This is a genomic window from Halomonas aestuarii (assembly GCF_001886615.1).
GTDB lineage: Bacteria > Pseudomonadota > Gammaproteobacteria > Pseudomonadales > Halomonadaceae > Halomonas > Halomonas aestuarii.
Window position 1 is genome coordinate 2,023,349 of record NZ_CP018139.1, and the last position, 111,469, is coordinate 2,134,817.

The window sequence follows — 111,469 nt, forward strand, 5'->3', positions numbered from 1 at the left end:
TCAAGGCGCCTCGGGAGCGGGCCACGGCCCGCCGTCGGCGACGGGTCGAGCGTCCGCGGGGGCGGGTTGTGCACGTTGTCGAGCGCGGTTATAATCCGCGACCCACTCATCACGCTCCCTGTCAGATGGCTGCCGGAAGGGGCGCCACTCGCAGCAGGTCGATGAAGAGCCAACACCCGATGAGTCCTGGAGAGAAAAGCATGTACGCAGTTATCAAGAGCGGTGGCAAGCAATACCGCGTTCAGGAAGGCCAGACTCTCAAGCTCGAGAAGCTGGAAGTGCCGACCGGCGACACCATCGAGTTCGACGAGGTCCTGCTGGTGGGCAACGACGAGGACGTCACGATCGGCGCTCCGCTGGTCGACGGTGCCAAGGTGGCGGCCGAGGTCGTCTCCCACGGCCGCGGCGACAAGGTGACCATCCTCAAGTTCCGTCGTCGCAAGCACAGCATGAAGCGTCAGGGCCACCGTCAGTGGTTCACTGAAGTCAAGATCACCGGGATCTCCGCGTAAGCGGCTGACCCCCTGAACGAGCGAGGTATTTGCAATGGCTCATAAGAAGGCAGCGGGCTCCACACGTAATGGTCGCGATTCCGAATCCAAACGCCTTGGCGTGAAGCTGTTCGGTGGCCAGGTCGTCAACCCGGGCAACATCATCGTGCGCCAGCGTGGCACCAAGTTCCACGCCGGCACCGGCGTCGGTATCGGCAAGGACCATACCCTGTTCGCCCTGGACGAAGGCGTGGTCAAGTTCGAGACCAAGGGCCCGAAGAACCGCAAGTTCGTCAGTGTCGTCTCCGCCTGAGACCACCGGCACTTGCAGCGAGAAGGCCCCGCCCAGGCGGGGCCTTCTTGTATCATGGCGGCACAGGCCGCCAGGAGAGTGACAGATGCAGTTCGTCGACGAAGCCTCGATCATCGTGGAAGCCGGCAAGGGCGGCAACGGCTGCCTGAGCTTCCGCCGCGAGAAGTACGTGCCCAAGGGTGGCCCCGACGGCGGTGATGGCGGTCACGGCGGCAGCGTCTACCTGATCGGTGACGATGCGCTCAACACCCTCATCGACTTCAAGTACCAGCGCTTCTACAAGGCGCAGAACGGTCAGCCCGGCCAGGGCCGGCAGATGAGCGGGCGCGCCGGCGAGGACCTGCACGTCAAGGTGCCGGTGGGCACCACGGTGATCGACGAGGACACCCTCGAGGTGATCGCCGACGTCACCGAGATCGGCCAGGTGGTGATGGTGGCCCAGGCCGGTCGCCGGGGGCTGGGCAACATCCACTTCAAGTCCTCCACCAACCGCGCGCCGCGGCGCACCACGCCGGGCACCGAGGGTGAGCGGCGCAACCTGCGCCTGGAGATGAAGGTGATGGCCGACGTGGGCCTGCTGGGACTGCCTAATGCCGGCAAGTCGACGCTGATTCGCGCCGTCTCCGCGGCCAAGCCCAAGGTCGCCAACTACCCCTTCACCACCCTGGTGCCGAACCTCGGCGTGGTGAAGCTCGGCCTGCACGAGCACTTCGTGATGGCCGACGTGCCCGGCCTGATCGAGGGCGCCTCCGACGGGGCCGGCCTGGGGCTGCGCTTCCTCAAGCACCTGACCCGTACCCGGCTGCTGTTCCACGTCGTGGACGTCGCCCCCTTCGACGAGTCCGACCCGGTCGAGGCCGCCGAGGCGATCATCCGCGAACTGGGCGAGTTCTCGCCGGCGCTGGCCGAGCTGCCGCGCTGGCTGGTGCTCAACAAGCTCGACCTGCTGCCGGCCGAGGAGCGCGAGGCCACGGCCGACGAGATCGTGCGCCGGCTCGGCTGGGAGGGGCCGGTGTTTCGCATCTCGGCGATTTCAAGCGACGGCACCGATGCCCTCGTCCAGGCCGCCTACCGCTGGCTCACCGAGCAGCGCCGGCTGGAGCACGAGGACGAGGAGGCCGCCGAGCGGGCGCGCGAGATGCGTTCCCGCATGGAGGACGAGGCGGTGGCCCGCACCGAGGCCCGCCTCGGTCGCAAGCGTCCCCGCGACCAGGAGGATGACGACGACTTCGATGACGACGACTATGACGTCGAGGTCGAATACGCGCCCTGAGGGCGGCGTGCAGGCCGCGCGGGGCCAGGGGCATGCCGGTCGACGGTGAGTCGAGGGAAGGATGGAACGCAACGAGCAAGTGGTCGGTCGCGAGGCGCTCAAGCGCGCCCGCCGGGTGGTGGTGAAGATCGGCAGTGCGCTGCTGACCAACGACGGTCGTGGTCTCGACGAGGCGGCCATCGGCGACTGGGTCGACCAGATCGCCGAACTGCACCGTCGTGGCATCGAGGTGGTGCTGGTCTCCTCCGGTGCCGTGGCGGCCGGGATGGTGCGCCTGGGCTGGCAGGTCCGGCCCTCCGCGGTCCATGAGCTGCAGGCCGCGGCCGCGGTGGGCCAGAACGGCCTCACCGAGTGCTATGAAGGCCACTTCGCTCGCCACGGCCTGCTGACCGCCCAGGTGCTGCTGACCCACGACGACCTCTCCAACCGCAAGCGCTACCTCAACGCTCGGTCGGCGCTGCGCACCCTGGTCGGCCTGCGGGTGGTGCCGGTGGTCAACGAGAACGACACCGTGGTCACCGATGAGATCCGCTTCGGCGACAACGACACCCTCGGGGCCCTGGTGGCCAACCTGCTCGAGGCCGATGCCCTGGTGATTCTCACCGATCAGGAGGGGCTCTTCGATGCCGACCCGCGCAGCAACCCCGAGGCAACGCTGATCGCCGAGGGACGGGCCGACGATCCGAGCCTGGCCGCGGTGGCCGGCGGTGGGAGCGCACTGGGTCGCGGCGGCATGGCCACCAAGGTCCGGGCCGCCCAGTTGGCGGCCCGCTCCGGTGCAGTCACGGTGATCGCCAGCGGACGCCAGCCGTCGGTGCTCGCCCGCCTGGCCGAGGGCGAGCGGCTGGGGACCCTGCTGCTGCCGGAGCAGGCGCCCATGGCGGCGCGCAAGCGCTGGCTGGCGGGCCAGCTGCAGGTCTGCGGCAGCCTGACCCTCGATGCCGGCGCGGTGAAGGTGCTCAAGGGCAGCGGCTCCAGCCTGCTGGCGGTCGGCGTGACGGGGGTCAGCGGCCAGTTCCGTCGCGGAGACATGGTGCTCTGCGTCGATGACCGCGGCCGCCACGTGGCCAAGGGGCTGGTCAACTACGGCGCCGACGAGGCGCGACTGCTGGCCGGCAAGCCGAGTCACCAGATCGAGGCCATCCTCGGCTACATGGAATCGCCGGAGCTGATCCACCGCGACAACCTGGTGGTGCTCTAGCCGCTCGCGCGGCACTCCTCTGGTGCGGCCCGGGCCACGGCTGGTGCGGGCTGCCGGCGATCGGGGGCTGGCAAGCCCCGGGGTCGCGTGATAGGATACGCCATCCTCTCAGACACGGCCCGTAGGCGATTGCGCTCAAGCGCGCAGTCGGAAAGATGGCCAGGCCGGCGGGGATTTTTTATTTCCCTGTTGGATCAAACAGTTATCAAATGCCACCCGCAGTCGGTGGCTACAACTTTCTCCAAGGAGACAGTCAGTGGCTAACAGCAAGCAAGCCCGCAAGCGTGCCCGTCAGGCAGAAGGTCGTCGTGTACTGAAGGCGAGCCAGCGCAGCATGGTCCGCACCTATATCAAGCGCGTCATCAAGGCCATCCACAGCGGTGACCACGCCCAGGCCATGGACGCCTTCAAGGCGGCGCAGCCGGTCCTCGACCGCATCGCCGACAAGGACGTGCTGTCCAAGAAGAAGGCCGCACGCATGAAGAGCCGCCTGAACAAGCGCATCAAGGCACTCGCGGCGTAAGCCGGTCGAGCGCCAGCAGAAAAACCGGCCGCGGCCGGTTTTTTTGTGTCCGCTAGTCCTGTTGGGTGCCTGACGAGGGCTCCCGTCGACAGCGCCGAACGAGGAAGGACCCGGTGATGGACCCCGAACAGCCCCCCGAGCCCCGGGACGAGAAGCGCAGGCCGGCCGATGCCACGCCGGCGGTCGCCGACGACGACCGCGCCGTGGCCCCCAAGGCGGGCGGCCTGATGCGCTCCGGCCTGGTGGTCAGCGTCATGACCATGCTCTCGCGGGTCATGGGGCTGTTGCGCGACGTGGTGATCGCGACCCTCTTCGGTGCTGGCGACGGGGCAGACGCCTTCTTCGTCGCCTTCAAGATCCCCAACTTCCTGCGCCGGCTGTTCGCCGAGGGCGCCTTCAACCAGGCCTTCGTGCCGGTGCTCTCGGAGTACGCCACCCGCGGCAGCCGGCGGGAGGTGAAGGAGCTGCTCGACGCGGTGGCCGGCAGCCTCACCGCGGTGCTGGCGCTCATCACGGCGCTGGCCATGCTGGCGGCCCCCTGGCTCGTCTGGGCCTTCGCGCCGGGCTTCGGCCGCGACCCGGAGAAGCTGGCGCTGACCGCCGACATGCTTCGGCTGACCTTTCCCTACCTGCTGCTGATCTCGCTGACGGCCTTCGCCGGCAGCACGCTCAATACCTGGAACCGCTTCGCCGTGCCGGCCTTCACCCCGGTGCTGCTCAACCTGTCGCTGATCGGGGCCGCGCTGCTGCTGACGCCGATGTTCGACGAGCCGGCCATGGCCCTGGCCTGGGGCGTGCTGATCGCCGGCGGCGCCCAGCTGGCCTTCCAGGTGCCCTTCCTGGCGCGACTGGGGCTGCTGCCGCGGCCCTGGCCCGACTTCGCCCACAGCGGGGTGCGGCGCATCCTGCGGCTGATGGCGCCGGCATTGTTCGGGGTCTCGGTGTCGCAGATCAACCTGCTGCTTGACACCGTGCTGGCCTCGCTGCTCGCGGCGGGCAGCGTCTCCTGGCTCTACTACTCGGATCGCCTCGTGGAGCTGCCGCTGGGGGTGTTCGGCATCGCCATCGGCACGGTGATCCTGCCGGCGCTCTCCAAGCGTCACGCCGAGCAGTCCGGCGAGCATTTCGCGGCCATGCTCGACTGGGCGATCCGCACCGTGCTGCTGCTCGGCCTGCCCGCCGCCCTGGCCCTGTCCGTGCTGGCCGAGCCGCTGCTGATCTCGCTGTTCCACTATGGCGCCATGACCGAGCGCGACATCGCCATGGCCGCCATGAGCCTGCGCGCCTACGCTGTCGGGCTGGTCGCCTTCATGCTGATCAAGGTGCTGGCGCCCGGCTTCTTCGCCCGCCAGGACACCGCCACGCCGGTGAAGGTCGGCATCGTCGCCATGGTCGCCAACATGGTCTTCAACCTGATCCTGATATGGCCCCTGGCCCACGCCGGCCTGGCGCTGGCCACCTCGCTCTCGGCCTTCCTCAACGCCGGGTTGCTGGGCTGGCTGCTCAGGAAGCAGGGCGTGCTGGTCTTCCAGCCGGGCTGGGGGCGCTACGGCGTGCAGCTCCTCGGCGGCTGCACCGTGATGGGGCTGGGGCTCGCCTGGCTCTCGCCCGACTGGCAGGCCTGGCTCGGCTGGAGCGTCTGGACACGCGCCGGCTGGATGGCGGCGCTGGTGTCGGCCGGCGCGGCGGTCTATTTCGCCTGGCTGGCCGCCTTCGGGATACGCCTTCGCCACTTCCGCATGAAGGGCTAGACGGCCTCGGGCCGCCGCAAGGGGGCGGGAGCGGACGACGCAACGCGTCGGCTCGCACCGCGAAAGAGCGTCTCCGGGGGAAAGACCAAGCCGCGCCGGCTGTCAAGGGGCCCCCGGTCCGTTATAATCGTGGACTTTATTTCCCAGCGTGATGACGCCCATGCGAGTGATTCGAGGACTGCACAACCTGCGCGACGAGGATCGCGGCTGCGTGGCCACCATCGGCAATTTCGATGGCGTGCACTGCGGGCACCGGGCGATCCTCGAGCAGTGCCGCGAGCAGGCCGCCAGACTCGACCTGCCGGTGACCGTGGTGGTCTTCGAGCCCCAGCCGCGGGAGTTCTTCGCCGGCGACCAGGCGCCGCCGCGGCTGACCCGGCTGCGCGACAAGGTGGCACTGCTCGGTGATTGCGGCGTCGACCGCATCCTCTGCCTGCCCTTCAACGACGCCCTGCGCAGCCTCACCGCCGGCGAGTTCATCGACCGCGTCCTGATCGAGGGGCTGGGCGTGCGCCACCTGGTGGTGGGCGACGATTTCCGCTTCGGCTGCGATCGTCGCGGCGACTTCCACCTGCTCACCGAGGTCGGGCTGTCCCGGGGCTTCGGTGTCGAGCACACCCGCACCTTCACCATCGACGACGAGCGCGTCTCCAGCACTCGGGTTCGCACCCTGTTGACCAGCGGAAACTTCGCCGCCGCGTCGCGCCTGCTGGGCCGTCCCTACCGTCTGGGGGGGCGGGTGGTGCCCGACCGGCAGCTCGGGCGCACCATCGGCGTACCCACCGCCAACCTGCCCCAGCCGATCCTCTCGCTGGCCCTGCAGGGCGTCTACGCGGTGGTGACCGACCTGCCCGACGGACGCCGGCTGACCGGCGTGGCCAACATCGGCTGGCGCCCCACGGTGGGCAGCGACCGGCCGGTCCTCGAGGTGCACCTGTTCGACTTCGATGGCGACCTCTACGGCGAACGCCTGACGGTGTTCCCCTGCGCCAAGCTGCGCGGCGAGGTGAAGTTCGCGCACTTCGACGCGCTGAAGGCGCAGATCCGTGCCGACCTGATGCGGGCCCGAGCCTACTTTCTACAGCACCCCGCTGCCGGTGCCGACTGTCTACAGCACCCCGCTGCCGGTGCCCAGTTGGCGGCCGACGCGGCCTCGGTCGGTCCGGCGGGCCACACGACTGAAGATTCTCTTCCTCTGGCATCGGCGCCGCTGGCGCGCGAGGCCGTGACTTCCGATTCCTCGGCGGGCGAGCCCGCCGACCACGACGACGGCTGACCCCCAGGATATGAGCGACTACAAGCACACTCTGAACCTGCCAGAAACCGACTTCCCCATGCGGGGCATGCTGCCCAAGCGCGAGCCCGCCCGGGTGGCGCAGTGGACGGAGATGGACCTCTACCATCGCCTGCGCGAGGAGCGCCGGGGCAGGGAGCTCTTCGTGCTGCACGATGGCCCTCCCTATGCCAACGGCAGCATCCACATAGGTCATGCCGTCAACAAGATCCTCAAGGACATCATCGTCAAGTCGAAGAACCTCGCCGGCTTCGACGCCCCTTACGTGCCCGGCTGGGACTGCCACGGCCTGCCTATCGAGCACAAGGTGGAGACCACCCACGGCAAGCACCTCGAGCCCGAGCGCGCCCGTGAGCTGTGCCGGGAGTATGCCGCCGAGCAGATCCAGGGCCAGCTCGCCGACTTCGTGCGACTGGGCGTGATCGGCGACTGGGACAACCCCTACCGCTCCATGGACTACGTCAACGAGGCCGGCGAGATCCGCGCCCTGGCCGACATGGTCGAGGCGGGCTACGTCTTCAAGGGCCTCAAGCCCGTCAACTGGTGCTTCGACTGCGGCTCGGCCCTGGCCGAGGCCGAGGTGGAGTACGCCGACAAGAAGTCCGACGCCATCGACGTGGCCTTCCCCGTGGAGGACGCCGACCGCCTGGCCGCCACCTTCGGCCTGGGCGAGTTGCCCAAGCCGGCCGCCATCGTGATCTGGACCACCACGCCCTGGACCATCCCCGCCAACCAGGCGCTGAACATGCACCCGGACTTCACCTACGCCCTGGTGGACACCGGCGATCGGCTGCTGGTGCTGGCCGAGGACCTGGTCGAGTCGTGCCTGTCGCGCTTCGGCCTCCAGGGCGAGGTGATCGCCACGGCCCAGGGCGAGGCCTTCGATGGCATCCGCTTCCGACATCCCTTCTACGATCGCCTGTCGCCGGTGTACCTGGCCGACTATGTGGAGTCCGAGGAGGGCAGCACCGGCATCGTCCACTCGGCTCCGGCCTACGGCGTCGACGACTTCGTCACCTGCCGCGCCCACGGCATGGCGTTCGAGGAGATCGAGAGCCCGGTGCAGGGCAACGGCGTCTATGTCGATGACCTGCCGTTCTTCGGCGGCCAGATGATCTGGAAGGCCAACCCGCAGATCGTCGCCAAGCTCGAGGAGGTGGGCGCACTGATGGCCCACACGCCCATCGTCCACAGCTACATGCACTGCTGGCGCCACAAGAGCCCGGTGATCTACCGCGCCACCGCCCAGTGGTTCGTGGGCATGGACATCCAGGGCAAGGACGGCCGGACCCTGCGCGAGCTGGCCCTCGACGGCATCGAGTCCACCACCTTCACCCCGGCCTGGGGCAAGGCGCGCCTGCACAGCATGATCGCCAACCGCCCGGACTGGTGCATCTCGCGCCAGCGCAACTGGGGTGTGCCGATTCCCTTCTTCCTTCACAAGGCCACCGGCGAGCTGCACCCGCGCACCGTCGAGTTGATGGAGGAGGCCGCCAAGCGCGTGGAACAGGAGGGCATCGATGCCTGGTTCCGCCTGGATCCGGCCGAGCTGCTGGGCGAGGAGGCCGCGCATTACGACAAGGTCACCGACACCCTGGACGTCTGGTTCGATTCCGGCACCACCCATCGCCACGTGCTGCGCGGCTCGCACCCTCACGGCCACGAGCAGGGGCCGATCGCCGATCTCTATCTGGAGGGTTCCGACCAGCACCGCGGCTGGTTCCACTCCTCGCTGCTCACCGGCTGCGCCATCGACGGCCATCCGCCCTACCGGGGCCTGCTGACCCACGGCTTCACCGTGGATGCCCAGGGCCGCAAGATGTCCAAGTCGGTGGGCAACGTGGTGGCCCCCCAGGAAGTCATGGACAAGCTGGGCGCCGACATCCTGCGCCTGTGGGTCGCCTCCACCGACTACGGCGGCGAGATGGCGGTCTCCGACGAGATCCTCAAGCGCACGGCGGACGTCTACCGGCGCATCCGCAACACCTCGCGCTTCCTGCTGGCCAACCTCAACGGCTTCGAGCCCGAGCGCGACGTCCTGCCGTTTGGCGAGATGCTGGCCCTGGACCAGTGGGTGGTGGATCGCGCCGCCCAGCTGCAGGCGCGCATCCAGGTCGCCTTCGAGGAGTACCGCTTCCTCGATGTCTACCAGCAGGTGCACGGCTTCTGCGCCCGGGAGCTCGGCGGCTTCTACCTGGACGTGATCAAGGATCGCCAGTACACCACCCAGGCCGACTCCGTGGCGCGCCGCAGCGCCCAGACCGCCCTCTACCACGTGGTCGAGGCGCTCTCGCGCTGGGTGGCGCCGATCCTCTCCTTCACCGCCGAGGAGATCTTCGAGCACATCCCCGGCAAGCGCGGCGAGAGCGTGCTCCTCGAGGAGTACTACCCGGGGCTCGAGACCCTGGCCGACGATGCCGCCATGGGCCGCGACTTCTGGGAGCGGGTGCTCACCGTCAAGCAGGCCGTGAACAAGTGCCTGGAGGATGCCCGCAACGCCAAGACGATCAAGGGCAGCCTGGCCGCCGAGGTCACCCTCTACGTGGACGACGGCCTGCACCGGACCCTGGCCCAGCTCGGCGACGAGCTGCGCTTCGTGATGCTGACCAGCGAGGTGCGCCTGGCGCCGCTCGCCCAGGCCCGGGGCGCCGAGGCCACCGAGCTCGAGGGGCTCAAGGTGGCCGTGGCCGAGAGCCCGAACAACAAGTGCGAGCGCTGCTGGCACCACCGCGAGGACGTGGGCACTCATCCCGAGCACCCGGACCTCTGCGGGCGCTGCATCAGCAACCTGCCGGACGGTGCCGGCGAGACGCGTCATTTTGCCTAAGGTCCGCGCAGGAGGAATCCGATGCCCCAGGAAGGCGAGGCGAGCAGCATGAGCGACAGGCAGGCCGGCCGCGGCGACGTGGCCCCCATGCACCACCCGCTGCGCTGGCTCTGGCTGGCCGCGGCGGTGATCGTGCTTGACCTTGCGACGAAGTATGCCGCCAGCGCGATGCTCGACTATGCCCGCCCGGTGGCGGTGCTGCCATTCTTCAACCTGACGCTGCTGCACAACACCGGCGCGGCCTTCAGCTTCCTCGCCGGGCACCCCGGCTGGCAGCGCTGGTTCTTCGCCGTCATCGCCGTGGGCGCGAGCATCGGCCTGACCCTCTGGGTGCGTCGCCTCAAGGCCGACGAGACCCTGCTGGGCGTGTCGCTGGCGCTGATCATCGGCGGGGCGCTGGGTAACCTCTACGACCGCCTGGTGCACGGCTACGTGGTGGACTTCCTCTCCTTTCACGTGGCCGGCTGGTACTACCCGGCCTTCAACGTGGCGGACATCGGCATCACCCTCGGCGCCATCGGCCTGATCTGGGAGTCGTTCTTCGCCGAGCGCCGCCGGGCCCGGCGCCGCGGTTGAGAATGCCGCCTTGTGCCCCGATATCTTCTGGACTGACTTCTTGCATCGCGCGACCCGACACGCACCTTCGCACGCCGTCATCGCACGCACTGATTGAGAGACACGCCATGAGCAACCAGCAACCCCAGGCCCTTCGCATCGACGAGGGCATGGAAGTGACCCTTCACTTCACCCTCAGCCTGGAAGACGGCACCGTGGTGGATTCCACCCGCGACAAGCAGCCCGCCACCTTCCAGGTGGGCGACGGCAACCTGCCGCCCGGCTTCGAGCACCCCCTCAAGGGGATGGCCATCGGCGAGAGCGGGTCCTTCGAGATCACCCCGGAGCACGCCTTCGGTCAGCACAACCCGCAGAACATCCAGCTGCTCAAGCGCGAGGACTTCGAGAGCGACGCGCCGGAGGTGGGCATGGTGATGTCCTTCGCCGATGCCGCCGGCGGCGAGCTGCCCGGGGTGATCAAGGGCATCGAGGGCGAGCAGGTGGAAGTGGACTTCAACCATCCGCTGGCCGGGCGTACCCTGACCTTCGAGGTGGAGGTCCTGGACGTGAAGCCCGCCACCACCCACTGAGGTGGCCACCGCCCACCCTATCCACAGGCAGATGCACGAGCATCAAGGCAAGGCCCCCATGCAAAGCAACTCCATGCACATCAAGCTGGCCAACCCCCGCGGCTTCTGCGCCGGGGTCGATCGTGCCATCGAGATCGTCAACGGCGCGCTGGACGTCTTCGGCCCGCCGATCTACGTGCGCCACGAGGTGGTCCACAACCGCTTCGTGGTGGACAGCCTGCGCGAGCGGGGGGCGGTGTTCGTCGAGGAGCTCCACGAGGTGCCCGACGACGTCATCGTGATCTTCTCCGCCCACGGGGTCTCCCGCGCCGTGCAGGAGGAAGCCGAGCGGCGCGGCCTCAAGGTGTTCGACGCCACCTGCCCGCTGGTCACCAAGGTGCACCTCGAGGTGCTGCGCTACGCGCGCCGTGGCCAGGAGTGCATCCTCATCGGCCACGAGGGGCATCCCGAGGTGGAAGGCACCATGGGCCGCTACGACACCGCCCACGGCGGGCAGATCTACCTGGTGGAGGACGAGGAGGATGTGGCGCGTCTCGAGGTCAAGGACCCGAGCAAGCTCGCCTTCGTGACCCAGACGACCCTCTCCATGGACGACACCGCCCGGGTCATCGATGCCCTGCGCGCCAAGTTCCCCGAGATCCAGGGGCCGCGCAAGGACGACATCTGCTACGCCACCCAGAACCGCCAGGACGCCGTGCGCGAGTTGGCCGCCGACGCTGACCTGGTGCTGGTGGTGGGCAGCCCCAACAGCTCCAACTCCAACCGCCTGCGCGAGCTCTCCGAGCGGGTGGGCACTCCGGCCTACCTGATCGACAGCGCCGACCAGGTCGACCCCGCCTGGCTCGAGGGGGTCGGCGCCATCGGCGTGACCGCCGGCGCCAGCGCCCCCGAGGTGCTGGTCAAGGGCGTGATCGAGCGGCTGCAGGAACTGGGTGCCGCCGCGCCGGAGGAGCTCGCCGGCCGGGAGGAGACCATCACCTTCTCCATGCCCCGTGAACTGCGCGAGCGGGTGATCGCCAGCGAGTAGCGAGTCCTTCGCCACGCCGAGACGAGAACGCCGCCGTCAGGGACCTGACGGCGGCGTTCTCGTTGGAGGGGCGGTGTCTTCTAGAACTGCCAGCCCAGGCTGACCGCCGCGCCCATCTGGCGCATGCTCAGCTCGATCTCCTGGCCCGGCCCCATGGGGTTCTCGCCGCGCACGGTCTCCTCCGGCGAATAGAAGGCCATGCCGGAGACGCTCAGGCCGCCGTCGAGCTCACGGGTGAAGCCGCCGGTGATGTGCCACTGCTGCACGCCGGGGGCGAGGATGTTGAACAGCACCTCGCTGTCCGGGATCGGCTGCTCGCCGTAGCTCAGGCCCGCGCGCCAGGTCTGGCGCTCGTCCTGCTGCCACTGCCAGCCTAGCTTGACCACCGTAATGTCGTCCCAGCCGAAGCCGGAGCCGTCGTCGTCACCCAGGCGCGAGGTGGGATCGAAGGGATTGCCCACGCTGTCGATCGCGCCGTAGCGGATGTGCTGCACGTCCAGCAGCAGCCAGTGGCGCTCGATGCCGGACCAGGCGAGGCCGGCGTGGAACATCTGCGGGATGTCGAAGTCTCCCTGCTCGGCGAAGAGGCCGCGATAGTCGTCGAACTCCTGCATCTCCAGCACCTTGCGCCAGCTCAGGCCGCCACGCAGGTTCTCGGTGAGCTGCCCCTGCCAGCCGATCTGGAAGCCGTAGCCCCAGGCATCGTCGGTGCCGTTGTCGGAGAGGGCCTCGGCATCCGAGGACATCGGGCCGAAGTTGCGCAGTCCCTCGGCAGAGAAGCGCTGGTAGGCGATCACCGGTGAGATGCCGATGGCCTGATCCTCGGCGAAGCGCCAGGTCCAGGTGGGGGCGATGAAGGCCTGTTCGAGGTTCACGCCGGCCTTGCCGCCTCCGAAGGTGCCGCCGTTGCTGCCGTCGTACTCGGTGTTCATGCCGCCGTTGGCGAACACCGAAACCCCCAGCGTCTGGGTCTCGGTGATCTGGCGGTTATAGCCGGCACTCGGGATCACAAAGGCCTCGTTCTCGCTCTCGCGGGTGCCTGGCATCAGGTAGAAGGTGCGCTGGCTCTGGGGGCCGCCGCCCTCGACACTGTACTCGCGGCTCGGCGAGAACAGCTCGGCCCCGATGTCCGCGCGGTTGCCGACGAAGGCCATGCCCGCCGGGTTGGTGGCTGCGGCGATGCTGTCCTGGGCCAGGGCGGTGCCGGCGCCGGCCATGCCCTGGTTGATGGTGCCGTAGCCGTGGGAGAAGTAGCCGTTGGTCGCCAGTGCCTGGGCCGGGGCGAGGGCCGCCAGCACCAGCAGGGAGTGCTTCAGTCGCATTGTGCTGCCTTTCAGGGGATAAGGGGGAGTGGGGCACGTTGTACAGCACGATGTTTATAATGCAAAAGAATCAGTCCTTATGCTGATATGCACCGATGGCCAAGCGGAAAGGAAAAAATCGTGACGACAGCCAAGAGACTCGCCCTGCCGGTCGTGGTGGCCCTGGGCGTGGTGCTGGGGGTTTCCGGATGCGCCTCCATGAGCGAAGCGGAATGCCGCACCGCCGACTGGCGCACCCTTGGCTTCGAGGACGGCGCGGCGGGGCAGCCCGTCGCCGCCTTCAGCGAGCGTCGCCAGGCCTGCGCCGACCACGGCGTGCAGCCGAACATCCTGGCCTACCGGGCGGGGCGCAATGAGGGGCTGGCGCTTTACTGCACCGAGGGGCGAGGCTTCCAGGTGGGACGGGCCGGCGGAAGCTACGCCGGCGTGTGCCCCGCCGGGCAGGAGGCCGAGTTCCGGGCCGGGTACGAGGCTGGCCGTGTGCTCTTTCGAGCCCGCCGCGCGGTCGACGAGGTGACGAATAAGTTGCAGCGTGCGAGCCGCGAGCGTGAGCGGATCGCGGATGATATCGCCCACAAGAACTCCCGCCTGGTCAGCGACGAGGCGACGCGTGACGAGCGCGTCGAGCTGCTGGCCGAGGTCTCCCGCCTGAGAGACCGCGACATCGATCTGGTTCGGGAGATCGAGGCGCTGGAAGACGAACAGATGCGCCGCGAAGCGATCTACCGGCGGGAAGTGCGGCGCACGTCCAACCGCTGACGGCAGCGCCTGCCCGGTGGTGACCACGGGGATGCTGGTCTGGATGCGACAACCCCCCCGCCGGCGCCATCAGGGAGTGCTGCAGTGGCATCATGCTGCCTGTGGAGCGGGGAAGGGCGGTTCCTCATACGGAATGAGCCGTATAATGAAAAGGACTCATTCCAAATGCTGATAGGCACGGCATCGCTCGACGGTCCCGCCTCGCCCCAGCACGCGCAGGGCAGCAGTGCTCAAGCTCCGACTGAAGCCGCGCGACCCTGGCGACCAACGGCCCCGCCGAGGCCAGAGCGTAAGCAGCCGCTCACCGGGTAGCATGGCATTTTTGAGCCGTCACCCTATCGCAACACCGCATCTTGATACATACTGAAACAAAAGCCTCGCCCCGCAGGGAGATGTACCGCGTGATCTTTGACACCCCCCGACCCAGGCCCCAGGGCCCCTCAGGCAGCATCCGGCCAAGCGCCGGCTTCACGCTGATCGAACTGCTGATTGCGGTCGCCGTGATCGGGGTCCTGGCGTCAATCGCCTACCCCAGTTACACGCGCTATGTGCAGGAGGCCAGAAGAACGGATGCCATATCGGCATTGAATAATGTAGCGGGGAGTCTTGAGCGTTGTTACACGGTCACAAACAGTTATGCATCGGCGGCGGATGGAAATGCATGTGTGAGCCTGCCCCGAACTTCTGAAGACGAATTCTATACAGTGTCAGCCGCTACGCTGACGGCATCGCAGTTCCTCTTGGAGGCATCTCCACAGGGCGTGCAAGAGGATGATCCTTGCGGAACGTTCACCCTGAACCAACAGGGGGGCAGGAAGAATGAAAATTCGGGAGGGACGGAAATTGATGCGTGTTGGTAAAGTCGGGGTGGTCAGGGGCTTTACACTGATTGAACTCTTGGTGACGATTGCTGTTCTTGTGATTGTGGCCACGATAGCTGTTCCAAATTTTCAGATGCTTCTCTCATCCAATAGGTTGACGGCAGCTCATAACGAGATCCTTTCTGGGCTAAATCTGGCACGAAGCGAAGCCGTAAAGAGAAGAGAAGTGGTCACGTTGGAACTGGATGCCATTGATGGCGGAGGCTGGGTCTTGCAGGTTAAACGTTTGGCCGCGTCCGGTGCAGCAAGCATAGACTGTGATGCTGCTTCAGAGACAAAGTGGTGTGTGAAGGTAGTAGACGAAAGCTCTTCCCCTGTCACTCTTGGTGCTGATGATACGTTTACCTATAATGCGCTGGGTAGGCCTTCAGCGGCAGTAGCGATTGAAGTTAGTTACGCGGGTAAAAGCAAGAAAGTCTGTGTAAATTTGGCAGGTGTAGCTGAGGGGGGTGAATGTGGTGCCTAAGAGACGGCGGTGCACGGGTATGCTTGCCTCGAGGGGCTTTACTCTGATTGAGGCCTTGGTGGCGCTTCTGGTATTAGTGTTTGGGCTTCTCGGTGTTGCCGCGATGCAGCTCAAGGCCCTGCAGAGTGCGCATGTCTCCTATCAACGTTCCATTGCTGCCGTCGCTGCCCAGGATGCTCAGGAGCGTCTGTGGGTGGAGCTGGGTGAGCACAGTAGGGTGTGTCCCTTCAAGGATCCTGATGCACTGGCGGGCGGCATTGGTCTGGATCACGTGAATGACTGGGGGGACGCATGGAGCCCCCATTTCAACCAGCTTGAAGTCCAGTCTTCTCTTGATGTCTCTTCCGACAGTGAGTGTGGCTTTCGTATCTTCATTGGATGGCAAGATGAGCGTTTCGTGGGGGAGGATGTTTCTAACCTCGAGTTCTTGGCCAAGCTGCCGGGCTTATGACGATGGAGCATCATACGGTGTCCAGATCTTTGTTTCCGTACGCTCGCCGATGCCAGGGGTTCTCACTTGTCGAGTTGATGGTCGCCTTGGTGATCGGACTCATCGTTGTCCTGGGTGCAGGGCAGCTCTTTATTGCCTCCAAGAGAACCTACGACCAGATGGAGCAGTTGGCGTCTCGCCAGCAAAGTCTCCGGGCACTCTATGATTTCATTTCACTGGATGTCAGGACGGCCACGTCGGCAAGCATCAACGCTGCCGGAAGCGAGCTCACCCTCTTCTATGAAGGCCGTCGTCAGGCCGATCCTGCCTGCAGCGGTGGCGGTAATCTGGTCAGTGTGAAGTACTCCTATGCATCACCCTCGGTGATGGTGGGAGTCCAGTGTGACAGCGCTTCAGGCTATACCACCAATGCCTTGGTGAATGGAGTGGAAGCGCTGTCGTTTTCGCCACTCCCTCCCGAAGAGTTGCCGTATGTAGAGGCCAATGTCACTTTCGAGGCAATGTCCGGGGAGCCTGCAGATAGCTCGATCTTCAGTTTTGTGGTGGCACTCCGCTGTGCGGTATTTGATGGCTGTGCGTCTTGATGATGGGGTACGTTATGAAAACTAAATCGGGCAAGGAAGGTGGCATGGCCTTGGTGGTCACCCTGGTCCTGCTGGTGGTCGCCCTGATCCTGGGTATTACCAGCTTTCAGAATGCGAGGCTGGAAGAGACCATGGCGGGCAATCAGCGCGCAGCCAGTCTTGCACTCATGGCCGCCGAGTTTGGTGCCTCGGAATTCTCGTATGCAGTTGGTCCGGCCCTGGTGGTTCCGGTCCGCGATCCGGCCGAGGATGAAAGCTATGAATCGTACATGGCTGCCATACTTTCGGCATTTCGAGATTGGGCCAGTTCAGATTCCACCCTTCTGAATGAATGTTCTTTAGTTTCCGTGAGCGTCGCCAGTGCAGCGGACTCTACCTTGCCGAACAGCTGTTATGCCATATCAGCGAGAGGAGGTGGAACGTCTGACCTCGTCGCTGTCGATGCGGATGGCCTGGTCTTTTCTGGAGGCAAAGGGGGTATTCTCTTCTCATCCGGTGCACTTTCCACATTGCCCGATAACTTGGTGGCAAGAAGAACGATTCGTCTTCTGGTCGGTGTCGTCCTCGGCGAATCCCTGTCTCCCCTGAATTTTGTGGGTGCGCTGACAGAATACGACGGTATTCGTTCCCAGGCCGTCCTCGAGGGTGAGGAAGATGTGGATGGCTATATCAATCCTGCCATTTCGGTTTCCAGCAGGGTGGAAGCCGAAAAGATTATCAGGGATGTGCTCAAGGCCGGTCCTGACGAAATCATCAGTGATCGTGTAACCTTTGTTCCAGAGGAGGGGTGCGATACTATAACCACTGGCCGGTGTGAGGCTGGCGTTTATCATGCCAATGATGTTGTGAATTCGGATGGTGTGTATGACGGAGATTATGAAGATTGCGATACTACCAATAATAATCTTTGCAACTATAAGGGAGGCATTGCCTCAGCGCTTGGCGCGCCAATATTGAGCAAGCCTGATGAGTTTGATGCTTTCGTGGACGCGGCAGTGACACCATCGACTACTGCTGAAGAGTGCGCGTCTGGTGACCCTTGCAAGTATATTAAGCCATTATGGATTTCCGAGGAAATTGCAACGGATACTAGTAGCGGCTCTTTTATTAATAATGTTGAAGGTGATCAGGTCTATTTTATTACCAGTCAATTTGAAGTTGATGGATATGCTCGTCCAGTCTGGGATGATTATGCTATTCGTGAATCGGATTCGGATTCGGACGCGCCAAGGCTGGAAAGGCCTTATATGAACCTGGGAGGGTTCAGTAAGTCAGGTGTATTGATTATTGACGGAGATGTGCAGTTCTCAGGCAACCCGGAGTTCGAGGGCCTTATCATCGTCTTGGGTGACTACAAGATCGACGGTGCTGGCAATGACCCAACTACTGGAGCCATCATCTCTGCTCCTTACAGTGTGAGATATCAAGATACCGATGCAGACGGGAATGTGACTGGTGAGCTTCAGCCATTTCGTGATTCATCCGGTAATCTACTGGATGTCGACGGCAACCCATTGACGGTGGACTCTATTCCGGTTGGCCCAGACGCCAAGGTTGTAGTAGGGAAAGAGCCGGTTGATCCATCTGCTGTTCCAGTTGAATATATGGATGTTAGTTATATCGTAGATGGTGCTGGCAATAGGCTGACCGGCCTTGACCCTGTTTATGCTCCACCAGGTTGCCATACCCCTGACACTGACACTTGCACCCCAGTTGCGCAAGCTAATATTGCGCCTGAAAACATTGTGCGGAAGTTTGATCCGATCGGTGTGGATGTCAACGGCGGTGGAAAGCAGCCGTATACATACGACTACCAGGTTCTTCAGAATGCGTTCAGTCTGCTGTCGAATGACGCGAGAGTAAAATTTGTGGTAGGTCAAAAAAGACTAAATGGTAGTTATGAATATGGTCTCAAAGGATGGGGGGAAGTGGTCGTGCCCCCCGATCTCTAGTAAAGGCATCGGGGCCCTGGTCCCGGCTACGAAACAGCGCCAAGGGCACAGCCCTTGGCGCTTTGTTTTTTTCGTCCTGCGGGGCAGGTTGACCATCGATGCTGGGCGAGGCTAGCCATTTCATGGAAGGGCATGGAAGGGCATGGAAGGGCATGGAAGGGGGCTCGCTTTCAGCAAGATGGTGCCTCATTTTCGCTTGCGACCCTGGCCCGGCCCAAGTTGTTGAGGATGACTGAAGCACCTCGCTCAGTTGCGCTACATATCTCGAAGGTTCCATTGTAGCCTTGTGACCATCCCAACGCCGAGAATCTCACAGGCCGGTCATCTCGGTTGAAGGTAAGCGTCGTGTTGTCAGGTCCGTCAAGTACCTTCAATAGAGTGTCGCCGGTCAGGGATCCCCCTGATACTTCTCCCTCCACGATCACCCAGGGGTGCGACCAGTCATCGAAGGTGCAGATGTCGTGATCGGGCCCAGGGCTCGAGCAGACGGAGATCGTCGTCCGTTTCATTACCGCAGTATTCCTCGCCAAGGCCAGCGCGGTCCTGATGCGCATCACCTCGGCGGCGATCTCGTTGCGTGCGGTGAAACGCTGGAAACTGGGCACGCCCATGGTGGCGATGATGGCGAGCACGGCGATGGCGACGAGCAGCTCGATCAGCGTCAGGCCGTGCTGGCGGGAAGAGAAAGAGCGACGAGGAGCAAAGCGGGCAGCAGGGCGCATGGTGCCCTCCCGGCGGTGGCCTGTTCGGTGGGTGCACCTTTCAGGCTAGCGGGGAGGGCCTGGCCCGCCGTAGGCGATCTCGTACAGGCGCTGTGCGCCAGGTGAGCGGTCAAGGCGAGGAGGTCGCCGCTCAGGACAGTCGTTGATGAGGGTGGTCGGAGTAGGGCACGGGGCGACCCTGTGCCGCTAGTCTTCCTTGTCCTGTTCCTTCTGCTCCTGCTTCTGTTCCGACAGGTACTTGTCCCGGTGCTCGCCGGAGCAGAACCACTCGCCGCGCTCGCGCAGGGCGTCGTCCTCGGGCAGGTGCACCTGGCACCACCGGCAGCGCACCATGCGGTTGCCCTGGGCGTCGCCTCCCTGGTCCGGGCCGTCGCGGTCCAGTTTCCACTCGCGGTACATGCGGTAGAGCTTGAGGCCGGCGACGAACAGCACGGCGAAGATGATCAGGCGAATCAGCAACAGGTTCATTCCTTGTGGGACTCCCTGGTGGGGGTGGCCGGCTTTGCCACTCGGCCGCCCTTGCGGGACAATGGCGGACATCCATCGATTCTCGAGAGATTTCCAAGCCCATGCAAGACCTGACCCTGGTGATGGCTCAGCTCGACCCGCTGGTCGGCGACATTCCCGGCAACGCCAACCTCGCCATCGAGACCGTGCGTGAGGCACGAATCGAGCATGGTGCCGACATCGTGGTCCTGCCCGAGCTCTTCCTGACCGGCTACCCGCCGGAGGACCTGCTGCTGCGCCCCTCCATGGAGACCCGCCTGCGTCACGCCCGCGCCCACATGGCCGAGAAGATGGCGCGGGACGTGATGGTCATCGTCGGCTACCCGGGCCGCCGTGAAGGGCAGAACTGGAACCTGGCGGGGGTGCTCTACAACGGCGAGTGGCTGGACGAGTACGCCAAGCAGGCGCTGCCCAACTACGAGGTGTTCGACGAGCAGCGCTACTTCTCCACCGGCACCGAGCCACTGGTGATCGAGCACAAGGGCGCGAAGCTCGGCATCCTCATCTGCGAGGACATCTGGAGCGACGCGCCTGTCCGTCAGGCCCGGGACGCCGGCGCCGAGATCCTCGTCACCCTGAACGCCTCGCCGTTCCACCAGGACAAGCCCGCGGAGCGGCTGGCCCTGCTCGAGGCACGTGCCCGGGAGGTGGCGCTGCCCATCGTCTACGTCAACCAGATCGGCGGGCAGGACGAGCTGGTCTTCGACGGCGGCTCGGCCTGCGTCAACGCCGCCGGCGAACTGGTGGTTCAGGCGCCCCACTGGGCGGTGGGCCTGATGCCGGTGCAGTTCGTGCGCGAGAACCATCGCTGGGTGCCCCAGCCGGGCGAGACCGAGCCCGATGTCGAGCCGGAGGAGAACCTCTACTGCGCACTGGTCACCGGCCTGCGCGACTACGTCAACAAGAGCGGCTTCCAGGGCGTGGTGCTGGGCCTCTCCGGCGGCATCGACTCGGCACTGTCGCTCGCCATCGCCGTGGATGCCCTGGGCCCGCAGCGGGTCCACGCGGTGATGATGCCCTACCACTACACCGCGGACATCTCGAAGCAGGACGCCGCCGAGCAGGCCGATCTGCTCGGGGTCGGCTACGAGGTGCTGCCCATCGAGTCGATGGTCGAGGCCTTCATGGAGACCCTCTCCGAGAGCTTCGCCGGCACCGAGCGGGACACCACCGAGGAGAACCTGCAGTCGCGTTGCCGCGGTGTGCTGCTGATGGCGCTCTCCAACAAGAAGGGCCTGATGGTGCTGACCACCGGCAACAAGAGCGAGATGGCGGTGGGCTACGCCACCCTCTACGGCGACATGGTCGGCGGCTACAACGCCATCAAGGACGTCTACAAGACCTGGGTCTACCGCCTGGCCCGCTGGCGCAACACCCAGTCCCCGGCGATCCCCTCGCGGGTCATCGAGCGGCCGCCCTCCGCCGAGCTCGCCCCCGACCAGCAGGACAGCGACAGCCTGCCGGACTACGACGTGCTCGACGCCATCCTGGTGCGCTACATCGAGGGCGACATGAGCGCCGAGGCGATCATCGCGGCGGGCTTCGACCGCGAGGACGTCTACAAGGTGGTCAAGCTGGTGGACCGCTGCGAGTACAAGCGCCGCCAGGCCCCGGTGGGGGTGCGCGTCACCCGTCGCGGCTTCGGCCGCGACCGCCGCTATCCCATCGTCAACGGCTGGCAGCCCGGCGACTGACCGCCGGGCCGTCTGGCATTCACTGGCCGTGCCCCTGAAACGACGCCGCCACCCGAGAGGGTGGCGGCGTCGTGGTCTTTGGCGTCGGGATCAGCCCGGGATCAGACCGAAAGCGCCTCGGCCTTGACGTGCTGCGGCCGGAAGGTGCGGCCGCGAAGCCGCTCGTGGTTCGGGGCGTTCTCGATCATCACCTGCAGGGTCTCGCGGGCCCGGTCGCGCATGTCGAGGCCCAGGTAGCCTTCGACCATCACCGCCAGGGCGTCGCGGGTTGCCTCCGACTGGGGATAGTTCTCCAGCACCCAGCGGCCGCGCTCCACGGCGGCAAGGTAGGCGCCCTTGCGCAGGTAGAAGTCGGCCACGTGCAGCTCGTGGCGGGCCAGCACGTTGCGCAGGTAGACGATGCGCTGCCGGGCGTCAGGAGCGTACTGGCTGCTGGGGTAGCGCTGGATCAGCTCGTTGAAGTCGGCGTAGGCGTCGCGGGTGGCGCCCAGGTCACGCTTGGAGATGTCGATCAGCCGCAGGCGTTCCAGGCTGAAACGGCCCGCCTGCCAGGCGGCCAGGCCGCGCATGTAGTAGGCGTAGTCGACCTGGGGATGGTCCGGGTGCAGACGGATGAAGCGGCTGGCGGCGGCCCGGGCGCCCTCCCAGTCGTCGGTCTGGTAGTAGGCGTAGATCAGCTCCAGCTGGGCCTGCTCGGCATGCTCGCCGAAGGGGAAACGGGTATCGATGGCCTCGAGCCGGTTGGTCGCCGTGGTGTAGCTGCCTTCCTCGAGGGCCTCGCGCCCCTCCTCGTAGAGCTGGCGTTCGGCGACGCCGTCGAGTTCCTCTTCCTCGGGGGTGCCGGCGCAGCCGGCCAGCAGGGCGCCGGCCAGCAGCAGGACAGCCAGGCGTGCGGGGGAGGTGATAACGCGCATCGTGATCCTCGTGTCTAACAACCCGGATGGCCGTGATAGAATCGGCCTCAATCCGCCCACTATAAAGCACCTTGCGGCGAAACGCAGTCATCGCACCCGGTGCTCAACGAGCCCTGTCCCGACCCATGTCCCAGACCCACGAAGCCCAGCATCGCGTTCCCGAACGCATGGCGGGCATGCGCCTCGACCAGGCCGCCGCCGAGCTCTTCGCCGACTTTTCCCGGGAGCGACTCAAGTCCTGGATCAAGAGCGGCGCCCTGACCCTCGATGGCCAGCCGGCCAAGCCCAAGGACAAGGTCTACGGCGGCGAGGCCCTGGCACTTGCCGCCGAGATCGAGGACGACACCCGCTTCGAGCCCGAGGACATCCCCCTGACAGTGGTCTACGAGGACGAGGCGGTGCTGGTGATCGACAAGCCGCCTGGCCTGGTGGTCCACCCCGCCGCCGGCAACCCCGACGGGACCCTGCTCAATGCCCTGCTGCACCACGACCCCCAGTTGGCGAGCATCCCCCGGGCGGGCATCGTGCATCGCCTGGACAAGGACACCAGCGGCCTGATGGTGGTGGCCAGGACCCTGGCGGCCCAGACGGCCCTGGTCGAGCAGCTGCAGGCACGCAGCGTGTCCCGGGAATACGATGCCGTGGTGGTCGGCGTGATGACTGCCGGCGGCACCGTGGATGCGCCCATCGGCCGCCACCCGCGGGACCGCAAGCGGCAGGCGGTGAACGACTCGGGCAAGCCGGCGGTGACCCACTACCGCGTGGTGGAGCGCTTCCGCGCCCATACCCACGTGCGCTGCAAACTCGAGACCGGACGCACCCACCAGATTCGGGTGCACATGGCCCATGCGCGCTATCCGCTGATCGGCGACCCGGTCTACGGCGGACGCCTCAAGCTCCCGGCAGGCGCGGGCGAGGCGCTCAAGGAGATCCTGCGCGACTTCCCGCGCCAGGCGCTGCATGCCCGCAAGCTGGCCTTCGTGCACCCCGTCAGCGGCGAGCGGATGGCCTTCCGCGCGCCGCTGCCGGATGACCTGTTGATGCTGCTCGACTACCTGCGCGACGACGGCGAGACCATGCGCTAAGGAACCCGTGATGAGCGATACCTTCGACCTTCGCCCGACCCCGATCCTGCCCGACTGGCCGGCTCCGGAGAACGTCGGGGCCTTCGTCACCACCCGCGAGACGGGGCCGAGCCAGGGGGTCTACGCCGCCTTCAACGCGGCCGAGCACGTGGGCGACAACCCGAACCATGTGGCGCTGTGCCGTCGGCAGCTGGAGAAGGAAGTCGGCGACGGCCGTCCGCTGCTGTGGCTCGACCAGGTGCATGGCGCGCGGGTGCAGCAGGCCTTCGCCAAGGACAGGCCCGAGGCGGACGCCGCCGTGGCCACGAGCCGGGAGTACGCCTGCGTGGTGCTCACCGCGGACTGCCTGCCGGTGTTCCTCTGCGACCGTCGTGGTACTCGTGTGGCGGCGGTCCACGCGGGCTGGCGCGGACTCGCCGGCGGCGTGATCGAGGCGACCGTGGGCGCGATGGGCCTCCCCCCGGAGGAGCTGATGGCCTGGCTGGGCCCGGCCATCTCCAACGCCCAGTTCGAGGTCGGGCCCGAGGTCCAGCAGGCCTTCGTCGGCGTGCACCCCGAAGCCGAGGCGGCCTTCGACCCCAGCCCCTATCGGCTGGGTCACTTCATGGCCGACCTCTACAAGCTGGCGCGCCTGCGCCTGGAGCGGCTCGGCGTCTCCCACGTCAGCGGCGGCCACTTCTGCACCGCCTGCGAACCGCGCTTCTATTCCTGCCGTCGCGACGACGGCGTCACCGGCCGCATGGCCAGCGTGATCTGGCTGCGCTAGCCGCCGCGGTCCCGTTGGCCCCTCCACACCGCCCCCCGCCAAGGTGGCGGGCTTGATCTGCATCAACCTCCTCCTCGCTTGCGCTGGCCGGTGACTTGAAAGCTGGCCACGCTGACTCCATTGAAGCTCCCAAGACACAGTGACAGGGCCAACGCGGCGCGTCCGAACGCGCCGTCACCCCGATGGAGGAACCCCATGCGATTCGACAAGTTCACCGCCAAGCTGCAGAACGCCGTGGCCGATGCCCAGTCCCTGGCCGTGGGCCGCGGGCACAACCAGCTGGAACCCGGCCACCTGCTGCTGGCGCTGCTGGACGCCACCGACACCGGCGTCAAGGCGCTGGTGCAGAAGGCCGGCGGTGATGCCGCCCGGCTGCGTGACGGCCTGGCCGGCCACCTCGACGACCTGCCCAAGGTCGCCAACTTCGACGGCGAGGTGCAGCCCTCCCGCGACCTGATCAAGCTGTTCAACCTCACCGACCGCGAGGCCCAGAAGCGCGGTGACCAGTACATCGCCAGCGAGCTGGTGCTGCTGGCCGCGCTGGAGATGGGCGGCGCGGTGACCAAGCTGCTGACCCAGGCCGGCATCACCCGCAAGGCGCTGGAGACCGCCGTCGACAGCGTGCGGGGCGGCGAGCGGGTCGACGACCCCAACGCCGAGGATCAGCGCGAGGCGCTGGAGAAGTACACCCTGGACCTCAACGAGCGGGCCGCCAGTGGCAAGATCGACCCGGTGATCGGGCGCGACGACGAGATCCGTCGCACCATCCAGGTGCTGCAGCGGCGTACCAAGAACAACCCGGTGCTGATCGGCGAGCCCGGCGTGGGCAAGACCGCCATCGTCGAGGGCCTGGCCCAGCGCATCGTCGACGGCGAGGTGCCGGAGGGGCTCAAGGACAAGCGGGTGCTCTCCCTGGACATGGGCGCGCTGCTCGCCGGGGCGAAGTTCCGCGGCGAGTTCGAGGAGCGTCTGAAGTCGGTGCTCAAGGAGCTCTCCCAGGAGGAGGGCCGGGTGATCCTGTTCATCGACGAGCTGCACACCATGGTCGGCGCCGGCAAGGCCGAGGGCTCCATGGATGCCGGCAACATGCTCAAGCCGGCCCTGGCCCGCGGTGAGCTGCACTGTGTGGGCGCCACGACCCTGGACGAGTACCGCAAGTACATCGAGAAGGACGCGGCCCTCGAGCGCCGCTTCCAGAAGGTGCTGGTGGACGAGCCCTCCGAGGAGGACACCGTGGCGATCCTGCGCGGCCTCAAGGAGCGCTACGAGGTGCACCACGGGGTCGACATCACCGACGGGGCGATCATCGCCGCGGCGAAGCTCTCGACCCGCTACATCACCGACCGCCAGCTGCCCGACAAGGCCATCGACCTGATCGACGAGGCCTCCTCGCGCATCCGCATGGAGCTCGACTCCAAGCCCGAGGAGATGGACCGCCTCGATCGCCGGCTGATCCAGCTGAAGATGGAGCGCGAGCACCTCAAGAAGGAGACCGACGAGGCCTCGCGGAAGCGCCTCGAGGGGCTGGAGGAGCAGATCGGCGAGCTAGAGCGCGAGTACGCCGACCTCGACGAGATCTGGAAGGCCGAGAAGGCCAGCATCCAGGGCGCGGCGCAGTTCAAGGACGAGCTCGATCGCGCCCGCATCGACCTGGAGCAGGCCCGCCGCCAGGGCGACCTGGCGCGCATGTCCGAGATCCAGTATGGGGTGATTCCCGACCTGGAGAAGAAGATCGCCGAGAGCGCGGAGGCCGAGGCCGATACCTCCAAGCACCAGCTGCTGCGCTCCAACGTCACCGAGGAGGAGATCGCCGAGGTGGTCTCCCGCTGGACCGGCATCCCGGTGGCCAAGATGCTCGAGGGCGAGCGCGACAAGCTGCTGCGCATGGAGGAGGCGCTGCACGAGCGGGTGATCGGCCAGGACGAGGCGGTCACCGCCGTGGCCAACGCGGTGCGTCGCTCCCGGGCCGGGCTCGCCGACCCCAATCGTCCCAACGGCTCCTTCCTGTTCCTCGGCCCGACCGGGGTGGGCAAGACGGAGCTGTGCAAGTCGCTGGCGAACTTCCTCTTCGACACCGAGGACGCGATGGTGCGCATCGACATGTCCGAGTTCATGGAGAAGCACTCCGTGGCCCGGCTGATCGGTGCCCCTCCCGGCTATGTCGGCTACGAGGAAGGCGGCTACCTGACCGAGGCGGTGCGCCGCAAGCCGTACTCGGTGCTGCTGCTCGACGAAGTGGAGAAGGCCCATGCCGACGTCTTCAACATCCTGCTGCAGGTGCTGGAGGACGGCCGCCTGACCGACGGCCAGGGCCGCACCGTGGACTTCCGCAACACCGTGATCGTGATGACCTCCAACATGGGCTCGGACATCATCCAGCGCATGGGCGGCGAGGACAGTGGCGATGCGGAGCGCGACTACGCCCAGATGAAGGAGATGGTGATGGCGGTGGTGGGCGACCACTTCCGTCCCGAGCTGATCAACCGCATCGACGAGGTGGTGGTGTTCCACGCCCTCGGCCAGGAGCAGATCCAGGCCATCGCCGCCATCCAGCTCGATCGCCTGCGCGCGCGGCTCGCCGAGCATGACCTCTCGCTCGAGGTCAGCGACGCGGCCCTGGCCCAGCTGGCCGTGGTCGGCTTCGACCCGGTGTTCGGCGCCCGACCGCTCAAGCGGGCCATCCAGAGCCGCATCGAGAACCCGCTGGCCCAGGACCTGCTGGCCGGCAAGTTCTCGCCCGGCGACGTCATCCACGTGGAGGCGGAAGGCAACCAGCTGGTGTTCCAGAGCTGAGGCCGGCGCGGTGTTCCGGCGCGTACGCCGACGTCACATAGCGCCACAAAGCGTTACCGTCGCCGCCCGGCCGTCCGGGCGGCGACGCGCTAGACTGAAATTCAGGTTGCGTCCTGTAACCCCCTTGCCCGTCGCTCCCCGCGAGTAGACGGGCTCTTTTGTGGGCGATCGGACGACATCCTCCCTTGCCGGATCGCCCGCCATGGGCTACCCGGGCGGTTTCCGCGGTTGACACGTCTACAAGGCTAATGGAATCTTGAGCGTTCCTGATAACGGGCGCGGATTTCAGCGGGCCACCCCCCATCCCCGCGCGAAGGGTAGGCCGAGTGCCTCTACCCGCCGAAGGACTTCCGGGTCCGGGCCAACCGCCCGACCTGGCCAACGCCCCGACGCGGCAATCCGCCGTGATGAGAGTGCAGGCCCCAACAGGGCCCTTACTGCCAGGGTTTGGCATCAGGTGCCGGCACGGCCGGCAGCGGCATACCGTCGCACTCGACTTCGTGTCCCGACGGTGGACACGGATCGCACTCGAGACCTCCAGGGGAGATACATCTGTGGAACTGCTTTCCGGCGCAGACATGATTGCCCGCTTCCTCCAGGACGAGGGAGTCGAATACATCTATGGGTATCCCGGCGGGGCGGCGCTGCACATCTACGACGCGCTGTTTCGTCAGGACAAGGTCAAGCACATCCTGGTGCGCCACGAACAGGCCGCCACCCACGCCGCCGACGGCTATGCCCGGGCCTCCGGCAAGCCCGGCACGGTGCTGGTGACCTCCGGCCCCGGGGCGACCAACGCCGTCACCGGTATCGCCACCGCCTACATGGACTCGATTCCCATGGTGGTGCTGTGCGGCCAGGTGATGAGCCACCTGATCGGTGACGACGCCTTCCAGGAGACCGACATCGTCGGCGTGACCCGGCCGATCGTGAAGCACAGCTTCTCGATCAAGCACCCGACCGAGATTCCCGAAGTCCTCAAGAAGGCCTACTACCTGGCCGCGACCGGGCGTCCAGGACCGGTGGTGGTGGACATTCCCAAGGACATGACCGCCCCCACCGAACGCTACGAGTACGTCTACCCGAAGAAGGTCAAGATGCGCTCGTACAACCCGGTCACCCGCGGCCATACCGGCCAGATCAAGAAGGCCGTGGAACTGATGCTCAAGGCCCGGCGCCCGGTGTTCTATACCGGCGGCGGCGTGGTCACCGGCAACGCCAGCGAGGGGCTGACCGACCTGGTCCAGCGGCTGGGCTATCCGATCACCACCACCCTGATGGGCATCGGCTCCTATCCGCAGAGCGACCGGCAGTGCCTGGGCTGGCTGGGCATGCACGGCTCCTACGAGTCGAACATGGCCATGCACCATGCCGACCTGATCATCGCCATCGGCGCGCGCTTCGACGATCGTGTCACCAACAACACCTCGAAGTTCTGCCCCACCGCCAAGATCGTCCACGTGGACATCGACCCGAGTTCCATCTCCAAGACGGTGCGGGCCGACGTGCCCATCGTCGGGCCGGCGGGCAGCGTGATCAACGAGATGATCAGCATGGTGCAGGGCCAGGAGATCGCCCATCCCGAGGCCCTGGCCGACTGGTGGAAGCAGATCGACGGCTGGCGCGAGGAGCGACAGGGTAGGCTCTACGAGCCGTCCCGGCCCGGCGAGGCGATCAAGCCCCAGGAGGTCATCGAGGCACTGTGCCGGGCAACCCGCGGCGAGGCCTACGTGACCACCGACGTGGGCCAGCACCAGATGTTTGCGGCCCAGTTCTACAAGTTCGACAAGCCCAACCGCTTCATCACCTCGGGCGGGCTCGGCACCATGGGCTTCGGCTTCCCGGCGGCCATGGGCATCAAGCACCACTTCCCCGAAGAGCAGGTGATCTGTGTCACCGGGGAGGGCAGCTTCCAGATGATGATGCAGGAGCTGTCGACCTGTAAGCAGTTCGGGGGAGGCGTGAAGATCGTCAACCTCAACAACGCCTCGCTGGGCATGGTGCGCCAGTGGCAGGACCTCAACTACAAGTCCCGCCATGCGCACTCCTACATGGAATCACTCCCCGATTTCCAGCAGTTGATCGGGTCATATGGCTTCACCGCGCTGCGGGTGGAGACACTGGCGGATCTCGAGCCGGCACTGGAGAGGGCCTTTGCCGACACGCACGAGCTGGTGTTCCTCGACGTCATCGTCGACCCGCACGAGCACGTCTATCCGATGCAGGTGCCCCTGGGCTCCATGCGTGACATGCTGCTTTCCAAGACGGAGCGGACCTGATGCGCCATATCATCTCGATTCTGATGGAAAACGAACCGGGCGCCCTGTCACGCGTGGTGGGGCTGTTCTCACAGCGCAACTTCAACATCGAAACGCTGAACGTGGCACCCACCGAGGACCCGAGCCTGTCGCGGCTGACCGTGACCACCGTCGGGGACGACCGGGTGATAGAGCAGATCACCAAGCACCTCAACAAGCTGATCGACGTGGTCAAGCTGGTGGACCTGACCGAGGGCAACCACATCGAGCGCGAGTTGATGCTGGTCAAGGTCAAGGCCCTGGGCTCGGCCCGCGACGAGGTGAAGCGGACCGTGGACATCTTCCGCGCCCAGATCGTCGACGTGACGCCGAGCCTCTACACGGTGCAGATCACCGGCGATGCCGGGAAGCTGGACGCCTTCCTGCAGGCCATGGCCCCGGTGGGCATCCTCGAGGTGGCGCGCACCGGCGTGTCGGGGATCGCCCGCGGCGACAAGGTGCTCACCCTCTAGCGCGATGCCTGACGTCACCTGGCCCGACGCCATCGGCGCCGCCCTCCGGGGCGGCGCTTTTTCGTGCGTGGGAGCAGGGACGGTGTCCGGGGGTCAGAACCGCTCCTCGACCTCGTCCCAGAGCGCGGCGATCAGCGGGCTCCTCAATCGGCGCTCGAGCACGCAGAGGCCGACATCGTAGTGGGGCAGCTCCGGCTTGACCGGCAGGATCCGCACCCGCTCCGCCAGGGGGCTGGTATCGAGCACGATCCGCGGCACCACGCCGACGCCGAAGCCCAGCCCGACCATGCTGACGATGGCCTCGTGGCCCGCCACCTGGGCGTAGATCTGCGGCGCCACGCCCAGCGCCCGGAACCAGGTGTCGCTGTACTGACGCGACAGGCCGGCCTCGGAGAGGATCATCGGGACCTCACGCCACTGCTCTGCGGAGGGCGAGTCGGGCATGGTCGGGATCCAGTCGTGGGCCTCATGAGGGGCGATGAACACCAGTGGCGAGCGGGTCAGCGACTTGAAGCTCAGGGCGTCGGGGGCCTGGCGCGGTCGCGGGGTGATCGCCATGTCCTCGTTGCCGGCCAGTACCCGCTGGATGGACTGGGCCGGGTCGCCGGTATGCAGCTTGAGCTCGATGCCCGGGTGGCGGGTCCGGAACTCGCTCAGCAGCTCATAAAGGAAGCTGTAGCTCGCGGTCACCGAGCAGTAGATGCTGATCTCGCCGGTCAGGGTGCGCGCCTCGCTCATCAGCGCCTGGCGCAGCCGCTCCCACTCCTCCAGGGTGTCCCGGGCATAGGCCTGGAAGGTACGGCCCTGGCGCGTCAGCACCACGTGGCGGTTGTCGCGCTCGAAGAGGCGCACGCCCAGGCTCTCCTCGAGCTGGCGGATGGTGCGGGAGAGGGTCGAGGGGCTGACGTGGCAGGCCTCGCTGGCGCGGCCGAAGTGCAGGGTGTCGGCCAGGGCGAGGAAGTGCCTGAGGGGTCGCATGTCCATGCCGGGCATTATTGCATGAATCGGGATATGACATTGCAAATATCGCGTTTTACGCAACGCGGTGCCTGGCGTAAGGTGAGCTCCATCGGCTGCAACGACTCCCAGTGCCGCGACAGACGGCACGGGTGGCCATCAACGCTGACCATCATCTCGACACCACTTTCGCTTCAGGAGCACGACATGCGCGTCTACTACGACAAGGATTGCGACCTCTCCCTCATCCAGGGCAAGAAGGTCGCCATCGTGGGCTACGGTTCCCAGGGCCATGCCCACGCCAACAACCTCAAGGAGTCCGGCGTCGACGTCACCGTCGCCCTGCGCGCCGGTTCCTCCTCCGCCGCCAAGGCCGAGGCCGCCGGCCTCAAGGTCGCCTCCGTCGAGGAAGCCAGCAAGAACGCCGACGTGGTGATGATCCTGGCCCCGGATGAGAACCAGAAGGTGATCTACGAGACCCAGGTCGAGCCGAACCTGGCGCAGGGTGCCACCCTGGCCTTCGCCCACGGCTTCAACATCCACTACAACCAGATCGAGCCCCGCAAGGACCTGGACGTGGTGATGATCGCGCCCAAGGCCCCGGGTCACACCGTGCGTTCCGAGTTCGTGCGCGGCGGCGGCATCCCGGACCTGATCGCCATCCACCAGGACGCCTCCGGCAACGCCAAGGAGCTCTCGCTCTCCTACGCGGCGGCCATCGGCGGCGGCCGCAGCGGCATCATCGAGACCACCTTCAAGGACGAGACCGAGACCGACCTCTTCGGCGAGCAGGCCGTGCTGTGTGGCGGCGCCGTGGAGCTGGTCAAGGCCGGCTTCGAGACCCTGACCGAGGCGGGCTACGAGCCGGAGATGGCCTACTTCGAGTGCCTCCACGAGCTCAAGCTGATCGTCGACCTGATGTACGAGGGCGGCATCGCCAACATGAACTACTCCATCTCCAACAACGCGGAGTATGGCGAGTACGTGACCGGCACCGAGGTGATCAACGAGCAGTCCCGCGCCGCCATGCGCAATGCACTCAAGCGCATCCAGACCGGCGAGTACGCCAAGATGTTCATCAACGAGGGCAACAGCAACTATCCCTCGATGACTGCGCGTCGCCGCCTGAATGCCGAGCACCCGATCGAGCAGGTCGGCGAGAAGCTGCGCGGCATGATGCCGTGGATTGCGGCCAACCAGCTGGTCGACAAGTCGAAGAACTGATCCCGGCGATCCGTTCCGGCTGACACGAGGGCGCGGGCTTCCGCGCCCTCGTTGCGTCTGGGGATGGAGGTGGGAGAGAGGGGCGTCCGTGAGTCTTTGGTCGCGGTATGTGTAGAATGGGGTGACATACAAGACGATGGAAGAGACAGATGAGCCGGGATCCGAACCACAGCGACCATGACCCAGTCCAGCCGGGCGACGAGGACCTGGCGAGCGCCTTCATGCGGGAATCGGAGGTCATCGAGGAGGCCGAGGAGGGCGGCAAGAAGATCCGCCGCAAGGGCGTCTACCTGCTGCCCAACCTGTTCACCACCTCGGCGCTGTTCTCCGGCTTCTTCGCCATGGTGGCCGCCATCGACGGTGACTTCACCACGGCGTCCATCGCCATCTTCATCGCCATGGTGCTGGATGGCCTGGACGGCCGGGTGGCCCGGCTGACCAACACCCAGAGCGATTTCGGCGCCGAGTACGACAGCCTCTCCGACATGCTCTCTTTCGGGGTGGCGCCGGGCCTGGTTGCCTTCATCTGGATTCTGCAGGACATCGGCAAGACCGGCTGGGTGGTGGCCTTCCTCTACGTGGCCTGTGCCGCCCTGCGGCTGGCGCGCTTCAACGTGCAGATCGGTAGCGTCGACAAGAAGTGGTTCATCGGCCTGCCGAGTCCCTCGGCGGCGGCCCTGGTGGCCGCCAGCGTCTGGACCTTCCACAGCTTCGATGCCGATGCCTTCGGCTTCAAGCTGCTGATGCTCTTCGTGGTCGGGGCCGCCGGGGTGCTGATGGTCAGCAACATCCGCTACTACAGCTTCAAGGACGTGGACCTCAAGGGCCCGGTGCCCTTCGTCTTCCTGCTGGCCATCGTGCTGGGCTTCGTGGTGATCTCCATCGAGCCCTCGGTGATGCTGCTGCTGCTCTTCGGCACCTACGTGGCCTCCGGGCCGGTGATGGCCGTGATGCGCAAGCTCAAGCGCACGCCCGCCGCCGGCTGAGCCGGGCCCTGAATCGCCCGCCCACGAACGCCCGCCCCGCGCGGGCGTTCGTGTCTCCGGGGGCGTCGATCTATCCACAAGAGGTGAGAGAAATCCGGCTGTGGATAGCCTGATCTCAAGCGCCGTGATCATCGCCCTGAGAGGGCGCTGACACGCCGCCGAGATTTTTCTCCCGACAGGCCTTGCACCACTCCGGGGAAATCCGTAAAGTACGCATCCGCTGCCGGCGACGGGCACACGTTGCAGGCGGTGGTAAGTGGGTGAAGTGCTTGTTTCCACTTGGGTTTTTCGAAGCGTTTTTGGAAATTCCCGCTTGACGAACAGGCCGCATTCGGTAGAATGCGCACCACGCTTTACGGAGACCCGCTGAGGGCTCCATCGGCACTCGAATCGCTTGAGCGAATCGAGGGTTCGGCCACCCGGATCGCTTCCTTCGGAACGCATCGCAGGGTTGACACGACACGCCGATCACGTAGAATACGCCTTCCTCGCAGGGCGCCGGCGAGACCGCCACTTCACGGAAGTGAGCCGGGCACGACGGCAACAGCGAGAGCTCTTTAACAATCGATCAGGTAATTCATGTGGGCGCTTGTCGGGATGTCGGTGACCAGTCACTGAAACATTCAAGGCAAGCGACTCGTCAAATGAGACGTTTGAACCTTGAGCCAGGTTTGGTTCCACCTTAGGAACTATCAGACTTTAAACTGAAGAGTTTGATCATGGCTCAGATTGAACGCTGGCGGCAGGCCTAACACATGCAAGTCGAGCGGAAACGATCCTAGCTTGCTAGGAGGCGTCGAGCGGCGGACGGGTGAGTAATGCATAGGAATCTGCCCGATAGTGGGGGATAACCTGGGGAAACTCAGGCTAATACCGCATACGTCCTACGGGAGAAAGCAGGGGATCTTCGGACCTTGCGCTATCGGATGAGCCTATGTCGGATTAGCTTGTTGGTGAGGTAATGGCTCACCAAGGCGACGATCCGTAGCTGGTCTGAGAGGATGATCAGCCACATCGGGACTGAGACACGGCCCGAACTCCTACGGGAGGCAGCAGTGGGGAATATTGGACAATGGGCGAAAGCCTGATCCAGCCATGCCGCGTGTGTGAAGAAGGCTTTCGGGTTGTAAAGCACTTTCAGTGAGGAAGAAAGCCTTGGGGCTAATACCCCCAAGGGACGACATCACTCACAGAAGAAGCACCGGCTAACTCCGTGCCAGCAGCCGCGGTAATACGGAGGGTGCGAGCGTTAATCGGAATTACTGGGCGTAAAGCGCGCGTAGGCGGCTTGATAAGCCGGTTGTGAAAGCCCCGGGCTCAACCTGGGAACGGCATCCGGAACTGTCAGGCTAGAGTGCAGGAGAGGAAGGTAGAATTCCCGGTGTAGCGGTGAAATGCGTAGAGATCGGGAGGAATACCAGTGGCGAAGGCGGCCTTCTGGACTGACACTGACGCTGAGGTGCGAAAGCGTGGGTAGCAAACAGGATTAGATACCCTGGTAGTCCACGCCGTAAACGATGTCGACTAGCCGTTGGGGTCCTAGAGACCTTTGTGGCGCAGTTAACGCGATAAGTCGACCGCCTGGGGAGTACGGCCGCAAGGTTAAAACTCAAATGAATTGACGGGGGCCCGCACAAGCGGTGGAGCATGTGGTTTAATTCGATGCAACGCGAAGAACCTTACCTACCCTTGACATCGTGCGAACTTTCCAGAGATGGATTGGTGCCTTCGGGAGCGCACAGACAGGTGCTGCATGGCTGTCGTCAGCTCGTGTTGTGAAATGTTGGGTTAAGTCCCGTAACGAGCGCAACCCTTGTCCCTATTTGCCAGCGATTCGGTCGGGAACTCTAGGGAGACTGCCGGTGACAAACCGGAGGAAGGTGGGGACGACGTCAAGTCATCATGGCCCTTACGGGTAGGGCTACACACGTGCTACAATGGCCGGTACAATGGGTTGCAAAGCCGCGAGGTGGAGCTAATCCCACAAAGCCGGTCTCAGTCCGGATCGGAGTCTGCAACTCGACTCCGTGAAGTCGGAATCGCTAGTAATCGTGAATCAGAATGTCACGGTGAATACGTTCCCGGGCCTTGTACACACCGCCCGTCACACCATGGGAGTGGACTGCACCAGAAGTGGTTAGCCTAACTTCGGAGGGCGATCACCACGGTGTGGTTCATGACTGGGGTGAAGTCGTAACAAGGTAGCCGTAGGGGAACCTGCGGCTGGATCACCTCCTTAAACGACGAATCATCGACACTCGGCAAGTGTCCACAATGAATTACCTGATCGACCAGAGCAAAGACTGTTTGGGTCGCGGACCCAGTGGTTTGTAGCCGGGTCTGTAGCTCAGTTGGTTAGAGCGCACCCCTGATAAGGGTGAGGTCGGCAGTTCAAGTCTGCCCAGACCCACCAAATTTGCGTAATACGTCGTTGCTTTCCACCTCGTGTAGCAGGCTACACGTCGGCGAAAAGCGCCTCGTCTTACCCAAATTCCATCAAGATGATGGTCATTAGGGGCCTTAGCTCAGCTGGGAGAGCGCCTGCCTTGCACGCAGGAGGTCAGCGGTTCGATCCCGCTAGGCTCCACCATCTTGCAGCAGGAGATCGCGCCGGGGTCGCGCACGACTTCGAGCGAATCGTCGCACCGCCCGCTAGGCTCCACCATCCTTCCCGACAGTCCAGAACAGAGACCAGCGGCAAGCCAGACGGCTTTCCACTGTTCTCTGAACAGTGCTCTTTAACAATGTGAATCATGCTGACAAACGTTGCCTTCCGAGAGGAAGGTGACACGAGATACGTCTCAAGCGTATCCGGCAATTGTCGATTGTCATCGCGGACCAGACCTCTTGGGGTTATATGGTCAAGCGATGAAGCGCACACGGTGGATGCCTAGGCAGCCAGAGGCGATGAAAGACGTGGAAGCCTGCGATAAGGCTCGGCGAGGTGGCAAACAACCTGTGACCCGGGCATTTCTGAATGGGGAAACCCACCCACGGTAACGTGGGTATCCTGCACTGAATACATAGGTGTCAGGAGGCGAACCGGGGGAACTGAAACATCTCATTACCCCGAGGAAAAGAAATCAACCGAGATTCCCCTAGTAGCGGCGAGCGAACGGGGACCAGCCCTTAAGCACCATGACTGATAGACGAAGTGGTTGGGAAACCACGCGATACAGGGTGATAGCCCCGTAGTCGAAATCTGATTGGTGTGAAATCGAGTAGGTCGGGGCACGAGAAACCTTGACTGAAGACGGGGGGACCATCCTCCAAGGCTAAATACTCCTGGCTGACCGATAGTGAACCAGTACCGTGAGGGAAAGGCGAAAAGAACCCCGGAGAGGGGAGTGAAATAGATCCTGAAACCGTGTGCGTACAAGCAGTGGGAGCAGACTTGTTCTGTGACCGCGTACCTTTTGTATAATGGGTCAGCGACTTATTTTCAGTGGCGAGCTTAACCGTATAGGGGAGGCGTAGGGAAACCGAGTCTTAACTGGGCGACCAGTCGCTGGGAATAGACCCGAAACCGGGCGATCTATCCATGAGCAGGTTGAAGGTTGAGTAACATCAACTGGAGGACCGAACCAGGATCTGTTGAAAAAGATTTGGATGACTTGTGGATCGGAGTGAAAGGCTAATCAAGCCCGGAGATAGCTGGTTCTCCTCGAAAGCTATTTAGGTAGCGCCTCACGTATCACCGCCGGGGGTAGAGCACTGTTTCGGCTAGGGGGTCATCCCGACTTACCAACCCGAGGCAAACTCCGAATACCGGTGAGTGCAAGCGTGGGAGACACACAGCGGGTGCTAACGTCCGTTGTGAAAAGGGAAACAACCCAGACCGTCAGCTAAGGTCCCGAAATCCTGGTTAAGTGGGAAACGATGTGGGAAGGCTCAGACAGCTAGGAGGTTGGCTTAGAAGCAGCCATCCTTTAAAGAAAGCGTAATAGCTCACTAGTCGAGTCGGCCTGCGCGGAAGATGTAACGGGGCTCAAACCAGGTACCGAAGCTACGGGTTCGTCGAATGACGAGCGGTAGAGGAGCGTCGTGTACGCCGATGAAGGTGGATTGAGAAGTCTGCTGGAGGTATCACGAGTGCGAATGCTGACATGAGTAACGACAAGGGGAGTGAAAAACTCCCCCGCCGGAAGACCAAGGGTTTCTGTTCGACGCTAATCGGAGCAGAGTGAGTCGGCCCCTAAGGCGAGGCCGAAAGGCGTAGTCGATGGGAAACGGGTCAATATTCCCGTACCTCACTGTATTGCGATGGGGGGACGAAGAAGGCTAGGTGAGCCAGGCGTTGGTTGTCCTGGTGAAAGTCAGTAGGCTGGGGAATCAGGCAAATCCGGTTCCCTGAGGCCGAGAGACGAGACGAACAGACTACGGTCTGGAAGTCATCGATGCCACGCTTCCAGGAAAAGCCTCTAAGCTTCAGATACAGTGGGACCGTACCCCAAACCGACACAGGTGGTCAGGTAGAGAATACCAAGGCGCTTGAGAGAACTCGGGTGAAGGAACTAGGCAAAATGGTGCCGTAACTTCGGGAGAAGGCACGCCGCGTTAGTGTGAAGGCCCTGCGGCCGGAGCACGAGGCGGTCGAAGATACCAGGTGGCTGCAACTGTTTATTAAAAACACAGCACTCTGCAAACGCGCAAGCGGACGTATAGGGTGTGACGCCTGCCCGGTGCCGGAAGGTTAAGTGATGGTGTTAGCTTCGGCGAAGCTCCTGATCGAAGCCCCGGTAAACGGCGGCCGTAACTATAACGGTCCTAAGGTAGCGAAATTCCTTGTCGGGTAAGTTCCGACCTGCACGAATGGCGTAATGATGGCCACGCTGTCTCCACCCGAGACTCAGTGAAATTGAAATCGCAGTGAAGATGCTGTGTACCCGCGGCTAGACGGAAAGACCCCGTGAACCTTTACTATAGCTTCACACTGGACGCTGATGTTGCTTGTGTAGGATAGCTGGGAGGCTTGGAAACTGTGGCGCCAGCCACGGTGGAGCCAACCTTGAAATACCAGCCTGGCATCATTGGCGTTCTAACTCAGGTCCATGATCTGGATCGAGGACCGTGTGTGGTGGGTAGTTTGACTGGGGCGGTCTCCTCCCAAAGCGTAACGGAGGAGCACGAAGGTACCCTCAGCACGGTTGGAAATCGTGCATTGAGTGCAAGAGCATAAGGGTGCTTAACTGCGAGACAGACACGTCGAGCAGGTACGAAAGTAGGTTCTAGTGATCCGGTGGTTCTGTATGGAAGGGCCATCGCTCAACGGATAAAAGGTACTCCGGGGATAACAGGCTGATACCGCCCAAGAGTTCACATCGACGGCGGTGTTTGGCACCTCGATGTCGGCTCATCACATCCTGGGGCTGAAGTCGGTCCCAAGGGTATGGCTGTTCGCCATTTAAAGTGGTACGCGAGCTGGGTTTAGAACGTCGTGAGACAGTTCGGTCCCTATCTGCCGTGGGCGTTGGATGTTTGAGAAGTGCTGCTCCTAGTACGAGAGGACCGGAGTGGACGCACCTCTGGTGTTCCGGTTGTCACGCCAGTGGCATTGCCGGGTAGCTATGTGCGGACGGGATAACCGCTGAAAGCATCTAAGCGGGAAGCCCCCTTCAAGATGAGACATCCCCGAGGCCTTGAGCCTCCTGAAGGGCCCAGCGAGACCAGCTGGTTGATAGGTCGGATGTGGAAGCGCTGCAAGGCGTTGAGCTAACCGATACTAATGGCCCGTGAGGCTTGACCATATAACACCCAAGCGGTCTGCCGATGGCGACCGACATGACGGATACGACGAGACGATCTCGTCAGCATGATTCACCGTTTTTCGCCTGACGACCATAGCGTGCGGGAACCACCTGATCCCTTGCCGAACTCAGCAGTGAAACCGCTCAGCGCCGATGGTAGTGTGGGGCCTCCCCATGCGAGAGTAGGTCATCGTCAGGCACCTATTCCGAGAAAACCCCGTGTTCATCAGAGCTCGGGGTTTTTTCATGTCTGAGGATCAGATCATGTCAGGGGGAAAGGTCAGGGCCCCCCCTGGAGCGTAGCGGCGCGCCGCCCCCGGAAGCTCGGCGCGATCCTCGTCAGGCACCTATCCCGAGAAAACCCCGAGCTCACACGAGTTCGGTTTTTTCATGTCCGGCCGTTGGACACAGGAGGCGGCGCCTGAGCGGCGGCGGTCTCCCCGGGGTAGTCAGGCCGCCCGTCGGCGACTAGGGTGATCCCTGTACGATCTCGATGGATGGATGTCTCAGGAGGAGAAGACCATGACGCGCGACATGCGGAAAACGCTGGGCCTGGCCCTGTTGATCGCCCTGCTGGGGGCCGGCCTGGCCGCCTGTGAGGAGCAGGGGCCGGCCGAGCAGGCGGGTGAGAACATCGACGAGTCCATGGAAGAGATGGGCGAAGGCATGGAGGAGATGGGCGAGGAGCTAAAGCAGGCCGCCGAGGACGCGCAGAACTGACCGCCACCCTTCAGGGCAGGGAGACAACAGAAAGGCCGGGCATTGCCCGGCCTTTCTGTGTCGGCCTGCCGCTCGGCGAGCCGTCAGCCGCGGTTCTGCTCGATCCCCTGGAGGTACCAGGGCGCGCCGTCGCGCACCTGGCGGGTCAGGTGCCAGGTCTCGTTGAACTCGTTCTCCTCGCCGTTCTCGGCGATCACGCCGTGGAAGATCACCGTGGCCTCGGCCTCGGAGCCGAATTCCCGGATGTCACCGAGCTCGGCAAACAGGCGCACGATCTCCGTGCGGTTGTTGGCCGGCTGGCGGTCGCGCTCCTCGCGCAGCAGGTTGTAGAGCTCCGGGGTCACGTACTCCTGGATACCGGCGAAGTCGTTGTTGTCCCAGGCGCGCTGCAGGGTCATGAAGTGTTCCTTGGCACCGCCCAGGAAGCGCTCGCGGTCGAACCACTCGGGCTCCGGGGCGAAGGCGCCGCCGCCCATCGGGGCACCCTCCGCCTGGAAGGCCTGGGGACGTGCGGTGGCATCCTGAGGGCGAGGCCCGCCGGCCACGGCGGTCCGGCGACTGGCGAACAGCCGGAAGAGCAGGAAGGCCACGCCGGCGACCAGCAGGATATCCATCAGGCGCAGCTCGTCGAAGGCGCCGCCGAAGAACAGCGCGGCGAGCAGGCCCCCGGCCAGCATCCCGCCGAGCATGCCGCCCATGCGGGACCCGGGGCGGGTCTGGGTGGTGCGGTTGCCGGCGGCGTCCCGGGTCGAGGTGGCGGCGGGCGCCTGCTGCACGCTGCGGGACTGGCTGCCGAAGCTCTTGCCGCCACCCAGGCGGCGGGCATCGGCATGATCCACGGCCAGGCCGAAGCCCAGCACGCCGACCACGAGCATGACGAGAAGGTGACGCATCGGGGGAATCTCCATCGGGGAAGGGGGGAAGACCGTAAAGAGTCGGAAGCGTCCATTCTAGCGGCTATGCTGGTCAGCCACGACAACTATAGAGAGGAGGGCCGCCGATGCGCCTGTCGCGAGAGAAGAGCCTGATGCTGGCCGTCGACCTGCAGGCCGGCCTGGTGCCGGTGATCGAGCACGGTGAGCAGGCGGTGGACGAGGCGGCCTGGCTGGGGGGCCTGGCCACCTCCCTGGAGGTGCCGGTCTGGGTGACCGAGCAGTATCCCCAGGGGCTGGGGCACAGCGAGCTCCGGCTGCTGGAGGCGCTGCCGGGACACCGGCTCTGGCAGAAGTGCCACTTCGGCGCCCATGACGAGCCGGCCTTCGCCGAGGCCCTGGCGGACAGCGGAAAGCGCCAGGTGGTGCTGTGCGGCACCGAGGCGCATATCTGCGTGATGCAGACGGGGCTTGGCCTGCTCGAGGCTGGCTATGAGGTCTACTGGCTGGTCGAGGCGACCGCCAGCCGGCGGGCGAGCGAGGCGCGCCTGGCCAGGGAGCGGATGACCCAGGCCGGTGCGGTGGCGGTGAGTGCCGACATGGTGGCCTACGAGTGGCTGCACCGCTGCGACGACGAGCGCTTCAAGCAGGCTCATCGCCGCTTCCTCAAGGGGCGTTCGTCCCGCCCCCTGGTATTCGATTGAGCGTTTCCACGATCGTGCTCAGGCGGCGCCCTCGGCGCGGGTGAACACCAGGGTGTCGCCCTCGGAGAGCGCGGCGTTGAAGGCGTAGCCGGCGACGTCGAACTCCTTCAGGCCCTCGGGGTCGTCCAGGCGCTGGCGGATCATCCAGGCCGCCATCAGGCCCCGCGCCTTCTTGGCATAGAAGCTGATGATCTTCAGCTTGCCGTTCTTCTCGTCCTTGAACACCGGGGTGATCACCCGTGACGAGAGCCGCTTCGTGTCGATCGCCTTGAAGTACTCGTTGGAGGCCAGGTTGACCAGCACCGGGCTACCGCTGGCGGCCACGGCGCGATCGAGCTCGGCGGTCAGCGTCGCCTTCCAGAAGGCATAGAGGTCCTTCCCCGCCGGGTTCTCTAGCCGGGTGCCCATCTCCAGCCGGTAGGGCTGGATCAGGTCCAGGGGGCGCAGCAGGCCATAGAGGCCGGAGAGGATGCGCAGGTGCTCCTGGGCGAAGGCGTTGTCGTCGTCGTCGAAGGTATCGGCCTCGAGCCCCACGTAGACGTCGCCCTGGAAGGCTTGGGCGGCGGGCTTGGCGTTCTCCGGAGTGAAGGGGGTGTGCCACTCGGCGAAGCGGGCGGCATTGAGCCCCGCGAGCTTGTCGCTGATCCCCATCAGCTCGCTGAGCCGCTGGGGCGAGTAGTCCCGGAGGATCTCGATCAGCTCCCGGCTGCGGTCGAGGTGATCCGGCTGCGTGTGCCGGCTCGTGGTGGCGGGGGTCTCGAAGTCCAGCGTCTTGGCGGGCGAGATCACGCTCAGCATGGGGCGCTCCTGTGCCTGTAGGGGTTGCCTGACGGTCGTGGCGGCCAGTATACCAAGCCGCCCGAGGGCCATGGACTATCGGGGAGATAGCCCATGGCCCGGGCCGCCTCAGGGCGCGGGGTTGGGAATGCGCTGGTGGACCGCCTCGATGGCCTCCATCACCTCCCGGTCGAGCTTCAGGGACTCGCTGGCCAGGTTGCTTTCCAGCTGCTCCATGGTGGTGGCGCCGATGATGTTGCTGGTCAGGAAGGGCCTCGAGTTGACGTAGGCCAGCGCCATCTGGGCAGGGTCCAGGCCATGGTCGCGGGCGATCCGGACATAGGCGGCGGTCGCCTCCTCGGCCAGCGGCGTGGTGTAGCGCTGGAAGCGCTCGAACAGCGTCAGGCGGGCACCGGCCGGCCGGGCGCCGTCGAGGTACTTGCCGGAGAGGGTGCCGAAGGCCAGCGGCGAGTAGGCCAGCAGGCCCACCCGCTCGCGATGGCTGATCTCGGCGAGGCCCACCTCGAAGGTGCGGTTGAGCAGGCTGTAGGGGTTCTGGATGCTCGCGACTCTCGGCAGGCCCAGGGTCTCGGCCAGGTGCAGGGCGCGCATCACCCCCCAGGGGGTGTCGTTTGACAGGCCGATGGCCCGCACCTTGCCGGCGTCCACCAGCTCCTTGAGGGCCGCGAGGGTCTCCTCCAGGGGGGTGGCGTCCTCCTCCTCGTCGTGCTCGTAGCCGAGCCGGCCGAAGTAGTTGGCCTTCCGGTCCGGCCAGTGCAGCTGGTAGAGGTCCACATGGTCGGTCTGCAGGCGCGCGAGGCTCGCGTCGATGGCCTGGTGAAGGTGGTCGCGGGTCAGGCGCGGGCCGCCCCGGATGTGGTCGAGCCCGGGCCCGGTGGCCTTGGTGGCGATGACCACGTCATCGCGGCTGCCGCGCCGCTTCAGCCAGCTGCCGATGCAGGCCTCGGTGCGCCCCTGGGTCTCGGCCTTCGGGGGCACCGGGTACATCTCGGCGGTGTCGATGAAGTTGATGCCGAAGGCCACGGCGCGGTCGAGCTGCGCGTGGGCCTCGGCCTCGCTGTTCTGCTCGCCGAAGGTCATGGTGCCGAGGCAGAGCCGGCTGACGTCGATGCCGGTCTCGCCGAGGGGTCGCGTCTGCATCCGTCGCTCCTTGGAGGGTGGCTGATGGGAGATGATCCGGCATGGTAGCGAGGCCCCGGCGGGGCGGCAAATCCCCGGGGTTGAGTCACCGGCGGGGCGCGCGTATGCTTGCCAACCCAAAGCCCCGGCGGAGTCCGCAGGGCCACCGTTTACCGCAGGGAGGGATGTCGGTCACAGGGCGTGACCGGCATCCCTTCCGCTCACTGGACGCAGGGTAGTTGCCATGCCAGAGGCATCCTCACTGTTCACCCGGCTCGAGTACCGGCTTGCGCAGCAGCTGTTCCACACTCGCTGGCTGCCCCGCTCGCCGCGTACCCAGCGCCTGACCATGCATCTCTTCCAGCGCTGTGCCGATGCCGGGCACCGGGCGGCGCTGTCGCAGTATGGTCACATGCTCTTCCACCGTGGCGTCAGTCCCCAGGACAAGGCCCGCGGGGCCCGCTATGTGCTCGAGGCCGCCCAGGCCGGGGATGCCAAGGCCCAGTACCAGGCCGGGCAGATCCATGAGCACGGCTGTGCCCAGTATCCTCGCCGGGACGACCACGCCGTGACCTGGTACGCGCGGGCCGGCGAGGCGGGCCATCCCCTGGCGGCCTCCCGCCTGGCCCGGGCCTATCGCCTCGGCGAGCTGAGCCTGCCGTTGGATGTCGAGAAGGCCGGTCACTGGCAGGCCCTTGCCGACCGCCTGGCCGGTTTCGCCGGGTCGCTGGATTCCGATGCGTCGGGCGCCGCTTCACTGGACAGGGCCGAAGGCGAGACGCGACACTAGGCCTTCGCCGCGACGGCATCGGCCACTTCGACCAAGGACTCTCCCGCCCGTGACGCTACCCACACTGCTGGATATCGAGGCGTCCGGCTTCGGGCGCGGCAGCTACCCCATCGAGGTGGGCCTCGCCCGCGCCGATGGCAGCACCTGCGCCTTCCTCATCCAGCCGCTGGACGAGTGGACCCACTGGGACCCCAAGGCCGAGCTGCTGCACGGCATCAGCCGCGGGCGTCTGCAGCGCGAGGGGTATCCGGTCCGCCAGGTGGCCCGCTGGCTCAACGACGAGCTGGGGGAGATCGGCATCGCCTACAGCGACAGCTGGGGCTACGACAACACCTGGCTGTCGCTGCTCTTCCATCATGCCGGCATGTTGCCGGCCTTCCGCCTGGAGGCCCTGCGCATCCTGCTGAGCGAGCAGCAGCAGGCGCTCTGGAGCCGCACCAAGGAAGCGATCATCGGCGAGCAGGGCATCCACCGCCATCGCGCCGGAGAGGATGCCCGCCTGCTGCAGCTCACTTACCAGCGCACCCTCGAGCTCACCGCCAACACCTGAGAGCCATCAGGCGCCTGCAGGGCGCGGATGGCTGCCGCTCAGTTCTCACCACTAGCCACTCGGCTCTCGCTTTTCGCCACTTGCCACTCACGTCTCGCCGCTGACCGAGAGCAGAACCTTGCCGATATTGGCGTCGTCCTGCACATGCGCCTGGGCGGCCTCGGCCTGGTCGACCGGCCAGCTGCGGTCCACCAGGGGGCGCAGCTGGCCGCTGGCCAGCCGGGGCCAGACATGCTCGCGCAGGGCCGCGAGGATGGCCCCCTTGGCCTCGGGCGGCCGGGCACGCAGGGTCGAGCCGATCAGCCGCTGACGCTTCATCAGCATCCGCCCCAGGTCGAGCTCCGCCTTGCGTCCTCCCATCAGCCCGATCAGCAGCAGGCGGCCGTCGGCATTGAGCACCCGCTGGTTGTCGGCCAGGTAGCTCGCGCCCACCGGATCGAGGATCACGTCGGCGCCTCCCCAGGTCTTCACCGCCTCCACGAAGCTGCCGTCATGGCGGTTCCAGCCGGCCTCGGCACCGAGCGAGCGGCAGGCCTCCAGCTTGGCCTGGCTGCCCGCGGTGACGAAGCAGGGGTGGCCGAAGGCGCGACACAGCTGGATGGCGGCGGTGCCCACCCCGCTGGCCCCGGCATGCAGCAGGACCCGCTCGCCGGCCGCCAGGCCCCCTTCCATGAAGAGGTTCAGCCAGGCAGTGGCGAACACCTCCGGCAGCGCCGCCGCCTCGCGCAGGCCGATGCCCTCGGGCAGGGGCAGCACCTGGCGCTCGTCCACGACCACCTCCTCGGCGTAGCCGCCGCCCTCGAGCAGCGCGCAGACGCGATCCCCGACGCCGAGCCCCTCGACGCCCGGTCCCGCCTCGGTGACGATGCCGCTGACCTCCAGGCCGAGGATCCCCGAGGCCCCGGGAGGCGGCGGATAGTGGCCGGCGCGCTGCATCAGGTCCGCCCGGTTCACGCCTGCCCAGGCCACGCGCAGGCGGACCTGCCGGTCGCCGGGGCCGTCGGGGGCGGCCTGGGTCGTCCAGCGCAGCCGTTCCCCGTCGTTCTCGATGGCTTGCATGGAAGACTCCTTGAAGGGGTGGAAGGGGGACCGGTCAGTCGCCGCTGGCCAGCCGGGCCTCCAGGGCGTCCAGCAGGTCGGCGGGTTCGGTGGCATCGATCAGCGCTGCCCGGGTGCGGCCATTGAGGAAGCCCTGTTCCACGGTGCTGTCGAGGAAAGTCAGCAGCGGGGCATAGAAGCCGGCGGTATCGAGCACGCCGATGGGCTTGTCGTGGAGGCCGAGGTACTGCCAGGTCCAGGTCTCGAAGAGCTCCTCCAGGGTGCCGATGCCGCCGGGCAGGGCGATGAACGCATCGGCATGGGCGGCCATGCTGGCCTTGCGCTCGTGCATGTTGCGCACCCGGACCAGCTCGGTCAGCCCATGGTGGGCCTGCTCGCGCTCGACCAGGTGGTCGGGCATCACGCCGATGGCCTCGCCACCGGCCGCCATCACGGCATCGGCCAGGCGACCCATCATCCCGACGCGGGCGCCGCCGTAGACCAGCCCATGGCCGCGCCGGGCCAGTTCGTCCCCGAGCCGTTGCGCGGCCTCGAGGAAGTGCGGGTCACGGCCCTCCCGGGACCCCAGGTAGACGCAGAATCTCGACATGCTTTCCTCCTTGGCCAGGCCCTCATCCTAGCGGCTCGGGCCACGGCGCCGGAAGTCCCGGCCCGAAAACGCGAAGGGCGCCCTGAGGGCGCCCTTCGAGGTCGTGATGGCCGGCTCAGCGCGCGTCTGCAGCGTCGCGCTTGATGGCCTGGCGCAGCAGCTTGACGCCCACGCCGCCGATGACGAGCATGCTGGCGATCAGCGCGAGACTGGCAATCACATGGGTATCCAGGTACATCCGGGGTTCTCCTTTTATCGTAGGTTTATCGTCAGGGTGGTGCCGTTGGGGGAAGTGCCGGGGTCACGACAGGCAGTCGGCGACCCCGTAGTGCTCGTCGAGCCACTGGCCGATGACGTTCTCGCCGCACAGGTGGTGGGCATACTGGGTATGCAGGCAGCGGACCTGGTCCCGGTTGGCGATGCCGCCGATGCCGCGCTCGGTGAGGACGCGATCATACCCGAGGCGGAAGACCTCCGCCCGCTGGGCCTCGCTCATGAAGTCCCAGCGGGCCGCCACATAGGCGTCATGGCTGCGGTGATAGGCGGCGAGGAAGTCGGGGTCCTCCTGCAGGCGGGTCTCCAGCTGCTTGATCACCCCGGCGGCCTCGATGTGCGAGATCTCGACCTTGAGGCGCTCCGAGCAGAGCCAGTAGAGCGTGGGGAAGGGCTTGCCGTCGACGATGGGGGCCATGCGCAGCACCAGCGGGGTGCCCTCGCCGTCGGTGGCGGCCAGGGCCTCGATGCCGCGGGGCGCACGGCCGAGCTGCTCGGCGATGATGGCCAGCTGGCGCTCGTCAGGGGCCTGATCGGTTCGGATCACCATCGTCGTCGTCCCGTACAAACTTGGTCGAGTGCCCCACGGCCAGGAAGAAGGCGCGATTGAGCTGCTCGGGGGTCGGCACGTAGCGCCATTCCCGCTCGCAGTACTCGCCGGCCCTTGCCATCAGCACGTCATAGAGGCGATTGAACGGCGCATCATAATCGTAAGGGTCGGCGCCGAACAAGCGGATGTGCGGATAGTCGGCGAAGCGCGCGAGGAAGTAGCGCTTCAGTTCGGCCTCGACGGCACGGTGCCGAGGGGTGTCGTCCGGGTCCAGCCAGAGGGTGTAGCGGATGGCCATGGGAGCTCCCGTCGGTTGATGGCTGCCTTGCTGTGACAGCGGGGGGGCCGGGTTTGTCCCGGGCTGGCTCAGCGCCTGGCCAGCGGGGCCTCGCGGGCGCCGGTCAGGCGGAGCAGGTCGCCGGGGGCGAGGCGGATCTCCAGCCCCCGCCGGCCGCCGCTGACGTGGATCGCCTCGAGGTTCGAGGCGCTGGCGTCGAGGAAGGCGGGCAGGCGCTTTCGCTGGCCCAGCGGGCTGATGCCGCCCACCACGTAGCCGGTGGTTCGCTCGGCCTCGGCGGGGTCGGCGAGACCGGCCTTGCGCCCCCCGGCGGCCCGGGCCAGGGCCTTGAGGTCGAGCTGGGCCGAGACCGGCACGATGGCCACCACCAGGCGGCCGTCGTCCAGGCGGGCGAGCAGGGTCTTGAATACCTCGTCGGGGGAGAGGCCCAGGGCCCGGGCGGCCTCCTCGCCGAAGGCGGGGGTGCGAGGGTCGTGCTCGTAGCTGTCCAGGTGGAAGGCCACGCCGGCCTTCTCCAGTACCTTCACTGCCGGGGTCATGCGTCTGCCGGCTCCTCCTGGCGGTGGGCCTCCAGGGCCTCGCGCAGTTCTCCCTCGATGGGAATGGCCTGCTTGGTGTCGTGGTCGAAATGCACCATCACGGTGTGGCCGAGGTTGGTCAGCTTCCCGTCCTGGCGGGCCTCCTGGCTGACCGTGAAGGAGCTGTTGCCGAGCCGCGAGACATAGGTGCGGATCTCGATCTCGCGGCCATACTGCAGCTCGGCCCGGTAGTCGACCTCCATGCGCGCCATGATCAGCCGCCACTTGCGCGGGTCCAGGTCCGGCGTGAAGAGGCGGAAGAGGTCGTTGCGGGCCAGCTCGAACCAGGCCGGCAGCCGGGTGTTGTTGACGTGGCCCAGGGCATCGGTGTCGTAGAAGGCGGGTTCGACGGTGCGTACGAACATCGGCGGGTTCCTTGTGATTGTCTCCGGAGGGACAGCTTTGCCCCGAGCAAGCGCTCGGTCAAGTGCCGGCGCCGCGGCGACTCGCCTGGCGCGCCCTCCACCATGCCTGCAGGCGGGTCCAGGCCAGCAGCCAGGCGGTGGCGGTGGCGAAGCCGGCCAGGGTGCCCATGACCAGCCCGAGGCGCTCGTAGGTGAGCGAGATGCTCAGGGCATAGCAGAGCAGCGCGCCGAGCCCAGCCGGGTAGTGCTTGATCACCGTGGCCACCGGCGCCGCGCCGTGGGTCAGGTGCAGGATCACCAGGAAGGGGTACATGGTCACGGGGAAGGCGGCCATGACCCCGGCCCAGGCGGACGGCACCACGTGGGCCAGGCCGGTGATCAGGAAGATGATGCCGGCGGCCAGGCCGGCTCGCAGGCCCAGCGCCGACCAACCGAAGCCGCCCCGAGGGGCGATGGCGGCATCCGGCACCCGCCGGTAGAGCCGCAGGAAGACGACGATGGCGACCAGGGTGGTGAGCGTGCCGGTCAGCCGCGTGAACTCCACCTGGGTCAGCACGAGGCTCGCCGCCAGCCAGGCGACCAGGCCTCCCGCGCTGCCGGCGAGCACGCCGGCCAGGCCGTCGCGGCGGGCGCACAGCAGGTAGCCGCCGCCCAGCGCCAGGGTGGCGCTGAAGCCCGCCAGGGTGTGCACGGCGCTCTCGGTGGCGAAGGCCGGCGAGATCTCCAGGCCGATGAAGAACAGCGCGATGGCGGTGCCCAGGGGATAGCCGGAGAGCAGGCCGGCAACGCGGGGGCTGACCCGCTCGGCGATCATCGACAGGCCGAGCACCACGCCGATGGAGACCAGCAGCTTGGCCAGCTGCCACGTCAGGGGAACGTCCATGGGATATTTCGAGTCCTTGTCATGTTGGAACGATGGGCATTTCGGGAGGCTCGCCATGGCCGGTCATGATCTCACGCCCCCGCCGCGACCCGAGGCCTGCGAGCTGTGCGGGCGAGCGGCACCGCTGACGAAGCACCACCTGATCCCCCGCGCCCTGCACGGCAAGCCGCGCTATCGGCGCCGCTTCGACCGGGCCGAGCGGCTCACCGCCATCCTCTGGCTCTGCCATGCCTGCCACAAGCACATCCATGCGGTGCTGGGCGAGCGGGAACTGGCCGACTACTATCGCAGCCGCGAGGCCCTGATGGCCCACCCGCAGATCCAGACCTTTGTGGCCTGGCTCTCCACCAAGCCGGACGGCTTCCGGCCCAAGAAGCGGGCGGCGCGGCGAGGCTAGCGGCGCTCAGACCAGCCGCAGCCCCTTGAGGTCGGTCCAGGCGGCCTTGAGCGCCACGGCCAGCGGCTCGCGCAGGTGGTCGGGCAGGGCTCGCTGGGCGGCCTCCACGGCCTCGAAGTCGCGGTTGCGCAGCCAGCAGTAGGCCCAGGCGCAGGCCTCGTCGTCGCCGGCCGGCAGGGGACGGGCGGGCATCTGCACCAGCAGGAAGGTCGCGGTGCGCGCCGCCCACAGCGGCGGTTCCTCGCCGTCGGCCTCGCTCCAGGCGACGAGGGTTTCGCCGTCCGGGGTCTCCTCCGGGAGGCCGATCCGTGTCACCCGGGCGGTCTCGGCGAGTAGCAGCGCCAGGCGGTCGGGATCGCCCTGGCCCAGGGTGAGCCACTGCCCAACCAGGGCGGGCAGGCCGCGGCGCACCTTGGCATAGAAGCCGTCATGGGGCATGGTTTCTGTCATCTTGCTGGCCTTCTGAGAGCGGGAACTGCACATGGAATTCGATTTTGCCACGCCCGTCGAGCGTCGCCACCCCTCGGGCGGCCCCTGGCCCTCGCAGAAGTGGCATCGCTACGGCGAGGAGGTGCTGCCGCTGTGGGTCGCCGACATGGACTTCGCCTCGCCGCCGGCGGTCATCGAGGCGCTGCAGGCGCGGGTAGCGCACGGCGTCTTCGGCTATGGCCTGGTGCCCGACTCGCTGCGCGAGAGCCTCTGCGCCTGGAGCGTCGAGCACTACGGCTGGACCATCGAGCCGGGCTGGCAGCTCTGGCTGGCGGGCGTGGTGCCGGCCCTTCACCTGGCGAGCCTGGCGCTCACCGAGCCGGGGGACGGGGTTCTGACCGTCACACCCATCTATCCGCCGTTCCTGCGCGTCGCCGAGCGCACCGGGCGCCTGCCCCAGCAGGCGGCCCTGCAGGCGCCGGGCGCCCCGGGGGGGCGCTGGTGGCTCGACCTCGAGGCCCTGGAGGCGGCGATCACCCCCGAGACCCGGCTGCTGCTGTGGTGCCAGCCCCACAACCCCACCGGGCGAGTCTGGACGCGCGAGGAGCTGGCGGGGCTGGCCGAGCTGGTGGAGCGCCACGACCTGCTGGTGGTCTCCGACGAGCTGCACTGCGACCTGCTGCTGGACGAGGGGGCCCGCCACACGCCGCTGGCCGCCGCCTTTCCCGAACTGGCCGCTCGCACCCTGACGCTATGGGCGCCCTCCAAGACCTTCAACCTGGCGGGGCTCACCACGGCCTGTGCGGTGATCCCCGACGCCGGGCTGCGTCGGCGCATGGCCGCGGCGGCCCGGGGGCTGCAGCCCGACGGCAACGTGCTCGGGCTGGTGGCCGCCGAGGCGGCCCATGCCCATGGCGACCCCTGGCGGCAGGCGCTGCTCGAGGTCCTGCGAGGCCATCGTCGGACCCTGGTGGACCGGGTGGCCGGCTGGCCGGGGGTGGCCATGAGCCCTCCCGAGTCCACCTACCTGGCCTGGCTGGACCTTCGCGAGGCACCTGCCTTGCAGGGGGGCGAGTCCTCTCCCCAGCGTCAGCTGCTGGAACGGGCGGGGGTCGCGCTCTCCGACGGCGCCGACTTCGGCTGGCCAGGGTTCGCCCGCCTCAACTTCGGCACCACGGCGACCCAGCTGGAGGCGGCCCTGGCCCGGCTGGATGGCGAGCTCAAGGGCTGACTCGCGGCAGGCCATCGCCGGGGCCCAGACGGCAATGGCCGCCCCGGGGGGGGGCGGCCATCATCGACGGGAACCGACGTTCCGGTCCGGGCTCAGTAGAGCAGGGCGAAGAGCTTGCGACGGTAGGCGACCGTCAGCGGATGATCCGCCCCCAGGGCGTCGAAGCCCTGCAGCAGGGTGCGGCGGGCGGCATCCTCGCCGTAGGCCCGGTCGCGCTTCATCAGGCCCAGCAGGGCCTCCAGTCCGGCCTCGTAGTGGCCATCGGCCAGCTGGCGCAGGGCGCGCTTGAACTGCGCCTCGCTGTCATCGCGGTCGCCCAGGGCGGCCAGTTCCTCGGCGGAGGGCGCCTGCTCGCCGAATTCGATGCTGGCGCGCACGCCGCGGGCCGGGGCGGCATCCCGCTCTTCCGGGGGCAGGTTGTCGAGCAGCGCGCGGGCCTGCTCGGCCTCGCCTTCGGCCACCAAGGCGCGGGCCAGCTCCACCTGATAGGGCGTGTGCTGGGGATACTGCTGCACCAGCTCCTGGTAGAGGGCGCGGGCGGTGGCGGCGTCACCGGTGGCCAGGGCCTCGGCGGCCTGGTCCTCGGGCGTCTGCGGGGCCTTCTCCGGAGCCGGGAAGTAGCGGCCCAGCCACTCGCGGATCTGCTTCTCCGGCAGGGCGCCCTGGAAGTGGTCGACCAGGCCGCCCTGGCTGACCAGCTTGACGTCCGGCACCGAGCGCACGCCGAGCTGGCCGGCGATCTCCCGGTTCTCGTCGACGTCGAGACGGCCCAGCAGGAAGGCCCCGTTGTATTCCCGTGCCAGCTTTTCCAGGACCTGGCTCAGCTGCCGGCTGGCCTCCTCGGCCGGGCTTCGGCAGTCTAGCAGGACCGGGACCTGCATCGAGGTCTCGAGCAGCTGCTGGATGTTGCCGGCATCGACATCGAGGATCATGTCGGCACTCTGGTCGCCGGAGGGCCCGGCCTGGGACTCGCCGGCGGAGAGGTCGTCGGTGAGCGGCTCACCGGTACGGGGGTCGACGATGGGCATGATCGCTAGCCTTGCGTGAGGATGAATTTGCTCTACAGATGCGGGTGATCGCCCGTGACTTCAAGGGGGTGGGCCTGTGGTGCGACGAATATGGCGCGTGATCTCCGGCATGGCGGTGGTGCTCGCCCTGCTGCTGGCCGGGCCGCTGTGGATGCTGGCCAGCGGCGAGGTGGACCGGGGCGGCCACTGGTCCTCGGCCAGCCGTGCCCCGGCCGGCCTGGCGCCGTCCCCTGCCGAGGCCTCCGAGGCGGTGGTACAGCTCTACGCGGCCAGGGCCTGGGGATGGCGCGGGGCCTTCGGGGTGCATACCTGGATCGCGACGCGGGACGCCGGGGCCGAGGCCTGGCGCATGCACCATGTGCTCAGCTGGCGCCGTCCGTCGCTGGTCTCCCGGTCGACCGCCACGCCCGACCGGGCCTGGTACGGCAGCGCGCCCACGCTGCACGCCGACTACCGTGGCGAGGCGGCGGCGGCGATGATCGGCCCGATAGAGGCCGCGGTGGCGGCCTATCCAGCGCCCTCGACCTATCGGGCCTGGCCAGGGCCCAACAGCAATACCTTCATCGCCTGGCTGATCCGGGAGGTGGACGGGCTCGAGGCCGCGCTGCCGGTGACGGCCGTGGGCAAGGACTACCTGCTGGAGGGGCCGCTGGCAGAGGCGCCGGGTGGCCTCGGCGTCACCGCCTCCCTGGTCGGCCTGCTGGGGGTGACCCTGGGGCGTGACGAGGGGCTCGAGCTCAACCTGCTGGGCCTCTCCCTGGGAATCGATCCGCGACGCCCGGCGCTCAAACTGCCGGGCATCGGCCGGCTGGGCATGGCCCCCGCCGTCAAGGGGCGGGGCGAGGGGTGAGGCTGGCAAGGAACACGAGCCGATGACCTTCCCGGAGCTGTCGAGAGCCGAGCCCGACGGGCTGCCGGAAGGTTCTGCCTCAGGCACGAAAAAGGCCAGCACCTTTCGGTCCTGGCCTCTCTCTTGAATTTGGCAGCGGGGACCGCTGAACCTGAAACGACAGGGAACCGATGACCTTCCCGGAGCTGTCGAGAACCGAGCCCGACGAGCTGCCGGGAGGTTCTGCCCCGGGTACGAAAAAGGCCAGCACCTTTCGGTCCTGGCCTCTCTCTCAAATTTGTCAGCGGGGACCGCTGAACCTGAAACGACAGGGAACCGATGACCTTCCCGGAGCTGTCGAGAACCGAGCCCGACGAGCTGCCGGGAGGTTCTGCCCCGGGCACGAAAAAGGCCAGCACCTTTCGGTCCTGGCCTCTCTCTCAAATTTGGTAGCGGGGACCGGATTTGAACCGATGACCTTCGGGTTATGAGCCCGACGAGCTACCAGACTGCTCCACCCCGCATCAACGTGAGGCGTATTCTACCGATCCTTCGCCTTTAGTCAAGGAGCGATTTGAAACGCTCGTCCCGAGACCGCTCCCTGGTCCATACTCATCTCGCGTCATCACTTTGACAGCCCAGCACCGCATTATGTTAAGGCTGGTGGTGGCCATCTGGTCGCGCCAGACATGATGTCATCCAAATAAGGGAGTAATAGCCTATGACAACTCAAGCACCCGTCGCCTGGGTCACCGGTGGTACCGGAGGCATCGGCAGCGCCATCTGCCGCGAGCTGGCCTCACAGGGCTACATGGTGGTTGCGGGTTACCACAACCCGGAGAAGGCCAAGACCTGGCTGGAGACCCAGAAGTCCGAGGGCCTCGACAACATCGACATCGCCGGGATCGACCTGGTCGACTACGATGCCTGCGTGAAAGGGGTCAAGGAGATCGAGGAGAAGCACGGTCCGGTTGCCGTGCTGGTCAACTGTGCCGGGATCACCCGGGACGGCACGCTGAAGAAGATGTCGCCGGAACAGTGGAGCGAGGTCATCGACACCAACCTCAACAGCGTCTTCAACACCTGCCGCAGCGTGATCGAGAGCATGCTCGACAAGGGCTACGGCCGGATCATCAACATCTCTTCCATCAACGGCCGCAAGGGCCAGTTCGGCCAGGTCAACTACGCGGCGGCCAAGGCGGGCATGCACGGCCTGACCATGTCGCTGGCCCAGGAGACCGCCACCAAGGGCATCACCGTGAACACGGTCTCGCCCGGCTACATCGCCACCGACATGATCATGAACATTCCGGAGAAAGTGCGCGAGGCCATCCGCGAGACCATCCCGGTCAAGCGCTACGGCACCCCCGAGGAGATCGGTCGCCTGGTCGCCTTCCTGGCCGACAAGGACCAGGGCTTCATCACCGGCGCCAACATCGACATCAACGGTGGCCAGTTCATGGGCTGATCGCCCGACCACCGCAGGATACGGGCCGCCGGTGACCCCGGTGGCAGACACGAAAACGCGAGGCCACGGCCTCGCGTTTTCGTGTCGGTAGGACCTCTGTTTGCTCAGGCCGGAGGCAGTTCGGCGAGGCTCTCGAGCATCCGGTCGAGTTCGCCGACCTCGCGCTCCCACAGTCCCTCGGGCATCGGGCCGTTGGCGAGCAGCTCGCCGAGGATCTGGTGGAGCTCCTCGGTGCGGGAGATCTCCTGGCCCATGTTCTCGTTGAGGCGCTCGACCTGGATCGCCAGGCGCAGTGGGTCGTCACGCTGATGGACGTGACCGCCGGCCAGCAGGGAGAGGTGGGCCCGCAGGCGGGAGAGCCGCTCCTCCGCCTCGTCGGTGGTGCCGGCCTGGCGGGCGGCATTACGGCGTTCATGGGCGCGTCGCAGCTCGGCCGGCAGGTCGAGGTCCTCGGGCAGGGGGACCTCCTCGATGGCGCCGCCGGCCAGCCGCCGGGCATCCGCCTGAAGGTGGGCATTGAGCAGAGGGCGAATGGCCTGCCAGCGGTGGGCTTCCTCGGCCAGGGCCAGGCGGTCCAGTCGCTCGCTGCGGGCCCGCACGATGCCGTTCCAGCGGCGACGCATGCCCTCGGTGCGCCGGCCGGACGGCAGGGGTTCCAGCGCCGAAGCCTCGCGGACGGCCTCGTCCAGCACGTCGGCCTCGCGGCTCCGGGAGGGATGCCAGGCGTCCAGGCGGTCGATCAGGGCCTGCATGGCCTCCAGTCGGGCACGGTTGCGCTGGGCCTGGTCGTCACGGGCGGCTTCACGGCTGGCGAAGATGTCGTCGCACAGCGCGCGGAATTCCCGCCACAGGGCCTGCTCCTCGCCCTTGGGCGCCCGTCCCAGCGCCCGCCAGCGACGCTGCAGCGCCTTGGCCTGGTCGGCCCGCTTGCCCGGTGGCAGGTCGCGCGCCAGCAGCTCGCGGGTCTGTTCGATCAGTTCGCGCTTGGCCTCGGCGATCTCCAGGGCCCGCCGGTCGATCAGGGCCTGAAGCTCATGGAGGATGCGGCCGAAGCGTCGGCCGATGGGCTCGGCCTGCTCGCGGGGCACAGGGGCGAAGCGTCGCCACTGCTCCCGCGAGCGGTCGCGGATCTCGCGCAGCGCATCGGGGTCGGCCTCGTGGGCAGGCTGCTGGAGCAGCGTCTCGAGCTGCTCGCACAGTGTCTCCCGGGCTTCCAGGTTGCGCTGCCGCTCGGCCTGCTGGCGCTCCCGCCAGGGGGCCAGGCGTTCCTTGATGCGGTCGGAGGCGGCACGGAAGCGGGCGGACTGCTCGCGGTTCGCGGCGGCGTCCCCCAGGCTCTTCCACTCCTTGACCAGCTGGCGGTGGCGGCGGTCGAGCTCGGCCTCGGTCAGCAGGCTGTTCTCGGCCAGCTCGTCGATGGCCTGGCACAGCTGGTCGCGCTTGGGGCCGGCGACGAAGCCGCGCCAGTCGCGGAGTTCGGCAAGCCGTGCCGCGAGGCGCTTGAGTCGCGCCTGGTCGGCATCCGGCAGGGGCAGCTGCTCGGCCTGCTGGCGCAGGCGCTGGTGGAGTCGGCTGGCGCCCTTGAAGGCGCCGCTCTCCAGCAGGCCCTCCAGTTGGTCCAGCTCCTCGACGAACCGCGCAAGCCTTGCGTCGAGGTCCCCGTCGTCCCGAGGCGTCTTCCTGGCCAGCCGTTCTCGGGCTCGTGCCAGCAGCGGCGCCGGTGTCAGGCCGTCCGGCCAGCCGCAGGCCTCGACCAGGGCCCTCAGGCGATCCACATCCCCCTCGGCCATGGCCGCCTCGATGTCGCTGGCGCGTTCATCCAGGCGCACCCTGGCCTGGACGATCCGCTCGTAGTCGGCCAGGGCCTGGTCGTAGCGGCCGCGAAGCGCCTCGTCGGCCAGGTGCTGCTCGGAGAGCGCCTGCCAGCGGCTGGCCAGCAGGCGCTTCTGGGCGCGCAGGCTGGCGATGTCCTGATCGGTCAGATGCTCGCCCTGATGCAAGCCGTCGAGGCTCTCCTCCAGGGCCTCGACCAGGGACTCCCGGGTCTGGTCGGCACTCTCCCGACGACGATCGTCGGCGTCCCGGGCATGTTCCTGGGCCTCATGGTCGCCGATGACCTTGCGACAGCGCTGGCAGGCATCCTGATAGCGCCGCTCCTGCCGGGCATCCGCCAGGTCGCGCATTCGCGACCACTCCCGCATCAGGTGGCGGAAGCGCCCGGCATAGAGCGGCTCCCAGGGGCCCTGGGAATGTTGCTCGAGCTTGTCCAGAAGGGCCTCGCGCTCCGTTCGGGCCGCCTCCAGGGAGGCGGCGTCGGCGCGCAGCCGGTTGAGGCGTTCCCGGGCCCCGCGGGCCACCTGGCGGTCACGGCGGGCCTCCTGGGCCAGTCGGGCGAGGCCGGCCTCGCTCTCGACCCGGGCGGCGGCGGCGTGGCGGACGGCGGCGATGCCGTTGTCACAGGCCTGGCGGATCAGGTCCTCCTCCGCCTCGAGGCGGGCCAGGGCGGCGAGGCGCAGCTGCTGGTTGTCGCCCTGCAGGGCCAGCTCGTTCAGCAGCGCCCGGTCCTCGAGTCGCTCCACCAGCGCGGTACGCGCCGGCAGGTCGTGGTGGCCGCGGCGGCCGGCGAGCAGGGCGATCAGGTGCGCTCGGAGCTCGGGGGAGGCGTCCCCGTCCCGGTACAGCGCCAGCAGGCGCTCGGGGTCCTCCATCGTCTCCAGCGCGGCCAGGCGGACGCCGGGGTCGGGGTCCCGGGCCAGCTGCTCAAGGGTGCGGCGCTGGTCCTCGCTGGAGGGGTCGAGACGTGACACGGCCTGGCGGCGGACCTCGGGATCCGGGTGTTTCCAGCGCGGGGCGAACAGGCGGCGGAGGAGTCCTGACATGGGGCATCCTGACGAGAGCGCTCCCGGGCGGAGCGCAAGATGATCATTGTTGTCGGTGGAGGCGGCGCGGAGCCTGGGTCTATAGTATCTAAGCACGTGACGCGCCAGCAGAAAAGTCTGTGCGGCGGCAGGGTGTGGCCGCCTGGAGACACTGACATCGCGCCTCGATGACCTTATGATCAGTTGCAGGGTGGCAGCCACTCGCTTAGCTTTGGTGCTGTACCCGACCATCACCCGACGTGGAGTTCGGCAATGAGTCTCAAAGTGGACAGGGACAGTATGGCCTTCACCTTCAAGGGAGGGATGCTGCCGATGACGGTCATGGAACTGACCAGTGCCGATCCCGAGCGCATCCGCGAGCAGCTGGCGGGCAAGCTCAGCCAGTCACCGGCCTTCTTCCAGCATACTCCGGTCGTGCTCAACGTGGAGAAGCTCGACGAACCCCATCTGGCCCTGGAGCGCATCTGTGCGGTGTGCCGGGCCCACAAGCTGTTGCCGGTGGCGGTCCGGGGTGGGCCGGATCCGGTCAAGCAGTCGGCCTGGGCCCTGGGCCTGGGCTGGTTCCCCCCCCAGGAGGCCTCGCGCCCCCGTCCCCTGGAGAGCGTGGCCGACGATGCCGAGTCCCCGGTCGAGGCCGAGGTGGACGAGCCCGTGGTGGTGGACGACGCGCCCGACACCGTGGCGGCCAGCACCGCGGGGGGGCGCATCTACCGCGGCACGGTACGCTCCGGCCAGCAGGTGACCGCCCCCGAGGGCGACCTGGTGGTGGTGGGCGCGGTCAATGCCGGGGCCGAGGTGCTGGCCGCCGGCAGCGTGCATGTCTACGGAGCCCTGCGCGGGCGGGCCCTGGCCGGTATCCATGGGGACGTCAAGGCCGGTATCTTCTGCCGTGAACTGCATGCCGAGCTGCTCTCGGTGGCCGGCAACTACAAGCGCCTCGAGGACATCGACCCGCGCCTGCTGGGCACCACCGTCCAGGTCCAGCTGTTCGACGGCCAACTGGGCATCAAGCCGCTGGGCTGATGCCGGCCAGCAGAGTGGCGGCAGCGTTCACGCCACCATTCCCTTTCATCACGACAAGACAGGATGTGACACTTGGCCAAGATCATCGTTGTGACCTCCGGCAAGGGTGGGGTCGGCAAGACAACCAGCGCAGCAGCCATCGCCACGGGGCTGGCGCTGCGCGGCAAGAAGACCGTGGTCATCGATTTCGACGTGGGGCTGCGTAACCTCGACCTGATCATGGGGTGCGAGCGCCGCGTGGTCTATGACCTGGTCAACGTGATCCAGGGCGAGGCGGGGCTGAACCAGGCCCTGATTCGCGACAAGCGGGTCGACAACCTGCATATCCTCCCGGCCTCCCAGACCCGCGACAAGGACGCCCTGACTCAGGAAGGCGTCGAGAAGGTGCTCGACACCCTGGGCAAGGATTTCGACTTCATCATCTGTGACTCCCCGGCGGGCATCGAGCGCGGCGCCCAGCTGGCCATGTACTTCGCCGACGCGGCGATCGTGGTCACCAACCCCGAGGTCTCCTCGGTGCGCGACTCCGACCGCATGCTCGGCCTGCTGGCGTCCAAGACCCGGCGTGCCGAGCGCGGCGAGGACCCGATCGAGGAGCATCTGCTGATCACCCGCTACAACCCGAGTCGCGTCGACCTGGGGGACATGCTGAACCTGGAGGACATCCGCGAGATCCTGGCCATCGACCTGCTCGGCCTGATCCCCGAGTCGGAGGCGGTGCTGCGGGCCTCCAACCAGGGGATCCCGGTCACCCACGATGACAACAGCGATGCCGGCCAGGCGTATGCCGATACGGTGGCCCGGCTGCTGGGCGAAGAGGTGCCGCTGCGCTTCCACGAGTACCAGAGGAAAGGCCTGTTGAGCCGCATGTTTGGAGGAGTCCGCCGGTGAAGTTGCTCGATTTCCTCAAGCGAGAGCGCAAGAAGTCCGCGTCGGTCGCCAAGGAGCGGCTGCAGATCATCGTGGCCCATCAGCGCACCCAGCGGGGACAGCCTGACTACATGCCGCTTCTGGAAAAGGAGCTGCTGGAGGTGATCCGCCGCTACGTGCAGATCGATGACGACGCGGTCAACATCACCCTCGACAGCGAAGACAACTGCTCGGTGCTGGAGCTCAACGTCACCCTGCCCAAGGCCTGAGCGAATCGCCCGGGCGTGCCCAGGGCGGAACCGCGCCGGGCGTGTCCCTGATGGCCGATGGGCCGCCCTGAGCGTTCTTGACGAAAAGCCCGGCGGCTGAGTCGCCCGAGGGGCTGTGGTAGGCTGGGCCCGTGAATCCACGCCCTTCGGAGAGCTCCCGCCCATGGCGCAGTCGCAAGCCGCCCCACAGACCTTCCTGTGGCACGACTACGAGACCTTCGGCGCCGACCCGCGTCGCGACCGTCCCTCCCAGTTCGCGGCCATCCGTACCGATGCCGAGTTCAACGAGATCGGCGAGCCGCTCGAGTTCTTCTGCAAGCCCGCCGATGACTTCCTGCCCCACCCCCAGGCCTGCCTGATCACCGGGATCACGCCGCAGCAGGCCCGCCGCCGCGGGCTGACGGAGGCCGACTTCGCCGGCCGCATCGAGGCGGCCATGAGCGAGCCGGGCACCTGCGCCCTGGGCTACAACAGCCTTCGCTTCGATGATGAGGTGAGCCGTCACCTCTTCTACCGCAACCTGCTCGATCCCTACGCCCGGGAGTGGCAGAACGGCAACTCGCGGTGGGACCTGATCGATGTCATTCGCGCCTTCCACGCCCTGCGCCCCGACGGGATCGAGTGGCCGACGCGCGACGACGGCGCCCCGAGCTTCAAGCTGGAGCACCTGACCGCCGCCAACGGCATCGCCCATGCAGGGGCCCACGATGCCCTGGCGGATGTCCGCGCCACCATCGCCCTGGCGAGGCTGCTGCGCGACTGCAACGCCCGGCTGTTCGACTACCTGCTCGGCCTGCGCGGCAAGCGTGCCGTCTCCCGGCAGCTGGACCTGCCCGGTCGCAAGCCGGTGCTGCACATCTCGCGGCGCTATCCGGCCAGCCGCGGCTGCAGCGCCCTGGTGATGCCGCTGGCCGAGCACCCCTCCAATCCCAACGGGGTGATCGTCTTCGACCTCTCGATGGACCCGGCGCCCCTGATGGAGCTGACCCCGGAACAGATCCGCGAGCGGGTCTTCGTCAGCAACGATGACCTGGCGGAGGGGACCGAGCGGATCCCCCTCAAGGTGATCCATATCAACAAGTGCCCGGTGCTCTTTCCGACCAGCGCGCTCAAGGATGTCTCGGGACCCCGTCAGGGCGACTACGGCGACATCGTCGAGCGCCTGGGGCTCGACCTGGCCGCGTGCCGTGAGCACTGGAAGCAGCTCGCCGCCCGTCCCGAGATCGCCTCCCGGGTCGCGGAGGTGTTCTCCGCGGCCCACCCCGAGCCGCCCCGGGACCCGGACCTGATGCTCTATTCCGGCGGCTTCTTCTCGCCGGCGGACCGTCAGCAGATGCAGCGGGTGCGCGAGACTGACCCCTGGGACCTGGTGGGGGCCCGCTTCGCCTTCCAGGACCCGCGGCTCGAGGAGATGCTGTTCCGCTTCCGGGCCCGCAGCTATCCGGAAACCCTGGAGAGCGAGGAGCTGGCGCGCTGGGAGGCCTTCCGCTGGGAGCGCATGAACGACCCGGCCGTCGCGAGCCTCACGCTGAAGGACTTCGCCCGCGAGATCGAGCGGCTCAATGCCGTCTCGCTGTCCGACCGGGACCGTCAGATCCTCGAGGAGCTGGTGATGCACGTCGAGGCGATGATGCCGCCCCAGGCCTTCGACTGACCAAGGGCCTCCTCTCTCTTCTGTAATTGCCCGCAGTGGTTGCCAACGAAAGCGCCCGGCCAAGATGGCCGGGCGCTTTCGTCTCGGGGTACCTGCCGCGGCTCAGTCGTCGTCCTCGGGAAGCGGTGCCAGGTGCCGGCTCAGGGCCAGCACGTCGCTGGCCTCGTCGCCCGAGTCGAAGCTGATCCGGGCGACGGCCGCCTCGCACAGCGTCGGCCAGGACTCGCGCAGCTCGTCGGCCGTCACCGACAGGACGCGTTCGGCGAGGCGGCGGTGGCGGTCGAAGCCGGTGTCGCCGTAGGCGAGGGCGCGCCACAGGCGATTGGTGCGCCCGGACAGGCTGGTGTCGCGCTGCATCAGGGCGTCATGCACGGCCTGCCGGTAGGGCGCCAGGTCATCGTCGCCGAGCGCCCCGAGGCGTTGGCCGAAGTCGTCCAGGAAGGCATCGATGCGGGCCTGGATCGCCTCGCTGTCGGTGTCGGGAGACTGTACCAGCAGGCTGATGCCGGGGGCGTCCAGCATGGGCGAGTAGCCGGCGTTGACCACGTAGCCCAGCTGCTCCTCGGTGCGCAGGCGCTGGTAGAAGGGGGTCTCCAGCAGCTGGCCCAGCACGGCCAGGAGCGCCTGGCTGTCCAGCGAGCGGTCCGGCCCCTGCAGGTAGCGCAGCACCAGCGAGTCCTCCCGGGTGGTGGTCGGGGTGAGCTCGGGCAGGTCCTCCGCCTGCAGGGGGACGAGGTCCGGGATAGCCTCGGTGGAGAGGGTCGGCGCGAGTGCCTCGGCCACCTGACGCGCCTCGCGCTCGGCGAGCTCGCGATCCAGGTTCCCCACCGCCATGGCTTCCAGATGCAGGTCGTCGAGTAAGCGCCGGCGGAAGTCGCGAAGGTCCTTGACCTCGAGGTCCTGGCTGGAGGCCAGCAGCGCCTCGGTGGGCCACTGCGGGCGGACCAGCGCCTCGGACAGGGTGCGGTGGGCCTGGCGATAGAGCGCATCCTGGGGCGCATTGCGCCATTCCCGCTGGAGGCGGTAGCGCACCCTGTCGAAGGTCGCCGCGTCGATCTCCCCTTCCCGCAGCTGCGTGACGACCCGTTCGATCAGGCGGTCCTGGCGGTCCCGCCAGCCGGAGAACGACAGGGTGATGCCGCGGGCATGGGCATAGGCCTCGAAGTGGTGGCCGGCCAGCCGCGCCGGATAGAGGGTCTCGTTGAGGCTGTCGACGAGCCAGCCGGCGAGCAGCCGGGAGAGCGCCGCCTCGCGGGCCTCCTGGCTGGCGGCGGGGTGCTGGAGGCTGAAGCGCCACTCCGCCTGGGGAGTGTCGAAGGTGGCGTCCGCCATGTGCCAGAAATCGAACCCCGTCTCGTCGATGCGCAGACCGGGCGCCTCGTCCTGCACGTCGAGCAGCTCGAGATTCTCGGCAATGTAGGGGTTGGGGGCGGGCAGGGCGATGCCGGGAAGCGGCTCGGCATCGCCTGCCACACTGACCTCGCGCCAGGGGGCGTCGAACCAGGGCGAGACCTCATCGCCCTCGACCTCGGGGCCGCTGTAGAGGCGCAGCAGCCGGTCGGGGCGCAGGCCATCGAGCCACTGCTCGATGAGCTCGCGGTCGAAGTCGCCCATGCGGTAGGGCGCGATGTTGACGTCCTCCAGGGGGTAGCGCGACAGGTTCATGGCCAGGCGGATGGCGTCGCTCTGCGGCGAGCCATGCTGCTGGAAGCGGAACTGCTGCTGGGCAAGGCGCGCCTCCTCCTCATGGCGCCATGACTCGAGGCCTGATTCGCGTATCCGGTCGATGGTGGCGAACAGGCTGGCCTGGATGCGTTCCAGCTGCCCGGCCCCCTCCGGGGTCAGGCTGATGTCCACGGTGAACAGCGCCTGGTGGCCGTCGCCACGGGACACGCCGGCGGAGAGGCCATCGGCCCACCCCGCCTCGCGCAGCGCCGCGAGCAGGCTGCCTTCGCCCTCGTGACCGAGCAGGTGCGCCAGGTAGTCGGCGGGCTTGTGGGGATAGGCGGTCTCGGGGTCCGGCACCGGGAACATGAAGCTGACCCGCTGGCTATCGCGGACCGACTGCATCCGTGCGCCACGGGGCAGGCGTTGCGCCTCGACCAGCGGTTCCTCGATGGTCGGCCGGGAGAGGCCGCGGTCGGGGACGGCGGTGAAGCGCTCGTTGACCAGCGCCTCCAGCTCATCGAGGGGCTGGGGCGCCACCACGGCCAGGTGCATGACGTTGGCATCGTAGTGCGACTCGTAGAAGTCGATCACGCGCTCGCGCAGGCTCGGTTCACCCTCCGGCCGGTCGGCGAGGGTCTCTCGGCTGCCCACGGAGAAGCCGGTGGCGGGATGGTCGGGATTGAGCAGCTGGTCGAGAACGTCCTGGGCTCGGCGGCCGTCGTCGCGCAGGCGCGCCTGGTACTCGGAGTGCACCACGTTGCGCTCGCTCTCCAGGCGGTCGGCATTGAACAGCGGGGCGACGAAGAAGCGGCTGAACCGATCCAGGGCGCCGGCCAGGGCGTCGGGCTCGATGTCGAAGAAGTAGTTGGTGTCCAGGGGCGCGGTGAAGGCGTTGTGGCTGCCCCCGTGTCGGCTCAGGTAGCCCTGGTAGGCATCGGACTCGGGGTAGGCGTCGGTGCCCAGGAACAGCATGTGCTCGAGGAAGTGGGCCAGGCCGGCGAGGTCCTCAGGGTCATGGGCGCTGCCCACGTCCACGTTCAACGAGGCGGCGGCCTTGTCGGCCTCCGGATCGCTGACCAGCAATACGCTCAGCCCGTTGTCGAGGGTCAGGGCGCGGTAGTCGCGGTCATCGTGGGGGCTGACCCGAGGAGAGACGGTCTCGTGCACGGCGTCGGCTCGGGCGGCCAGGCCCGTCAGCAGGGCAGTGGCCATGGCCAGCCAGACGAGCAGGCGGCCCGATTGGCGGCAAGGGGCGGGCAGGGCTTTGGTCATCATCGCTCCTGTTGAACGTGGTGGCGCAGCATGGGACCGGTGGGGTGGGCGCAGGTCGGATCCTGGTTGGCGGGATCATTGACCTTCCTTGATACCGTGAAGGCGCCCAGAAGTTCCCCGGGCGCGGGGCCGAGCAGGGCCTGGGCCTCGGCCGTCGGCGTCTGCGGATCGAGCCAGCGCAGGGCATCCCGCGGCTCGATCACCGCCGGCAGCCGGTCGGTAACGGGCGCCAGCAGCGCATTGGTGGGCACCGTGACCAGTGCCAGGGAGTCGTTGTACTGACTCAGGGTCGTGTGGAAACGGCACCAGATCCCCGCCAGCAGCAGCGGGCCGCGATCGACGCGGGTGATCAGGAAGGGCTGCTTGAAGCGCGGCTGAGGCTTCCATGCGTAGATGCCGGTGGCCGGCACCAGGCAGCGACGGGCGCCGAAGGCCTCGCGGAACATGGGGCGGCTCTGCAGTGCCTCGGCCCGGGCGCAGTGGGGAGCGTGATCGAGCACCTTCAGCCAGGGCGGCGTGAGCCCCCAGAAGGCCGACCCCAGCCGAGGCCTGCCGGCCTCCAGGCGGATGAGCGACAGGGGGCGACGTGGGGCCAGGTTGGCGCCGGTGATCAGCGAGGACTCGGCGACCAGGTCGGGCAGCAGGCGCTCGAGGTCGATGGGGGCGATGTGCAGTCGGCCGGCCATGGGGACTCCGGGTGGGTGGGGCGTCAGGGTAACCAAGTCGCCCGGGGGAGAAAAGTCGCGAACGCGTCGCGATCCTCCCGGCGACTTGCAACGTCATCGGTGTCGGATATCCTGTCGAAAACAGTGTTCGATGAGAGTATCCTTGTTGCCCGGACCGCGATGCCCGCCACCACCCTGTGAGGAACCCGATGGCTCGTCCCAGACAGCATGCCCCCGAGGCACTCCATGCCCATGTCATGGAGGCCTGTGATGCCTGGCTGCAGCAGCATCCGGCCCACACGCTGTCGCTGCGGGCCCTGGCGCGCGAGGTCGGCTGTGCCCCCAGCACCCTGCTCAAGCTCTACGGCAGCTTCAGCAACCTGCTGCAGCACGTCAACGTCGAGACCCTGGCCCGCCTGCGTGGCGTGATCGAGCCCCTGCTCGCCGACGAGGTCCCCGAGGCGCGCCTCAAGGCGCTGGCCCGGGCCTACTGGCAGTTCGCCCGCCAGGATGCCCATCGCTGGCAGCTGCTCTTCGATTATCCGCTGGCCCAGGAGGGCGAGCTGGACCAGCGCCAGAACGAGATGATCGAGGGCCTCTTCCTGCGCGTGCAGGCGACCCTCAAGGAGTACCAGCCGGCCCTGGACGATCTGGAGGCCTGGCGGCTGAGCCGCACGCTGTGGGGCAGTGTACATGGCCTGGTCCAGCTGGGCCTCAACGAACGCCTCGGCTACTGGCAGGGCGAACCGCTGGAGGTGGGCGACCTGCTCGACCAGCTGCTCTCCACCATCCTGGCCGGCCTCAGGCAGGCGCCGGACGCGCCGTGATGACCCCGCTGCTCTGGGGGGTCACGGGACTGGCGATGGCGGCGGGCAGCTGGCGGCTGGCCAGTGCCCCGCGGCCCCTCCTGCGGCGGCTGCTCGCCCTGCTGCTCCATCTCCTCTATCGCCTGCGCTTTCGCGGTCGCGGGCAGATCCCGCCGCATGGCCCCGCCATCGTCGTCTGCAACCATGTCAGCTTCATGGATGCGCTGGTGGTGGGCGTGGCCAGCCCCCGTCCGCTGCGCTTCCTGATGGACAAGCCGATCTACGACTCGCCCTGGCTCAACTGGCTGTTTCGCCGGGTGGGGGCCATCCCCGTGGATGCCGATCGGCGCGACCCGGGCAGCGTGCGCCAGGCGCTGGCCGAGGTCAGCCGGGCGCTGCGCCAGGGCGAGGTGGTGATGGTGTTTCCGGAGGGGCGGCTGACGCCGGACGGCGAGATACAGCCCTTTCGCCGCGGCCTGGAGCTGATCCTGGCCAGGGACGCCGTGCCGGTGATCCCGGCCGGGCTGGCCGGCCTCTGGGGGTCCTGGACCTCCCATGAGGGGGGCAAGGCGCTGACCCGGCCGCCCCGGCGCTTCCGGGCGCGGGTGGCGCTCTACTTCGGCGACGCGATACCGCCCGCCGAGGTGAGTCGCAGGATGGTGGCGGCCCGGGTGTGCGCGCTCAAGGCCGAGGCCGATCGCTGGGCCGTGCCCGCTCGTCGGGGGTAGCCTCGGCTCAGGCGCGTCGCGGGGCGCGCCTTACCTGCTGCCAGCAGCGTGCCGCCGTGATCAGGTTGTCGCGCACCTCGAGGATCTCCATGCGCACGCTGTCGATCTGCAGGCAGGCCGGGCCGTCGGGGAAGGACTCCAGGTGCTCGAGGATCACGCCGTTGAGGGTCTTGGGGCCATCCGTGGGCAGCTGCCAGCCCAGCGCCTTGTTGATGTCGCGGATGTTGGCGGTGCCGTCGATCACGTGGCTGCCGTCTTCCTGCGGGTGGATCTCCTGGTCGAGCCCCGCCACGTCGGTGGTGAACTCGCCGACGATCTCCTCGAGGATGTCCTCCAGGGTCACCAGCCCCTCCACGTCACCGTACTCGTCTACCACGATCCCGATGCGCCGCTTCTGTTTCTGGAAGTTGAGCAGCTGCGTATGCAGCGGGGTGGACTCGGGAATGAAGTAGGGCTCCCGGGCTTCCTGGACGATGGCCGCCTTGGTCACGTCGCCGCGGGACAGGAAGCGCGCGGCGTTGCGCAGGTGGAGCATGCCGATGATGTTGTTGATGTCGCCTTTGTAGACCGGCACCCGGGTGTGCTGGCTGGTGCGGATCTGGGCCAGGATCTCCTCCAGGTCATCGTCCAGGTCGAGGCCCATCACCTCGTGGCGCGGCACCATGATGTCGTTCACGGTGACGTTCTCCAGGTCGAGGATCGACAGCAGCATCGACTGGTGACGGCGGGGGATCAGGGTGCCGGCCTCGTGCACCACGGTGCGCAGCTCGTCGCGGGTCAGGTGGTCGGCGCCGCCGTCGATGCTCTTCACGCCCATCAGCCGCAGCAGGCCGTTGGAGATGGCGTTGACCAGCCACACCAGCGGGTAGAGCAGCTTGAGCAGCGGCTCCAGGGCCAGCGAGGCGGGGTAGGCGATGCGCTCGGGCTTGATCGCCGCATAGGTCTTGGGCGTGACCTCGGCGAAGATCAGGATGGTGATGGTCAGCAGCGCCGTGGCCACGGCCGGGCCCGTGACCTCGCCGAAGAAGTGGATGGCGATGATGGTGGCGATGGAGGCCGCCAGGTTGTTGACGAAGTTGTTGCCGATCAGGATCACGCCGATCAGCCGGTCCGGCCGCGACAGCAGGCGCATGACCCGCTCGGCGCGAGAGTCGCCGCTGCTCGCCTGGTGGCTCAGGCGGTAGCGGTTGATCGACATCATTCCGGTCTCGGAACTGGAGAAGAAGGCGGACAGGCAGACGAGCAGGAACAGCAGGCTGAACAGTAGTCCCAGCGGGAAGTCGTCACTCAAGGTCGAAGGATCCTCAAAGGCGTATCAGGCTCGAGTTGTAGGGGCTCGGTCATCCGGTGTCAAGGCGGGTGCCGGCCTCAGCTTCGGTGGAGCACGATCTCCAGCACGAACTTGCTGCCGAAGTAGGCCAGCAGCAGCACGAGGCAGCCGCCGAGGGTCCAGCGAACCGCCCGCATGCCCCGCCAGCCGAGACGATGGTGGCTGAACAGCAGGGTGGCGAAGATCACCCAGGCGGCCAGCGAGAGGATCGACTTGTGGGCCAGATGCTGGGCGAACATGTCGTCGACGAACAGGAAGCCGCTGGCGATCGACAGGGTCAGCAGGATCATGCCGGCCCAGATCAGTTCGAAGAGGATCCGCTCCATGGTGGTCAGCGGGGGCAGGGACTGGACCACGCCGCGGATGTGATGGTGGCGAAGGGCCTGGTTCTGGATGCCCAGCAGCACCGCCTGGATGGCGGCGATCGCCAGCAGGGCGAAGGCCAGCGCGCTGCTCAGGGCGTGCAGGGCGATGCCCGGCGTCATGCCGGTGCCGCGCTCCGGGCTCGGCAGGCCGGCAGCCAGCAGCAGGGTCAGGCCGGCCAGGGGCAGCAGGCCAGTGGCGATGTTGAGCACCGGCTTGAAGACGCTGACCACCAGCAGCAGCAGGACCGCCAGCGCGCTGACCAGCACCGCGCTGGTCGAGAGGCCGGGCAGCAGCGAGTCGCCGCGGGCCAGCAGCGTGGCCGCCAGGGGCAGGTGGCAGAACAGTCCGAACAGGCACAGAACGCGCACCAGCCGGTCGCGCGGCGGTACCCGTCGGGCCAGGGCCAGGCCCTGCCAGGAGGCGGCCCCCAGATAGAAGAGGAAGGCCATGACGGCAAGTGATAGCGGCTGCATCGATCGCTGTCCGTGCGCCTTCGCCAGCGCCTGAGCTTGAGGAGTGAGGTCGCCACTATACCGAATCCGTCCGGCGGCGCACAGCACAGCGGCGAGCCTGCCGGTGCAGCGAATGCCGGTCATGCATGGAGACTGTCGGCCAGGGCGCGTATAATTTTCGACCATTGCAGGGAGCCCCCGGCCGACGTCGGTTCGGTCTCCCCGGCCATCGTGATTGGAGAGGCCCCATGTTCCAGAACCTCAGCGAGCGTCTGTCCCAGACGCTCAAGTCCATCAAGGGTCAGGCGCGCCTGACCGAGGACAACGTCAAGGACACCCTGCGCGAGGTGCGTCGGGCACTGCTCGAGGCCGACGTCGCGCTGCCGGTGGTCAAGGACTTCATCGAACGCGTGCGCGAGCGGGCCGTGGGCCAGGAGGTCTCCCAGAGCCTTTCCCCGGGCCAGCAGTTCGTCAAGATCGTCCAGCAGGAGCTCGAGGCGACCATGGGCGAGGCCAACGAGGGACTGACCCTCAAGGGCTCGCCCGCGGTGGTGCTGATGGCGGGCCTGCAGGGCGCGGGCAAGACCACCTCCGTGGCCAAGCTGGCGCGCTACCTGCGCGAGCGCGAGAAGAAGAAGGTGCTCGTGGTCTCGGCCGACGTCTATCGTCCGGCGGCCATCGACCAGCTGGAGACCCTGGCCCGCGAGGTCGAGGTCGACTTCTTCCCGTCGCGCTCCGACCAGCAGCCGGTGGCCATCGCCGAGGCGGCCATCAAGCACGCGAAGATCCAGTTCCACGACGTGGTGCTGGTCGATACCGCCGGCCGCCTGGCCATCGACGAGGCGATGATGGCCGAGATCCAGGCGCTGCACCAGGCGGTCAAGCCGGACGAGACGCTGTTCGTCGTCGACGCCATGACCGGCCAGGATGCCGTCAACACCGCCAAGGCCTTCCACGAGGCGCTGCCGCTGACCGGGGTGATCCTCACCAAGGCCGACGGCGACGCCCGTGGCGGCGCGGCGCTGTCGGTGCGTCACGTCACCGGCAAGCCGATCAAGTTCATGGGCGTGGGCGAGAAGGTCGACGCCCTCGAGCCCTTCCACCCGGACCGGGTGGCCTCGCGCATCCTCGGTATGGGCGACGTGCTCTCGCTGATCGAGGATGCCGAGCGCACGGTCGACAAGAAGAAGGCCGAGCAGCTGGCCAAGAAGGTCAAGAAGGGCCAGGGGTTCGACCTGGAGGACTTCCGCGACCAGCTCCAGCAGCTCAAGAAGATGGGCGGCATGGGCGGTCTCATGGGCAAGCTGCCGGGCATGGGGCAGATGGCCGAGATGGCCCAGGGGCCCGGCCCCGAGAAGGAGATGGGCAAGCTCGAGGCGCTGATCAACTCCATGACGCCCCAGGAGCGCCGCAAGCCCGAGATCATCAACGGCTCGCGCAAGCGTCGCATCGCCGCCGGCGCCGGCCTCCAGGTGCCCGACCTCAATCGCCTGCTCAAGCAGCACAAGCAGATGCAGAAGATGATGAAGAAGGCGGGCAAGAAGGGCGGCATGCAGAAGATGATGCGCGGCATGTCCGGCATGATGGGCGGCGGCGGCCCAGGCGGGCCCGGTGGCATGGGCGGAATGGGCGGTCCCGGCGGGATGCCGTGGCGCTGAGTCCTCCCGTGGTACGGCGGCACCCGCAAAAAGGTTTCCAAGTCGGGCGCTTTTCCGTAGAATGTCGCGTCTTCACAGGCACGACCGCGATCGACGCGGTCATCGTCGTGACCGAATGACCCGAAGCCGGGCCGTCGGCCCGCTTCCCTGAGCAGATTGTCGAGGGCCAGCAGGGTATCGGCACCTCGGCCGAAACATCCGCAACTTCAACCGAAGGATAGTCAACGCATGGTTACCATTCGTCTGGCACGTGGTGGCGCCAAGAAGCGTCCCTTCTACCACCTCACCGTGACCGATTCCCGCAAGTCCCGTGATGGTCGCTTCATCGAGCGCCTGGGCTTCTTCAATCCCGTGGCCCGTGGCCAGGAAGAGCGCCTGCGCGTCGACCTGGAGCGCATCACCCACTGGCAGAGCCAGGGTGCCCAGCTCTCCGACCGCGTCGCCGAGCTGGTCAAGGAAGCCCGCAAGCAGGCCTGAGGGCTGACTTGCCGGCTGCAACGGTCCAGGGGTCGTCGATGAGCGAACACGCGCAAGCGACGCCAGCCGACGATCACGTGGTGCTGGGCAAGCTGACCAGCCCCTACGGCGTCAAGGGCTGGCTCAAGGTGTATTCGTACACCAGTCCCATGGACGGCATCCTCGACTATCCGGCGTGGGTGTTGCGTCAGGGGAGCCGGCTGACCCGCATCGGTCTTGTCCAGGGTCGACGCCAGGGCAAGGGCCTGGTGGCGAGGCTGGAAGGGGTCGACAGCCGCGAGGCGGCCGAGGCCCTGGCCGGTGCCGAGATCCTGCTGCCCAAGGCCGAGCTGCCCGAGCTCGACGGGGATGACTACTACTGGTATCAGCTCGAAGGGCTGAAGGTGGTGACCCGCGAGGGCGCCTCGCTCGGACGCGTCGACCACCTCTTCGAGACCGGCGCCAACGACGTCATGGTCGTCAAGGGCGAGGTCGACGAGGGCATCGAGGCCCGCGAGCGGCTGCTGCCCTTCCTGCCCGGCGAGGTGGTGCTGGACGTGGATCTCGAGGGCGGCGTGATGACCGTCGACTGGGATCCCGAGTTTTGAGTACAGACTCGTCCCCGGCGTCGCCGGCCATGTGGATCGGGGTGGTGTCGCTGTTTCCCGAGATGTTCGAGGCGATCACCCGCCACGGCGTCACGGGCAGGGCGGTGGAGAAGGGGCGCATCGCGCTCGAGTTCTGGAACCCCCGGGACTACGCCACCGACCGGCATCGCACCGTGGACGATCGCCCCTACGGTGGCGGCCCGGGCATGCTGATGAAGGTCGACACCCTGCGCGCGGCCATCCATGCCTCGCGCGAGCGTGCCGAACTCGCCACCGGCGAGCGGGCGAAGGTGATCTACCTGTCCCCCCAGGGACGTCGCCTGGATCAGCGGGGCGTGCAGGAACTGGCGTCGGGCCCGCCCCTGGTGGTGGTGGCCGGACGCTACGAAGGCATCGATGAACGGGTGGTGGAAACCGACATCGATGAGGAGTGGTCGATCGGCGACTATGTGCTCAGCGGCGGTGAGCTGCCGGCCATGGTGCTGATCGATGCCGCGGCAAGGCTGGTGCCCGGAGTGCTGGGCCATCAGGATTCCGCGGTCGAGGACTCCTTCAACGACGGGCTGCTGGACTGCCCGCACTATACCCGCCCCGAGGAGATCGACGGGCGGCGGGTGCCGGATGTCCTGCTCAGTGGCCACCATGGCGCCATCCGGCGCTGGCGGCTGAAGCAGTCCCTGGGGCGGACCTGGCTCAGGCGTCCCGACCTGCTGGAAGGCAGGACGTTGAGTGACGAGCAGCGGACGCTGCTCGAGGAGTTCATCGAGGACTACGCGCTGTCCACGAGGTAGGTCAGGGCGGAGGTGCAGGACGTCACGCGCCCCGAGCGGGCAGGACGGACCTGTGTCACCAACAGCATTCCCGCGCTCTCGAGCTCGACTCGGGCGCCGGGATCACGACACGCCGGCGACGAACCGCATCCGGCGCGTCACGAGACATTATCGAGGAGTTGTTGTCATGAGTAGCAAGAACAAGGTGATCCAGGCGCTCGAGACCGAGCAGATGAGCAAGGAAGTCCCGGCCTTCGCCCCCGGCGATACCGTGGTCGTCCAGGTCAAGGTCAAGGAAGGCAGCCGCGAGCGTCTCCAGGCTTTCGAAGGCGTCGTCATCGGCAAGCGCAACCGCGGCCTGAACTCCGCCTTCACCGTGCGCAAGATCTCCCACGGTGTCGGCGTCGAGCGTACCTTCCAGACCTACAGCCCGCTGGTCGACTCCATCCAGGTCAAGCGTCGCGGTGACGTGCGCCAGGCCAAGCTGTACTACCTCCGCGAGCGCAGCGGCAAGTCCGCCCGCATCAAGGAAAAGCTGGCCTGAGGCGACCGCCTCTGCCCGCGCGTGGTGTCGGGGCCCCAGGCCCCGCACCCGTTCCCGGAACCCCGTCACCGCTGCCGCGGGGCGGGGTTTCGTTCTGATGGGGCCTGTCCGGGAGTCGTATGGGAACTCACATGGAGGCCGGTGCGCTGGTCGATGCCTTCCTCGACGGCCTGTGGCTGGAGCAGGGGGCGAGCGACAACACCCTGGCCGCCTATCGCCATGACCTGACCCGCTGGCAGGCACGCCTGGAGAGCGTCGGCGAGGCGCTGCTCGCGCCGGCGAGCGGGACCCTGCCGGCCTGGCTCGACGAGCGTCGCGAGGCCGGCTATCGCCTGCGCAGCAACGCCAGGCTGCTCGCCAGCCTCAGGCGCTTCTATCGCTGGGCCCTGGGCGAGGGACTCGTCGACCACGACCCCCTGGTCGAGGTGCGCCTGCCGCGGGTGCGCCCCTCGCTGCCCGACACCCTGGAGGAGGACGAGGTGGAGCGCCTGCTCGCGGCGCCGGACCTCGCCACCGACCTGGGCGTGCGCGACCGGGCCATGCTGGAGGTGCTCTACGGGGCCGGGCTGCGGGTCAGCGAGCTGGTGGGACTGACCACCGATGCGGTCAACCTGCGCCAGGGCGTGGTCAGGGTGCGCGGCAAGGGCGACAAGGACCGCCTGGTGCCGCTGGGCGAGGAGGCCGTGGCCTGGCTCGAACGCTACCTGCGCAGCGCCCGTGGCGCCCTGATGGCCGACATCACCCGGCCGGCCCTGTTTCCCGGACGCGATGACCGCTGCCTGACGCGCCAGGCCTTCTGGTACCGGATCAAGGCCCATGCGCGGGTCGCCGGGATCGACCGGCCGCTGTCACCCCATACTCTGCGGCACGCCTTTGCCACCCATCTGTTGAATCATGGGGCCAATCTGCGTGTCGTACAGCTGCTGCTCGGTCACAGCGATCTCTCGACCACGCAGATCTATACCCATGTGGCGCAGGTGCGACTGGAAGACCTGCATGCCGACCATCACCCTCGAGGCTGAACCATGAGACTATCGACCCTTACCTTCGGCGGAGGCCTGCTCGCCGCCTCCCTGGCCCTGCTTCCTGTCGCCCAGGCCGATCCGGCCGAGCAGCTGGCCGAGACCCTCTCGGTCAACGGCCAGGCCATGCCGGTGGAGCGCGTCCGCGAGACCCCCCTGGAGGGCTTCTTTGAAGTGACGTTGGAGAGCGGCGAGACCTTCTACAGCAACGCCGAGGGAAGCCACTTCCTGGTCGGCGACCTCTACGAGAACGGCGAGAACGGCCTGGTCAACCTCACCGAGCAGCGGCGCAACGCCGAACGCAGTGCGCGCCTCGCCGTTGTGCCGGAGAGCGAGCAGGTGGTCTTCCGTGGCCCCGGCGAGAGTCGCGCCGAGCTCATGGTCTTCACCGACACCACCTGCCCCTACTGTCGCCAGCTCCACGAGGAGGTCCCGCGGCTCAACGAGATGGGCATCGAGGTCCACTACCTGGCCTTCCCGCGCAGCGGCCTGGGCTCGCCGGGCGGGCGACAGCTCCAGCAGGTGTGGTGCGCCGACAATCCGGCCGAGGCCCTGACGGCGGCCAAGCGCGACGAGACGCTGACGGGGTCCGCGGACTGCGACAATCCGGTCGAGGAACAGTATCATCTGGGCATGCAGCTCGGCGTGCAGGGCACGCCGGCGATCGTGCTGCCCGACGGCCGCCTGGTGCCCGGCTATGTGCCGGCGGAGCGTCTGGCCGCCATGCTCGGCCTGACCCAATGATGGCCGAGAGATGACCGACGTCGATGAACGTCGGCACCAGGGGCCCGGACGGGCCCCATAACACGCTGAGACACACGCCAGAACAAGGGGAAAGACATTGAAACCGGTGAGAGTGGGAATCTGTGGCCTGGGGACCGTCGGTGGCGGAACCTTCAACGTGCTGATCCGCAATGCCGACGACATCGCCCGCCGGGCGGGCCGTCCGATCGTCATCGAGCAGGTCGCCTTCCGCAGCCTCAACCCCGAGTGCGACACCACCGGCATCCGGACCACCTCGGACGTCTTTGAGGTGGCCACCAACCCCGACATCGACGTGCTGGTCGAGCTGATCGGCGGCTATGACGTGGCACGCGAACTGGTGCTGACCGCTATCGAGAACGGCAAGCACGTGGTCACCGCCAACAAGGCGCTGATCGCCGTGCACGGCAACGAGATCTTCAAGGCCGCCCACGAGAAGGGCGTGATCGTGGCCTTCGAGGCCGCGGTCGCCGGGGGCATCCCGGTGATCAAGTCGCTGCGCGAGGGGCTCGGCGCCAACCGCATCGAGTGGGTGGCCGGCATCATCAACGGCACCGGCAACTACATTCTCACCCACATGCGCGACGAGGGGCGGGCCTTCGAGGACGTGCTCGCCGAGGCGCAGGCGCTGGGCTATGCCGAGGCCGACCCGACCTTCGACGTCGAGGGTATCGACGCCGCCCACAAGCTGACCATCCTCGCCTCCATCGCCTATGGCGTGCCGCTGCAGTTCGACAAGGCCTTCACCGAGGGCATCTCGCGGATCACCGCCGAGGACGTGGAGCAGGCCGACAACCTGGGCTACGTGATCAAGCACCTGGGGATCTCCAAGCGCACCGAGGCGGGGCTCGAGCTGCGCGTGCACCCGACCCTGATCCCCAAGGAGCGGCTGCTGGCCAGCGTCCATGGCGTCAAGAATGCCATCGCCGTGATGGGCGACGCCGTGGGCCCGACCCTCTACTACGGCGCCGGCGCCGGCGCCGAGCCCACCGCCTCCGCGGTGGTCGCTGACCTGCTGGACGTCGCCCGCGACATCTCCACCGACCACCACTACCGCGTGCCCTACCTGGCCTTCAGCGGCATCGGCGACGACGTCACCCAGCTGCCGATCATGCCCATGGAGGACATCATCACCGCCTACTACCTGCGGCTGCTGGCGGTGGATCGTCCCGGCGTGCTGGCCCGGGTGGCGACCATCCTCTCCGAGCAGGGCATCTCCATCGAGGCGCTGATCCAGAAGGAGGCCACCGAGGGGGAACTTGTGCCGATCATCCTGCTGACCCACCGCACCCGCGAGAAGCAGATGAACGAGGCCATCCGCCTGATCGAGTCGCTGGCCGACATCGCCGGCCCGGTGACGCGGATCCGCGTCGAGTCATTGGACGAGCAGGAGTAAGCCATGCGCTACATCAGCACCCGTGGGCAGGCGCCTGCGCTGTCCTTCGAGGAGGTCGTGCTCACCGGCATGGCCAGCGACGGCGGGCTCTACGTCCCGGAGACGATCCCCGCCCTCGGCCATGACGACCTGGCCGCCATGGCCGGGCTCTCCTATGCGGAGATCGCCTTCCGGGTCATGAAGCCCTACGTGAACGGCGAGATCGACGACGCGACCTTCCGCGGCATCGTGGAGGAGGCCTATGCCACCTTCAGCCACGATGCCGTGGTGCCTCTCAACCAGCTCGACGCCAACCATTTCCTGCTCGAGCTCTTCCACGGCCCGACGCTGGCCTTCAAGGATGTGGCGCTGCAGCTGCTCGGCCGGATCCTCGACCACTTCCTGAAGAAGCGTGGCGAGCGGGCGGTGATCATGGGGGCGACCTCCGGGGACACCGGGTCGGCGGCCATCGAGGGCTGCCGGCACTGCGACAACCTCGACATCTTCATCCTCCATCCCCACCAGCGTGTCTCGGAGGTGCAACGCCGCCAGATGACCACGGTGCTCGCCGACAACGTCTTCAACGTGGCCATCGAGGGAAACTTCGACGACGCCCAGGCCATGGTCAAGGCGAGCTTCGCCGACCAGTCGTTTCTCGACGGCACCCGGCTGGTGGCGGTGAACTCCATCAACTGGGCGCGCATCATGGCCCAGGTCGTCTACTACGTGGCCTCCGCCGTGGCCCTCGGCGCCCCGCATCGGGCGGTGAGCTTCTGCGTGCCCTCGGCCAACTTCGGCAACGTCTTCGCCGGCTACATCGCCAAGCGCATGGGGCTGCCGGTGAAGCAGTTCATCATCGCCACCAATGCCAACGACATCCTGCATCGGACGCTTGCCGACAACGATTTTTCCAAGCAGGAGCTCAAGGCCACGCTGGCCCCGTCCATGGACATCGTGGTGTCGTCCAACTTCGAGCGCCTGCTGTTCGAGGCCTACGGTCGCGACGGGGCCGCGGTGGCGGCCCTGCTCGAGCGCTTCCAGGCCGAGCCCACGGCGCTGGCCGATGCGCCCCTGGCCCGGCTGCGCGAGAGCTTCGCCAGCCACAGCGTGGACGATGCCACCATCCTTGAAGTGATCCGCGAGGCGCACCATCGCACCCAGGAGATCCTCGATCCGCACACCGCCACCGGCTACCGGGCGGCGGAACGGGCGCGCGCCGATGCCGAGACCCCGGTGATCACCCTGGCCACGGCCCATCCGGCCAAGTTCGCCGAGGCGGTGGTCAAGGCCGGCTTCCCCGGCGTGCCGCTGCCGCCGCACATGGACGACCTGCTCGAACGCGAGGAGCGCTACACCGTGCTGCCCGCGGAGCTCTCGGCCGTGCAGCGGTTCGTTGTCGAGAACCGTCGGTAGCCTTCCCCCTTGGGGCTGACCCGGTGACAGGCCGGCGAGGAGGCGCTGTAAACCCATCCCTGGGCGCTACCGATGCCATCCCTGGCATCGGACCTCCTCTTCGGCCTGTCCCCGGCGCCCTGCCTGGGCATGGCGGTCATGCATCGCCGTGCCGGTGAGCGCGAATCACAGGAGTCTGGTTTGGATGCCGTTACCGATCCCATCGACCTGAATGAACGGCTGCGCCCGCGGATCGAGCCGCGCCCCCGCGACGAGGCGCTCTATGCCCGTGCCCTCGAGGAGGGGATGACCGAGCTCCAGGCCCGCGTGCTGGCCGGGCGGATCCAGGGCTACCAGGGCGAACTCGCGCCGCTGGTCTCGCCGAGCCTGCGCCACCTGGCCCACCCCGAGCGGCTCACGGATGCCCGCCGGGCCGCGGAGCGCATCGCCCAGGCGGTGGTGGACGGCGAGCACATCGGCATCCTCACCGACTACGACGTGGACGGCATCACCTCCCATGTGGTGATCCGGCGCACCCTGGTCGAACTGTTCGGGGTGCCCGAGGCACGGCTGCACAGCCTGATCGGCCACCGCATCCATGACGGCTACGGCATCAGCCTGCCACTCGTGGAGCGCACCCTCTCGCTCTCCCCGCGGCCGAGCCTGGTGATCACCGCCGACTGCGGCAGCTCTGATGAGCCACGCATCGCGCGACTCAAGGCCGCCGGCGTCGATGTGGTGGTCAGCGACCACCATGCCCTGCCGCTGGAGGGGCCGCCGGCCTCGGCCTACGCCACCGTGAACCCGACCCGCGAGGACTGCGACTACCCGGATCCGACCATCGCCGGCTGCATGGTGGCCTGGCTCGTGATGTCGCTGGCCCGGCAGGTGCTGGTCGAGTGGGGCGTGCTGGCGCCGGCCACCCCGAAGCTGTCGCCCTGGCTCTCCTACGTGGCACTGGGCACCGTGGCCGACTGCGTGTCGCTGGGCGACAGCGCGACCAATCGCGCCGTGGTCCACCATGGCCTCACCCTGATCAATCGCATGGAGGCGGCCTGCTGGCGCGCCATGGCGGCCCGGCTGGGGGCCGACAGCGTGCCCTTCGACGCCGAGACCCTGGGCTTCCAGATGGGGCCGCGCATCAATGCCCGTTCGCGGCTCGACGATCCCTATGCGGCCCTGCACTTCATGCTCGCCGCGGACGACACGGTGGCCCAGCGGCACCTCGAGACGCTGGACCAGGACAACCAGTCCCGCAAGGCGATCGAGGCCGAGATGGCCCAGGAGGCCAGGACCCTGGCCCTGCCGGCCCTGGCCGCCGACGCCCCGGCCATCGTGGTCTACCTGGAGGACGGCCACCCCGGGGTGCAGGGCATCGTGGCCTCCCGACTGGTCCAGGCCTTCGGGCGCCCGGCCCTGGTCCTGACGCCGGCGGCGGCCCCCGGCATGCTGACCGGCTCCGGGCGCTCCATCGAGGGCCTGCACCTGCGCGATGCCCTGCAGCGCACCTTCGAGCTGGCACCGGAGACGCTGCCGCGCTTCGGCGGCCACCGCGGCGCCGCCGGGGTGGGGGTGCCGGCCGAGCATCTGGAGGGGTTCCGTGCCGCCTTCCTGCAGGCCGTCGGCGAGCAGCTGGGCGATGCTGAGCTGCGTCCGCGGATCCTCACCGATGGCGAGCTCTCGCCCCACCAGCTCAGCCTCGCCACCCTGGACGAGCTCGAGCGGCTCGGGCCCTATGGCCGGGAGTTCGATGCCCCGCTCTTCGAGGGCGAGTTCCTGGTCGAGGCGCTGCGCCCGGTGGGTGCCGACGGCAGCCACCTGATGCTTGAGCTCTCGGCCGGGCCCGCGAGCCGGAAGGCGATCTGGTTCCGCGCCCTCACCCCCGGTGAGGTGCCGGCCTTCGGCGTCGGTGCCACGCTTCACTGCGCGTTCAAGCTCAACCGAAACCGCTGGCGAGGGCGCGAGTCCCTGCAGCTGATGCTCGAGCACGCCGAGCCTCGATAAGGAAGGAAAGATGGAGCCCCAGGACCTGCCCACCGACCCCCATCGTCTCCACGAGGACGTGATGGCCATGCTGGTCGGCACGCTCTTCGTCGCCCTCGGCGTGAGCTTCTACACTCAGGCCATGCTGCTCACCGGCAGTACCGCCGGTCTGGCCTTCCTGCTTCAGTACGCCACCGGCTGGCGCTTCGGGGTCGGGTTCTTCCTGATCAACCTGCCGTTCTACTGGCTGGCGATCCGGCGCATGGGCTGGAGTTTCACCCTGCGCACCTTCGTGGCCATCGCCCTGGTCTCGGTGTTCTCGGAGCTGACCGCCGGCTGGATCCGCATCGAGTGGATGCAGCCGCTCTACGCCTCGCTGATGGGCGGCAGCCTGATCGGCATCGGCATGCTGGTGCTCTTCCGCCACCGCACGAGCCTCGGGGGCATCAACATCCTCTCGCTCTTCCTGCAGGACCGCTACGGCTGGCGCGCAGGCTACGTGCAGCTGGGGATCGACGGGCTGATCATGCTGGTGGCCCTGTCGGTGCTGCCGCTGGAGCGGGTCGGCCTCTCGGTGCTGGGCGCCGTGGCGCTCAACCTGATCATCGCCCTGAACCACAAGCCGGGACGCTACATGGGGGTCAGCTGAGCCGACCCTCGACCCGACGCCGGGGGCGTCCCCCGGTGGCTGTGGCGTCGCCGTCATGGCAGGGCGCCGGCAGCCGGTGAAGGGGAGGGGGCGCCTCAGTACTCGCGGCCGCTCAGAAAGGCAGGCTCTCCCGCAAGTGCTTGCTCAGTAGGTCGGCCAGACGCCGGGGGTGGCAAGTTCCAGCAGGTGGCCGTCGGGGTCGCGGAAATAAAGGCTCTCCCCGCCCCGTGGCCAGTGGGTGCGTCCCTCGACCGGAATCCCGTGCTGCTCCAGTCGGGTTTCCCAGTCGGCCAGCTCCCCGGCGGCGATGGCGAAGGCCATGTGCACCCGGCCATCGCCATCGTGGGGCGGGATGGTGCCCATGCCCTTCGGCAGGACCACGGTCTCCCGGGTCTCGCCCTGCAGGAACAGCAGCAGCACGGTGCCGGCCCCGGCGTCATAGGCGGTGAAACGGTGGTCGGCGTTGAAGGGCGAGAGCCCCATCACCTCCTCGAAGAAGGCGCGCGCCCGGACCATGTCCGCCACGTAGAGCGCGGATTCCAGCACACCGTTGAGCTCGGGCATGAGCGCCTCCGCGGTGAGGGTCCTGACTGAAGCCTAGCAGCCCTCAGCGGTCGGCCACCCAGAACCACCAGACGATCAGGGCGATCAGGGCGAGCCCCGCCAGGTTCACGAGCCAGCTCATTGGTCGGCCTCCTTCGTGCCTGTAGTTCGCTTGGCAGCGGCGTGCTGCTCGCCGTCGTCGCGGGGCCTGAAGAGCCGCAGGCGGTTGGCGTTGCTCACCACGGTGATCGAGGAGAGCGACATGGCGGCGCCGGCGATCATCGGCGAGAGCAGGGTGCCGGTGACGGGGTAGAGCACTCCGGCGGCGATGGGGATGCCGAGCACGTTGTAGCCGAAGGCCCCTGCCAGGTTCTGCTTGATGTTGGTGAGGGTGGCCCGGCTGATCTCGATGGCCGAGGCCACGCCGTGCAGCGAGCCCCGCACCAGGGTGATGCCGGCGCTCTCGATGGCCACGTCGGTGCCCTGGCCGATGGCGAACCCCACGTCGGCACGGGCCAGGGCCGGTGCGTCGTTGATGCCGTCGCCCACCATGCCGACCACCTCGCCTTCGCCCTGCAGCCGCTCGATCTCGGCGAGCTTGTCCTCGGGCAGGAGCCCGGCGAGGAAGTCGTCGATGCCCACCTCCCGGGCGATGGCGGCGGCGGTGTGCTCGTTGTCACCGGTGAGCATCACCACCGTCAGGCCGTCGGCCTGCAGGCGCCTCACCGCCTCGCGGGCATCGTGGCGCAGCGGGTCGCTGATCCCGAACACGGCGACCAGCCTGGCGTCCACGGCGAGGTACACCACGGTGCGGGCCTTCTCCTCGAGCCCGGTGGCGATCTCGCGGCCGCCGGCCAGGTCGACGCCTGCCTCCTCCAGCAGGCGGGCATTGCCCAGCAGCAGCGCTCGGCCGTCGGCAGTCGTCGCCGTGACACCGCCGCCGGTGACGGTGTCGAAGTCGCGTATCTCCCCGGGCTCGGCGCCCTGCGCCTCGGCACGTGCTGTCAGGGCCTCGGCCAGGGGGTGCTCGGAGCCGCGCTCCAGGGCCGCGACCAGGCCCAGTACTTCCCGCTCGTCGCCGTCTAGCACCTCGGCCTCGGTGACCCGGGGCTTGCCCTCGGTGAGGGTGCCGGTCTTGTCCACCACCAGGGTGGAGAGCTTGCTGGCGGTCTGCAGGGCGTCGCCATTGCGGACCAGCACGCCATGCTCGGCGGCCTTGCCGACCCCGATCATGGTAGAGATTGGCGTGGCGAGGCCCAGGGCGCAGGGGCAGGCGATGATCAGCACCGTGGTGGCGGTGACCAGCATGTGGATCACCCGCGGCTCCGCGCCGACATTGAACCAGACGAGCGCGGTGATCACGGCGATGATCATCACCGAGGGCACGAAGATGCTCGATACCTTGTCGGCCAGGTCCCCGATGGGCGGACGGGAGGCCTGGGCGCTGGCCACCTGCTCGGTGATCTGGCCGAGGCGGGTGTTCGCCCCCACGCGGGTGGCGCGGTAGACGAGGCCGCCCTTGCCGTTGACGGTGCCGGCGCTCACCTCGTCGCCCTCGGCCTTGGCCACGGGAACGGGCTCGCCGGTCAGCATCGACTCGTCGATGTGGCTCTGCCCCTCGGTCACCTCGCCGTCCACCGGCAGGCGCTCGCCGGGGCGCACGCGGATGTGGTCGCCCTGGCGGACCTCGTCGATGTCGACCTCGTGCTCCTCGCCGTCGCGGATCACCCGGGCGGTGCGGCTCTGCAGGTCGAGCAGGCGCTTCAAGGCCTCGCTGGTGCGCCCCCGGGCGCGCAGCTCCAGGGCGTTGCCCAGCAGCACCAGGCCGATGACCATCGCCGAGGCCTCGAAGTAGATGCCCCTTGCCACCTCGGGCAGCCAGGGGGCGAAGCCCACCACCACCATGGAGTAGAGCCAGGCGGTGCCGGTGCCCATGGCGATGAGGGTGTCCATGTTGGCCTGGTGGTGGCGGAGGTTCTTCCAGGCGTTGGCGAAGAAGTGGCGACCCGGATAGGCCATCACCGCCAGCGTCAGCAGGCCGATCACCAGCCAGTAGAGGCGGCCTCCGCCCACCGGCTGGGGGTGGTAGACGAACATGCTGGCCATCAGCGGCACGGCCAGCGCAAGCGACAGCAGGCTGCCCCTGAGGCGTTCTCGATAGGTCTGCTCGTCCTTGCGCGCCCGGGTCTCCTCCGCCTCGCGCATGTCGACGATGGGCTCGGCGCCATAGCCCACGTCCTGCACGGCGCGCACCAGGGCGTCCGGGTCGGCGCTGCCGCGCACCTGGGCGGTGTGGGTGCCGAAGTTGACCTCCGCGCTGACCACCCCCGGCGTCCGCTCGAGGGCCTGCTGGACGCTCTTCACGCAGCTGGCGCAGGTCATGCCGCTGATCGAGAAGCGTCGCGTGGTCGGCCGCTGCTCTCCACCCGGCTCGTCGCTCGCGGCAGGAGGCTGGGGCGCCTCCGGCGCGACGTTGTCGGGCGTCTCGGCCTGGCGGGAGGCGTCCGCCTCGGCGTGAGTCTCGTCGTCACCGTCGCGCTCGCCGGGCGGGTAGCCGGCATCAATGAGCGCCTCGTCCAGCTCGGTCGCCGAGAGGAGGGTGGTGACCTCGAGTCGCTTCTCGGCCGGGGTGCCGACCACCTCGGCGTCGGGATCCCGTGCCTGGATGGCCTTGCGCATGCTGGCCACACAGCCTTGGCAGCTCATGCCGGGGATCTGGCGTCTCCGGGATGCCGGTGTCGGCGTGGCCTCGTCCTCCGCGGGCGGATAGCCCGCCTCGCGCAGCAGGGCGTCCAGGGTCTCACCGTCCAGCTCGGTGGCGACGTCCAGGCGTTTCTCGTCTGGGGTGCCCGTGACCTCGGCCCCCTCGTCCCGGACCTGGATGGCCCGGCGCATCGTGGCCACGCAGCCCTGGCAATTCATGCCGGGGACCTGGCGCTCGAAGGTGTGTCTGGCGGTCATTGGACCTCCTTGCCGGCGTCGACGTCGGCGTTGAGCGGTTCGGGAAAGCTCTCGATCAGGCGGCAGAGGCTGTGGCCGTCCGGCGTGCCGTCGGGCATCTTTTCCCAGGCCGCCAGGGCCTGCTCCATGCGGGAGGCCAGCGCCTCCAGCTCGGCGATCCGCTCCCGGATCTGAGGCAGTCGACCGGCCAGCAGGTCGCGCACCATCGGGCAGGGCGAATCGCCATGGTCGGCATGGTCGAGGATGTCGCGGATCTCGGCCACGCCGAACCCCAGGGTGCGGGCGCGCTGGATGAAGCGCAGCCGGTCCAGGTCGGCCTGCCCGAACAGCTGGTAGCCGTTCTCGGGGTGGCGCTCGGGATGCAGCAGCCCCTCGCGGGTGTAGTGGCGCACGGTCTCGGCGGTGACGCCGGCCAGGCGGGCGAGTTCGCTGACCTTCATCGACAGGTCTCCAGTGGATGTCATGCTGATAGTGTAAAACCCTTGGGTTACCCATAGGTCAAGGCAGGATGGTGGCCGGCCGGCTCCGGGGGTCGCATGTTGGCTAAGGTCATGAAAGATAAGAAATTAAAACGGCCGTGCGACCAAAGTATTAGCATTTTTTGCTTTCAAACGGTCGTTTGTACTTGATCCCGGGTGGGGGATTCGCAAACACTGGCCTGGACCTGACCGCCCTGCGGCAAGAACGACAACAATCCTTCACCAGGAATAGGGATGCCTCGCCATATGCCCACCACGTTCAACAAGCTGACCGTTGCCATCGCCCTCGCCTCCACCGCGCTGATCGCCAGCCAGGCCGCCGCCTCTGGCTTCCAGGTCCGTGAGCAGAGCGCCAAGACCCTGGCCAACGCCCTGTCCAACGCCGCCGCCGGCGCCGAGGACGCCAGCTTCATGGCCTACAACCCGGCCGCCATCGGCAACATCGACGGCAACCAGGTGGCCGGTGGGGTGGCCTATATCGAGGCCGACTTCGAACTGCAGGATGCCTCGGCCTCCAACGCCTTGACCTCTTATGGCGAGAACCAGTCCGGCCAGGGCGGCGAGACGGCCGTGGTGCCGAGCTTCGCCGCCAAGACCCAGCTCAACGACCGCTTCGACCTGGGGCTGGCCATCTATGCGCCCTATGGGCTCTCCACCAAGTACGACCAGGAGTGGATCGGCCGCTACCACGCCGTGGAGACCGAGCTGACCACCATCGACTTCCAGCCGACCCTGAACTACCGGGCCTCCGAGCGGTTGAACCTGGCCGTCGGCCTGCGGGCCCAGTATGCCGATGCGACGCTCTCCAACTCACTCGACCTAGCCTCAATAGGGGCATCACAGGCCTCTGGCGCTGAGGCTGCATTCCTGGCCACTCAGGCTGGGCAGGCCGATGGTTTTGCCGAGGTTACGGGCGATGATTGGGGGTATGGCTATACGCTGGGCGCGCTCTTCCAGGTCACCGACAGGACGCGGCTGGGTGCGAGCTACCGCTCCGAGATCGACCTGACATTGGAAGGTGATGCACGCTTTAGCTCAGACAATCCCGTTGGTCAGGACGTCCTTGCGGACACTCAGGACGCGGATACGTTTACAAACGGAGGGGGGGCGGCGGAGCTGACGACGCCGGCCAACCTGAACCTGGGGGTCTACCACCAGCTGACCGATCGGCTGGCGCTGATGGCCAACGCCGAGTGGACCGAGTGGAGCAGCTTCGACGAGCTGACCGTCGAGTTCGAGGACAGCACCCCCGACAGCACCACCACCGAGAACTGGGACGATACCTGGGCCTTCTCGGTGGGGGCCAACTACGCGCTGACCCCGCAGTGGCTGCTGCGCGCGGGCCTCGGCCTCGACGAGAGCCCGATCCCGAGTGCCGAGTACCGCACCCCGCGGGTGCCGGACAACGATCGTCGCTGGGCGACTCTGGGCGCCACCTGGATGCCCACGCCCGAGCTCGGCGTCACTGCCGGCTACATGCACGTCTTCGCCAACGATGCCGACATCGACCAGGACGGCAACAAGGAAGAGAACGCGACCAAGGGTAGCCTGAACGGCACCTACGAGATCGAGGCGGACGTCTTCGCCCTCTCGGTGGACTATCGCTTCTGACGCCGGCCCATCCGGCGGCACCTCGAGACCCGGCTTCGGCCGGGTCTCGTCGTGTGGGGCCGGGCGCTCAGGGTGGATGCGAGCTTGGGCCGGTTTCGCTACAATGGCCGACTTTCCGGGCCGCCGGGCCCCTGGCGTTGCGCCAGCGCCGCGGCGGCCGTCTTTCCACTGCAGATTCAGGCGAGCGAGCCCATGCTGGAAACCAACCCCATCCATAGCCTCATCAAGGACCTGTCCGAACGGACAGACGTCCTGAGGGGGTATCTTTGACTATGCCGAGAAGAAGGATCGGCTAGAGGAAGTCACCCGCGAGCTGGAGGACCCGGAGGTCTGGAACGACCCGGACTATGCCCAGAAGCTCGGCAAGGAGCGGGCGACGCTGGAGACCATCGTCGCCACCATTGACGAGCTCGACCAGGGCCTGGGCGACAGCCGTGACCTGCTGGAACTGGCCGAGATGGAGGAGGACGAGGGCACCGTCGCCGAGGTCCAGAAGGAACTCGACGGCATGCAGGCCAACCTCGAGAAGCTCGAGTTCCGGCGCATGTTCTCCGGTGAGATGGACGAGAACAACGCCTACCTCGACATCCAGGCCGGCTCCGGCGGCACCGAGGCCCAGGACTGGGCCAACATGCTGCTGCGCATGTACCTGCGCTGGGCCGAGCATCACGGCTTCAAGGCCGAGATCATCGAGGTCTCCGCCGGCGAGGTGGCGGGCATCAAGTCGGCCTCGGTGCACGTCCAGGGCGACTACGCCTTCGGCTGGCTGCGTACCGAGACCGGCGTGCACCGGCTGGTGCGCAAGAGCCCCTTCGACTCCGGCGGTCGCCGCCACACCTCGTTCGCCTCGGTGTTCCTGTCGCCGGAGGTGGATGACAGCTTCGAGGTCGAGATCAATCCCTCGGACCTGCGCGTCGACACCTACCGCTCCAGCGGGGCCGGCGGTCAGCACGTCAACACCACCGACTCCGCCGTGCGCATCACCCACGAGCCCACCGGGATCGTGGTGGCCTGCCAGAGCCAGCGCAGCCAGCACGCCAACCGCGACTTCGCCATGAAGCAGCTCAAGGCGAAGCTGTGGGAACACGAGATGCAGAAGCGCAACGCGGCCAAGCAGGAGGCCGAGGACTCCAAGGCCGATATCGGCTGGGGCAGCCAGATCCGTTCCTACGTGCTGGATGACCAGCGCATCAAGGACCTGCGCACCGGCGTGCAGTCGAGCAACTGCGACAAGGTGCTGGACGGCGACCTGGACCAGTTCATCGAAGCCAGCCTGAAACAGGGCCTTTGACCCCTTGCCTTGCCGTGCACCGGGCGCTCCGCGTCCGGTGCACGGCTCGACGCCCACTCTTTCACAGGTAGCGACATGGCCAACCCGGATTCACCGCAGAACGACGAGAACCGCCTGATCGCCGAGCGCCGTGCCAAGCTGGCCGCGCGCCGCGAGCGCGCCGCCGGCACCGGCGAGAGCGCCTTTCCCAACGATTTCCGCCGCGACAGCCTGGCGGCCGAACTGGTCGACGAGCTCGGCGACCGGGACAAGGCCGAGCTGGAGGCGCTGGGACGCCCGGCCGCCGTGTCCGGGCGGATCATGCGCAAGCGCGGGCCCTTCATCGTCATCCAGGATCCCTCCGGCACGATCCAGCTCTACGTCGACAAGAAGGGGCTGCCGGCCGAGGTGCTGGACGACGTCAAGGGCTGGGACATCGGCGACATCGTGGCCGGCCGCGGTCCGGTGCACAAGTCGGGCAAGGGCGATCTCTACGTGATGATGGAAGAGGCCAGGCTGCTCACCAAGAGCCTGCGTCCGCTGCCCGACAAGTTCCACGGCCTGACCGACATGGAGGCGCGCTACCGCCAGCGCTACGTCGACCTGATCATGAACCCGGACTCGCGTCGGGTCTTCGAGGCCCGGGCCGGGGTGATCAGCGCCATGCGCCGCTTCTTCGAGGATCGCGGCTTCATGGAGGTCGAGACGCCGATGCTCCAGCCGATTCCCGGCGGCGCCACGGCCCGGCCCTTCGTCACCCATCACAATGCGCTGGACATCGACATGTACCTGCGCATCGCGCCGGAGCTCTATCTCAAGCGCCTGGTGGTAGGCGGCTTCGAGCGGGTCTTCGAGATCAACCGCAACTTCCGCAACGAGGGGCTCTCCACCCGGCACAACCCCGAGTTCACCATGATCGAGTTCTATCAGGCCCATGCCAACCACCATGACCTGATGGACCTCACCGAGGAGATGCTGCGCAGCGTGGCCGAGAAGGTGCTGGGTACCACGACCGTGGTCAACACCGTGCGCAATGCCGAGGGCGAGGTGCTGGAGACCTTCGAGTACGACTTCGGCCAGCCGCTGCGCCGGATCACCGTCTTCGACGCCATCCTCGAGTTCAACCCCGACATCCACGCCGAGGCCCTGGCCGACGAGGCGGCCGCCCGCCAGATCGCCGAGCGCCTGGACATCGACGTTAAGGATGGCTGGGGACTGGGCAAGATCCAGATCGAGATCTTCGAGAAGACCGTCGAGCATCGCCTCCAGCAGCCGACCTTCATCACCGAGTACCCCACCGAGGTGAGTCCCCTGGCCCGGCGCAAGGACAGTGATCCCTTCGTCACCGAGCGCTTCGAGTTCTTCGTCGGCGGCCGCGAGATCGCCAACGGCTTCTCGGAGCTCAACGACGCCGAGGACCAGGCCGAGCGATTCCGGGCCCAGGCCGAGGAGAAGGAGGCCGGAGACCTCGAGGCGATGTACTACGACGCCGACTACGTTCGTGCCCTGGAGTTCGGGCTGCCGCCCACCGCCGGCGAGGGCATCGGCATCGACCGTCTGGTGATGCTGTTCACCGACAGCGCCTCGATCCGCGACGTCCTGCTGTTCCCCGCCATGCGCCCCGAGGCGGAGTGAGCGGGGCGGCCGGCCACGGCGAGGGCGGAAGTGTTGGTAAGGGGCGCCGCGAGCGCCCATAATGGTCACCGTTTCGATGTCGAGGAGACCGTGATGAAACTGCTCAACCGCTCCGCCCTGAGCGTCAGGCCGACCCGGCATTTCGTGGACTGGATCAATGCCCTGGAACCCACCATGGACGGGGACGACCTGACCCTGGCCGACGTCGAACGCGAAAGCACCGTCTACCTGATCCCGGAGATGGACACGCCGGAGGCCCTGGAGGGCTTCGTGCGCGAGCGCTTCCTCGAGATCCTCGAGACCGAGCTGCGCGCCTGGGAAGAGGACGAGCGCCAGTGGCCGGAGGCCCTGGACTGGACGCTCTTCCAGCGCTTCCTGCAGGTCGAGCACAGCTACCTGGCCATCGACCTGGACAACGAGGCCGCACTGGAGATCTCCGAGGTGGACGACGCCCTCCTCCTGGAGACCGACCAGGACTGACGCGCCTGTCGTGCTGCTGTCCCCGCGACGGCGACCTCGAGAAACCGGCTTCGGCCGGTTTCCGCTTTGACGGACCCTGATTGACGGAAACAGGATGAGTCGACTCTTCGCGACCCGTCCCGGCGACGACGGCCTGCCGGGACCGGAGCGGCGCCTGGCCGTGCTGGCGCTGATCCTCGGGACCCTGATGGCGGTGGTGGACACCACCATGGTCAACATCGCGCTGCCCACCATCGCCGCCGACCTCGAGGCCTCCCCCTCGCGGGTGGTCTGGGTCACCAACCTCTTCCAGGTCGTCTGTGCCGCCTTCCTGCTGATCTTCGCCGCCCTGAGCGAGCGGGTCGGCCGCTACCGCCTCTACACGGCCGGGGTGGGCCTGTTCACCCTGGCCGCCCTCGGCAGCGCCCTGTCGCCCGACCTGGAGACCCTGCTGCTGTTCCGCGCCCTGCAGGGGCTCGGGGCGGCGGCCACCCTGTCCATCGGGCCATCGCTCTATCGTTCGATCTTTCCCTCGCGGCTGCTCGGCAGCGCGCTGGGGCTCTCCGCCCTGGTGGTGGCCGGCGGCTATGCGGCGGGCCCGGCCATCGGTGGCCTGATGCTGTCTGTGGCCAGCTGGCCGTTGCTCTTTGCCCTGCATGTTCCCCTGGGGCTCTGTGCCGCCAGCCTGGCCTGGCGGGCGCTGCCCCGGGAGGCGGGGCGCCGTGAGGACTTCGACTGGCGCGGGGCGCTCTTCTCGGTGGCCATGATGGCCGGACTCTTCATCGGCCTCGATGGCGCCGGCCATGGCGTACCGGGCGGGGAGGTGCTCGCCTGGCTGGGGGTGAGTGTCGCGGCGGGCGTGCTCTTCCTGCGCCGCCAGCGGCGGGCACGCCACCCCCTGCTGCCACTCTCGCTGTTCACGGAGCGGCGCTTCTCGCTGGCGGTGTCCGCGTCGGGGCTCGCCTTCGTGGGCCAGGGGCTGGCCTTCGTGGCCCTCTCCTTCCTCTATCAGCAGGAGATGGGGTTCACGCCGCTCCAGACCGCCTGGATGTTCACCCCCTGGCCGCTGGCGATCATGGTGGTGGGGCCGCTGGCCGGCCGGCTGGCGGACCGGGTCAATCCCAGCCTGCTCTCCAGTGCCGGCCTGGTGCTGCTGCTGTTGGGCCTGGCCGCCCTGGCCGGGCTGGATGCCGAGGCCGAGGTGGCCGACAGCCTGTGGCGCACGGCGCTCTGCGGGCTGGGCTTCGGCCTCTTCCAGCCACCCAACAATCGCGAGATGATGGCCAGCGTTCCCCATGAGCGCAGTGCCCGGGCCTCCGGCGTGATGAGTACCACCCGCACGGTGGGGCAGTCCCTCGGGGTCGCCCTGGTCGGGGCCTTCCTGGCGGCCGGTGCCCCGGTGCAGGCGACGCTCTGGGCGGGGGCCGGGGCCTGCGTGCTGTCCCTCGCGGCGAGCCTTGCGCGGGTCGGCCTGGCCGGGCGGGCGCAGCGAGAGGCGCGTCGTGCCCGGACCTAGCGGACGTCGTCGGACCCGGGCGGAAGGCGTACAATGGCACCCTCACACACCCATCATCGAGACGTCGACATGAGCACCCAGGACACTATCGAAGACAAGCTCAAGGCCCTAGAGCCCGACTTCCTGGCGGTGGAGAACGAGAGCCACCGGCACAACGTGCCGCCGAACTCCGAGACCCACTTCAAGGTCACCCTGGTCGCTCGCCGCCTCGAGGGGCTGATGCCGGTCAAGCGTCACCAGCAGATCTATGCGCTGCTCGCCGATGAGCTGGCAGGCCCGGTCCATGCCCTGGCCCTGCACCTCTTCACGCCCGAGGAGTGGGAGGCCAGCGGCCGGTCGCGTCCCGATTCCCCCGACTGCCGGGGCGGCGGCGCGTCGTGACCCCCGAGCCCCAGCGCCTGCAGTACCTGGAGGCCATGGGCCTGACGGCCTGGGTCTCGCGCTACCGCCTGCCCAATGCCCTGCCCACGCAGGAAGCCGAGTGGGAGGAGCCCGCGTCCCGGGACGCGGCGCCCCGGGCGCCGGGCGAGCGCCTGCATGCGCTGGTCGACGAGGTCGCGGAGGCGCGGGCCACCGCGCCCCGCGAGGCCCCCGCCGACCCGGAGCCGCGCCATCGTCCGCCGGCCGGCCCCGGCAAGGCGCGCGCTCTGCTCGGTGACATGGCGCCCGCCGCCGAGGAGGCCGCCTCCGACCAGTCGGTCGCCACGCGCCCGACGACGGCCCCCGGGGAGGCGCTGCGCTTCACCCTGCAGGTGGCGTGTCTGGATGGCCGCTGGCTGATCCTGCTGCCCCGGGAGGCGTCCCCCGGTGCCTCGGAGGCGCGTCTGCTGCGCCACCTGCTGCAGGCCGCCGGCGTGGTGCCCGAGCAGATGCCGCCCTTCGAGGCCTTTCGCTGGCCCCAGGTGGAGGGGCTGCCGGTGGAGGCGCCCCTCGAGGAGGCCGGGGAGGGGCTCCAGGCCTTCCTGGCCGGCCGCCGGCGGCGGGGCTGGGTGCCGGAACGGCTGCTGGTGTTCGGCCATGACGCGGTGCTCGACGACCTGCTGGGCCTGGCTGAGGGCCACTGCCCGCTGCTGGCGCTGCCGGCCTGGCAGGGGCCCGACCTGGGCGAGCTGGAGGGCAGCGCCGAGGCCAAGCGGGCGCTCTGGCCGATGATGGCCGGCTGGCGCCAGGCATGGCAGGACGGCCTGCATGATGAGCATGACCCCGACTGAAGGGGTGCTGCGCCCGCTGCGGGGCGATGACCTGCCGGCGCTGGCGGCCCTGGAGCGGGACGGCCAGGGCGATCCCTGGGCACCGGGCCAGCTGGAGGCGGCGCTGGTCGACCCCGACACCCTGGTGCTCGGCATCGAGCGCGGGGCGCGGCTGGTGGGCCATGCGGTGGTGGCGAGGCTGCCCTTCGATGCGGAGCTTCAGGCCATCATGGTGGCCGGGGACTGTCGCCGCCAGGGGCTGGCGGGACGGCTGCTCGGGGCGGTGATCGAGACGGCAAGGTCGTGGCGGGTCGAGCGTCTGCTGCTCGAGGTCAGGGCGGGCAACGCCCCGGCCATTGCCCTCTATCGGGGGGCGGGGTTCGTCGACGACGGCCGGCGACGCGGCTACTATCCGCCGCTCGCCGGCCGGGGTCGGGAGGATGCGCTGCTGATGTCCCTCCCGCTGGCCTGAGGCCCACCTCAGCTGTTGGTGGTCTCGACTTCCTCGAACTTGCCCAGCAGGGCGGAGAGGCGACGTTCCCACTCCTGGCGCTCCTGCTTCAGGCGGGCGTTTTCCTCGCGCAGCTCCTCGGCTTCCATCCTCATCAACTCCAGGGCCTCGACGGCGCTGGAGACCTTCTGTTCGAGCTGGTTGAAGAGTTCGATGCTCATCCTGTTCTCCTGACAACATCCTGCTGGTCGGGCCGTGCCCGGTGGGGGTCCTTCAGTCGGGCAGCGTAACGCCGCGGCCGGGGCTCAGCAACCGTCTGTGTCGGGCGACCGGCCCTCGCCGTGCCGGCGATGGAAGAGCCGCCCGGTGCTGTCCCCGGCCCGTACCTCCCGCTGCAGCGTCCAGCCCGCCGGCACCTCCGGGTCGAGCGTCGACTCGGTCTCCAGGTAGACCATGGCGTCGTCGGCGAGCCAGCCCGCCTCCAGGGCGGCGCAGCAGGGCGCGGCGAGGCCCTGGTGGAACGGCGGGTCGAGGAAGACCAGCGAGAAGGGGGAGGGCGCGCCGGCCAGGAAGGCCTGGGCCTCCGCGGTCACCAGCTGGCTGCGGCCGGTGGCGCCCAGGGTCTCGAGGTTCTCGGCCAGCTGTCGTGCCACGCGCGGGTCGCGCTCGACGAACACCGCCTCCCGGGCGCCCCGCGACAGGGCCTCCAGGCCCAGCGCCCCGGTACCCGCGAAGAGATCCAGGACCCGGGCCCCGGGGGTGGCGGCGGCGAGCCAGTTGAACAGGGTCTCGCGCACCCGGTCGGGAGTGGGGCGCAGGCCGGGGTGGTCGGGGACGGGAAGCCGTCGGCGGCGGTATTCGCCACCGATCAGGCGCAGCCGTCCGGGGTTCCGGCGTCCCGGGCCCTTGGTCGGGGCGCCGGAGGCCGGGCGGCGGGGCTTGCGGGAGGGAGGATGGCGGCGTGTCATGGGGCGGATTGTAACCGTCGGCTTGTCCACAGTCATGGTGCGCGATGGTAGGATGTGGCGATTCGTTCATCCGTGAGGCGTGATCCCCCCATGTTCGGTTTTCTCAAGCGCAACAAGAAGCAGGAAGAGCAGCAGACGACGCCGGAACAGGAGGCCGAGCGCCGGTCGGACGAGGACGGGGTGGCCGAGGAGTCCGCCGTGGAGGACGACGCCCTCGCCGAGGCCGAGACGGCCCCGGGCGCGTCCGACGAGGCGTCGCCGTCCCCCGAGCCCGCGGCGGCCTCCGAGCCCGCCGAGCAAGCGGCGCAGGAGGGCGCGTCGACCGTCGAGCCGGAGGAGGTCGCGCCCGAGCCGGTCGCTGCCGAGCCTGAGCCGGCACCGGCGCCCGCCCGGGCCGCCCTGCAGGAGAAGCCGGCCAGCGAGAAGAAGGGCTGGTTCGCCCGCATCCGCGCGGGGCTTGGCAAGACCCGCGCCAACTTCACCGATGGCCTGGCCGACCTCTTCATGGGGCGCAAGCAGATCGATGACGACCTGATGGAGGAACTCGAGACCCAGCTGCTGATGGCGGACGTGGGCATCGAGGCCACCACCGACATCATCGACCGGCTCGCCGACCGGGTCTCGCGCAAGGAGCTCAAGGATCCCCAGGCGCTCTATCGTGCCCTGCAGGAGGAGCTGGCGGCGATGCTCGAGCCGGTCACCCGGCCCCTGGCCCTGCCGCCGAAGGGCGAGGGCCCCTTCGTGATCCTGGTGGTCGGCGTCAACGGGGTGGGCAAGACCACCACCATCGGCAAGCTGACCCAGCGCTTCCAGCGCGACGGCCGCAGCGTGATGCTGGCCGCCGGGGACACCTTCCGGGCGGCCGCCGTGGAGCAGCTCAAGGTCTGGGGCGAGCGCAATGACGTCCCGGTGATCGCCCAGCACACCGGTGCCGACAGCGCCTCGGTGATCTTCGACGCGCTCTCGGCGGCCAGGGCGCGCGGGGTGGACGTGCTGATCGCCGATACCGCCGGGCGCCTGCACAACAAGGCCCACCTGATGGAGGAGCTCAAGAAGGTCCACCGGGTGATGGGCAAGGTCGACGCCAGCGCCCCCCACGAGGTGATGCTGGTGCTCGATGCCGGGACCGGCCAGAACGCCCTCGCCCAGGCCTCGACCTTCAACGAGGCGGTCCCGGTCACGGGCGTGACCCTGACCAAGCTCGACGGCACGGCCAAGGGCGGCATCATCTTCGCCCTGGCGCGACAGCTCGGCACCCCGATCCGCTTCATTGGCGTCGGCGAGTCCCTGGATGACCTGCGCCCCTTCGTGGCGCAGGAGTTCGTCGATGCCCTGTTCGATCGTGAGCAGGACGCGTCCGGGTCATGATCGCCTTCGAGCACGTCGGCAAGCGCTACGGAGGGCGCTTCGAGGCGCTCGCCAACATCGACTTCCGCGTGCGCCGCGGCGAGATGGTCTTCCTGACCGGCCACTCCGGGGCCGGCAAGAGCTCGCTGCTGCGGCTGGTCATGCGCCTGGAGCGGCCCAGCCGCGGCCGCGTGCGGGTGGCCGGCCACGACATCGATCGCCTGCACCACAGCCAGGTTCCCTTCTATCGCCGCCAGATCGGCGTGGTCTTCCAGGACCACCAACTGCTCTTCGACCGCTCGATCTACCACAATGTGGCGCTGCCCCTGGAGATCCAGGGCGTGGAGCATCGCGAGGTCGCCCGCCGGGTGAGGGCCGCGCTGGACAAGGTGGGGCTGCTGCATCGCGAGGCTGCCCTGCCCATCGAGCTCTCCGGCGGCGAGCAGCAGCGGGTCGGCATCGCCCGGGCGGTGGTCAACAAGCCCGCGCTCCTGCTGGCCGACGAACCCACCGGCAACCTCGACCCCCAGCTCTCCGCCGACATCATGACGCTGTTCGAGGACTTCAACCGCATCGGTACCACAGTGATGGTCGCCAGCCATGACCTGGCCCTGATCGCCCGGCTGCGCCACCGCACCCTGCGCCTTCACGAGGGTCGTCTGGTGGCCGACGAGGAGGTCGCATGAGCCGTCCCGACGCCTCCCCCCGCGGGGCCCGCACGCACCGGCCGGGAAGCGGCGTCCGCTGGCGCGCCTGGGGTCGTCACCACCGGGCCATGGCCGTCGACAGTGCGCGTCGGCTCCTGCGCCGGCCCGTGGGCAGCCTGCTGACCATGCTGGCCATCGCCATCGCCCTGGTGCTGCCGGCCGGCCTGTGGCTGGCCCTCGACAGCGCCCGGCTGCTGGACGCCGAGCTGGAGGAGAGCACCACCGTCACCGCCTATCTGGACGAGGACGTCGGAGAGGCCGAGGCCGGACGCATCGAAGAGGCCCTGGCCGCCCAGCCGGGCGTGGCCGATACCCGCCTGATCACCGCCGCCGAGGGCATGGCCGAGTTCCAGCAGGCGCTGGGGCTCGAGGACGCCCTGGCGAGGCTCGAGACGAACCCGCTGCCGGCCAGCGTGGTGGTGCGCCCCGCGGATCCCGCGCCCGAGGCGGTGCGCCGGCTCGCCGAGGCCCTCGAGGCGGTTCCCGGCGTCGACGAGCTGCGCCTGGACCTCGCCTGGCTGGAGCGGCTTCGTCACCTGGCCGCGCTGGGGCAGCGCGTCACCCTGGCGCTGGGCGTGCTGTTCGCGCTGGGGGTGCTGCTGGTGGTCGGCAACACCATCCGGCTGGCCGTGGAGAGTCGTCGCCAGGAGATCGAGGTGGTCACCCTGATCGGCGCCACCCATGCCTTCGTGCGTCGCCCCTTCCTCTACAGCGGGGCCTGGTTTGGCCTGGGTGGTGGCCTGCTGGCCTGGGGCCTGCTGCGCCTGGGCAGCGACTGGCTCTCGGCGCCGGTCTCGGCGCTGGCCGCCAGCTACGGGGCCAGTTTCCACCTGCCGCAGCTGGGGGCGGAAGGGTCTACAATGCTGCTGGCATGTAGTACACTACTTGGCTGGCTGGGCGCCTGGATCGCCGTGAATCGGCACCTGGCGGAGATCCGGCCCCGCTGAGGCGGGAGGCCGGACGATTCCTCGCCTCCTTTGGCTAAACCCGGAACTTTCCACGGCCTTTGCCGTCGTATTCAGCGACCACGAACAGCATTATGGGCTTTGAAGGAGACAACCTGCACATGAGCACCAGTCTTCTGCCGGTGGGTCAACTCTCCCCGGGTCATGACCTGAACGGATACATTCAGGCGGTCAACGGCATCCCCATGCTGACCGTCGACGAGGAGCGGGATCTGGCCTATCGGCTGCACGACGAGGGGGACCTCGAGGCGGCGCGTCGTCTGGTGCTGTCGCATCTGCGCTTCGTCGTCTATATCGCCCGCAGCTACTCCGGTTACGGCCTGCCCCAGGCCGACCTGATCCAGGAAGGTAACGTCGGCCTGATGAAGGCCGTCAAGCGCTTCGACCCCAACCAGGGGGTGCGGCTGGTCTCCTTCGCCGTCCACTGGATCAAGGCCGAGATCCACGAGTTCGTGCTGCGCAACTGGCGCATCGTCAAGATCGCCACGACCAAGGCCCAGCGCAAGCTGTTCTTTAACCTGCGCGGCGCCAAGAAGCGCCTGGCCTGGCTGAACAGCGACGAGGTGGAGGCCATCGCCAAGGACCTGGACGTCAAGCCCGAGGTGGTGCGCGAGATGGAGGGTCGCCTGTCGGCCCATGACGCCGGCTTCGATGCCTCGCCGGGGGAGGACGACGAGTCCGCCTACCAGGCACCGGTGCACTTCCTCGACGATGCCAGCGCCGACCCGGCCACCCAGCTCGAGGACAGCGACTGGGAGCAGGACTCCACCCATCGCCTGCAGGAAGCCCTCGAGTCTCTCGACGAGCGCTCCCGGGACATCCTGCAGCGACGCTGGCTCGGGGATGGCAAGGCCACCCTGCACGAGCTGGCCGACGTCTACGGCGTCTCCGCCGAGCGCATCCGCCAGCTCGAGAAGAACGCCATGAAGAAGATCCGCCAGCAGATCGGGGATGCCCTGGCGGCCTGATCCCTTCCTCGCCTGACCGCTCGTTTGAAAGCCCTTATATAAAGCCCCGATGACGAAGCCCCGGCCGCTGGCCGGGGCTTCGTGCGTTCTGACCGCGCCCTTCCTCAGGCCGTCTGGGGGACCTCGCGCAGCAGCTGCGCCGAGAGCAGCGCCCACTGGTCGTCCCAGTACTCGGTGGGGCGATGGCGAAAGTCGCTGCGCACGTAGCGCGAGATCTGCCCCTCGAGCTGGGCCAGCATCAGGTTGGCGGCGGCGGAGACCGGCAGGGTGGGGCGGCGCCCCTCGCGAAGTTCGGCCTCGCGCAGCACCTGCTTGAGCTGGGTCTCCAGGCGCTCGAAGAGCTGATGGATGCGCAGCCTGAGCCTTGCCGTCTCGCCGGTCAGGGCGTCGCCGCCGAGCAGGCGCGAGAGGCCCGGGTTCTTCTCTGCGAAGGCCAGCACCAGGGTGAGGATCTGGCCGCATCGCGGCACCGCTTCGGGCACCTCGTCGAGGATCCGGCCGATGCGCTCGAAGAGGCTCTCCTCGATGAACGCGATCAGGCCCTCGAACATGCGCGCCTTGCTGGGGAAGTGGCGATAGAGCGCCGCCTCCGAGACGCCGACCTGGCGGGCCAGGGCGGCCACGGTGATGCGCTTGCCGCTGTCTTCTTCCAGCATCAGCGCGAGGCCCTGCAGGATCTGCTCGCGGCGGCTGGGGGTGGGTGTTTCCTGCGTCATGTCGTTATTTTCTTGTCGGTCGGGTGGATCGGGGCCGGCCCCCCTGAGAGGGTCAGCCGGCGTTCGGTTCCTGCGGGATGTCGGTGATCAGTGTGCCCACCCCGGCGTTGGTAAAGATCTCCAGCAGGGTGGCATGGGGCACCCGGCCGTCGATGATATGGGCGCTCTTGACGCCGCCCTTCACGGCGTCGAGAGCGCAGCGGATCTTCGGCAGCATGCCGCCATGGATGGTGCCGTCGGCGATCAGGGCGTCCACCTGGCCGGTGGAGAGCCCGGTGAGCACCTCGCCCTCGGCGTTCATCAGGCCGGACACGTTGGTCAGCAGCATCAGCTTCTCGGCATCCAGGGCCTCGGCCACCTTGCCGGCCACCAGGTCGGCGTTGATGTTGTAGCTGTGGCCCTTCTCGTCCACCCCGATGGGGGCGATCACCGGGATGAAGTCGCGGGCCGCCAGCATCTCGATCAGGTCGGTGGAGATGTGCTCCACCTCTCCCACATGGCCGATGTCGATGATCTCCGGCGCGGTCATCTCCGGGCTCTGGTGTTCCACCTTGAGCTGCCGCGCCCGGATCTGGGCGCCGTCCTTGCCGGTCAGGCCGATGGCCTTGCCGCCGCACTGGTTGATCAGGTTGACGATCCCCTTGTTGACCAGGCCGCCGAGCACCATCTCCACCACGTCCATGGTCTCGGCGTCGGTGACCCGCATGCCGTTGACGAAGCGCGACTCGATGTTGAGCTTGGCCAGCAGCTCGCCGATCTGGGGGCCCCCGCCATGCACCACCACCGGATTGATGCCGACCTCCTTCATCAGCACCATGTCGCGGGCGAAGGAGTCGATCAGGGTGTCCTCGGTCATGGCGTTGCCGCCGTACTTCACCACCACGGTCTTGCCGGAGAAGCGCTGGATGTAGGGCAGTGCCTCCGACAGCACCTCCACCACCAGGCGCGGGTCGCGGGTCTGTTCGGTCATGTCGGGTTCCGTCTTCTTGGTTCGTTTGGTGAACCGCCCTTCAGAGGGGCAGTTCGAGCTCGGGCGACACCTGACTGAGGGCGTCGGCGAAACGGGCGCGGATGCGCTTCAGCGCCGCCTCGTCCTTGCCCTCGAAGCGCAGCACCAGCACCGGCGTGGTGTTGGAGGCGCGGCACAGGCCCCAGCCGTCCGGGTAGTCGACGCGGATGCCGTCCAGGGTGGTCTTGATGCCATCGTCGCCGAAGTCTCCCTCCCGCGCGAGCCGGTCCACCAGGGCGAACTTGGTCTCGTCGGTCACGGCAATGTTGATCTCGGGGGTGCCGAGGTCCTGGGGGTAGCGGGCGAAGAAGGTGTCGGCGTCGTCACCCTGCTTCGAGAGGATCTCGAGCAGTCGGGCCGCGGCGTAGAGGCCGTCGTCGAAGCCGTACCAGCGCTCCTGAAAGAAGATATGGCCGCTCATCTCGCCGGCCAGCAGGGCCCCGGTCTCCTTCATGCGGGCCTTGATCAGCGAGTGGCCGGTGCGCCACATCTCGGGCGTGCCGCCCGCTTCCTCGATCACCCGGGTCAGGTTGCCGGTGCACTTGACGTCGAAGATCACGCGGGCGTCGCGATTGCGCGACAGCATGTCCTCGGCGAAGGCCATCAGCAGGTGGTCGGGGTAGATCAGCTTGCCGCTCGGGGTAATCACGCCGAGGCGGTCGCCGTCGCCGTCGAAGGCCAGGCCGATGTCGGCGCCGGTTTCCTGGACGGTGCGGATCAGGTCCTTCAGGTTCTCGGGCTTGCCCGGGTCCGGATGGTGGTTGGGGAAGGTGCCGTCGATCTCGGCGAACAGCGGAATCGTCTCGGCGCCGAGGCGCTCGACCAGCGCCGGGCCGAGCTCGCCGGCCACGCCGTTGCCGCAGTCGACCACCGCCTTGATCGGGCGGGCGAGGGTGACGTCGCCGAGGATGCGTTCGAGGTAGGCGTCACGCACGTCCTCCTGGTGTGAGCGGCCCTGGCCCTTGGTGAGGTCGCCCGTCGCGAGGCGGGTGTGCAGCGCGGTGATGGCCTCGCCGGAGAGTGTCTCGCCGCCCAGCACGATCTTGAAGCCGTTGTAGTCCGGGGGGTTGTGGCTGCCGGTGACCATGACGCCGGAGGAAGTGCCCTCGAGCACGTGGGTGGCGTAGTACAGCACCGGGGTGGGCACCATGCCGATGTCGACGACGTCGCATCCCGACGACGTCAGGCCGCGGGTCAGGGCCGCGAGGAGGCGCGGGCCCGAGAGACGGCCGTCGCGGGCGACGACCACGGTGGATTCGCCGCGGGCACGGGCCTCGCTGCCGATGGCGCGGCCGATCTGCTCGACGGAGGCCTCGGTCAGGGTGTCATCGACGATGCCGCGGATGTCGTAGGCACGGAAGATGGAGGCGGGTACGGTCTCTGTGGTCATGGGGTCAGTCCGTTGTGGTGATGCGAGTGGCTCAGTGCCGGCCCGAGCTGCCGAAGCCGCCGGCGCCCCGGCGGCTGGTGTCGAAGTCGTCGACGATCTCGAGCTCGGCCTGCACCACGGGGACAAGCACATACTGTGCCAGCCGCTCGAAGGGCTCGATGGTGAAGGGCGCGTCGCCACGGTTCCATGTGGAGATCATCAGCTCGCCCTGGTAGTCGGAATCGATCAGGCCCACCAGGTTGCCCAGCACGATGCCATGCTTGTGGCCCAGGCCCGAGCGGGGCAGGATCATCCCGGCGAGCCCTGGGTCGGCGATATGGATGGCGAGCCCGGTGCGGACCAGCTCGCACTGCCCGGGCGCCAGGGTCAGCGGGGCGTCGAGCAGGGCGCGCAGGTCCATGCCGGCGGAGCCGTCGGTGGCGTAGTGGGGCATCACGTCACGCAGGCGCTCATCGAGCAGCTTGACGGCGAGGCGCGGGCGTTCGGGGGCGAGAGACATCGGGACTCCTCGGGGTGCGGTGTCAGGGGGTGCGGCGTGACGGCAGGCAGGCCAGGGCGCGCTGCATCACCGCCAGGGCGAGCCGGGCCTTGGGCTGGGGGGCCAGGCTCTCGCGGGCCTCGGCGTCGCCGTCCCGCCACAGCAGCAGGGCGGCATTGTGATCGGTGCCGAAGCCGATCTCGGGGCTCGAGACGTCGTTGGCGACGATCATGTCCAGCCCCTTGCGGGTCAGCTTGTCCCGGGCATAGGCCTCGAGGTCGCGGGTCTCGGCGGCGAATCCCACCACGAAGGGGCGTTCCGCCAGGGCCGCCACCGCGGCAATGATGTCGGGGTTCTTCACCAGGCGCAGGGTGAGTCCCTCCTCGCCGTCGGCCTTCTTGATCTTGTGCTCGGCGGCCGTCTCGGCGCGGTAGTCGGCGACGGCGGCGCAGCCGATGAAGAGGTCGCTGTCGCGGGCCAGCCGCTGGGCGGCCTCGTGCATCTCCCGGGCGGTCTCCACATCGATGCGCTCGACGCCCGGCGGGGTGGCCAGGGCCACCGGGCCGCTGATGAGCCGCACCCGGGCCCCGAGCGAGGCGGCGGCGGCGGCCAGGGCATAGCCCATCTTGCCGGAGCTGTGGTTGGAGAGGTAGCGCACCGGGTCCAGCGGCTCCCGGGTGGGGCCGGCGGTGATGGTCACGGTCAGGCCGTCGGCCTCCCGCGACGCTTGCGACTCGACCGGCGTGTCGTGGGACGCCATGGAGGAGGGCGCGGCACCGGGCGCCCCGGGCAGCAGCGCCGCCAGGATCGCCTCGGGCTCCAGCATGCGACCCGGGCCCACGTCGCCGCAGGCCTGGTCGCCGCTGGCCGGTCCCAGCAGCCGCCAGCCGTCCTCGACGAGGCGGTCGGCATTGCGCCGAGTGGCGGGATGGCGCCACATGGCCTGGTTCATGGCCGGGGCCATCACCTTCTCGGCCTCGCTGGCCAGGCACAGGGTGGTCAGCAGGTCGTCGGCGAGGCCCTGGGCGAGGCGCGCCATCAGGTCGGCGGTGGCCGGGGCGATCAGGATGGTGTCGGCCCAGCGGGCGAGCTCGATGTGCCCCATGCCGGCCTCTGCCTCGGGGTCGAGCAGCGAGGTGCGCACGGGCTCGCCGGTCAGCGCCTGCAGCGTCAGCGGGGTGATGAAGGCCTGGGCGCCCTCGGTCATGACCACGCGCACCTCGCAGCCGGCCTGCTTGAGCAGACGGGCGAGCTGGGCGCTCTTGTAGGCGGCGATCCCGGCGCTGATGCCGAGCAGGATGCGGCGGCCCGCGTTCGGGCGGCCGCTGTTGTCTGGGCCGGGCAGTGATGACATGGCGGTATCCGAACGGAAATCGGGCCTTCTACCTTACCATCGGCGCCCGACCTTGCGTAGCCGCGGGCCCGACTACACTGACACTCACGGACGTCGGGCAGGGAGAGCGGGATGTCGATTCGCGACTGGCCGGAAGGGGAGCGCCCCAGGGAGAAGCTGCTGGCCCTCGGTGTGGAGGCCCTCTCCGATGCGGAACTGCTGGCGATCTTCCTGCGCGTGGGCGTGGCGGGACGCTCGGCGGTGGACCTGGCGCGGGACCTGCTCTCGTCCTTCGGCGGGCTGCGTCCGCTGCTCGAGGCCGACCAGGCGCGCTTCTGCGCCGAGCGCGGCATGGGCATGGCCACCTACGTGCAGCTCCAGGCCACCCTGGAGCTGTCGCGACGCCACCTCGCCAGCCAGCTGGAACGCGGCCATGCGCTGACGTCACCCTCGCTGGTGCGTGCCTATCTTGCCGCGAAGCTTCGCCACCTCGGCCACGAGGAGTTCGCCGCCCTCTTCCTCGACAGCCAGCACCGGGTGATTCGCTACGAGTCGCTGTTCCGCGGCACCCTGGACAGCGCCTCGGTCTATCCCCGCGAGGTGGCAAGGCGTGCCCTGGCGCTGGGCGCCGGGGCGGTCATCTTCGCCCACAACCACCCCTCGGGGGTGGCCGAGCCCAGTGACGCCGACCGGCGCATCACCGAACGGCTGCGCGAGGCGCTCGCGCTCTTCGAGGTCCGCGTGCTGGACCATTTCGTAGTGGGAGACGGGGAGGTGGTCTCCTTCGCAGAGCGGGGATGGCTCTGAGGGAGTCATCGGGGGCGGATCATGATAGGAAAACCGCTCGAGGGTCGCTATAATGCCGCACCGGCTGCGCTGGGCCCCTTGGTACGGGGCTCTCGCCTGTCATCGCCGCCTGCCGCGCCACCTGCCGGTGCCGCGGGGCCATGCCACGCCCTCATCGGATCATCGCCGCGTCGCTTGCCGAACGTGGCGGTCTCTGGTATAAAGTGCAGCCTTTGAATTCCCTTGGGTCAAATGACAACGGGGTCGTCCCGGTTTGCCCGACAGGTTTTGAACACTCAGGTCTAAACACCTGGCCAAGCGGTTGGAGGCTCTCATGTCCAAAGTATGTCAGGTTACCGGCAAGCGCCCGGTGACTGGTAACAACGTTTCACACTCCCAGCGCAAGACTCGCCGTCGTTTCGTGCCGAATCTGCATTCCCACCGTTTCTGGGTGGAGTCCGAGAAGCGCTTCGTCAAGCTGCGCGTCTCCTCCAAGGGCATGCGCATCATCGACAAGAAGGGCATCGAGGCGGTGCTCGGCGACATTCGCAAGCGCGGCGACGCCGTCTAAGCGTTCCATCAGGGAGATATCCGTCATGCGCGACAAGATCAGAATGATTTCCAGTGCCGGTACCGGCCACTTCTACACCACCGACAAGAACAAGCGGAACACCCCGGACAAGCTCGAGAAGAAGATGTTTGATCCGACCATCCGCAAGCACGTGATGTACAAGGAAGGCAAGATCAAGTAAGCCTTGGTCGCTTCCACCGCAGGCACGAGCCTGTCTGCCTGAACCCGGCCCGACGGTCGGGTTCTTGCGTATTGTCGCCCCTCCGGACGAGCCATGCCCGAGCTGCCCGAAGTCGAGACCACCCGCCGGGGAATCGCGCCCCATGTGGAAGGCCGCGAGATCACCGAGGTGATCGTCCGGCAGGCCCGCCTGCGCGTGCCGGTGCCGGCGGACCTGGTCGATCGCCTGGTCGGGGCGCGGATCCGGACGCTCTCCCGCCGCGCCAAGTACCTCCTGGTGCCCCTGTCGGCCCCGGCGGGGGGCACCCTGCTCTGGCACCTGGGCATGTCCGGCAGCCTGCGGCTCGCGCGCCTGGGCGAGCTGCCCAAGAAGCACGACCATGTCGATCTGGTGCTCGACGACGGTGGCATCCTTCGCTACCACGATCCGCGCCGCTTCGGCTTCGTCGACTGGCTCGCCGAGGGTCGCGAGCCGGATCCGCGCCTGGCCCGGCTGGGGCCGGAGCCGCTGTCCGACGCCTTCGACGGGGCGCGTCTCTATCGCCTGTCCCGGGGCCGGCGCCTCTCCGTGAAGCCCTTCCTGATGGACAATGCCGTGGTGGTGGGCGTAGGCAACATCTACGCCGCCGAGGCGCTCTTCCTGGCCGGCATCGACCCTCGCCGGGCCGCCGGGCGCATCTCCCGTGAGCGTTTCGACCGGCTCGCGGCCGCGGTGCGCGAGGTGCTGGCGGCCGCCATCACCCAGGGCGGCACCACCCTGCGCGACTTCGTCGGTGGCACCGGCGAGCCCGGCTATTTCAAGCAGCGACTCAACGTCTATGGCCGCGATGGCCAGCCCTGCCGGCGCTGCGGCGCCGAGCTGCGCCTGGTGAAGCTGGGGCAGCGGGCCAGCGTGTTCTGCGGCCAGTGCCAGACCTGATCGATTCCCTCATTTCCCTGCGAGACCCCTCATGACCCAGCACACACTGCGCCTGAAGAAGCATGCCGACCGTCGCCTCAAGGCGGGCCACCTGTGGCTCTACTCCAACGAGATCGATATCCAGGCCACGCCGCTCAAGGACCTCGCCCCCGGCGCGCAGGTGGTGGTCGAGGCGGCCAACGGCAAGGCCATGGGGGTGGCCTATGTCAATCCGCATTCGCTGATCTGCGCGCGGATGGTCTCCCGCGACCCGGCGCAGGGGCTGGACCGCTCGCTTCTGGTCCATCGCCTGAACCAGGCCCTGGCCCTGCGCCAGCGGCTCTTCGACAAGCCCTTCTATCGCCTGGTGCACGGCGAGGGCGACCTGCTGCCGGGGCTGGTCATCGACCGCTTCGGGGATGTCGTCGTGGTGCAGCTCAATACCGCCGGCATGCAGGCCGTGGCCGAGGAGCTGCTGGATGCCCTGGACAAGGTGCTCTCGCCCGCGGCCGTGGTGTTCCGCAACGACACCAGCGGACGTCGCCAGGAGGGCCTTGAGGCGAGCGTCGAGGTGGTGAAGGGCGAGCTGCCCGACCAGGTGCTGCTGGAGGAGAACGGCGTGCGCTTCGTGGCGCCGGTGCTCGACGGCCAGAAGACCGGCTGGTTCTACGACCACCGGGTCAATCGCACCTGGCTCAATGGCCTGGTGGCCGGCAAGCGGGTGCTGGACCTGTTCAGCTACGTCGGGGGCTGGGGGGTGCAGGCCGCCGCCAGCGGTGCCCGCGAGGTGCTCTGCGTGGATGCTTCCGGCGCGGCACTGGAGCGGGTCGCCGAGAACGCGGCCCTCAACGGCCTGCACGAGCAGGTGGCGGTGGGCGAGGGCGATGCCTTCGAGGTGCTCGCCGCCCTCAAGGCCGAGGGGGAGGAGTTCGACGTGGTGATCCTCGACCCGCCGGCCTTCATCCGCAAGCGCAAGGACATCCCCAACGGCGAGCGGGCCTACGGCAAGCTCAACCGCGAGGCGATGCGCCTGCTCGGCCGCGACGGCCTGCTGCTCTCGGCGTCCTGCTCCATGCACCTGGCCCCGGAGCGCCTGGTGGACGTGGTGCGCGGCGCGATCCGCCATCAGGACCGCCAGGGCCAGATCCTCTTCCAGGGCCATCAGGGACCGGACCATCCGGTGCATCCGGCGATTCCCGAGACGTCGTACCTGAAGGCGCTGGGCGTCCGCGTCTTCCGGGACTAGGCCGCCGCGATGGTGCCCGGTTACGTTCGCGCCTTCGCCCATTCCAATGCGCTGCTGGTCAGCCACGTATATAACGTGCTGACCGCCGCCGGCATACCGGCGGAACTGCGCAACCTCACTCTCGGCGGCGGGGCCGGCGAGCTGCCCCTGGGGGAGTGCGAGCCGGAGGTCTGGGTGGCGCCCCACAATCGTGAGCGGGCCGAGTCGCTGATCCGCCAGGCCCTGGAAGGGACCAGCGACCGCCCGGCCTGGACCTGCCCCGGGTGCGGCGAGCGCCTCGAGGGCGCCTTCGACACCTGCTGGAACTGCGGCGCCCCGCGCGAGCGGTGAAGCGGCAGGGTTTCCTGTGGAGGCATTTCTCCGCAGAAGATTTTCTGGCTGAAAACTCCTTATATGTCGATATTTCTTGTTCTTCCTTGTGGACGCTTCGTGGAACGACTGCCTGTGCTGTAATGGGGAGAACACTTACCCAGCAACCGTTCGCAGGAGGATGCCATGCAGATCGCCGTGCCCAAGGAAATCAAGAACCACGAGTATCGCGTCGCCCTGACCCCCTCCGGGGCACGGGAACTGGTCGGCCGCGGCCACCAGGTCACCGTCCAGGCCGGGGCCGGCGAGGGCGCCGGCTTCCATGACGCCGCCTACGAGGCCGCCGGTGCCAGCCTCGAGGCCGATGTGGCGAAGGTCTGGAGCGAGGCCGAGCTGATCCTCAAGGTCAAGGAGCCCCAGGCCGAGGAGGTCGCCCGCCTGTCGGCCGGCCAGACGCTCTTCACCTACCTGCACCTGGCCGCCGAGGAGACCCTGACCCGTGGCCTGATGAAGAGCGGCGCCACCTGCATCGCCTACGAGACCGTCACGGATCGCCAGGGCGGGCTGCCGCTGCTGGCGCCGATGAGCACCGTGGCCGGCCGCATGGCCGTGCAGGCGGGGGCCCACAGCCTCGAGAAGGCCCAGGGCGGGGCCGGCGTGCTGCTGCCCGGCGTGCCCGGCGTGGCCCCGGCCAAGGTGGCCGTCATCGGGGGCGGCGTGGTGGGCGAGAACGCCGCCCGCATGGCGCTGGGCCTGGGGGCCGAGGTCACGGTGCTCGACAAGTCCATTCCGCGCCTCGAGACCCTCGACGACCGCTACCAGGGTCGCATGAAGACCGTCTTCTCCACCGCCGACGCCATCGATGAGGCGGTCCGTGAATGCGACCTGATCGTCGGCGCCGTGCTGATCCCCGGGGCGGCGGCGCCCAAGCTGATCACCCGCGAGATGCTCGCCGAGATGAAGCCGGGCAGCGTGCTGGTGGACGTGGCCATCGACCAGGGCGGCTGCTTCGAGACCAGCCGCGCCACGACCCATACCGACCCGACCTACCTCATCGACGGGATCGTGCACTACTGCGTGGCCAACATGCCCGGCGCCGTGGCGCGCACCTCCACCCAGGCGCTGACCAACGCCACCATGCCCTTCGTCACGGCGCTGGCCGACAAGGGCTGGAAGCAGGCCCTGGCCGATGACCCGCACTTTCTGCCGGGCCTCAACGTCCACGACGGCCGGGTGACCTACCAGGCAGTGGCGGACGCCTTCGGCCTGGAGAGCGTCGATCCCGCCAGCCTGGTGAAATAAGACAGCCTCGTTGGCTGGAGGCCGAGAGCCTGAGCGGCGCCGGCGACAGGGCGAAGCGGAGGTCCTTTTCCAGGGATGGAAAAGGTAGCGCCCAGGGAGGGGGGGCACAGCGCCTCCGCGATGGTCCGGCACCCCGGGCCCTGTCGCCGGTAAAGCCGCGGATAGGGAAGCCTTGCTCGCCCCGGTCGCCTTGACCGGGGCCTCGCGTTACCATGGCGGCCATTTCCGAACAGCAGAGTCCGCTTTCCATGAGTGCAGCTTCCGAGAAGACACGCGTTCTCACCGGCATCACCACCACCGGCACGCCCCACCTGGGCAACTACGTGGGGGCGATCAAGCCCGCCATCGCCGCGAGCCAGGACCCGACCGTCCAGTCCTACTACTTCCTCGCCGACCTGCATGCGCTGATCAAGTGCCAGGACCCGCGGCGCGTCCAGGAGTCGCGCCTGGAGATCGCGGCGACCTGGCTGGCGCTGGGGCTGGATACCGACAACGCCATCTTCTACCGCCAGTCGGACGTGCCGGAGATTACGGAGCTGACCTGGATGCTCTCCTGCGTCTGCGCCAAGGGCCTGATGAACCGGGCGCATGCCTACAAGGCGGCGGTGGCCGAGAACGAGGCCGCCGGCAACCAGGACCCGGACAAGGGCATCACCATGGGGCTGTTCGGCTACCCGGTGCTCATGGCGGCCGACATCCTGATGTTCAATGCCCACAAGGTGCCGGTGGGGCGCGACCAGATCCAGCACATCGAGATGGCGCGCGACATCGCCGGACGCTTCAACCACCTCTACAAGGGGCAGTACTTCACCCAGCCCGATGCGGTGGTGGACGAGCGGGTGGAGGTGCTGGGCGGCCTCGATGGACGCAAGATGTCCAAGAGCTACAACAACACCATCCCGCTGTTCGTCTCGGAGAAGAAGCTGCTGAAGCTGGTCCGCAAGATCAAGACCAATTCCCTGGAGCCCGGCGAGCCCAAGGACCCGTCGACCTGCACCCTCTTCCAGATCTATTCGGCCTTCGCGACACCCGACGAGACCGAGGCCATGCGCACCGAGTACGCCAACGGCATCGGCTGGGGCGAGGCCAAGAACCGCGTCTTCGAGCTCCTCAACGAGCAGTTGCGTGAGCCCCGTGAGCGCTACCAGGCGCTGATGGAGGACCCCGGCCACATCGAACAGGTGCTGCTCCAGGGCGCCGAGCGGGCCCGGGCCGAGGCGGCGCCCTTCATGGACCGCCTGCGCCAGGCGGCGGGTCTCGGTCGCTTCGTCTAGGCGTCGTCCGGGTGACGCCCATGGTCACGGGCCGGGCCCCCTTGGGGCTCGGCCCCTTTTATTGCCGAATCGAATGAAAATCATCCAACTGATGATTTCCCGTTCTTGTCGGGATTCGTTAGGCTGCGCTTCTTTCCCGGGCCCGGCCCGGACGATCCTGGAGGAGACGCCATGAGTGCATTCGCCCTGACCAGACGTTCCCGCCTGGCCCTGCCGGCCATCGCCGCCGCGGCGCTGCTGGTTGCCTCGCTGGCAATAGGGGTCGCCTTCGGCGCGCGTCTCGGCGCGCTGATGGTGGTGGGAGGCCTGCTCGGCATGGTGCTCTACCACGCCGCCTTCGGCTTCACCGCCGCCTGGAGGGTCTTCATCACCGAGCGACGCGGCCGCGGCCTGCGCGCCCAGATGGTGATGCTGGCCATCGCCGTGGTGCTGTTCTTCCCGGCGCTCGCGTCCGGCAGCCTGTTCGGCCAGTCCGTCTACGGCTTCGTGGCTCCGATCGGCGTGTCGGTGGTCGTCGGCGCCTTCCTCTTCGGCCTAGGCATGCAGCTGGGCGGCGGCTGTGCCTCGGGCACCCTCTTCACGGCCGGTGGCGGCAATGCCCGCATGCTGGTCACCCTGCTGTTCTTCGTGGTCGGCTCGGTGATCGGCACCGCCCACTTCACCTGGTGGCAGAGCCTGCCGGCCTTCCAGCCGGTCTCGCTGGTCAGGACCGTGGGCGCCGGGGGCGGCATCGGGATCAGCCTGGCGCTGTTCGCCGCCATCGCGGCCCTGACGGTGGTGATGGAACGGCGTCGCCACGGCGGGCTGGAGCAGGCGCCCCGGGTCGATGCCGGCAACCGCCGCTGGCTCACCGGTCCCTGGCCGCTGCTGTTCGGCGCCGTGGCCCTGGCGCTGCTCAATTTCGCGACCCTGTCGCTCGCCGGTCGCCCCTGGGGCGTGACCTCGGCCTTCGCGCTCTGGGGCGCCAAGGGCTTCGAGCTCCTGGGCGGCGACGTCAGCCAGTGGGGCTACTGGCAGGCCTCCTGGAACGCCAAGGCGCTGGAGGCCAGCGTGTGGGGCGACATCACCACGGTGATGAACGTCGGCATCATGGTCGGCGCCCTGGTGGCGGCCTCCCTGGCCGGCAAGTTCGCGCCCAACTTCCGCATCCCGGCGAGGTCCCTGCTGGCCGCCGTGCTCGGCGGCATCCTGCTGGGCTATGGGGCCCGCCTGGCGTTCGGCTGCAACATCGGCGCCTACTTCGGGGGCATCGCCTCCGGCAGCCTGCACGGTTGGGTGTGGCTGGTGGCGGCCTTTGCCGGCAACATGCTCGGCGTGAAGCTGCGGCCCTTCTTCTTCGAGGGGCAGGCCGCCCGGGTGCCGACGGCGAAGGGCTGCTGACCCGACGGGCAGGCGCCCCGGCCCGAGGTCGGGGCGTCGGCGGTTGCAGCGTGCTAGAGTGTCGTCGATGGCGCCGCAAGAGTGCCAACGGCCCGTTCCAGTCACCGTATCGAGGCGAGAGATGACCATCGACGACAAGCGCCCCCTCTACATTCCCTATGCCGGCCCACCGCTGCTCGAGATGCCGCTGCTCAACAAGGGCAGCGCCTTCAGCCGCGAGGAGCGTCTGGAGTTCAACCTGATCGGGCTGCTGCCGCAGAATGTGGAGACCATCGAGGAACAGGCGGAACGGGCCTATCGGCAGTACAGCCAGTGCCAGACTGACCTGGACAAGCACATCTACTTGCGCGCCATCCAGGACGACAACGAGACCCTCTACTACCGGCTGGTCACCGAGCATCTCGAGGAGATGCTGCCGATCATCTACACCCCCACCGTCGGCAAGGCGTGCGAGGAGTTCTCCAACATCTATCGCAACCACCGCGGTCTCTTCATCGCCTATCCCGACCGCGATCGCATGGATGACATCCTGCGCAGCTCCACCAAGGACAAGGTCAAGGTGATCGTGGTCACCGACGGCGAGCGCATCCTCGGGCTCGGCGACCAGGGGATCGGCGGCATGGGCATCCCCATCGGCAAGCTGGCGCTCTACACCGCCTGCGGCGGCATCAGCCCGGCCTACACCCAGCCGATCATGCTGGACGTGGGCACCAACAACCAGGCGCTGCTCGACGATCCCATGTACATGGGCTGGCGCCACCGGCGTGTCTCCCAGGAGGAGTACGATGCCTTCATGGCGGAGTTCATCGCTGCGGTGAAGCGCCGCTGGCCCGGCGTGCTGCTTCAGTTCGAGGACTTCGCCCAGGCCAATGCCCTGCCGCTGCTGGATCGCTACCGCGACGAGCTGTGCTGCTTCAACGACGACGTCCAGGGCACGGCCTCCGTGGTGGTGGGCACGCTGATGGCGGCCTGCCAGGCGCGTGACGAGGGCATCGGCCAGCAGCGGGTGGTGTTCGTGGGGGCCGGCTCGGCCGGCTGCGGCATCGCCGAGCAGGTGGTGGTGGCCATGCAGGCCGAGGGGCTGACCGAGAAGGAGGCGCGATCGCGCATCTACATGGTCGATCGCGAGGGCCTGGTCACCTCCGAACAGGCCTGGCTGCGCGACTTCCAGGCCCGCCTGGCCCATGACCCCGACCTGGTGGCCGACTGGGAGGGGCAGTCGCTGCTCGAGGTGGTAAACCGGATCGAGCCCACGGTGCTGATCGGGGTCTGCGGCATGCCGGGCATCTTCACCGAGGAGGTGGTCCGGGCCATGCATTCCCACTGCGAGATGCCGCTTATCATGCCGCTCTCCAACCCCACCTCCCGGGCCGAGGCGGTACCGGAGGACGTGCTACGCTGGACCGACGGCCAGGCCCTGGTGGCCACCGGCAGCCCCTTCCCGCCGGTGGAGTTCGGCGGACGCAGCATTCCCATCGCCCAGTGCAACAATGCCTACATCTTCCCGGGCATCGGCCTCGGCGTGGTGGCGGCCGGGGCGAAGCGGGTCACCGATGCCATGCTGATGGCCTCGTCACGGGCGCTGGCCCGCGAAGCGCCGCTGGTCAAGGAAGGGAAGGGCGCGCTGCTGCCGCCCCTTTCCAAGATCCGGGAGCTCTCCACGGCCATCGCCTTCGACGTGGCCGCCCAGGCCCAGGGCGAGGGCGTGGCGCTGAAGACCAACGGCATCAAGCTGCGCCAGGCCATCGAGCGCAGCAGCTGGATGCCGGAGTATCGCCGCTACCGCCGCCGCTCCTACTGAGTCCAGGGCGAGCAGAAAAAAGGCCCCGCCGGTCGCCCGGCGGGGCCTCTTTAGCTCTGGTGTCATCACGGTGGCTTAGGCGGTGTCGGCGACGGGTCGCTAGGGGCGCTGTAGCCCCCTCCCTGGGCGCTACCGTTGCCGACCCTGTTCGCGTCTTGTCGCCGACGCCTGTGGCGCTTTCGATCAGGCGGCCCTGGTCAGGCCGACCCGATCATGTTGCGCAGCACATAGTGGAGGATGCCGCCGTGGCGGTAGTACTCCAGTTCGTTGGCGGTATCGATCCGGCAGAGCGCCTCGATCTTCTTCTCGCCCTTGTCGGAGGCGATGGTCACCTTGACCCGGCCCCCCGGGGTGAGCGAGGCGAGCCCCTCGATGGAGACCGTCTCATCGCCGGTCAGGCCCAGCGTCTTGCGGCTCTCGCCCTCCGGGAACTGCAGCGGCACCACGCCCATCCCGATGAGGTTGGAGCGGTGGATGCGCTCGTAGGACTCGGCCAGCACCGCGCGGACCCCGAGCAGGCGCGTGCCCTTGGCCGCCCAGTCGCGGCTGGAGCCGGTGCCGTACTCCTTG

At 67.7% G+C, this 111,469-nt stretch carries 106 protein-coding genes, 3 tRNA genes and 3 rRNA genes (1 of these 112 only partly in view); 77 read left to right on the forward strand and 35 right to left on the reverse strand.

Annotation, left to right across the window (positions count from 1 at the left end; all coding sequences use genetic code 11):
- Window positions 1-200 precede the first annotated feature (200 nt).
- The 11 genes from rplU to ispH all read left to right on the forward strand — a co-directional run bounded on the left by rplU (window position 201) and on the right by ispH (window position 11,845).
- Window positions 201-512 (forward strand): 50S ribosomal protein L21, encoded by a 312-nt coding sequence (rplU, locus tag BOX17_RS09415; protein ID WP_071943969.1) that lies wholly within the window; start codon window positions 201-203, stop codon window positions 510-512.
- A 34-nt stretch (window positions 513-546) separates the two neighbouring features.
- Window positions 547-804 carry a 50S ribosomal protein L27 gene (rpmA, locus tag BOX17_RS09420; protein WP_040183062.1) on the forward strand — a complete coding sequence of 86 codons (258 nt, stop codon included), beginning with the start codon at window positions 547-549 and terminating at the stop codon, window positions 802-804.
- Window positions 805-889: 85 nt separating this feature from the next.
- The gene (cgtA, locus tag BOX17_RS09425) at window positions 890-2,077 is read left to right on the forward strand and encodes an Obg family GTPase CgtA (RefSeq protein ID WP_071943972.1); all 1,188 of its coding nucleotides are present in this window, start codon (window positions 890-892) and stop codon (window positions 2,075-2,077) included.
- Between the two features lie 61 nt (window positions 2,078-2,138).
- Entirely contained in the window at window positions 2,139-3,278 is a 1,140-nt protein-coding gene (gene proB, locus BOX17_RS09430; protein ID WP_071943974.1) for a glutamate 5-kinase, read from the forward strand.
- A 256-nt stretch (window positions 3,279-3,534) separates the two neighbouring features.
- Window positions 3,535-3,801 (forward strand): 30S ribosomal protein S20, encoded by a 267-nt coding sequence (rpsT, locus tag BOX17_RS09435; RefSeq protein WP_071943976.1) that lies wholly within the window; start codon window positions 3,535-3,537, stop codon window positions 3,799-3,801.
- 227 nt (window positions 3,802-4,028) lie between these two features.
- Window positions 4,029-5,552 carry a murein biosynthesis integral membrane protein MurJ gene (murJ, locus tag BOX17_RS09440; RefSeq protein WP_086830815.1) on the forward strand — a complete coding sequence of 508 codons (1,524 nt, stop codon included), beginning with the start codon at window positions 4,029-4,031 and terminating at the stop codon, window positions 5,550-5,552.
- Window positions 5,553-5,712: 160 nt separating this feature from the next.
- Window positions 5,713-6,828, forward strand: coding sequence for a bifunctional riboflavin kinase/FAD synthetase (gene ribF, locus BOX17_RS09445; RefSeq protein ID WP_071943980.1), 1,116 nt, complete (start codon window positions 5,713-5,715; stop codon window positions 6,826-6,828).
- A 10-nt stretch (window positions 6,829-6,838) separates the two neighbouring features.
- Complete coding sequence (ileS, locus tag BOX17_RS09450) at window positions 6,839-9,673, forward strand: isoleucine--tRNA ligase (RefSeq protein ID WP_071943982.1); 2,835 nt, start codon at window positions 6,839-6,841, stop codon at window positions 9,671-9,673.
- A gap of 48 nt (window positions 9,674-9,721) precedes the next feature.
- A complete protein-coding gene (lspA, locus tag BOX17_RS09455) occupies window positions 9,722-10,249 on the forward strand; it encodes a signal peptidase II (RefSeq protein WP_071946783.1) in 528 nt (175 codons plus the stop codon).
- Window positions 10,250-10,356: 107 nt separating this feature from the next.
- Window positions 10,357-10,818, forward strand: a complete 462-nt coding sequence (fkpB, locus tag BOX17_RS09460; protein WP_071943984.1) for an FKBP-type peptidyl-prolyl cis-trans isomerase — start codon at window positions 10,357-10,359, stop codon at window positions 10,816-10,818.
- A 58-nt stretch (window positions 10,819-10,876) separates the two neighbouring features.
- A complete protein-coding gene (gene ispH, locus BOX17_RS09465; RefSeq protein WP_244272124.1) occupies window positions 10,877-11,845 on the forward strand; it encodes a 4-hydroxy-3-methylbut-2-enyl diphosphate reductase in 969 nt (322 codons plus the stop codon).
- Window positions 11,846-11,925: 80 nt separating this feature from the next.
- Here ispH and BOX17_RS09470 read toward each other — a convergent pair whose 3' ends face one another.
- Window positions 11,926-13,167 carry an OmpP1/FadL family transporter gene (locus BOX17_RS09470; RefSeq protein WP_071943988.1) on the reverse strand — a complete coding sequence of 414 codons (1,242 nt, stop codon included), beginning with the start codon at window positions 13,165-13,167 and terminating at the stop codon, window positions 11,926-11,928.
- Window positions 13,168-13,287: 120 nt separating this feature from the next.
- Between BOX17_RS09470 and BOX17_RS09475 the strand changes: the two genes are divergently transcribed.
- The 6 genes from BOX17_RS09475 to BOX17_RS16770 all read left to right on the forward strand — a co-directional run bounded on the left by BOX17_RS09475 (window position 13,288) and on the right by BOX17_RS16770 (window position 18,260).
- Window positions 13,288-13,926 (forward strand): DUF2799 domain-containing protein, encoded by a 639-nt coding sequence (locus tag BOX17_RS09475; RefSeq protein WP_071943990.1) that lies wholly within the window; start codon window positions 13,288-13,290, stop codon window positions 13,924-13,926.
- Window positions 13,927-14,318: 392 nt separating this feature from the next.
- The gene (locus BOX17_RS09480) at window positions 14,319-14,786 is read left to right on the forward strand and encodes a type IV pilin protein (protein ID WP_083582123.1); all 468 of its coding nucleotides are present in this window, start codon (window positions 14,319-14,321) and stop codon (window positions 14,784-14,786) included.
- Window positions 14,746-15,273: a GspH/FimT family pseudopilin gene (locus tag BOX17_RS09485; RefSeq protein ID WP_083582124.1), complete on the forward strand. Its 528-nt coding sequence runs from the start codon at window positions 14,746-14,748 to the stop codon at window positions 15,271-15,273. Before BOX17_RS09480 ends, BOX17_RS09485 begins: the two co-directional genes overlap by 41 nt.
- 58 nt (window positions 15,274-15,331) lie before the next feature.
- Window positions 15,332-15,724: a type IV pilus modification protein PilV gene (locus BOX17_RS16765; protein ID WP_244272125.1), complete on the forward strand. Its 393-nt coding sequence runs from the start codon at window positions 15,332-15,334 to the stop codon at window positions 15,722-15,724.
- 77 nt (window positions 15,725-15,801) lie between these two features.
- Window positions 15,802-16,308, forward strand: coding sequence for a PilW family protein (locus BOX17_RS09495; RefSeq protein WP_244272126.1), 507 nt, complete (start codon window positions 15,802-15,804; stop codon window positions 16,306-16,308).
- Between the two features lie 44 nt (window positions 16,309-16,352).
- On the forward strand, window positions 16,353-18,260 hold the full coding sequence (locus tag BOX17_RS16770; protein ID WP_125925540.1) for a PilX N-terminal domain-containing pilus assembly protein: 1,908 nt from the start codon (window positions 16,353-16,355) through the stop codon (window positions 18,258-18,260).
- Window positions 18,261-18,430: 170 nt separating this feature from the next.
- Here BOX17_RS16770 and BOX17_RS09500 read toward each other — a convergent pair whose 3' ends face one another.
- Together BOX17_RS09500 and BOX17_RS09505 are read right to left on the reverse strand one after the other, a co-directional pair.
- Window positions 18,431-18,982 carry a GspH/FimT family pseudopilin gene (locus tag BOX17_RS09500; protein WP_071943998.1) on the reverse strand — a complete coding sequence of 184 codons (552 nt, stop codon included), beginning with the start codon at window positions 18,980-18,982 and terminating at the stop codon, window positions 18,431-18,433.
- Between the two features lie 186 nt (window positions 18,983-19,168).
- A complete protein-coding gene (locus tag BOX17_RS09505; protein WP_071944000.1) occupies window positions 19,169-19,450 on the reverse strand; it encodes a PP0621 family protein in 282 nt (93 codons plus the stop codon).
- A 101-nt stretch (window positions 19,451-19,551) separates the two neighbouring features.
- On the opposite strand from BOX17_RS09505, the gene BOX17_RS09510 reads away from it, so the two are divergent.
- On the forward strand, window positions 19,552-21,183 hold the full coding sequence (locus tag BOX17_RS09510; RefSeq protein ID WP_071944002.1) for an NAD+ synthase: 1,632 nt from the start codon (window positions 19,552-19,554) through the stop codon (window positions 21,181-21,183).
- Between the two features lie 101 nt (window positions 21,184-21,284).
- On the opposite strand, the gene BOX17_RS09515 is transcribed toward BOX17_RS09510, so the two are convergent.
- Window positions 21,285-22,097, reverse strand: a complete 813-nt coding sequence (locus BOX17_RS09515; protein WP_071944004.1) for an outer membrane protein assembly factor BamD — start codon at window positions 22,095-22,097, stop codon at window positions 21,285-21,287.
- 125 nt (window positions 22,098-22,222) lie between these two features.
- Between BOX17_RS09515 and rluD the strand changes: the two genes are divergently transcribed.
- The 5 genes from rluD (at window position 22,223) to ilvN (ending at window position 29,511) form a co-directional block, all read left to right on the forward strand.
- Complete coding sequence (gene rluD, locus BOX17_RS09520; protein WP_071944006.1) at window positions 22,223-23,182, forward strand: 23S rRNA pseudouridine(1911/1915/1917) synthase RluD; 960 nt, start codon at window positions 22,223-22,225, stop codon at window positions 23,180-23,182.
- A gap of 10 nt (window positions 23,183-23,192) precedes the next feature.
- Complete coding sequence (gene pgeF, locus BOX17_RS09525; RefSeq protein WP_071944008.1) at window positions 23,193-23,948, forward strand: peptidoglycan editing factor PgeF; 756 nt, start codon at window positions 23,193-23,195, stop codon at window positions 23,946-23,948.
- Window positions 23,949-24,143: 195 nt separating this feature from the next.
- Complete coding sequence (clpB, locus tag BOX17_RS09530) at window positions 24,144-26,741, forward strand: ATP-dependent chaperone ClpB (protein WP_071944010.1); 2,598 nt, start codon at window positions 24,144-24,146, stop codon at window positions 26,739-26,741.
- Window positions 26,742-27,295: 554 nt separating this feature from the next.
- A complete protein-coding gene (locus BOX17_RS09535) occupies window positions 27,296-29,020 on the forward strand; it encodes an acetolactate synthase 3 large subunit (RefSeq protein ID WP_071944012.1) in 1,725 nt (574 codons plus the stop codon).
- A complete protein-coding gene (gene ilvN, locus BOX17_RS09540) occupies window positions 29,020-29,511 on the forward strand; it encodes an acetolactate synthase small subunit (protein WP_071944014.1) in 492 nt (163 codons plus the stop codon). The genes BOX17_RS09535 and ilvN overlap by 1 nt, the downstream gene beginning before the upstream one ends.
- Before the next feature lie 93 nt (window positions 29,512-29,604).
- Here ilvN and ilvY read toward each other — a convergent pair whose 3' ends face one another.
- Window positions 29,605-30,495 (reverse strand): HTH-type transcriptional activator IlvY, encoded by an 891-nt coding sequence (gene ilvY, locus BOX17_RS09545; protein ID WP_071946787.1) that lies wholly within the window; start codon window positions 30,493-30,495, stop codon window positions 29,605-29,607.
- A 180-nt stretch (window positions 30,496-30,675) separates the two neighbouring features.
- On the opposite strand from ilvY, the gene ilvC reads away from it, so the two are divergent.
- The 8 genes from ilvC (at window position 30,676) to BOX17_RS09585 (ending at window position 39,145) form a co-directional block, all read left to right on the forward strand.
- A complete protein-coding gene (gene ilvC, locus BOX17_RS09550) occupies window positions 30,676-31,692 on the forward strand; it encodes a ketol-acid reductoisomerase (RefSeq protein WP_071944016.1) in 1,017 nt (338 codons plus the stop codon).
- A gap of 149 nt (window positions 31,693-31,841) precedes the next feature.
- On the forward strand, window positions 31,842-32,678 hold the full coding sequence (pssA, locus tag BOX17_RS09555; RefSeq protein WP_071944018.1) for a CDP-diacylglycerol--serine O-phosphatidyltransferase: 837 nt from the start codon (window positions 31,842-31,844) through the stop codon (window positions 32,676-32,678).
- Window positions 32,679-33,379: 701 nt separating this feature from the next.
- Window positions 33,380-34,917: ribosomal RNA gene (locus tag BOX17_RS09560) — 16S ribosomal RNA — on the forward strand.
- Window positions 34,918-35,014: 97 nt separating this feature from the next.
- Window positions 35,015-35,091: transfer RNA gene (locus BOX17_RS09565), tRNA-Ile, on the forward strand.
- Between the two features lie 101 nt (window positions 35,092-35,192).
- Window positions 35,193-35,268, forward strand: a tRNA-Ala gene (locus BOX17_RS09570).
- A 269-nt stretch (window positions 35,269-35,537) separates the two neighbouring features.
- Window positions 35,538-38,425 (forward strand): 23S ribosomal RNA (locus BOX17_RS09575).
- Window positions 38,426-38,508: 83 nt separating this feature from the next.
- Window positions 38,509-38,624 (forward strand): 5S ribosomal RNA (gene rrf, locus BOX17_RS09580).
- Together the 16S, 23S and 5S rRNA genes with 2 tRNA genes alongside form the textbook arrangement of a ribosomal RNA operon.
- 323 nt (window positions 38,625-38,947) lie before the next feature.
- On the forward strand, window positions 38,948-39,145 hold the full coding sequence (locus BOX17_RS09585; RefSeq protein ID WP_071946789.1) for a hypothetical protein: 198 nt from the start codon (window positions 38,948-38,950) through the stop codon (window positions 39,143-39,145).
- 83 nt (window positions 39,146-39,228) lie between these two features.
- Here the strand turns inward: BOX17_RS09585 and BOX17_RS09590 are convergent, their stop codons facing one another.
- A complete protein-coding gene (locus tag BOX17_RS09590) occupies window positions 39,229-40,038 on the reverse strand; it encodes a Tim44 domain-containing protein (RefSeq protein ID WP_071944020.1) in 810 nt (269 codons plus the stop codon).
- Between the two features lie 107 nt (window positions 40,039-40,145).
- On the opposite strand from BOX17_RS09590, the gene BOX17_RS09595 reads away from it, so the two are divergent.
- Entirely contained in the window at window positions 40,146-40,721 is a 576-nt protein-coding gene (locus BOX17_RS09595) for an isochorismatase family protein (RefSeq protein WP_071944022.1), read from the forward strand.
- Between the two features lie 18 nt (window positions 40,722-40,739).
- Here BOX17_RS09595 and yaaA read toward each other — a convergent pair whose 3' ends face one another.
- Window positions 40,740-41,519 (reverse strand): peroxide stress protein YaaA, encoded by a 780-nt coding sequence (gene yaaA, locus BOX17_RS09600; RefSeq protein ID WP_071944024.1) that lies wholly within the window; start codon window positions 41,517-41,519, stop codon window positions 40,740-40,742.
- A 108-nt stretch (window positions 41,520-41,627) separates the two neighbouring features.
- Window positions 41,628-42,659, reverse strand: coding sequence for an NADP(H)-dependent aldo-keto reductase (locus BOX17_RS09605; RefSeq protein WP_071944026.1), 1,032 nt, complete (start codon window positions 42,657-42,659; stop codon window positions 41,628-41,630).
- Window positions 42,660-42,882: 223 nt separating this feature from the next.
- Here BOX17_RS09605 and BOX17_RS09610 point away from each other — a divergent pair, with 223 nt between their 5' ends.
- Window positions 42,883-43,428, forward strand: coding sequence for a tetratricopeptide repeat protein (locus tag BOX17_RS09610; protein ID WP_071944028.1), 546 nt, complete (start codon window positions 42,883-42,885; stop codon window positions 43,426-43,428).
- Between the two features lie 49 nt (window positions 43,429-43,477).
- Complete coding sequence (locus BOX17_RS09615; protein WP_071944030.1) at window positions 43,478-43,978, forward strand: hypothetical protein; 501 nt, start codon at window positions 43,478-43,480, stop codon at window positions 43,976-43,978.
- An 87-nt stretch (window positions 43,979-44,065) separates the two neighbouring features.
- Here BOX17_RS09615 and BOX17_RS09620 read toward each other — a convergent pair whose 3' ends face one another.
- From BOX17_RS09620 to BOX17_RS09650, 8 genes are all read right to left on the reverse strand, one after another.
- Window positions 44,066-45,037: an NAD(P)H-quinone oxidoreductase gene (locus tag BOX17_RS09620; protein ID WP_071944032.1), complete on the reverse strand. Its 972-nt coding sequence runs from the start codon at window positions 45,035-45,037 to the stop codon at window positions 44,066-44,068.
- A 34-nt stretch (window positions 45,038-45,071) separates the two neighbouring features.
- A complete protein-coding gene (locus BOX17_RS09625; RefSeq protein WP_071944034.1) occupies window positions 45,072-45,626 on the reverse strand; it encodes an LOG family protein in 555 nt (184 codons plus the stop codon).
- A 115-nt stretch (window positions 45,627-45,741) separates the two neighbouring features.
- Window positions 45,742-45,864, reverse strand: coding sequence for a hypothetical protein (locus BOX17_RS17225; RefSeq protein ID WP_279626218.1), 123 nt, complete (start codon window positions 45,862-45,864; stop codon window positions 45,742-45,744).
- A gap of 63 nt (window positions 45,865-45,927) precedes the next feature.
- Window positions 45,928-46,449, reverse strand: coding sequence for a DUF501 domain-containing protein (locus BOX17_RS09630; protein WP_071944036.1), 522 nt, complete (start codon window positions 46,447-46,449; stop codon window positions 45,928-45,930).
- Window positions 46,421-46,747 carry a hypothetical protein gene (locus BOX17_RS09635; RefSeq protein ID WP_071944038.1) on the reverse strand — a complete coding sequence of 109 codons (327 nt, stop codon included), beginning with the start codon at window positions 46,745-46,747 and terminating at the stop codon, window positions 46,421-46,423. The genes BOX17_RS09630 and BOX17_RS09635 overlap by 29 nt, the downstream gene beginning before the upstream one ends.
- Window positions 46,748-46,815: 68 nt before the next feature.
- A complete protein-coding gene (gene ybaK / locus BOX17_RS09640) occupies window positions 46,816-47,286 on the reverse strand; it encodes a Cys-tRNA(Pro) deacylase (RefSeq protein ID WP_071944040.1) in 471 nt (156 codons plus the stop codon).
- Window positions 47,283-47,690, reverse strand: a complete 408-nt coding sequence (locus tag BOX17_RS09645) for an acyl-CoA thioesterase (protein WP_071944042.1) — start codon at window positions 47,688-47,690, stop codon at window positions 47,283-47,285. The genes ybaK and BOX17_RS09645 overlap by 4 nt, the downstream gene beginning before the upstream one ends.
- A gap of 58 nt (window positions 47,691-47,748) precedes the next feature.
- Window positions 47,749-48,573 carry a hypothetical protein gene (locus tag BOX17_RS09650; RefSeq protein ID WP_071944044.1) on the reverse strand — a complete coding sequence of 275 codons (825 nt, stop codon included), beginning with the start codon at window positions 48,571-48,573 and terminating at the stop codon, window positions 47,749-47,751.
- A gap of 55 nt (window positions 48,574-48,628) precedes the next feature.
- Here BOX17_RS09650 and BOX17_RS09655 point away from each other — a divergent pair, with 55 nt between their 5' ends.
- Complete coding sequence (locus tag BOX17_RS09655; RefSeq protein WP_071944045.1) at window positions 48,629-48,970, forward strand: hypothetical protein; 342 nt, start codon at window positions 48,629-48,631, stop codon at window positions 48,968-48,970.
- A gap of 6 nt (window positions 48,971-48,976) precedes the next feature.
- Here the strand turns inward: BOX17_RS09655 and BOX17_RS09660 are convergent, their stop codons facing one another.
- Complete coding sequence (locus tag BOX17_RS09660) at window positions 48,977-49,408, reverse strand: hypothetical protein (protein WP_071944047.1); 432 nt, start codon at window positions 49,406-49,408, stop codon at window positions 48,977-48,979.
- Window positions 49,409-49,451: 43 nt separating this feature from the next.
- Between BOX17_RS09660 and BOX17_RS09665 the strand changes: the two genes are divergently transcribed.
- A complete protein-coding gene (locus BOX17_RS09665; protein WP_071944049.1) occupies window positions 49,452-50,630 on the forward strand; it encodes a MalY/PatB family protein in 1,179 nt (392 codons plus the stop codon).
- A 92-nt stretch (window positions 50,631-50,722) separates the two neighbouring features.
- On the opposite strand, the gene BOX17_RS09670 is transcribed toward BOX17_RS09665, so the two are convergent.
- On the reverse strand, window positions 50,723-51,658 hold the full coding sequence (locus tag BOX17_RS09670) for a tetratricopeptide repeat protein (protein ID WP_071944051.1): 936 nt from the start codon (window positions 51,656-51,658) through the stop codon (window positions 50,723-50,725).
- A 79-nt stretch (window positions 51,659-51,737) separates the two neighbouring features.
- Here BOX17_RS09670 and BOX17_RS09675 point away from each other — a divergent pair, with 79 nt between their 5' ends.
- Entirely contained in the window at window positions 51,738-52,508 is a 771-nt protein-coding gene (locus BOX17_RS09675) for a DUF3750 domain-containing protein (protein ID WP_341853278.1), read from the forward strand.
- Between the two features lie 426 nt (window positions 52,509-52,934).
- Here BOX17_RS09675 and BOX17_RS09680 read toward each other — a convergent pair.
- Window positions 52,935-53,011: transfer RNA gene (locus BOX17_RS09680), tRNA-Met, on the reverse strand.
- A 197-nt stretch (window positions 53,012-53,208) separates the two neighbouring features.
- Between BOX17_RS09680 and phbB the strand changes: the two genes are divergently transcribed.
- On the forward strand, window positions 53,209-53,955 hold the full coding sequence (gene phbB, locus BOX17_RS09685; protein WP_071944052.1) for an acetoacetyl-CoA reductase: 747 nt from the start codon (window positions 53,209-53,211) through the stop codon (window positions 53,953-53,955).
- Between the two features lie 104 nt (window positions 53,956-54,059).
- Here the strand turns inward: phbB and BOX17_RS09690 are convergent, their stop codons facing one another.
- Window positions 54,060-56,834 (reverse strand): DUF349 domain-containing protein, encoded by a 2,775-nt coding sequence (locus tag BOX17_RS09690; RefSeq protein WP_071944055.1) that lies wholly within the window; start codon window positions 56,832-56,834, stop codon window positions 54,060-54,062.
- 252 nt (window positions 56,835-57,086) lie between these two features.
- On the opposite strand from BOX17_RS09690, the gene minC reads away from it, so the two are divergent.
- From minC to sbcB, 4 genes are all read left to right on the forward strand, one after another.
- Entirely contained in the window at window positions 57,087-57,857 is a 771-nt protein-coding gene (gene minC, locus BOX17_RS09695; RefSeq protein ID WP_071944057.1) for a septum site-determining protein MinC, read from the forward strand.
- Between the two features lie 72 nt (window positions 57,858-57,929).
- Entirely contained in the window at window positions 57,930-58,748 is an 819-nt protein-coding gene (gene minD / locus BOX17_RS09700; RefSeq protein WP_071944059.1) for a septum site-determining protein MinD, read from the forward strand.
- Window positions 58,745-58,996 carry a cell division topological specificity factor MinE gene (gene minE / locus BOX17_RS09705; RefSeq protein WP_071944062.1) on the forward strand — a complete coding sequence of 84 codons (252 nt, stop codon included), beginning with the start codon at window positions 58,745-58,747 and terminating at the stop codon, window positions 58,994-58,996. The genes minD and minE overlap by 4 nt, the downstream gene beginning before the upstream one ends.
- A 163-nt stretch (window positions 58,997-59,159) precedes the next feature.
- Window positions 59,160-60,650, forward strand: coding sequence for an exodeoxyribonuclease I (gene sbcB, locus BOX17_RS09710; RefSeq protein WP_071944064.1), 1,491 nt, complete (start codon window positions 59,160-59,162; stop codon window positions 60,648-60,650).
- Window positions 60,651-60,752: 102 nt separating this feature from the next.
- Here the strand turns inward: sbcB and BOX17_RS09715 are convergent, their stop codons facing one another.
- Both BOX17_RS09715 and BOX17_RS09720 read right to left on the reverse strand, forming a co-directional pair.
- Window positions 60,753-63,590, reverse strand: a complete 2,838-nt coding sequence (locus tag BOX17_RS09715) for an insulinase family protein (RefSeq protein WP_086830728.1) — start codon at window positions 63,588-63,590, stop codon at window positions 60,753-60,755.
- The gene (locus BOX17_RS09720; protein WP_071944068.1) at window positions 63,590-64,276 is read right to left on the reverse strand and encodes an SOS response-associated peptidase; all 687 of its coding nucleotides are present in this window, start codon (window positions 64,274-64,276) and stop codon (window positions 63,590-63,592) included. Before BOX17_RS09720 ends, BOX17_RS09715 begins: the two co-directional genes overlap by 1 nt.
- Before the next feature lie 188 nt (window positions 64,277-64,464).
- On the opposite strand from BOX17_RS09720, the gene BOX17_RS09725 reads away from it, so the two are divergent.
- Window positions 64,465-65,082: a TetR/AcrR family transcriptional regulator gene (locus tag BOX17_RS09725; RefSeq protein WP_071944070.1), complete on the forward strand. Its 618-nt coding sequence runs from the start codon at window positions 64,465-64,467 to the stop codon at window positions 65,080-65,082.
- Window positions 65,082-65,789, forward strand: coding sequence for a 1-acyl-sn-glycerol-3-phosphate acyltransferase (locus BOX17_RS09730; RefSeq protein WP_083582126.1), 708 nt, complete (start codon window positions 65,082-65,084; stop codon window positions 65,787-65,789). The genes BOX17_RS09725 and BOX17_RS09730 overlap by 1 nt, the downstream gene beginning before the upstream one ends.
- Before the next feature lie 7 nt (window positions 65,790-65,796).
- Here the strand turns inward: BOX17_RS09730 and BOX17_RS09735 are convergent, their stop codons facing one another.
- Together BOX17_RS09735 and BOX17_RS09740 are read right to left on the reverse strand one after the other, a co-directional pair.
- Window positions 65,797-67,080 carry an HlyC/CorC family transporter gene (locus BOX17_RS09735; protein ID WP_071944072.1) on the reverse strand — a complete coding sequence of 428 codons (1,284 nt, stop codon included), beginning with the start codon at window positions 67,078-67,080 and terminating at the stop codon, window positions 65,797-65,799.
- Window positions 67,081-67,157: 77 nt separating this feature from the next.
- Entirely contained in the window at window positions 67,158-67,958 is an 801-nt protein-coding gene (locus BOX17_RS09740; RefSeq protein ID WP_071944074.1) for a cytochrome C assembly family protein, read from the reverse strand.
- Window positions 67,959-68,185: 227 nt separating this feature from the next.
- Here BOX17_RS09740 and ffh point away from each other — a divergent pair, with 227 nt between their 5' ends.
- The 11 genes from ffh to BOX17_RS09795 all read left to right on the forward strand — a co-directional run bounded on the left by ffh (window position 68,186) and on the right by BOX17_RS09795 (window position 79,156).
- On the forward strand, window positions 68,186-69,595 hold the full coding sequence (gene ffh / locus BOX17_RS09745) for a signal recognition particle protein (protein WP_071944076.1): 1,410 nt from the start codon (window positions 68,186-68,188) through the stop codon (window positions 69,593-69,595).
- Window positions 69,596-69,823: 228 nt separating this feature from the next.
- Entirely contained in the window at window positions 69,824-70,072 is a 249-nt protein-coding gene (gene rpsP, locus BOX17_RS09750; protein ID WP_071944078.1) for a 30S ribosomal protein S16, read from the forward strand.
- Between the two features lie 38 nt (window positions 70,073-70,110).
- Window positions 70,111-70,659 (forward strand): ribosome maturation factor RimM, encoded by a 549-nt coding sequence (gene rimM / locus BOX17_RS09755; protein ID WP_071944079.1) that lies wholly within the window; start codon window positions 70,111-70,113, stop codon window positions 70,657-70,659.
- A gap of 29 nt (window positions 70,660-70,688) precedes the next feature.
- Window positions 70,689-71,450 (forward strand): tRNA (guanosine(37)-N1)-methyltransferase TrmD, encoded by a 762-nt coding sequence (trmD, locus tag BOX17_RS09760; RefSeq protein WP_071944081.1) that lies wholly within the window; start codon window positions 70,689-70,691, stop codon window positions 71,448-71,450.
- Between the two features lie 166 nt (window positions 71,451-71,616).
- Complete coding sequence (gene rplS / locus BOX17_RS09765; RefSeq protein ID WP_071944082.1) at window positions 71,617-71,973, forward strand: 50S ribosomal protein L19; 357 nt, start codon at window positions 71,617-71,619, stop codon at window positions 71,971-71,973.
- A 119-nt stretch (window positions 71,974-72,092) separates the two neighbouring features.
- Window positions 72,093-72,995, forward strand: a complete 903-nt coding sequence (xerD, locus tag BOX17_RS09770) for a site-specific tyrosine recombinase XerD (protein ID WP_083582127.1) — start codon at window positions 72,093-72,095, stop codon at window positions 72,993-72,995.
- A 3-nt stretch (window positions 72,996-72,998) separates the two neighbouring features.
- The gene (locus tag BOX17_RS09775) at window positions 72,999-73,739 is read left to right on the forward strand and encodes a DsbC family protein (protein WP_071944086.1); all 741 of its coding nucleotides are present in this window, start codon (window positions 72,999-73,001) and stop codon (window positions 73,737-73,739) included.
- Window positions 73,740-73,836: 97 nt separating this feature from the next.
- Window positions 73,837-75,153 (forward strand): homoserine dehydrogenase, encoded by a 1,317-nt coding sequence (locus BOX17_RS09780; RefSeq protein WP_071944088.1) that lies wholly within the window; start codon window positions 73,837-73,839, stop codon window positions 75,151-75,153.
- Window positions 75,154-75,156: 3 nt separating this feature from the next.
- Window positions 75,157-76,545 (forward strand): threonine synthase, encoded by a 1,389-nt coding sequence (gene thrC, locus BOX17_RS09785; protein ID WP_071944090.1) that lies wholly within the window; start codon window positions 75,157-75,159, stop codon window positions 76,543-76,545.
- Between the two features lie 285 nt (window positions 76,546-76,830).
- Window positions 76,831-78,528: a single-stranded-DNA-specific exonuclease RecJ gene (locus tag BOX17_RS09790; protein ID WP_425268709.1), complete on the forward strand. Its 1,698-nt coding sequence runs from the start codon at window positions 76,831-76,833 to the stop codon at window positions 78,526-78,528.
- Between the two features lie 10 nt (window positions 78,529-78,538).
- Window positions 78,539-79,156, forward strand: coding sequence for a YitT family protein (locus tag BOX17_RS09795; protein WP_071944092.1), 618 nt, complete (start codon window positions 78,539-78,541; stop codon window positions 79,154-79,156).
- A gap of 144 nt (window positions 79,157-79,300) precedes the next feature.
- Here BOX17_RS09795 and BOX17_RS09800 read toward each other — a convergent pair whose 3' ends face one another.
- From BOX17_RS09800 to BOX17_RS09810, 3 genes are all read right to left on the reverse strand, one after another.
- Window positions 79,301-79,720: a VOC family protein gene (locus BOX17_RS09800; protein WP_071944094.1), complete on the reverse strand. Its 420-nt coding sequence runs from the start codon at window positions 79,718-79,720 to the stop codon at window positions 79,301-79,303.
- 117 nt (window positions 79,721-79,837) lie between these two features.
- Complete coding sequence (locus BOX17_RS09805) at window positions 79,838-82,405, reverse strand: heavy metal translocating P-type ATPase (RefSeq protein ID WP_071946797.1); 2,568 nt, start codon at window positions 82,403-82,405, stop codon at window positions 79,838-79,840.
- A gap of 251 nt (window positions 82,406-82,656) precedes the next feature.
- Window positions 82,657-83,100: a MerR family transcriptional regulator gene (locus BOX17_RS09810; RefSeq protein ID WP_071944096.1), complete on the reverse strand. Its 444-nt coding sequence runs from the start codon at window positions 83,098-83,100 to the stop codon at window positions 82,657-82,659.
- A gap of 285 nt (window positions 83,101-83,385) precedes the next feature.
- Between BOX17_RS09810 and BOX17_RS09815 the strand changes: the two genes are divergently transcribed.
- The 8 genes from BOX17_RS09815 to rimI all read left to right on the forward strand — a co-directional run bounded on the left by BOX17_RS09815 (window position 83,386) and on the right by rimI (window position 91,292).
- The gene (locus tag BOX17_RS09815) at window positions 83,386-84,750 is read left to right on the forward strand and encodes an OmpP1/FadL family transporter (RefSeq protein WP_071946799.1); all 1,365 of its coding nucleotides are present in this window, start codon (window positions 83,386-83,388) and stop codon (window positions 84,748-84,750) included.
- A gap of 195 nt (window positions 84,751-84,945) precedes the next feature.
- A protein-coding gene (prfB, locus tag BOX17_RS09820) for a peptide chain release factor 2 (protein ID WP_164508654.1) occupies window positions 84,946-86,041 on the forward strand; the annotation gives its coding sequence in 2 pieces (ribosomal slippage) (window positions 84,946-85,017 and window positions 85,019-86,041; 1,095 coding nt in all).
- A gap of 75 nt (window positions 86,042-86,116) precedes the next feature.
- Window positions 86,117-87,655 (forward strand): lysine--tRNA ligase, encoded by a 1,539-nt coding sequence (gene lysS, locus BOX17_RS09825; RefSeq protein WP_071944100.1) that lies wholly within the window; start codon window positions 86,117-86,119, stop codon window positions 87,653-87,655.
- 93 nt (window positions 87,656-87,748) lie between these two features.
- Window positions 87,749-88,135, forward strand: a complete 387-nt coding sequence (locus BOX17_RS09830) for a hypothetical protein (RefSeq protein ID WP_071944102.1) — start codon at window positions 87,749-87,751, stop codon at window positions 88,133-88,135.
- Between the two features lie 94 nt (window positions 88,136-88,229).
- Window positions 88,230-89,630, forward strand: coding sequence for an MFS transporter (locus BOX17_RS09835; RefSeq protein ID WP_071944104.1), 1,401 nt, complete (start codon window positions 88,230-88,232; stop codon window positions 89,628-89,630).
- A 69-nt stretch (window positions 89,631-89,699) separates the two neighbouring features.
- Window positions 89,700-90,011, forward strand: a complete 312-nt coding sequence (locus BOX17_RS09840) for a BolA family protein (protein ID WP_071944106.1) — start codon at window positions 89,700-89,702, stop codon at window positions 90,009-90,011.
- Entirely contained in the window at window positions 90,008-90,841 is an 834-nt protein-coding gene (locus BOX17_RS09845) for a hypothetical protein (protein WP_071944108.1), read from the forward strand. Before BOX17_RS09840 ends, BOX17_RS09845 begins: the two co-directional genes overlap by 4 nt.
- Window positions 90,819-91,292, forward strand: coding sequence for a ribosomal protein S18-alanine N-acetyltransferase (gene rimI / locus BOX17_RS09850; RefSeq protein WP_244272127.1), 474 nt, complete (start codon window positions 90,819-90,821; stop codon window positions 91,290-91,292). Before BOX17_RS09845 ends, rimI begins: the two co-directional genes overlap by 23 nt.
- Before the next feature lie 8 nt (window positions 91,293-91,300).
- On the opposite strand, the gene BOX17_RS09855 is transcribed toward rimI, so the two are convergent.
- Window positions 91,301-91,492 (reverse strand): cell division protein ZapB, encoded by a 192-nt coding sequence (locus BOX17_RS09855; RefSeq protein WP_071944110.1) that lies wholly within the window; start codon window positions 91,490-91,492, stop codon window positions 91,301-91,303.
- 84 nt (window positions 91,493-91,576) lie between these two features.
- Window positions 91,577-92,239 (reverse strand): 16S rRNA (guanine(966)-N(2))-methyltransferase RsmD, encoded by a 663-nt coding sequence (gene rsmD, locus BOX17_RS09860; protein ID WP_071944112.1) that lies wholly within the window; start codon window positions 92,237-92,239, stop codon window positions 91,577-91,579.
- Between the two features lie 90 nt (window positions 92,240-92,329).
- Between rsmD and ftsY the strand changes: the two genes are divergently transcribed.
- The 4 genes from ftsY to rpoH all read left to right on the forward strand — a co-directional run bounded on the left by ftsY (window position 92,330) and on the right by rpoH (window position 96,226).
- The gene (gene ftsY / locus BOX17_RS09865; RefSeq protein WP_071944114.1) at window positions 92,330-93,607 is read left to right on the forward strand and encodes a signal recognition particle-docking protein FtsY; all 1,278 of its coding nucleotides are present in this window, start codon (window positions 92,330-92,332) and stop codon (window positions 93,605-93,607) included.
- Window positions 93,604-94,272: a cell division ATP-binding protein FtsE gene (gene ftsE, locus BOX17_RS09870; protein WP_071944116.1), complete on the forward strand. Its 669-nt coding sequence runs from the start codon at window positions 93,604-93,606 to the stop codon at window positions 94,270-94,272. Before ftsY ends, ftsE begins: the two co-directional genes overlap by 4 nt.
- Complete coding sequence (gene ftsX, locus BOX17_RS09875; RefSeq protein ID WP_071944118.1) at window positions 94,269-95,240, forward strand: permease-like cell division protein FtsX; 972 nt, start codon at window positions 94,269-94,271, stop codon at window positions 95,238-95,240. Before ftsE ends, ftsX begins: the two co-directional genes overlap by 4 nt.
- 119 nt (window positions 95,241-95,359) lie before the next feature.
- On the forward strand, window positions 95,360-96,226 hold the full coding sequence (rpoH, locus tag BOX17_RS09880; protein ID WP_071944120.1) for an RNA polymerase sigma factor RpoH: 867 nt from the start codon (window positions 95,360-95,362) through the stop codon (window positions 96,224-96,226).
- A 104-nt stretch (window positions 96,227-96,330) separates the two neighbouring features.
- Here rpoH and slmA read toward each other — a convergent pair whose 3' ends face one another.
- Genes slmA through coaBC form a run of 5 tightly spaced genes read right to left on the reverse strand, consistent with a single transcriptional unit; the run spans window position 96,331 to window position 101,173 of the window.
- Window positions 96,331-96,942, reverse strand: a complete 612-nt coding sequence (slmA, locus tag BOX17_RS09885) for a nucleoid occlusion factor SlmA (protein ID WP_071944122.1) — start codon at window positions 96,940-96,942, stop codon at window positions 96,331-96,333.
- Between the two features lie 52 nt (window positions 96,943-96,994).
- Entirely contained in the window at window positions 96,995-97,912 is a 918-nt protein-coding gene (argB, locus tag BOX17_RS09890; RefSeq protein ID WP_071944124.1) for an acetylglutamate kinase, read from the reverse strand.
- 40 nt (window positions 97,913-97,952) lie between these two features.
- Window positions 97,953-99,341: a phosphomannomutase/phosphoglucomutase gene (locus BOX17_RS09895; RefSeq protein WP_071944126.1), complete on the reverse strand. Its 1,389-nt coding sequence runs from the start codon at window positions 99,339-99,341 to the stop codon at window positions 97,953-97,955.
- Between the two features lie 31 nt (window positions 99,342-99,372).
- Entirely contained in the window at window positions 99,373-99,840 is a 468-nt protein-coding gene (gene dut, locus BOX17_RS09900) for a dUTP diphosphatase (protein WP_071944128.1), read from the reverse strand.
- Between the two features lie 22 nt (window positions 99,841-99,862).
- On the reverse strand, window positions 99,863-101,173 hold the full coding sequence (gene coaBC, locus BOX17_RS09905; RefSeq protein WP_071944130.1) for a bifunctional phosphopantothenoylcysteine decarboxylase/phosphopantothenate--cysteine ligase CoaBC: 1,311 nt from the start codon (window positions 101,171-101,173) through the stop codon (window positions 99,863-99,865).
- A 111-nt stretch (window positions 101,174-101,284) separates the two neighbouring features.
- Between coaBC and radC the strand changes: the two genes are divergently transcribed.
- From radC to BOX17_RS09955, 10 genes are all read left to right on the forward strand, one after another.
- Complete coding sequence (radC, locus tag BOX17_RS09910; protein ID WP_071944132.1) at window positions 101,285-101,959, forward strand: RadC family protein; 675 nt, start codon at window positions 101,285-101,287, stop codon at window positions 101,957-101,959.
- 313 nt (window positions 101,960-102,272) lie between these two features.
- Window positions 102,273-102,509, forward strand: a complete 237-nt coding sequence (gene rpmB / locus BOX17_RS09915) for a 50S ribosomal protein L28 (protein WP_071944134.1) — start codon at window positions 102,273-102,275, stop codon at window positions 102,507-102,509.
- Window positions 102,510-102,534: 25 nt separating this feature from the next.
- On the forward strand, window positions 102,535-102,690 hold the full coding sequence (gene rpmG, locus BOX17_RS09920) for a 50S ribosomal protein L33 (protein ID WP_071944136.1): 156 nt from the start codon (window positions 102,535-102,537) through the stop codon (window positions 102,688-102,690).
- Between the two features lie 93 nt (window positions 102,691-102,783).
- On the forward strand, window positions 102,784-103,608 hold the full coding sequence (mutM, locus tag BOX17_RS09925) for a bifunctional DNA-formamidopyrimidine glycosylase/DNA-(apurinic or apyrimidinic site) lyase (protein ID WP_071944138.1): 825 nt from the start codon (window positions 102,784-102,786) through the stop codon (window positions 103,606-103,608).
- 31 nt (window positions 103,609-103,639) lie between these two features.
- Window positions 103,640-104,833, forward strand: a complete 1,194-nt coding sequence (locus tag BOX17_RS09930) for a class I SAM-dependent rRNA methyltransferase (RefSeq protein WP_071944140.1) — start codon at window positions 103,640-103,642, stop codon at window positions 104,831-104,833.
- A 9-nt stretch (window positions 104,834-104,842) separates the two neighbouring features.
- Window positions 104,843-105,163 carry a putative signal transducing protein gene (locus BOX17_RS09935; RefSeq protein WP_071944142.1) on the forward strand — a complete coding sequence of 107 codons (321 nt, stop codon included), beginning with the start codon at window positions 104,843-104,845 and terminating at the stop codon, window positions 105,161-105,163.
- A gap of 165 nt (window positions 105,164-105,328) precedes the next feature.
- The gene (ald, locus tag BOX17_RS09940) at window positions 105,329-106,444 is read left to right on the forward strand and encodes an alanine dehydrogenase (protein ID WP_071944144.1); all 1,116 of its coding nucleotides are present in this window, start codon (window positions 105,329-105,331) and stop codon (window positions 106,442-106,444) included.
- Between the two features lie 248 nt (window positions 106,445-106,692).
- On the forward strand, window positions 106,693-107,718 hold the full coding sequence (gene trpS / locus BOX17_RS09945; RefSeq protein ID WP_071944146.1) for a tryptophan--tRNA ligase: 1,026 nt from the start codon (window positions 106,693-106,695) through the stop codon (window positions 107,716-107,718).
- Window positions 107,719-107,889: 171 nt separating this feature from the next.
- Window positions 107,890-109,098: a YeeE/YedE family protein gene (locus BOX17_RS09950; RefSeq protein ID WP_071944148.1), complete on the forward strand. Its 1,209-nt coding sequence runs from the start codon at window positions 107,890-107,892 to the stop codon at window positions 109,096-109,098.
- A gap of 121 nt (window positions 109,099-109,219) precedes the next feature.
- Window positions 109,220-110,899 (forward strand): NAD-dependent malic enzyme, encoded by a 1,680-nt coding sequence (locus tag BOX17_RS09955; RefSeq protein ID WP_071944150.1) that lies wholly within the window; start codon window positions 109,220-109,222, stop codon window positions 110,897-110,899.
- A gap of 197 nt (window positions 110,900-111,096) precedes the next feature.
- Here the strand turns inward: BOX17_RS09955 and acnA are convergent, their stop codons facing one another.
- Window positions 111,097-111,469: the end of an aconitate hydratase AcnA gene (gene acnA, locus BOX17_RS09960; protein ID WP_071944152.1), read on the reverse strand. Its footprint extends 2,372 nt past the window's final position; the window shows 373 of its 2,745 coding nt (coding positions 2,373-2,745); the start codon falls outside the window, past its right edge; its stop codon occupies window positions 111,097-111,099.

Bases quoted from the DNA above. Each gene is read 5' to 3' on its own strand.
- rplU (WP_071943969.1), top strand. From the start codon at position 201: ATGTACGCAGTTATCAAGAGCGGTGGCAAGCAATACCGCGTTCAGGAA.
- rpmA (WP_040183062.1), top strand. From the start codon at position 547: ATGGCTCATAAGAAGGCAGCGGGCTCCACACGTAATGGTCGCGATTCC.
- cgtA (WP_071943972.1), top strand. From the start codon at position 890: ATGCAGTTCGTCGACGAAGCCTCGATCATCGTGGAAGCCGGCAAGGGC.
- proB (WP_071943974.1), top strand. From the start codon at position 2,139: ATGGAACGCAACGAGCAAGTGGTCGGTCGCGAGGCGCTCAAGCGCGCC.
- murJ (WP_086830815.1), top strand. From the start codon at position 4,029: ATGCGCTCCGGCCTGGTGGTCAGCGTCATGACCATGCTCTCGCGGGTC.
- ribF (WP_071943980.1), top strand. From the start codon at position 5,713: ATGCGAGTGATTCGAGGACTGCACAACCTGCGCGACGAGGATCGCGGC.
- ileS (WP_071943982.1), top strand. From the start codon at position 6,839: ATGAGCGACTACAAGCACACTCTGAACCTGCCAGAAACCGACTTCCCC.
- lspA (WP_071946783.1), top strand. From the start codon at position 9,722: ATGAGCGACAGGCAGGCCGGCCGCGGCGACGTGGCCCCCATGCACCAC.
- fkpB (WP_071943984.1), top strand. From the start codon at position 10,357: ATGAGCAACCAGCAACCCCAGGCCCTTCGCATCGACGAGGGCATGGAA.
- ispH (WP_244272124.1), top strand. From the start codon at position 10,877: ATGCAAAGCAACTCCATGCACATCAAGCTGGCCAACCCCCGCGGCTTC.
- BOX17_RS09470 (WP_071943988.1), bottom strand. From the start codon at position 13,167: ATGCGACTGAAGCACTCCCTGCTGGTGCTGGCGGCCCTCGCCCCGGCC.
- BOX17_RS09480 (WP_083582123.1), top strand. From the start codon at position 14,319: ATGTACCGCGTGATCTTTGACACCCCCCGACCCAGGCCCCAGGGCCCC.
- BOX17_RS09485 (WP_083582124.1), top strand. From the start codon at position 14,746: ATGAAAATTCGGGAGGGACGGAAATTGATGCGTGTTGGTAAAGTCGGG.
- BOX17_RS09495 (WP_244272126.1), top strand. From the start codon at position 15,802: ATGGTCGCCTTGGTGATCGGACTCATCGTTGTCCTGGGTGCAGGGCAG.
- BOX17_RS16770 (WP_125925540.1), top strand. From the start codon at position 16,353: ATGGCCTTGGTGGTCACCCTGGTCCTGCTGGTGGTCGCCCTGATCCTG.
- BOX17_RS09500 (WP_071943998.1), bottom strand. From the start codon at position 18,982: ATGCGCCCTGCTGCCCGCTTTGCTCCTCGTCGCTCTTTCTCTTCCCGC.
- BOX17_RS09505 (WP_071944000.1), bottom strand. From the start codon at position 19,450: ATGAACCTGTTGCTGATTCGCCTGATCATCTTCGCCGTGCTGTTCGTC.
- BOX17_RS09510 (WP_071944002.1), top strand. From the start codon at position 19,552: ATGCAAGACCTGACCCTGGTGATGGCTCAGCTCGACCCGCTGGTCGGC.
- BOX17_RS09515 (WP_071944004.1), bottom strand. From the start codon at position 22,097: ATGCGCGTTATCACCTCCCCCGCACGCCTGGCTGTCCTGCTGCTGGCC.
- rluD (WP_071944006.1), top strand. From the start codon at position 22,223: ATGTCCCAGACCCACGAAGCCCAGCATCGCGTTCCCGAACGCATGGCG.
- pgeF (WP_071944008.1), top strand. From the start codon at position 23,193: ATGAGCGATACCTTCGACCTTCGCCCGACCCCGATCCTGCCCGACTGG.
- clpB (WP_071944010.1), top strand. From the start codon at position 24,144: ATGCGATTCGACAAGTTCACCGCCAAGCTGCAGAACGCCGTGGCCGAT.
- ilvN (WP_071944014.1), top strand. From the start codon at position 29,020: ATGCGCCATATCATCTCGATTCTGATGGAAAACGAACCGGGCGCCCTG.
- ilvY (WP_071946787.1), bottom strand. From the start codon at position 30,495: ATGGACATGCGACCCCTCAGGCACTTCCTCGCCCTGGCCGACACCCTG.
- ilvC (WP_071944016.1), top strand. From the start codon at position 30,676: ATGCGCGTCTACTACGACAAGGATTGCGACCTCTCCCTCATCCAGGGC.
- pssA (WP_071944018.1), top strand. From the start codon at position 31,842: ATGAGCCGGGATCCGAACCACAGCGACCATGACCCAGTCCAGCCGGGC.
- BOX17_RS09585 (WP_071946789.1), top strand. From the start codon at position 38,948: ATGACGCGCGACATGCGGAAAACGCTGGGCCTGGCCCTGTTGATCGCC.
- BOX17_RS09590 (WP_071944020.1), bottom strand. From the start codon at position 40,038: ATGCGTCACCTTCTCGTCATGCTCGTGGTCGGCGTGCTGGGCTTCGGC.
- BOX17_RS09595 (WP_071944022.1), top strand. From the start codon at position 40,146: ATGCGCCTGTCGCGAGAGAAGAGCCTGATGCTGGCCGTCGACCTGCAG.
- yaaA (WP_071944024.1), bottom strand. From the start codon at position 41,519: ATGCTGAGCGTGATCTCGCCCGCCAAGACGCTGGACTTCGAGACCCCC.
- BOX17_RS09605 (WP_071944026.1), bottom strand. From the start codon at position 42,659: ATGCAGACGCGACCCCTCGGCGAGACCGGCATCGACGTCAGCCGGCTC.
- BOX17_RS09610 (WP_071944028.1), top strand. From the start codon at position 42,883: ATGCCAGAGGCATCCTCACTGTTCACCCGGCTCGAGTACCGGCTTGCG.
- BOX17_RS09620 (WP_071944032.1), bottom strand. From the start codon at position 45,037: ATGCAAGCCATCGAGAACGACGGGGAACGGCTGCGCTGGACGACCCAG.
- BOX17_RS09625 (WP_071944034.1), bottom strand. From the start codon at position 45,626: ATGTCGAGATTCTGCGTCTACCTGGGGTCCCGGGAGGGCCGTGACCCG.
- BOX17_RS17225 (WP_279626218.1), bottom strand. From the start codon at position 45,864: ATGTACCTGGATACCCATGTGATTGCCAGTCTCGCGCTGATCGCCAGC.
- BOX17_RS09630 (WP_071944036.1), bottom strand. From the start codon at position 46,449: ATGGTGATCCGAACCGATCAGGCCCCTGACGAGCGCCAGCTGGCCATC.
- BOX17_RS09635 (WP_071944038.1), bottom strand. From the start codon at position 46,747: ATGGCCATCCGCTACACCCTCTGGCTGGACCCGGACGACACCCCTCGG.
- ybaK (WP_071944040.1), bottom strand. From the start codon at position 47,286: ATGACCCCGGCAGTGAAGGTACTGGAGAAGGCCGGCGTGGCCTTCCAC.
- BOX17_RS09645 (WP_071944042.1), bottom strand. From the start codon at position 47,690: ATGTTCGTACGCACCGTCGAACCCGCCTTCTACGACACCGATGCCCTG.
- BOX17_RS09650 (WP_071944044.1), bottom strand. From the start codon at position 48,573: ATGGACGTTCCCCTGACGTGGCAGCTGGCCAAGCTGCTGGTCTCCATC.
- BOX17_RS09655 (WP_071944045.1), top strand. From the start codon at position 48,629: ATGGCCGGTCATGATCTCACGCCCCCGCCGCGACCCGAGGCCTGCGAG.
- BOX17_RS09660 (WP_071944047.1), bottom strand. From the start codon at position 49,408: ATGCCCCATGACGGCTTCTATGCCAAGGTGCGCCGCGGCCTGCCCGCC.
- BOX17_RS09665 (WP_071944049.1), top strand. From the start codon at position 49,452: ATGGAATTCGATTTTGCCACGCCCGTCGAGCGTCGCCACCCCTCGGGC.
- BOX17_RS09670 (WP_071944051.1), bottom strand. From the start codon at position 51,658: ATGCCCATCGTCGACCCCCGTACCGGTGAGCCGCTCACCGACGACCTC.
- phbB (WP_071944052.1), top strand. From the start codon at position 53,209: ATGACAACTCAAGCACCCGTCGCCTGGGTCACCGGTGGTACCGGAGGC.
- BOX17_RS09690 (WP_071944055.1), bottom strand. From the start codon at position 56,834: ATGTCAGGACTCCTCCGCCGCCTGTTCGCCCCGCGCTGGAAACACCCG.
- minC (WP_071944057.1), top strand. From the start codon at position 57,087: ATGAGTCTCAAAGTGGACAGGGACAGTATGGCCTTCACCTTCAAGGGA.
- sbcB (WP_071944064.1), top strand. From the start codon at position 59,160: ATGGCGCAGTCGCAAGCCGCCCCACAGACCTTCCTGTGGCACGACTAC.
- BOX17_RS09715 (WP_086830728.1), bottom strand. From the start codon at position 63,590: ATGACCAAAGCCCTGCCCGCCCCTTGCCGCCAATCGGGCCGCCTGCTC.
- BOX17_RS09720 (WP_071944068.1), bottom strand. From the start codon at position 64,276: ATGGCCGGCCGACTGCACATCGCCCCCATCGACCTCGAGCGCCTGCTG.
- BOX17_RS09725 (WP_071944070.1), top strand. From the start codon at position 64,465: ATGGCTCGTCCCAGACAGCATGCCCCCGAGGCACTCCATGCCCATGTC.
- BOX17_RS09730 (WP_083582126.1), top strand. From the start codon at position 65,082: ATGACCCCGCTGCTCTGGGGGGTCACGGGACTGGCGATGGCGGCGGGC.
- BOX17_RS09740 (WP_071944074.1), bottom strand. From the start codon at position 67,958: ATGCAGCCGCTATCACTTGCCGTCATGGCCTTCCTCTTCTATCTGGGG.
- ffh (WP_071944076.1), top strand. From the start codon at position 68,186: ATGTTCCAGAACCTCAGCGAGCGTCTGTCCCAGACGCTCAAGTCCATC.
- rpsP (WP_071944078.1), top strand. From the start codon at position 69,824: ATGGTTACCATTCGTCTGGCACGTGGTGGCGCCAAGAAGCGTCCCTTC.
- rimM (WP_071944079.1), top strand. From the start codon at position 70,111: ATGAGCGAACACGCGCAAGCGACGCCAGCCGACGATCACGTGGTGCTG.
- trmD (WP_071944081.1), top strand. From the start codon at position 70,689: ATGTGGATCGGGGTGGTGTCGCTGTTTCCCGAGATGTTCGAGGCGATC.
- rplS (WP_071944082.1), top strand. From the start codon at position 71,617: ATGAGTAGCAAGAACAAGGTGATCCAGGCGCTCGAGACCGAGCAGATG.
- xerD (WP_083582127.1), top strand. From the start codon at position 72,093: ATGGGAACTCACATGGAGGCCGGTGCGCTGGTCGATGCCTTCCTCGAC.
- BOX17_RS09775 (WP_071944086.1), top strand. From the start codon at position 72,999: ATGAGACTATCGACCCTTACCTTCGGCGGAGGCCTGCTCGCCGCCTCC.
- thrC (WP_071944090.1), top strand. From the start codon at position 75,157: ATGCGCTACATCAGCACCCGTGGGCAGGCGCCTGCGCTGTCCTTCGAG.
- BOX17_RS09790 (WP_425268709.1), top strand. From the start codon at position 76,831: ATGACCGAGCTCCAGGCCCGCGTGCTGGCCGGGCGGATCCAGGGCTAC.
- BOX17_RS09795 (WP_071944092.1), top strand. From the start codon at position 78,539: ATGGAGCCCCAGGACCTGCCCACCGACCCCCATCGTCTCCACGAGGAC.
- BOX17_RS09800 (WP_071944094.1), bottom strand. From the start codon at position 79,720: ATGCCCGAGCTCAACGGTGTGCTGGAATCCGCGCTCTACGTGGCGGAC.
- BOX17_RS09805 (WP_071946797.1), bottom strand. From the start codon at position 82,405: ATGAGCTGCCAAGGCTGTGTGGCCAGCATGCGCAAGGCCATCCAGGCA.
- BOX17_RS09810 (WP_071944096.1), bottom strand. From the start codon at position 83,100: ATGAAGGTCAGCGAACTCGCCCGCCTGGCCGGCGTCACCGCCGAGACC.
- BOX17_RS09815 (WP_071946799.1), top strand. From the start codon at position 83,386: ATGCCCACCACGTTCAACAAGCTGACCGTTGCCATCGCCCTCGCCTCC.
- lysS (WP_071944100.1), top strand. From the start codon at position 86,117: ATGGCCAACCCGGATTCACCGCAGAACGACGAGAACCGCCTGATCGCC.
- BOX17_RS09830 (WP_071944102.1), top strand. From the start codon at position 87,749: ATGAAACTGCTCAACCGCTCCGCCCTGAGCGTCAGGCCGACCCGGCAT.
- BOX17_RS09835 (WP_071944104.1), top strand. From the start codon at position 88,230: ATGAGTCGACTCTTCGCGACCCGTCCCGGCGACGACGGCCTGCCGGGA.
- BOX17_RS09840 (WP_071944106.1), top strand. From the start codon at position 89,700: ATGAGCACCCAGGACACTATCGAAGACAAGCTCAAGGCCCTAGAGCCC.
- rimI (WP_244272127.1), top strand. From the start codon at position 90,819: ATGATGAGCATGACCCCGACTGAAGGGGTGCTGCGCCCGCTGCGGGGC.
- BOX17_RS09855 (WP_071944110.1), bottom strand. From the start codon at position 91,492: ATGAGCATCGAACTCTTCAACCAGCTCGAACAGAAGGTCTCCAGCGCC.
- rsmD (WP_071944112.1), bottom strand. From the start codon at position 92,239: ATGACACGCCGCCATCCTCCCTCCCGCAAGCCCCGCCGCCCGGCCTCC.
- ftsY (WP_071944114.1), top strand. From the start codon at position 92,330: ATGTTCGGTTTTCTCAAGCGCAACAAGAAGCAGGAAGAGCAGCAGACG.
- ftsE (WP_071944116.1), top strand. From the start codon at position 93,604: ATGATCGCCTTCGAGCACGTCGGCAAGCGCTACGGAGGGCGCTTCGAG.
- ftsX (WP_071944118.1), top strand. From the start codon at position 94,269: ATGAGCCGTCCCGACGCCTCCCCCCGCGGGGCCCGCACGCACCGGCCG.
- rpoH (WP_071944120.1), top strand. From the start codon at position 95,360: ATGAGCACCAGTCTTCTGCCGGTGGGTCAACTCTCCCCGGGTCATGAC.
- slmA (WP_071944122.1), bottom strand. From the start codon at position 96,942: ATGACGCAGGAAACACCCACCCCCAGCCGCCGCGAGCAGATCCTGCAG.
- argB (WP_071944124.1), bottom strand. From the start codon at position 97,912: ATGACCGAACAGACCCGCGACCCGCGCCTGGTGGTGGAGGTGCTGTCG.
- BOX17_RS09895 (WP_071944126.1), bottom strand. From the start codon at position 99,341: ATGACCACAGAGACCGTACCCGCCTCCATCTTCCGTGCCTACGACATC.
- dut (WP_071944128.1), bottom strand. From the start codon at position 99,840: ATGTCTCTCGCCCCCGAACGCCCGCGCCTCGCCGTCAAGCTGCTCGAT.
- coaBC (WP_071944130.1), bottom strand. From the start codon at position 101,173: ATGTCATCACTGCCCGGCCCAGACAACAGCGGCCGCCCGAACGCGGGC.
- radC (WP_071944132.1), top strand. From the start codon at position 101,285: ATGTCGATTCGCGACTGGCCGGAAGGGGAGCGCCCCAGGGAGAAGCTG.
- rpmB (WP_071944134.1), top strand. From the start codon at position 102,273: ATGTCCAAAGTATGTCAGGTTACCGGCAAGCGCCCGGTGACTGGTAAC.
- rpmG (WP_071944136.1), top strand. From the start codon at position 102,535: ATGCGCGACAAGATCAGAATGATTTCCAGTGCCGGTACCGGCCACTTC.
- mutM (WP_071944138.1), top strand. From the start codon at position 102,784: ATGCCCGAGCTGCCCGAAGTCGAGACCACCCGCCGGGGAATCGCGCCC.
- BOX17_RS09930 (WP_071944140.1), top strand. From the start codon at position 103,640: ATGACCCAGCACACACTGCGCCTGAAGAAGCATGCCGACCGTCGCCTC.
- BOX17_RS09935 (WP_071944142.1), top strand. From the start codon at position 104,843: ATGGTGCCCGGTTACGTTCGCGCCTTCGCCCATTCCAATGCGCTGCTG.
- ald (WP_071944144.1), top strand. From the start codon at position 105,329: ATGCAGATCGCCGTGCCCAAGGAAATCAAGAACCACGAGTATCGCGTC.
- trpS (WP_071944146.1), top strand. From the start codon at position 106,693: ATGAGTGCAGCTTCCGAGAAGACACGCGTTCTCACCGGCATCACCACC.
- BOX17_RS09950 (WP_071944148.1), top strand. From the start codon at position 107,890: ATGAGTGCATTCGCCCTGACCAGACGTTCCCGCCTGGCCCTGCCGGCC.
- BOX17_RS09955 (WP_071944150.1), top strand. From the start codon at position 109,220: ATGACCATCGACGACAAGCGCCCCCTCTACATTCCCTATGCCGGCCCA.